The organism is Pseudomonas entomophila (genome assembly GCF_029193575.1).
Classification (GTDB): domain Bacteria; phylum Pseudomonadota; class Gammaproteobacteria; order Pseudomonadales; family Pseudomonadaceae; genus Aquipseudomonas; species Aquipseudomonas entomophila_G.
Genome location: NZ_JARGCS010000036.1, coordinates 113,027 through 225,037, shown reverse-complemented (window position 1 = coordinate 225,037; position 112,011 = coordinate 113,027). Strand labels below are relative to the sequence as shown.

Here is a 112,011-nt window from a genome sequence, read left to right as displayed (position 1 = left end):
CCAGTAGTTCCTCGCGGCGGAACGGTTTGGCCAGGTAGTCGTCCATGCCCGCAGCGCGGCAACGCTCACGTTCCTCGGGCATGGCGTTGGCGGTCAGGGCGACGATCGGCAAGTCTGGCCAGCGCCCGCTCTGGCGGATGCGCCGACTGGCCTCGTAGCCGTCCATCACCGGCATGTTGCAGTCCATCAGCACCAGGTCGAACCCTTCCCTTTCCAGCATCTCCAAAGCTTCGGCGCCGTGGGCCGCGACCTGCACCTGGCAGCCGAGCTTGCCGAGCATGCCCTTGGCCACCAGCTGGTTCACCGGGTTGTCCTCCACCAGCAGAATGCGCGCGCGGCGCTGCTGCAAACCGCTCACTTCGTGCAGCAGAGGCGTGTTGGGTTCGCCCTGCAAGGTGCGGCGCAGGATCTGGTAGAGCGCATTGCGCGCCAGCGGTCGGGCCAGTTGGTGCAGTGGCGCCAGGTGCGCGGCCTCCTCGCCGGGGAGAAAGTTGCCGTAGGCGGTCACCAGCAGGATCGGCGCCTTGAGGGTCGGGCGCAGTTCGAACAGGTGCTCCAGGTCGTCGGTGATCAGCAGGTCGATGGCAGTGCCCGCGAGCCCATCGGCGCCATCGCGGCGTTGGTAGTCCAGGCCCCAGCTTGGCAGCAGGCCCTCGAGCAGTTCTGCCAGGCCGCTGGACGCATTGCTCAGGGCGACCACGCGCCCTTGCAACGGCGCTGCGGCCAGCGCCTCGGTATGCGCAGGCAGCGGCAGCTCGGCACTGAATCGGCTGCCAAAACCGGTTTCGGAATGGATGTGCAGATGCCCCTGCATGGCCCTGCACAGGTTGCGGGTCAGCGCCAGGCCAAGGCCGGTGCCCCCATACTGGCGGGTGATGCCGGCGCCAGCCTGGGTGAAGGGCTGGAAGATTCGCGCCTGGGCCTCCTCGGGGATGCCAATGCCGGTATCGCAAACCTCCAGGCGCACGCCGCCGACGATGGGTGAAAGGCGCACATCGACCCGGCCAAAGCGGGTGAACTTGAGCGCGTTGGACAGCAGGTTGCTGACGATCTGTCGCACCCGGGTCGGGTCGCCGAGCACCGTGCTGGGGAAACCCGCGTCGACCAGGCAGGTCAGCTCGACGCTGGCGGCGGCATTCTGCGACAGCAGGTTGGCGGTGTCTTCGACCATTGCCCCCATGTCGAAAGGGATGCGTTCGAGCTCCAACTGCCCGGCGTCGAACTTCGACAGGTCGAGGATATCGTTGAGCAGTTCCACCAGCACCTTGCCCGAGTCGTGGGCGATCGACAGCTGCTGGCGTTGTTCGGCGTTGAGCCCGCTGTCCAGGGCCAGGGCGATCATGCCGAGCATGCCATTGAGCGGGGTGCGAATCTCATGGCTCATGTTGGCCAGGAAGGCGGCGCGCGCCTGGGCCATGTCCAGGGCGCGTCGGCGTGCTTCCTCCAGCTCCTGGTTGGACTGGCTCAGGCGGCTGTTGCTGGCCTTGAGCTCGTCTGTGCGTGCCGAGACGATGTCTTCCAGCTCGTTGAGGTATTGGGTCAGGCGGTTCTCGGCGTTGCGCCGCTGCTGGATCTCGGTGGCCATGCTGATGAACTGCTGGTTGGCGACCTTCACAAGTACGCCGATCTCGTCGTGCTCGTGGCCATGGGGGTAGTCCAGGCGCGTGCGCCCGGGCTGGCGTGGGTCGCTGCCGCTGAGTGCGCCGATCACCGTGACCAGTGGCTTGGTCAGCATCATGTAGAACAGCGCCAGGAGGATGCCGGTGAGCACCAGGCTGCGGGCGAAGCCGTTGAACAGGGTGATTCCGGCGCGGTCGAGGAAGCGACTGCCGAAGGCATAGGTGTCGATGTCCAGGTACAGGGTGCCGAGGTAGTCCTGTGGCATGTGGGCGAGGAACAGACGGTCGCTGAACTGGCGCTGCTCGCCGAACAGGAAGTCGCTGAGTGGGCGGTAGCGGTCTTCCTGGCGCGGGCGTTGGACGTCGGCGAGTACCGTGTCGTTGTTGTCGATCAGTCGCGCGCGCACCACCGCCGGCGATTGCAACAGGCCTCCGGTGAGTTCCTTGGCCAGTTCCGCGTCGATGTTATAGGCGATGCGCGAGGCCGGATCGTGGCTGATCTGCAGCAGCGCTTGCACTTCGCGGTTGATGGAAGCGTCTTCGCTGGCATAATCGATGCCGATCTGGATGAGACTGAGCAATGCTCCCAGGATGAAGCCGACCAGGACTGTCAACTGGGCTTGCTTGTATGACAGGCGATTGGTGAACTTGATATCCATGGTTCCCGAGCCGGTTCAACGCCCCTTGCGCTGCGCAAGCATAGCCGATCAGCCTCGGCTGCTGGCGGGTCTGTCTGTTGTTTCGATCGATCATTCGTTGGGTGAGTGCGGTCCCATCGCGGGGCGAGCCCGCCCCTACAGGTTTGAGGAGCGGGCTTGCCCTGCGATGAGGCCACACTGGCCCCTGAACCGATCTTGAATATAGGTAGCCCACATGGACCCCCGCCTCATCGCTTTCCTTGACCGCGCCGAATCCGTTCTCGCGCGCCTCGAACCGCTGTTGCCCGCTCCTCGACCCGACATCGACTGGGCCCGCACCCTCGCTGCGCGCTGGCAGCGCGACGGTCGCAGCGGTTACCTGATGCCGCTGGAGGTCAGCCTCGATATCCGCCTGTCCGACCTGATCGGCGTCGACCAGCAGCGCGAGCAGTTGGGCCGCAACACCCACCAGTTCATCAGCGGCATGCCCGCCAACCACGCCTTGTTGTGGGGCTCGCGCGGTACCGGCAAGTCGTCGCTGGTGCGCGCACTGCTGGCCGAGCATGCCGGCAAGGGGCTGCGCCTGATCGAGATCGAACGCGATCACCTGGCCGACTTGCCGCGTGTGGTCGAGCAACTGCACAAGCTCGAGCAGCGTTTCATCCTGTTTTGCGACGACCTTTCGTTCGAAGCCGGGGAGGGCGACTACCGGGTGCTCAAGAGCGTGCTCGATGGCTCGTTGGAGCAGGCACCGGACAACGTCCTGCTGTACGCCACCTCCAACCGTCGTCACCTGGTGCCGGAGAGGCAGAGCGACAACGAGAATTGGAAGATGGTCGACGGCGAGCTGCACCCCAACGAGGCGGTGGAGGACAAGATCGCGTTGTCCGACCGTTTCGGGTTGTGGCTGTCGTTCTACCCCTTCACCCAGGATCACTTCCTCAACGTGGTCGAACACTGGATCGGCCAGCTGGCGGGTGACGCCGGCCTGCGCTGGCAGCGTGACGAGGAACTGGACAAACTCGCCGTGCGCTGGGCCACCGGCCGCGGCAACCGTAATGGCCGTTGTGCCTATCAGTTCGCCCGCTACTGGGTCGGGCTGCAATTGCTGGAGCAGAATCAATGATCGACCTCAATGCCAGTAGCGCCGGTCTGAACGGCTATGACCTGCTGGCTGCGCAAGTGCAGGCGTTGTTCGCCGACGAGCGAGACTTCATCGCCAATGCCGCGCAGTTCTCGGCGTTTCTCTATCATCAGGTGGAGGACCTGAACTGGGCGGGTTTCTATATCAACCGCAATGAGCAACTGGTGCTTGGGCCATTCCAGGGCCAGGTCGCCTGCGTGCGCATTCCGTTCGACAAGGGCGTGTGTGGGGCCGCTGCGGCATCGCGGCAGACCCAGCGGGTCGAGGACGTGCATGCGTTCCCGGGGCATATCGCCTGTGACAGCGCGTCGAACAGCGAGCTGGTGATTCCGTTGGTGAAGGATGGGCGGTTGATTGGCGTGCTGGATCTGGACAGCCCGAAGCTGGCGCGCTTCAGTGAAGCGGATCAGTTGGGGGTGGAGCGGTTGGTGGGAATATTCCTGGCGTTGACCGATTGCTGATCGCTGGGAAATGAAAAGGGGCCTGTGGAAGGCCCCTTTTCGTTGGCGTCTGTGCCGGCCCTGTGGCGGGGCGTACGGTCAATCGTAAATGACCTTCTTCTTCCAGGTCTCGTCCTCGTCGGTCTTGAGCCCTTGGGTCAGTGCGTTCTGCTCGTCCTCGGCCGGTTCCATCTGGTCCAATACCTGAGCGTTGGCGCGGGCCAGGAGTTTTTCCAGGTAGGTCAGCTGTTCCTCGTACTGCTTGGGCTCCGGTTGCTTGCGCAGATACTGCACACCACGCTCGAACGCCAGGCGCGCATGGCCCGGCTGGCCTTGCTGCAGGGCCTGCTGGCCGAGGTTGTTGAAGAACTCGATGTGCAGCAGCACCAGGATGTGACGGACCTCGCGCACCCAGTACTTGCCCTCGTTGGCCTGCAGGAAGTTGTCCTGGGTGGCCTTGACGATCTGGTTGTGCAGCGACTCCAGTAGGAAGCGCACGTCCTTGGCCTTGACCTCTGTCTGGATCGGGCTGGGCGGGTTGTTCACCTTGATCTTTTCGCCCTGGGCGATCAGGCCCTCGAGTTCGGCGATGCGGTTCTTGAACTGGGCGTTGTGCTTGTCCAGTGCCAGCTGGCGCTGGTTGAGGTTCAGCTCCAGACGCGTCAGCAGCAGCTTGAGCGCCGGAGTCATCAGTTGGCCAGGGAAGGTCTCGGTGATTTCGCCGCAGCGGCGCAGGCGTTCGGCAAGCTCGACCTTGAGGCGCGCGCGCTCGAGCTTGGCATTCTCCACGACATTGTTGAGGTAGCCGATCACGATCAGTAACGCGATACCCGCCACGATGAGCAGGGTGATCAGAAGTGGTGTCACCGTTAACGCCTCTGAAGAAAAGTTTTACAGCTTGAGTGTAGTAAGTTCGCCCGGAAGCGAACAGTGCAGCCCAGCGGACAACCCGGCTTCTTTATAGGAGTGGGCTTGCCCCGTGATCGGGGTCGGTACTGACACCACACGCTATCTGTGTCGGCGGCGCCCCCGAAACCTGCAGTGCTGGCACTTTGATGCGAGCTTGCCGGGCTCGCGTCAGAAAATCAACGCCAATCCCTGGGCGCTTCGTCGCTATCCCCTCATTCCACCCGGAAGTCATTGATTTAAATAAATTTCTACAAAGGGGTTGACGGCCTTTGGATGCGTCCCTAGAATGCGCGCCACTTGCAGCGTAAAGCACAGCGCCAAATGCAGCAGGCAGTGAATGTTGTAGTGTGTCCCCTTCGTCTAGTGGCCTAGGACACCGCCCTTTCACGGCGGTAACAGGGGTTCGAGTCCCCTAGGGGACGCCAATGCGGGAATAGCTCAGTTGGTAGAGCACGACCTTGCCAAGGTCGGGGTCGCGAGTTCGAGTCTCGTTTCCCGCTCCAGTTTCTCCGGCACTGCTTTCATGGCGGGGCGGGAAAAGAAAATCCAGATTGAATCGTGAGGTTCACCTTCTGGTGCGCTGAAAAGCGTTGGGTATGTCCCCTTCGTCTAGTGGCCTAGGACACCGCCCTTTCACGGCGGTAACAGGGGTTCGAGTCCCCTAGGGGACGCCATTTGCGGGAATAGCTCAGTTGGTAGAGCACGACCTTGCCAAGGTCGGGGTCGCGAGTTCGAGTCTCGTTTCCCGCTCCAGTTCAAATACTGTGGCGTTCATGACGGTACAGGGCGATGAAGGGCGCAACGCCGCTTCACGCCGTAGGCAGTAAAGCTTCAAATGCGGGAATAGCTCAGTTGGTAGAGCACGACCTTGCCAAGGTCGGGGTCGCGAGTTCGAGTCTCGTTTCCCGCTCCAATACAAAACGCCACTTCGTTGAAGTGGCGTTTTTTTTTGCGTTGGAATGCATATGCAGATACCCGCCTGATCCCCCAGGCGCGGGCTCTGGGGGGCAGGTTGGAGAGCCCTGCTTAGTGAGCGGTATCGCCCGCGGTTGGGTGTGCCAGCAACTGCTTTTCCAGATTCCAGTCGAACGGCTCGCCATTCTGCTCGGCCTCGTAGCGACGCTCCTCAAGCGTTTGGTAGAGGTCGAGTTCTTCGTCCGGCATGAAGTGCAGGCAGTCCCCGCCGAAGAACCACAGCAGGTCGCGTGGCACCAGATGGGCGATCTGCGGGTAGCGCTGGATCACCTGGCAGATCAGGTCCTGGCCCAGGTATTGGCTTTCCAGCGGATCTTGCGGCAGCAGGGTCAGCAATTCGTCGAAGCGTTCGAGGAACAGGGCGTGGCTCTCCTCTGGCACCTGCTCGGCTTCGCCCAGGGCCACCAGGATCGTGCGCAGGTGGTTGAGCAATTGCAGGTGGTATTCCAGGTGCGGGTTGGCCATTGGGGTGATCCTCGGGGTGGTTGAAACGGGGGCGGAGTATACGGCGCGGGGGAGTGGTGTTCAAACCGCCCCGTCCACAGGTTTCGCTAGGCGCGATACTTGTGGGCGGGGTGGTTCGCGGCGAGTGGGGTCAGCGGATCCGGCCCGCTTCAGGCAGCAGCTGCTCTTTGTCGAAAGCATCCACGTCGATCACCGCTCGCCGGGCTTTTTCGGCGTCGTGCAGCTTTTCAGCTTCTTCAGGCTGAAGGGCTCCAGCCGCCAGGGCGGCATCGATAAACGACTCGCCAGGGGCGGGCTGTACGCTGCCTGCCTTGATTGCCTGGTACAGCGTCTTTTGCAACGGTGCCGTTTCATCCAGCAGGTCGCTGGCCCGTTGCAGCGCGGCCACCGGGTCGTCGTCGGCCTGTGGCCGGAAGCAACCGGCCAGCAATGCTTCCAGTGCCGGGTCGCCCTGGCGTCGCCCGATCAGTTCGGCGACTTCGGCGTCCAGTTCATCGCTGGGGCCGGTGTGGCGTCGTCCGAACGGGAACACCAGTACACGCAAGGCGCAACCGATGAAGCGATTGGGGAAGTTGTCGAGCAGGCGGTCCAGGGCTTGCTCCGCCTTGCCCAGGCTTTCTTCCAGGGCCCAGCGCAGCAGCGGTTGCAGGTGCTCGGGCGAACCTTGGTCGTGATAGCGCTTGAGCGCCGCCGACGCCAAGTACAGGTAGCTCAGGACGTCGCCCAACCTTGCGCTCAGGCGCTCGCGGCGCTTCAGCGCGCCGCCCAGCAGCATCATCGACAGGTCGGCAAGCAGCGCGAACGCGGCGGCCTGGCGGTTCAGCGCGCGGAAGTAGCCTTGGCTCAAGGCATCGCCCGGCACCCGCTCGAAATGCCCTAGGCCCAACCCCAGCACCAGGGTGCTGGCGGCGTTGCCGGTGGCGAACAGGATGTGCTTCATCAGCAGGTCATCGAATTCCTTCAAGGCCTGGTCGCGGTCCTCGCGGCCGGCCAGGGCCATCTCCTTGAGCACGAATGGATGGCAGCGAATCGCGCCCTGGCCGAAGATCATCAGGTTGCGCGAGAGGATGTTGGCGCCCTCGACGGTGATGAAGATCGGTGCACCCTGCCAGTTGCGCCCCAAGTAGTTGTTCGGGCCGAGGATGATGCCTTTGCCGCCATGCACGTCCATGGCGTGCTGGATGCACTCGCGGCCGCGTTCGGTGAGGTGGTACTTGAGGATTGCCGACAGCACCGAGGGTTTTTCACCCAGGTCGACCGCCTTGGCGGTGAGCAGGCGGGCGCTGTCCATCAGCCAGGCATTGCCGCCGATGCGGGCGAGCGCTTCCTGGATGCCCTCGAAGGCCGACAGCGGCACGTTGAACTGCTCACGGATGCGCGCGTACTGGCCGGTCACCAGGCTGGTGTACTTGGCCGCACCGGTGCCCACGGCGGGCAGGGAGATCGAGCGACCCACCGAGAGGCAGTTCATCAGCATCATCCAGCCCTTGCCGAGCATGGCCTGGCCGCCGATGAGGAAGTCCAGCGGCACGAACACGTCCTTGCCGCTGTTGGGGCCGTTCATGAATGCCGCGCCCAAGGGCAGGTGACGCTTGCCGATGTCCACGCCGGGAGTGTCGGTGGGGATCAGCGCCAGGCTGATGCCCAGCTCTTCTTGGTCGCCCAGCAAATGGTCGGGGTCGTAGGCTTTGAAAGCCAGGCCCAGCAGGGTGGCCACCGGGCCGAGTGTGATGTAGCGCTTTTCCCAGTTCAGCCGCAGGCCGATCACTTCCTCGCCGTTCCATTGCCCCTTGCAGATGATGCCGGTGTCCGGCATGGCGCCAGCATCAGAGCCGGCCAGCGGGCCGGTGAGGGCGAAGCAGGGAATGTCGTCGCCACGGGCGAGGCGTGGAAGGTAGTGGTTGCGCTGCTCCTCGGTGCCGTAGTGCAGCAGCAATTCAGCAGGGCCCAGCGAGTTGGGGACCATCACCGTGGAGGCGAGATCGCCGCTGCGCGTCGCCAGCTTCATCGCCACTTGGGAATGGGCGTAGGCGGAGAAGCCCTTGCCGCCGTATTCCTTGGGAATGATCAGGGCGAAGAATCCCTCGCGCTTGATATGCGCCCAGGCCTCGGGCGGCAGGTCGAGGTCTTGGCCGATCTGCCAGTCGCTGACCATGGCGCAGAGGGCCTCGGTAGGGCCATCGATGAAAGCTTGCTCTTCTTCGGTGAGCTGTGCGGCCGGGTAGGCGAGCAAGGTATTCCAGTCTGGGCGACCGCTGAACAGTTCGCCGTCCCACCACACGGTGCCAGCGTCGATCGCTTCGCGTTCGGTCTGTGACATTGGCGGCAGGGTGCGTTGGAACCAACTGAACACCGGCCTCGTGAGAACCTTGCGGCGCCATTCGGGCAGCAGCACCAGCGCCGCCTTGAGCGCCAGCACCAGCCAGAACAGTGCCAGCAGCCAGCCGGGCGCGCTGCTGAAAATACCCATCAACAGCACGTAGACGGCGATGACCCCGAGTATCTGCAGGGGCGCCAGGCGCCGGTGCGTGAGGTACGCCGCACCGATCACCAGTACCACCAACCACAACAGCAACATAGTCCTTCCTCCTTGGAACCTGGGCTCGAAGCCACCCCGCAAAGCTTAGACGGCCTGCCGGGGAAGGCCTGCTTTGAACAGTGACAGGGTATGGCGCTGGGAGTTCGACCGAGCGTACCGGCCAATCGTGGGGCGGGGCCGCGGATTCAACAACGGGGCGCTTTTCTTGGAGTAGACTGGGCGTCCTTCACTCAATCGGGACGTTGTCATGCTGAAGATCTGGGGCCGGAAAAACTCTAGCAATGTGCGCAAGGCGCTATGGATTGCTCACGAACTCGACCTGGAGTTCGAGTCCATCGACGCCGGTGGCGCCTTCGGCCTGGTCAATGAGCCTGATTACCGGTCGCGCAACCCCAACGGTCTGGTGCCGCTGCTCGAAGACGGCGATCTGGTGCTCTGGGAGTCCAACGCTATCGTGCGCTACCTCAGCGCCGAATATGGCAGCGAGCAGGGCTGGTATGCCGCCGACCCGCGCCAGCGCGCCCAGGCGGACAAGTGGATGGACTGGACCACCTCGTCCTTCGCCACGCCGTTCCGCCCGCTGTTTTGGGGCTTGCTGCGCACCCCCGAGGCGCAGCGCGACTGGGTGGCGATCAACGCCGCGCAGAAGGCCTGTGCCGAGTTGCTGTCGATCGCCGACCAAGCCCTGGCGCGCCAGCCCTACCTCTCGGGCGAGCGGATCGGCATGGGCGACATCCCGCTGGGCTGCTTCGCCTACGCCTGGTTCGAGATGCCCATCGAACGCCCGGACATGCGCCACCTGCGTGCCTGGTACGAGCGCTTGAAGGCGCGCCCGGCCTACCAGGCAGCGGTGATGACCGCACTGACCTGAGGCGAACACCCTGGCTGTTTCGATAGTCACTATCGACACACATGACTGTACTTGCGCGGCCTGGCCTTGCACCATGGCCGCACTCACTGCGCCAGTGAATCGACCTGGCGTGTCCTGAACCTCTTTATCGGTACCTGACCCGCTATGAGTTCCGCCCTGTCCATACGACAGCTGACCAAGACCTACGGCAATGGCTTCCAGGCCCTCAAGGGCATCGACCTGGAAGTCGCCGAGGGTGACTTCTTCGCCTTGCTGGGCCCCAACGGTGCCGGCAAATCCACCACCATCGGCATTCTCTCGACCTTGGTGAACAAGACCAGCGGCACGGTGAATGTCTTCGGTCATGACCTGGACCGCGAGCCGTCGGCGCTCAAGCGCAACATCGGCGTGGTGCCCCAGGAGTTCAACTTCAACCAGTTCGAGAAGACCTTCGACATCGTCGTCACCCAGGCCGGCTACTATGGCATCCCGCCGAAGCTGGCCAAGGAGCGCGCCGAGCAGTACCTGACTCAGCTCGGCCTTTGGGACAAGCGCGATGTGCAGTCGCGTTCGTTGTCCGGTGGCATGAAGCGTCGCCTGATGATCGCGCGCGCGTTGATTCACGAGCCGCGCTTGCTGATCCTCGACGAGCCGACCGCGGGGGTGGACATCGAGCTGCGTCGCTCGATGTGGAGTTTCCTCACCGAGCTGAACGAGAAGGGCATCACCATCATCCTCACCACCCACTACCTTGAGGAAGCCGAGCAGTTGTGCCGACACATCGGCATCATCGACCACGGCACCATCGTCGAGAACACCAGCATGCGCAAGCTGCTGGGCAAGCTGCACGTAGAGACGTTCGTGCTCGACCTCAAGCAGGACCTGGCCGCCGCGCCGGTGCTGCAGGGCTACCCGTGCCGGTTGATTTCCCCGCACAGCCTTGAAGTGCAAGTAGACAAGGACGTTGGCATCACCGCGCTGTTCGGCCAGTTGGCGCTGCAGAACATCGAGGTGCAAAGCCTGCGCAACAAGACCAATCGACTCGAGGAGCTGTTCGTGTCCCTGGTGGAAAAGAACCTGACGAAGGTGGCGGTATGAGCCTGGAACTGCGCACCAACCTGGTCGCACTCAATACCATCGTCTACCGCGAGGTTCGGCGTTTCCTGCGGATCTGGCCGCAGACCCTGCTGCCGCCAGCGATCACCATGATCCTGTACTTCGTGATCTTCGGTAACTTGATCGGCCAGCGCATCGGCGAGATGGGCGGCATTCCCTATATGGACTACATCGTCCCCGGCCTGATCATGATGGCGGTGATCACCAACTCCTACGGCAACGTGGTGTCGAGTTTCTTCGGCAGCAAGTTCCAGCGCTCGATCGAGGAGCTGATGGTGTCGCCGGTGTCGCCGCACACCATCCTCGTCGGCTACACCCTCGGTGGCGTGCTGCGCGGCCTGGCGGTGGGGGTGATCGTGACCTTGCTGTCGCTGTTCTTCACCCATCTGCAGGTGCACCACATCGGCATCACCGTGCTGGTGGTGCTGCTGACCGCGACCATCTTCTCGCTGCTGGGCTTCGTCAACGCGGTGTTCGCGCGCAACTTCGACGATATCTCGATCATCCCGACCTTCGTGCTGACGCCGCTGACCTACCTGGGCGGGGTGTTCTACTCGATCACCCTGCTGTCGCCGTTCTGGCAGACCGTGTCGTTGGTCAACCCGGTGCTGCACATGGTCAACTCGTTCCGCTACGGCATCCTAGGAGTTTCGGACATCAGCATTGGTACGGCGATCACCTTCATGCTGGTGGCCACTGCGGCGTTGTACCTGGTGTGCATCCGCCTGTTGGTCAGTGGCCGCGGCATGCGTGCCTGACACTCGGCACTTGCGGCGGCGCCACTGGCGACCGACCCACCAGCGCCAGTAGAGCATGGTGAGGCAGTAGGCGAGCGCGCCCAGCACTACACCGCAGACCACCGAGCCCAGCAGGAACGGCTGCCAGACGGTTGAGAGCTGGTCGGTGATCCATTCGAAGGTGAGCTCGTCCGGCAGAGTGCGCGGGGGAATTTGCATCAGCCAGGCGCCGGTCATGTAGGTGGCGATGAACACCGGCGGCATGGTCAGCGGGTTGGTCAGCCAGACCAGGCTGACCGCGATAGGCAGGTTGCCGCGAACCGGAATGGCCAGGCTTGCGGCCAGCAGCATCTGCATGGGGATCGGGATGAGCGCCGCGAACAGGCCGACCCCCATGGCCCGTGCCACCGAATGACGGTTCAGGTGCCAGAGGTTGGGGTCATGCAGTAATTTTCCGAAGAAGCGTAAGGATTTGTGTTCCCGAATGCTGGTCGGATCCGGCATGTAGCGTTTGAAGAGTCGGCGCGGCATGTAGGCTCCCCGGTCTCGAATGCAGGCAGTATGCCCTGATTCCCTACTCAGTCTTGTTCAGAGTTTGTGACAATTGTTGAACGTTCCCGAGCGCCGATTGCGCCTAGCCTGACGGAGCTATGTCGCTTCGGGAGCCGTACCTCATGCGCACAGGGATGTCCGCGCTAGTCCTCGGGTTGTTGGGCCTGGGCTTTCTGCCTGCATTGCCGTCTGTCGGATGGCTTTTCCTCTTGATTGTGCTTGGCGTGTCGTGTTTTGGCAGCCGTCTGTGGCCGCTGGGCTTGACGTTGCTCGGGTTGGCGTGGGCGAGTGTGTCGGCGCAGCAGGCACTGGATGATCGTCTGGCGCAGCCCCTGGATGGTCGTACCCTGTGGCTCGAAGGCCGGGTGGTGGGCTTGCCGGCGGCATTGGCGCGCAGCGTGCGCTTCGAGCTGGAGGGCGCTGTTTCTCGCCGCGCCGAGCTGCCGCGGCGCTTGCAACTGAGCTGGTTCGATGGGCCGCCGGTGAAGGCCGGCGAGCGCTGGCGCCTTGCGGTCAACCTCAAGCGCCCCCACGGCTTGCTCAACCCCCATGGGCCTGACCGTGAGGCTAACCTGCTGGCGCGGCGCATCGGCGGCACAGGCACGGTGAAGGCCGGGCAATTGCTGGCACCAGCCTCCGGGGCTTGGCGCGATACGCTGCGCCAGCGCCTGCTGGCGGTCGATGCCCAGGGCCGCGAGCCGCTGCTGGCCGCGTTAATCCTGGGCGATGGCTCGGGGCTGGCGCGGGAAGACTGGCAAGCGCTACAGGCCACCGGCACGGTGCACCTGCTGGTGATTTCCGGTCAGCACATCGGCCTGCTGGCCGGGCTGGTATATGGTCTGGTGGCAGGCCTGGCGCGTTTTGGCCTGTGGCCACAGCGCCTGCCGTGGCTGCCTTGGGCCTGTGCGCTGGCGATGCTCGCGGCCCTGGGCTACGGCGCCCTTGCGGGGTTCCAGGTGCCTGTGCAGCGGGCCTGCTTGATGTTGGCGGTGGTGTTGCTCTGGCGCCTGCGCTTTCGCCACCTGGGTGCAGGGTTGCCCTTGTTGCTGGCGTTGCTTGGGGTGCTGCTGGTCGAACCGCTGGCCAGTCTCTTGCCTGGCTTCTGGCTGTCGTTCGGCGCGGTGGCGGTGCTGGTGCTGTGCTTCAGTGGTCGGCTGGGTGGTTGGCGACCCTGGCAGGCCTGGGCTCGCGCCCAGTGGGTGATCGCCGTGGGGCTGCTGCCGGCACTGCTGGCGCTCGGCCTGCCGGTGAGCCTCACGGGGCCGCTGGTCAACCTGCTGGCGGTGCCGTGGATCAGCCTGGCGGTGTTGCCGCTGGCCTTGCTCGGCACCGTGCTGTTGCCGCTGGCGGGCGTGGGTGAGCGTCTGCTCTGGCTGGCGGGTGGCCTGCTAGACGGACTGTTCCGGTTGTTGCACGCAGTGGCGGGCTGGCAGCCGGCCTGGGTGGCGCAGCCTTTGCCGACCTGGGCGTGGTTGCTGGTCTGTGTCGGCGCGCTGCTGGTGCTGTTGCCGCGTGGCATGCCTTTGCGCGCGCCGGGGGCGATGCTGTTGCTGGCGCTGTGGGCGCCCCGGGAGCAGGTGCCGGTGGGGCAGGTGGAGGTATGGCAGTTGGATGTCGGCCAGGGCCTGGCGGTGTTGTTGCGCACCCGCCACCATAGCCTGCTCTATGACGCAGGGCCGGCCAGCGACAGCCACGACCTGGGCGAAAGCGTGGTGTTGCCGACCTTGCGCAAGCTGGGCGTGCGCCAACTGGACCTGATGCTGATCAGCCATGCCCACGCCGACCATGCCGGTGGTGCCGAGGCGATCCATCGAGGGTTGCCGGTGGCCCGCGTGATGGCCGGCGAGGTGGACATGCTGCCAGGGGCCGAGCCCTGCGCCATTGGCGAGACCTGGCAGTGGGATGGTGTGCGTTTCTCGTTCTGGCGCTGGGCAGGTGCTCAGCACAGCAACGACCGCTCCTGCGTGTTGCTGGTCGAGGCCAATGGCGAACGACTGCTGCTGGCCGGCGATATCGAGGCGGGCGCCGAGCGGGCCTGGTTGGCCTCGGTCGACGATCCACGCATCGATTGGCTGCAGGCGCCACACCACGGCAGCCGCAGTTCGTCCACCGAGCCCTTCCTGCGTGCCACGGCGCCCCGCGGGGTGCTGATCTCCCGTGGTCGGCACAACGGCTTCGGCCACCCGCACCCCCAGGTCAGCGCACGCTACCGTCGACATGGCCTGGTGGCGCACGATACGGCGCTGGAGGGTGCCCTGCGGCTGCGTTTGGGCAGCCATGGGGGGGTGAAAGGGCTGCGCGGCGAGCGGCGCTTCTGGCGCGACGCGGGTAGTGGCTGAATGCCTGGCTGACCTTCGGCAGATGAGCCCCCGCCGGTCCTATGGTAGAGTGGCGGCCTTTTTCCAGGGGGATGCTTACTGTGTGGGAATTGGTCAAGTCCGGCGGTTGGATGATGCTGCCGATCATTCTGAGCTCCATCGCCGCGATGGCGATCGTCGCCGAGCGCCTGTGGACCCTGCGCGCCAGTCGCGTGACCCCGCCACACCTGCTCGGCCAGGTGTGGATGTGGATCAAGGACAAGCAACTGACCAGTGACAAGCTCAAGGCCCTGCGCGCCGATTCGCCACTGGGCGAGATCCTCGCCGCGGGCCTGGCCAACTCCCGTCACGGCCGCGAAATCATGAAGGAGTGCATCGAGGAGGCCGCCTCCCGGGTCATCCACGAGCTCGAACGCTACATCAGTACACTCGGTACCATCGCCGCCATGGCGCCGCTGCTCGGCCTGCTTGGCACGGTGCTGGGCATGATCGACATCTTCAGCGCCTTCATGGGCTCGCAGATGACCGCCAATGCCGCCGTGCTCGCCGGTGGTATCTCCAAGGCCTTGGTCACCACTGCGGCTGGCCTGATGGTCGGTATTCCGGCGGTGTTCTTCCACCGCTTCCTGCTGCGCCGCATCGATGAGCTGGTGGTGGGCATGGAGCAGGAGGCAATCAAGCTGGTCGAGGTGCTGCAGGGCGATCGCGAGGTCGAGGTGGCCGGAGGCAAGGCGTGAAGTTCCGGCGCAATCGGCAACGCGAGAATGTGGACATCAACCTCGCGTCGTTGATCGACGTGGTGTTCGTGCTGCTGCTGTTCTTCGTGGTCACCACCACCTTCACCCGCGAGACGCAACTGCGCGTCGAGCTGCCCGAGGCTGCCAGCGGCGCGCCCGCTCCGGCGCAGGAGGGCAAGCGGGTCGAGGTCACCATCAGCGCCGAGGGCGTGTATTCGGTGAATAACCACCTGCTGCCCAAGAGTGACCTGGCGACCCTGACCGAGGCGCTGCAACGTGAGTCCGAGGGCGACATCACCTTGCCGCTGTCGATCAGTGCCGACGGCAAGACCCCGCATCAGGCTGTGATCACCGCGATGGATGCCGCCGGCAAGCTCGGCTTCAGCCAACTGCGTATGACCACCGTCGAGGCGGCCCCAGGAACACCCTGATGGCCCTTACCGATCGCTTGCTCGCCGCCTGGTACGCGGGCCACCCGGCCCTGGCCTTGCTGCGCCCACTGGAAGCCTTGTATCGCCGCGTGGTGACGCGCAAGCGTGAGCGCTTCATCAGCGGCGAGCGCCCCGGTTATCGGGCGCCTGTGCCAGTGATCGTGGTGGGTAACATCACCGTCGGTGGCACCGGCAAGACGCCGATGATTCTCTGGTTGATCGAGCATTGTCGGCGTCAGGGGCTCAAGGTTGGCGTGGTCAGCCGTGGCTATGGCGCCAAGCCGCCGCAGTTGCCTTGGCGCGTCGAGGCTCGACAAGAGGCCGCGCAGGCCGGCGACGAACCCCTGCTGATCGTCCAGCGAACCGGCGTGCCGCTGATGATCGACCCCGATCGCGCCCGTGCGGTGCAGGCATTGCTGGCAAGCGAGCCACTGGACTTGATTCTCTGTGACGATGGCATGCAGCACTACCGCCTGGCCCGTGACCTGGAGCTGGTATTGATCGATGCCGCCCGTGGCCTGGGCAATCGCCGCTGCCTCCCCGCCGGCCCCCTGCGCGAGCCGGTCGAGCGCTTGGGCGAGGTCGATGCGCTGCTGTACAACGGTGCCAGCGCCGACCCTGAGGGTGCCTTCGCCTTCGGCTTGCAACCCCGTGCGCTGGTCAATCTGCGCAGCGGCGAGCGCCGCGACCTCGATCATTTCCCCGCAGGCCAAGCCCTGCATGCGGTTGCCGGCATCGGTAACCCGCAACGTTTCTTCAAGACCCTACTGGGGCTAAACTGGCAGCCGGTGCCGCACCCCTTTGCCGACCATGCGCAGTTCAGCGTCGACAGCCTGACCTTCACTCCCACGCTGCCGCTGGTGATGACCGAGAAGGACGCGGTGAAATGCCGTGCCTTCGCTGGCGACGACTGGTGGTACCTGGCAGTCGACGCGGTACCGTCTTCGGCCTTCGTCGCCTGGTTCGACGACCAACTCGCGCGCCTGTTGCCCGCGCGCCGGCAGCCCTGATTCCCATCCATTTCCGGCCATCGGCCTCAAGGACGCTTCCATGGACACCAAACTGCTCGACATCCTGGCCTGCCCGATCACCAAGGGGCCGCTCAAGCTCAGCGCCGACAAGACCGAGCTGATCAGCAAGGGCGCGGGCCTGGCCTACCCGATCCGCGATGGCATCCCGGTGATGCTGGAGAGCGAAGCGCGCACCCTGACCGATGACGAGCGCCTGGACAAATGAGCCTGAACTTCACCGTGGTGATCCCCGCCCGCCTGCGCTCCACGCGCCTGCCGGGCAAGCCGCTGCTGCCGATCGCTGGCAAGCCGATGGTCCAGCACGTGTGGGAGCAGGCGCGCAAGAGCGGCGCCAGCCGCGTGGTGATCGCCACCGACGATGCCAGCATCGTCGCGGCCTGCCAGGCCTTCGGCGCCGAAGTGCTGCTGACCCGCGCCGACCATGAATCGGGCACCGACCGTCTGGCCGAAGTGGCTGCCCACCTCGGTCTGCCAGCCGATGCCATCGTGGTCAACGTGCAAGGCGACGAGCCGCTGATTCCGCCGGTGATCATCGACCAGGTGGCGGCCAACCTCGCCGTCCACCCGGAAGCCGGCATCGCCACCCTGGCCGAGCCGATCCACGAGCCGGAAACCGTGTTCAACCCCAACGCCGTCAAGGTGGTCAGCGACAAGCACGGTCTGGCCCTGACCTTCAGCCGTGCGCCGTTGCCCTGGGCGCGGGACACCTTCGCCAAGGATCGCAGCCAACTGCCGCAGAGCGCTCCGTATCGCCGCCATATCGGCATGTACGCCTACCGCGTGGGTTTCCTCCAGGACTTCGTCGGTTGGGGGCCGTGCTGGCTGGAACAGACCGAAGCGCTGGAGCAACTGCGCGCGCTGTGGCACGGCGTGCGCATCCATGTGGCCGATGCCATCGAGGCGCCTGCGGTGGGCGTCGACACTCCTGAAGACCTGGAGCGCGTGCGGCGCTTGCTGGAGGCTTGATGCGCGTCCTGTTCGTCTGCCTTGGCAACATCTGCCGCTCGCCCACCGCCGAAGGCGTGCTGCGTCGGCAGCTTGAAGTGGCGGGGCTGAGTGGCGTGGTTCATGTGGCCTCCGCCGGCACTGGCGACTGGCACGTGGGCAAGTCCCCTGATAGCCGTACCTGCAAGGCGGCGTTGGCCCGTGGCTACGACCTGTCGCGCCAGCGCGCCCAGCAGGTCAAGGCCGCACACTTTGCCGAGTACGACCTGGTCCTGGCCATGGACAAGAGCAACCTGCGCAACCTGCAGGCCTTGCGCCCGCACCATGCCAGTGGCGAGCTCGATTTGTTCCTGCGCCGCTACGGCGCCGCGTTGGACGAAGTGCCGGACCCTTACTACGGAGGCGCCGAAGGTTTCGAGCAGGTCCTGGACTTGATCGAGGCTGCCTGTCGTGAACTGGTCGTTGAAATCAAGGGGCGGTTATGACGTCGCACTGGCAGGAGCAGGTTTCGCTCAAACCCTACAACACCTTCGGTATCGACGTTGCCGCCCGTTACTTCACCGAGGCGCGCAGCGATGACGACGTACGCGCCGCGCTGCGCCAGGCTGCCGAGCGCCAGGTGCCGGTGTTGGTCATCGGTGGTGGCAGCAACCTGCTGCTGACCCGTGACATCGATGCGCTGGTGCTGCACATGGCCAGCCGCGGGCGACGCGTGCTCAGCGACGACGGTGAGCGGGTGGTGGTAGAAGCCGAGGCCGGTGAGCCCTGGCACCCATTCGTGCAGTGGAGCCTGGCTCAGGGGCTGTGCGGGCTGGAAAACCTTAGCCTGATCCCGGGCACGGTCGGTGCAGCGCCGATGCAAAACGTCGGCGCCTATGGCGTCGAGATCAAGGACGTGTTCGCCGGTTTGACCGCATTGGACCGCGAAACCGGCGAGTTGCGCGATTTCAACCTGGAGGAGTGCGCGTTCGGTTATCGCGACAGCCTGTTCAAGCGAAACCCCGGGCGCTGGTTGATCCTGCGCGTGCGCTTCGCCCTCGGGCATGCCTTGCAGGCCCACCTGGACTACGGCCCTGTGCGTCAGCGCCTGAGAGAGCAGGGCGTCGAGCGGCCAACTGCTCAGGCCATCAGCGAGGCCATCTGCAGTATTCGCCGCGAGAAGTTGCCGGATCCGGCCGAGCTGGGCAATGCCGGCAGCTTCTTCAAGAACCCGGTCGTGTCGTCGGCGCTCGCCGAGCGCATCCGCGCGCAGCACCCGAACGTGGTGGCCTACCCGCAGGCGGAGGGGCAGGTGAAGCTGGCCGCAGGCTGGCTGATCGAGCAGGCGGGGTGGAAGGGCTATCGTGATGGTGATGCTGGCGTGCACCGCTTGCAGTCATTGGTGCTGGTCAATCATGGCCAGGCGAGTGGGGCGCAGTTGCATGACCTGGCGCGGCGCATCCAGGCGGATATTCTCGCCCGGTTTGGCGTCGAGCTCGAGATGGAGCCCAACCTTTACTGATTCGACAGGCCCGTCCTGATCAACGACGGGACAGGCACAAAGAAAAAGCCCCGCCAGTTCGCACTGGCGGGGCTTTTTCATTCAGCCGATGGAATCAACCGTGGTGAGGCTTGTGCTCTTCGGTGGTTTCCAGAGCCAGGTGCTGCTGTTCGGCAGTCTCCGGTGCTTCGGCTTCCACCGCAGGGCTGACCTGGGTAGCGGCTTCGGCGGCGGCAGCAGCTGCGGCAGCGGCGGCTTCGGCTTCACGCTTGCGGCGACGCACTTCACGCGGGTCGTTCGGCGCGCGGCCGTTGGCCAGCATGATGGTGGCCGGTTCGGCTGGGGTTTCTTCCACTACCGGGGCGGCTTCGACCACGGCGGCCTCGACGATCTCGGGCTGGGCTTCCACGACTGGCGCTTCCACTGCCGGCGCTTCTGCCACTGGGGTGGCCTCGACGACCGGTGCCGGCTCGGCTTCAGCCACTTCAACGGCAGGTGCAGGCTCGACTGCGGCTTCCAGTACCGGTGCTGGCTCGCTGGCGGCGATTTCCACCGCTGGCTGCGGTGCGGCTTCTACCACTGGCTCGATGCTCGGCTCGACTGCGGCCACGGGCTCGCTCAGCGGTTGCTCAATGACCGGTGCGATAGCGACAGCTTCGACCTGGGCGACGGCGTCCACCTGCTCGGCAGGCGCAGCGACTTCGCTTTCAGCGACGGTAGCGGTGGCGCGTTCAGCCTGCTCGTTGGCCTGGGCTTCGGCGTCGGCGCTGATGTTGCTGCTGGCAACGGCGGCGGTGACGGCAAGGCCTGCGGCCAGTTCGGCGCCCAGCGCGCTCGCCTGGTGCTGTTGTGGCTGCTGCTCTTCGCCGGCGTCTTCGTCGCCGCCTTCGATCAGCTCACCGTTGGCATTGCGCTGGCGCTCGCGGCGGTTGCTGCGGCGACGCTGGCCGCGGGAGCGACGACGAGGGCGCTCGCCATCGGCGCCTTCCTGCTCGTCCTGCAGCAGTTCTTCGTTCGGCAGTGGCTCGTCACCGGTGGCTTCGACTTCCTGCTCGGCAGGACGCGGCTGGCGCTCTTCGCGCGGCTGGCGCGGCTGGCGCTCTTCCCGTGGGGCGCGCTCTTCGCGCTCCTCGCGTGGTGCGCGTTCTTCGCGGGCTGGACGCTCTTCACGCGTTGCGCGCTCTTCGCGCTCCTCACGTGGCGCACGTTCTTCACGCGGGGCACGCTCCTCGCGTGGTGCGCGTTCTTCACGGGCTTCACGCGGTGCGCGTTCCTCGCGGGCTACGCGCTCTTCACGCGGCTGGCGTTCTTCGCGGGCGGCTGGGACGGCGGTGTCCAGCGGCTCGCGCAGCTCACGCACACGCTCCTCGCGGTTGGCGCGGCGGTCGTCGCGAGGCTGACGTGGCGCGCGCTCTTCGCGCGGTGCACGTTCTTCGCGTGGGGTGCGCTCCTCGCGCGGTGCACGTTCTTCACGTGGGGCGCGCTCCTCGCGTGGTGCACGTTCTTCGCGCGGTTGGCGCTCTTCACGTGGCGCTCGCTCGCTGCGCTCTTCGCGCGGCTTGCGGTCTTCCTCGCGGCGGCCGTTGCGGTTGCGGCTCTGCTGGCGGCCGTTGCGGCGTTCCTCGTTGCGCTGCGAGCGCTCGACGGCAGGTTTCTCGGTGCTGACAGCGGGTGTCGGCGCAGGCTCATCCTTGCCGGCGAACAGGCTGACCAGCGACTTCACCAGGCCTTTGAACAGGCTTGGCTCAGGTGCGCTTGGGGCCGGGGCGGCCACGGCGACAGGCTGCTGTTCTTCCGGAGTGCTCGGCACCGGGGCGTTGGCGCGGGCCGGCGCGGTTTTCACTGCGGCCTCCTGGCGAACCAGGGTGCGGGTGGCGGTCGGTTGCGGCGCTTCTTCGGTCTCGGTGGTGGCGATCTCGTAGCTGGACTGATTATTCAGTACGTCCGGGTTGTCATCGCGCAGGCGCTGGACTTCGAAGTGCGGGGTTTCCAGGTGATCGTTCGGCAGGATGATGATGCGTGCGCGAGTACGCAGTTCGATCTTGGTGATCGAGTTGCGCTTCTCGTTGAGCAGGAACGCAGCCACCGGGATCGGCACCTGGGCACGTACCTCGGCGGTGCGGTCCTTCAGGGCTTCTTCCTCGATCAGGCGCAGGATCGCCAGCGACAGCGACTCGACGTCACGGATGATGCCGGTGCCGGAGCAGCGCGGGCAGACGATGCCGCTGCTTTCGCCCAGCGACGGGCGCAGGCGTTGGCGGGACATTTCCAGCAGGCCGAAGCGCGAGATGCGTCCGACTTGGACGCGCGCGCGGTCTGCCTCGAGGCACTCGCGCACACGTTCTTCGACGGCGCGCTGGTTCTTTGCCGGGGTCATGTCGATGAAGTCGATGACGATCAGGCCGCCGATGTCACGCAGGCGCAGTTGGCGGGCGATTTCCTCGGCCGCCTCCAGGTTGGTCTGCAGGGCGGTTTCCTCGATGTCGCTGCCCTTGGTGGCGCGCGCCGAGTTGATGTCGATGGAGACCAGGGCCTCGGTCGGGTCGATGACGATGGAGCCGCCGGAGGGGAGGTCGACGACGCGCTGGAAGGCGGTCTCGATCTGGCTTTCGATCTGGAAACGGTTGAACAGCGGCACGCTGTCTTCGTACAGCTTGACCTTGCTGGCGTACTGCGGCATCACCTGGCGGATGAAGGTCAAGGCTTCTTCCTGGGCGTCGATGCTGTCGATCAGCACTTCGCCGATGTCCTGGCGCAGGTAGTCGCGGATGGCGCGAATGATGACGTTGCTTTCCTGATAGATCAGGAAAGGCGCGGCGCGGTCCTGGGAGGCTTCCTTGATGGCGGTCCACAGCTGCAGCAGGTAGTCGAGGTCCCACTGCATTTCTTCGCTGCTGCGACCGAGGCCGGCGGTGCGCACGATCAGGCCCATGTCGCCGGGGACGGTCAGGCCGTTCAGGGCTTCACGCAGTTCGTTGCGCTCTTCGCCTTCGATGCGGCGAGAGATGCCGCCGGCGCGCGGGTTGTTGGGCATCAGCACCAGGTAGCGGCCGGCGAGGCTGATGAAGGTGGTCAGGGCGGCGCCCTTGTTGCCACGTTCTTCTTTCTCGACCTGGACGATGACTTCCTGGCCTTCGCTCAGTACTTCCTTGATGTTCACCCGACCTTCGGGGGACTTCTTGAAGTACTCGCGGGAAATTTCCTTCAGCGGCAGGAAGCCGTGACGTTCGGAGCCGAAGTCGACGAAAGCGGCTTCGAGGCTGGGTTCGATGCGGGTGATCTTACCCTTGTAGATGTTGGCTTTTTTCTGCTCACGGGCGCCGGATTCGATATCCAGGTCGTAGAGGCGCTGGCCATCCACCAGGGCTACACGCAACTCTTCGGGTTGAGTTGCGTTAATCAGCATTCTTTTCATGTTGTACCGTCGGTTTCCGGGCTGCCGGAAACGGCGTTCGGCACACACGACTTCTCATGGTCGGTGCCAAGGTGCGCAAAGGGTGGCGGGCCACCCTTGTGTCCAGCGACATTCGGCACCAGCCGGTTGCCCAGCCTGCCGTGGTCGCGACGACGCGTCCTGTTTGCTGCGGTGCCTAGTGCACTCAGTCAGGAGGAGGAATCAGCCGAGGGCCGTGGACGCCCCGTGGGCATCTGCAAACACCGGATCCGCTCGCCGGGCCATTAACAGTGGGCCGGTGGCCGGATGCCGTGCTTACACGGTCCGGGCTGTACATCTCCACCCTGCACGTATCCCTGAAAATTCGGGTGCTGCCGCGCGCTGAATCCGCAACGGGTTGCATTTTTCGCCAGCTCCGGTTCGAGAGCTGGCGCCATTCATGTCCAAGGCAGGTATTTCCGAAGCATTCGCCAAGCGCTGCGCGGAAGCGACGGTGGCGTGGCAGAGGTACGGCGAAAAGAATCGGGTAAGCAGGTGAGACACCGCACTTGTCGTTTTTTTTCGTTCTTCTCTGCTCGGCGCTGGTGGCGATTCCAGGCAATTCGGTAAACTGGCGAAAACCCCGTGGGACGGCCTCGCGTCCTGGAGAATTGCGTTGGTCAGGGCAGGCTTGTAGCCATGTACCGCTGGCCTGCCGCTTTTGGCGGCGTTCTCGACTATAGCAGCAATGATTAAGTGCTTCAATTCCATAAAAAATTGTTATGATCCCGCAATGACGACCAATAATCCCCCGACTTCCGGCGTTCAGCTGATCGAAGTCGCGCCGGAACTTGCCGGCCAGCGCATCGACAACTTCCTCATCACCGCGCTCAAGGGCGTGCCCAAGACGCTCGTCTACCGCATCCTGCGCAAGGGCGAGGTGCGTGTGAACAAGGGGCGTATCAAACCCGAATACAAGCTGCAGGCCGGCGATATCGTGCGGGTGCCGCCAGTGCGCTTGCCCGAGCGTGACGAGCCGGCGCCAGTGGCCCAGGGTTTGCTGCAACGCCTGGAGGCGGCGATCGTCTACGAAGACAAGGCGCTGATCGTGATGAACAAGCCAGCCGGCATCGCCGTGCATGGCGGCAGCGGCCTGAGCTTCGGGGTGATCGAGGCGCTGCGCCAGTTGCGCCCGGATGCCAAGGAGCTGGAGCTGGTCCATCGGCTTGACCGCGACACCTCCGGCCTGCTGATGATCGCCAAGAAGCGCAGCATGTTGCGTCACCTGCATGCAGCCTTGCGCGGCGACGGTGTCGACAAGCGCTACATGGCCTTGGTGCGCGGGCACTGGCCGACGTCGAAGAAGCAGGTGAGCGCGCCCTTGCAGAAGAGCAACCTGCGCTCGGGCGAGCGCATGGTCGAGGTCAATGACGAGGGCAAGGAGGCGCTGACGATGTTTCGCGTGCTGCGCCGTTTCGGCGAGTTCGCCACCATCGTCGAGGCGCGCCCGATTACCGGTCGCACCCATCAGATTCGTGTGCACACCCTGCATGCCGGGCACATGATCGCCGGCGACAGCAAGTACGGTGACGAAGATTTTTCCCGCGAGATTCGCGAACTGGGCGGCAAGCGCCTGTTCCTGCATGCCTATGCCCTGACCGTGCCGCTGCCTGATGGCGGTGAGCTCAAGCTGGAAGCGCCAGTGGATGAGATGTGGGCCAAGACCGTGGAGCGCCTGAGTGCGACCTGATCGTTGATGAGCAAGCCCTACGAATTGTTGATTTTCGACTGGGACGGCACCCTCGCCGATTCCATCGGGCGCATCGTTCAGGCGATGAATGCCTCCGCCGAGCGCGCCGGTGAGGTGTCGAGTGACGAGGAGGCCATCAAGGGCATCATCGGCTTGGCGCTCTCCGAAGCCATCGCCACGCTCTATCCGCACCTCGATGCGCACCAGGTAGAGATTTTTCGCCAGCATTACGCCGATGTCTACATGGCGCTCGACCAGCAGCCGTCGCCGCTGTTCGATGGCGTGGTCGAGTCGCTGGAAGCATTTCGTGCCGAGGGGTATCGTCTGGCGGTGGCCACCGGCAAGGCGCGTCGTGGGCTGGACCGCGTGCTCAAGGCCAATGGCTGGGAGGGCTACTTCGATATCACTCGCGCGGCTGACGAGACCCGCGGCAAGCCGCATCCGTTGATGCTCGAGGAGATTCTTGCCCATTGCCAGGTCGAACCCTCGCAGGCGCTGATGGTCGGAGATTCGGCATTCGACCTGCAGATGGCCAGCAATGCAGGGATGCATTCGGTCGCGGTGGGGTACGGTGCCATGTCGCTGGGGGCGCTGAGCGAGTTCGGTCCGCAGGTGTGCATCGATCATTTTTCACAGTTGCGCGAATGGCTGGACGGGCCCGCGCGGTTTTCGATTCCAAGGTAGGTAAGCATGGCTGACGAGTGGAAGGCGCCTGCACCCGATGAGGGTGATGAGCGCGAAGAGCGCAAGAGCTGGAAGCTGCTGGAGAAAACCTTGCTGGCAGGCGTCCAGGAGCAGCGTCGGGCGCGGCGGTGGGGCATCTTCTTCAAGTTGCTGACCTTCATCTACCTGTTCGGCATCCTGTTCCTGTTCACACCGCTGCTGAATGTGGACAGCAGTGCCTCGCGCAGTGCCAGCCATACAGCGCTGGTCGAGGTGCGAGGGGTGATCGCCGACCAGGAGGCCGCCAGTGCCGACAACCTGATCAAGAGCCTGCGCGACGCCTTCAAGGACCCCAAGAGCAAAGCGGTGATCCTGCGTATCAACAGCCCGGGCGGCAGTCCGGTGCAGGCTGGCTATGTGTATGACGAGATCCGTCGCCTGCGCGCCGAGTACCCGGCGATCAAGCTGTATGCGGTGATCGCCGACCTCGGTGCGTCCGGGGCCTACTACATCGCCAGCGCGGCGGATGAGATCTATGCCGACAAGGCCAGCCTGGTCGGCTCGATCGGGGTTACTGCGGCCGGCTATGGCTTTGTCGGTGCCATGGACAAGCTGGGGGTCGAGCGTCGTACCTATACGGCAGGCGAGCACAAGGCGTTCCTTGATCCGTTCTCGCCGCAAAAGCCTGAAGAGACGGCGTTCTGGCAGGGGGTGCTGGATACCACCCACCGGCAGTTCATCGCCATGGTCAAGCAGGGGCGAGGCGAGCGCCTCAAGGACAAGGAGCATCCCGAGCTGTTCAGTGGTCTGGTCTGGTCGGGTGAGCAGGCTAAGGCGCTGGGGTTGGTCGATGGCCTGGGTAGTGCTCCTTATGTGGCGCGTGAGATCGTTGGCGAGAAGGAACTGGTGGATTTCACCGTCCAAGAGTCGCCGTTCGATCGATTCTCCAAGCGCATCGGTGCCAGTGTGGCTGAGCGCCTGGCCATGTGGATGGGCTTCCAGGGGCCTTCGTTGCGTTGAGCTGCGCAGCCGCCTTGTTGTGGGGCGGCTGTTCTCGTTATGTTCGTGGCGGCCCTTTGATGGCGCCAGTCGCACTGGCCGCGCAAGGCGGCCTACACAACTTGCACGCCTTCCTTTGTCAGCATGTCCACTAGTCGGATCAGCGGCAGGCCGATCAGGCTGGTGGCGTCGCAGCCGTGCGTGCTCTGGAACAGGGTCACGCCCAATCCCTCCGCCTTGAAGCTTCCGGCGCAGTCCAGTGGCTGCTCAGCCTGCACGTAGCGCTCCACGCACGCGCGGTCCAGTTCCCGCAGTGTCACGGTGAACGGCACGCAGTCGACCTGGCAGTGCCCGGTGGTGCTGTTGAGTAGTGCCAGCCCGGTCAGGAAGGTGACCTGCTGCCCGCTGGCGGCCAGCAATTGTTCGCAGGCGCGTTCGAAGGTATGCGGCTTGCCAAGGATCTGTTCGCCGAGCACCGCCACCTGGTCGGAGCCGACGATCAGGTGGTGCGGATGCGTGCCGGCCAGGGCTTCGGCTTTTTGCCTGGCGAGGCGCCGTACCAGGTCGATGGCCGGCTCATCGTCCAGGCGTCGTTCGTCTATATCGGGGCTCGCCCAGGTGAAAGGCAGGCGCAGGCGTTCGAGCAGTTCGCGGCGGTAGGGGGAGCTGGAGGCGAGCAGCAAGGGGGGCATGGTGAACTCCTGGGTAATTGAACCCACTTTAACATGTGCGATGTCGCCTAATTTCCTTTGACAGGGGCAGGGGGCATCCCTAGAATGCTGCGCCTATGTTGAATGACCCGATTCCACCTCACGTTGACCCGCGCAAATTAGCCGATCGCGGCGTAACCCTCCAGGGTTCGCTGCAACTCGCTGATTTGGAAAGACTCTGCGACCCGCTGTCCGACGATGTCGGTACGGTGCAGGCGAAGTTCGATTTTGAGCGAGACGAGCAAGGCGTTGTGGTTTTCCACAGCGAACTCGATGTCGAAGTCAAGATGGTTTGCCAGCGTTGTCTTGAGCTGGTCACCCTGCCGATTCACAGCGAGTGTACCTACGCTGTGGTGAAGGAGGGTGCGAATACCCAGTCGTTGCCGAAAGGCTATGACGTGCTGGAACTGGGCGAAGATCCTTTGGATCTGCAGGCACTGATCGAGGAGGAGCTGTTGCTCGCCTTGCCTATCGTGCCTGCTCATCATCCGGAAGAATGCCAGCAGCCGGCGGGCACAGACGAGCCCGAATCGAGCAAGGACGAGGTATCGAGGTCCAACCCGTTCAGTGTCTTGGCGCAGTTAAAGCGTGACCCAAACGTTTAGGAGTTAATCAATTATGGCTGTTCAGCAGAACAAAAAATCCCGCTCTGCCCGTGACATGCGCCGTTCCCACGACGCCCTGTCGGAAAACGCACTGTCGGTAGAGAAAACCACCGGTGAAGTCCACCTGCGCCACCACGTATCGCCAGAAGGCGTATACCGTGGTCGCAAAGTGATCGACAAGGGCGCTGACGAGTAATCCTTGTCCGCTCAGATCATCGCGATCGACGCAATGGGCGGGGACTTTGGTCCCCGCAGCATTGTTCAGGCAAGTATTGCTTGCCTTGCCGCTACTCCCTCGCTGCACCTGGCCCTCGTCGGCCAACCCTCCCTCCTCGAAGAACTTGTCAGCGGCCTACCGGCTGCCGATCGCGCGCGCCTGCAGATTGTCGGTGCCAGCGAAGTGGTGGGTATGGACGAGCGGCCATCCCAGGCGTTACGCGGCAAGCCTGATTCGTCGATGCGCATCGCCCTGGAGTTGGTGCGCGATGGCAAGGCGCAGGCCTGCGTGAGCGCTGGTAATACCGGGGCGCTGATGGCGTTGTCGCGCTTCGTGCTCAAGACCCTGCCGGGCATCGACCGCCCTGCGATGGTGGCCGCCATTCCGACGCAGGCGGGTTACTGCCAGTTGCTCGACCTGGGCGCCAATGTCGATTGCAGTGCCGAGAACCTCTACCAGTTCGCCGTGATGGGCTCGGTGGCCGCGCAGGCCCTGGGTATTCACCGCCCGCGCGTGGCGCTGCTCAATGTCGGTACCGAGGACATCAAGGGCAATCAGCAGGTCAAGCTGGCCGCCAGCTTGCTGCAGGGCGCTCGCGGCCTCAACTATATAGGCTTCGTCGAAGGTGACGGCCTGTACCGTGGTGAGGCCGATGTGGTGGTGTGCGACGGCTTTGTCGGCAATATCCTGCTCAAATCCAGCGAGGGGCTGGCGACCATGATCGGGGCGCGCATCGAAGCCTTGTTTCGTGGCGGCCTGTTGTCCCGGGCTGCTGGCGCGGTGGCCATGCCGCTGCTAAAGCGCCTGCAGGCCGATTTGGCGCCAGCGCGGCACAATGGTGCAAGTTTTCTCGGCCTGCAGGGTATCGTCATCAAAAGCCATGGTTCGGCGGGCGTGCAGGGCTTGCAGAGTGCGATCCAGCGCGCGCTCATCGAGATCCAGGAAAACCTGCCGCAACGCCTGCATGGTCGCCTGGAGGATCTGTTGCCTTAGGCATATTCGCCATGAAGTGGTTAAATGTGACCGCTTGGTCTGGGTATCCATCCAAGTCTTCAGTTTCCGCGCCAGGCTTGCGGCCTGGCGCCCCCTATCCGACGACAAGATCATAAGGGCTTGTTCAATGTCTGCATCCCTCGCATTCGTCTTTCCTGGTCAAGGCTCCCAATCGCTGGGCATGCTCGCCGAGCTTGGCGCCGAGAAGCCTTTGATCATCGAGACCTTCAAGGAAGCTTCCGAGGCTCTGGGTTACGACCTGTGGGATCTGGTTCAGAATGGGCCGGAAGAAAAGCTCAATCAAACCGACAAGACCCAACCGGCGATCCTGACCGCCTCCATTGCCTTGTGGCGTCTGTGGCTGGAGGAGGGTGGTGCGCAGCCTGCTTATGTCTCCGGTCACAGCCTGGGCGAGTACAGTGCGCTGGTTGCCGCTGGCAGCCTGAGCCTGAAGGATGCCGTGCGCCTGGTTGAGCGCCGTGGCCAGCTGATGCAGGAGGCTGTGCCGGCGGGTCATGGCGCCATGGCCGCTATCCTGGGCCTGGATGATGCCGATGTGGTAGCTATCTGTGCAGAGGCCGCCGAGGATGAAGTCGTGAGCGCCGTCAATTTCAATTCCCCCGGCCAGGTCGTCATTGCCGGTAACAAGGCTGCGGTGGATCGCGCCATCGAACTGTGCAAGGCCAAGGGCGCCAAGCGCGCACTGCCGCTGGCGGTCAGCGTGCCATCGCATTGTGCCCTGATGAAGCCTGCTGCCGAACGCTTCGCCGAGGCGGTCAATGCGCTTGAGTGGAAGGCGCCGCAGATCCCGGTGGTGCAGAACGTCACTGCCGCTGTCGCCGCCAACCTCGATGCCCTCAAGCAGGACCTGCTGGCCCAGTTGTACCAGCCCGTGCGCTGGGTCGAGTGCGTGCAGACCCTTGCCGCGCGTGGTGCGGTGAATCTGGTCGAGTGCGGCCCTGGCAAGGTCCTGGCCGGCCTGAACAAGCGTTGCGCCGACGGCGTGACCACCTACAACCTCAACACCCCAGACGCTATCGCCGCCACTCGCGCGGCGCTGGCCTGATTTAGGAGAAGCTTGCATGAGCCTGCAAGGTAAAGTTGCACTGGTGACCGGCGCCAGCCGTGGCATCGGCCAGGCGATCGCCCTCGAACTGGGCCGCCAGGGCGCCACCGTGATCGGTACCGCCACCTCCGCCTCTGGCGCTGCGCGCATCGCCGAGACCCTGAAGGAGCATGGCATTGCCGGTACCGGCATGGAGCTGAACGTGACCAGCGACGAGTCGGTTGCCGCCGTGCTGGGCGCCATTCAGGAGCAGTTCGGTGCGCCGACCATCCTGGTCAATAACGCCGGTATCACCCGTGACAATCTCATGCTGCGCATGAAAGATGAAGAATGGTTCGACGTGGTCGACACCAACCTCAACAGCCTTTACCGTCTGTCCAAGGGCGTGCTGCGCGGCATGACCAAGGCTCGCTGGGGTCGTATCATCAGCATCGGCTCGGTGGTTGGTGCCATGGGGAACGTCGGTCAGGTCAACTACGCCGCCGCCAAGGCCGGCCTGGAAGGCTTCAGCCGCGCCCTGGCGCGTGAAGTCGGTTCGCGCAATATCACCGTCAACTCGGTCACCCCGGGCTTTATCGACACCGACATGACCCGCGAGCTACCGGAAGCCCAGCGCGAAGCGCTGCAGACCCAGATTCCGCTGGGCCGCCTTGGCCAGGCCGAGGAGATCGCGAAAGTGGTTTCCTTCCTGGCATCCGACGGCGCAGCCTACGTCACCGGCGCCACCGTGCCGGTGAACGGCGGGATGTACATGTAACATCTGCAACTCAATGTGACGGATTGCTTAAAAAAACAGTCATACTGCGAGCCTAAAATCCGTTATAAAGCTGCAACCAGATTCCGGACAGCGGGCCGGGTGGTTTTGGGAGAGACGCGTTACGCTTGAAAAGCAGGCGTCTTTCTATAAAATTGTTCACCGGCCAGCTGCCTGACATATGTCCATTAGGAGTGAAAACTAGGTATGAGCACCATCGAAGAACGCGTCAAGAAAATCGTCGCCGAGCAACTGGGCGTCAAGGAAGAGGAAGTGACCGCTGAGAAGTCCTTCGTCGATGACCTGGGTGCCGATTCGCTTGACACCGTTGAGCTGGTGATGGCTCTGGAAGAGGAATTCGAGACCGAAATCCCTGACGAAGAAGCCGAGAAGATCACTACCGTTCAAGCTGCAATCGACTACGTCAAAAACCACCAGGCCTAAGACGTAAGCAGTCGACGCTTCTTGTCGGGAAAAACCGCACTGCCTTTGCCGGCGTGCGGTTTTTTCTTTGCGAGAGCCGGGGCTTGTTGCGATGTCATTCGCCATCGTGAATGCCATGGCAAGAAACCCTGATATGAGAAGAGGAGAGTACTGTGTCGCGTAGACGCGTCGTGGTCACTGGTATGGGTATGCTGTCGCCACTGGGTACCGATGTGCCCAGCACCTGGCAGGGCATTCTGGCTGGCCGCAGTGGCATCGGTCCTATCGAGCATACGGACCTGTCTGCCTACTCCACCCGTTTTGGCGGCTCGGTGAAAGGCTTCGAGGTCGAGCAGTATCTGTCGGCCAAGGAGGCCCGCAAGCTCGACCTGTTCATTCAGTACGGCCTGGCGGCCGGGTTCCAGGCGGTGCGCAACGCCGGCCTGGAGGTCACCGACGCCAACCGTGAGCGCATTGGCGTGGCCATGGGCTCGGGCATCGGCGGCTTGACCAACATCGAGGAAACCAGCCGGACCCTGCATGAGCAAGGCCCGCGGCGTATCTCGCCGTTCTTCGTGCCGGGGTCGATCATCAACATGATCTCCGGCTTCCTGTCGATCCACCTGGGCCTGCAGGGGCCGAACTATGCCATCGCCACTGCCTGCACCACCGGTACTCACTGCATTGGCATGGCCGCGCGCAACATCGCCTACGGCGAAGCCGACGTGATGATTGCCGGCGGTGCCGAGATGGCCGCTTGCGGCCTGGGTATGGGCGGCTTTGGTGCTTCCCGGGCACTGTCGACCCGCAATGACGAGCCGACCCGGGCCAGCCGCCCGTGGGATAAGGGCCGTGACGGCTTCGTGCTCTCCGACGGCGCCGGTGCCCTGGTGCTCGAAGAGCTGGAGCATGCCAAGGCCCGCGGCGCGACCATCTATGCCGAGCTGGTTGGCTTCGGCATGAGCGGCGACGCGTTCCACATGACATCGCCGCCCGAGACCGGTGAAGGTGCTGCCCGCTGCATGGTCAACGCCTTGCGCGATGCCGGTATCCAGCCGGAAGACGTCAGCTACATCAATGCCCATGGCACTTCGACCCCCGCAGGCGATGTGGCCGAAGTGGCCGCGATCAAGCGGGTGTTCGGCGAACATGCCTACAAGCTGGCGGTCAGCTCGACCAAGTCCATGACCGGCCACCTGCTGGGCGCCGCGGGTGCGGTGGAAGCCATCTTCAGTGTGCTGGCGATCAACAGCCAGATGGCGCCGCCCACCATCAACCTGGACGAGCCGGACGAAGGCTGCGACCTGGACTTCGTGCCGCACCAGGCGCGCAGCATGCCGATCGACGTGGTGTTGTCCAACTCCTTTGGCTTTGGCGGCACCAACGGTTCGCTGGTGTTCCGCCGGTTCGCCGGTTGATGCACAGCTGGATCGATGGCCAGCCCGCCACTGCGGTCAACCTGCAGAACCGGGGGCTGGCCTACGGCGATGGCCTGTTCGAGACCATTGCCGTCCACGGCGGTAGGCCAAGCTTGCTGTCGTACCACCTCGAACGTCTGGCGCTGGGTTGCCAGCGCCTGGCAATCGAGGCCGACATACCTTTGGTCCGCGACGAGCTCTTGCGTTTTGCCAGTCAACTCGGCGAGGGCGTGGCGAAATTGGTTGTCACCCGTGGCGATAGCCCACGCGGCTACGCGCCGGCCCCCGGTGCAATCGCCCGGCGCATCCTCCAAGGCGCACCTTTGCCCGCCTATCCCGCTGCCAATGCCGAGCAGGGTGTCAGCCTGTTCGCCTGCAAGACCCGTCTCGCGGAACAACCACTGCTGGCCGGGCTCAAACACCTCAATCGCCTCGAACAAGTGCTGGCCCGCGCCGAGTGGCAGGGCGGCGAGCATGCCGAAGGGTTGATGCGCGACATGCATGGGCGGTTGATCGAGGGGGTGTACAGCAACCTGTTCCTGATTCGTGACGGCATGTTGCTGACTGCGGACCTGAGCCGTTGCGGTGTGGCCGGTGTAATGCGTGCGGCATTGCTGGAGCAAGTGCCTCGGCTCGGCATCGGCGTGCAAGTTCGCGACTTGGAGCAGGCCGACCTGGAGCAGGCCGAGGAAGTGTTCCTGTGCAACAGCGTGTATGGCATCTGGCCGGTGCGCGTGTTTGCCGAGCTGAACCTGAACTGGCCGGCAGGGCCGCTCACCCGTAAACTGCAGGCCGTTGCCTGTACGTTACTGGATACCTGAATTCGTGAGACGCAAATTCCTGCTGCTGCTGGAAATGGGGTTGATCCTGGCCGGCCTGGCACTGGGCTGGTCGGCCTGGAAGGTTAACTCGGTCCTGGAGCAGCCGCTGCAAGTGGCACAGGAGCGCCTGCTCGACGTGCCCAACGGCACCAATCCGAACCGCATGTTCTACCGCATGCAAAGCGAAGGCCTGCTCGAGGACGCCTTCTGGCTGCGCCTTTACTGGCGCTTCAACATGGCCGGCACGGCGCTGCACACTGGCGAGTATCGCCTGACCCCGGGCATGACCGTGCAGGAGTTGTTCGAGGCTTGGCGTCGTGGCGATGTGGTGCAGTACAACCTGACCTTGGTGGAGGGCTGGACCTTCCGCCAGGTGCGCGCCGCTGTCGCCAAGCATGAGAAACTCAAGCACACCCTGGGCGGCTTGTCCGACAGTGAAGTGATGGACAAGCTCGGCCACACCGGTGTGTTCCCCGAGGGGCGCTTCTTCCCTGATACCTACCGCTTCGTGCGTGGCATGAGTGACGTCGAGTTGCTGCAGCAGGCCTACATGCGCCTGGAGGAGGTATTGGCCAAGGAGTGGGCCGAACGTGTCACCGACCTGCCGTACCGCGACCCCTACCAGGCGTTGATCATGGCCTCTCTGGTGGAGAAGGAGACCGGCATTCCCCAGGAGCGTGGCCAGATCGCCGGCGTGTTCGTGCGCCGCATGCGCCTGGGCATGATGCTGCAGACCGACCCGACGGTGATCTATGGCATGGGCGAGCGCTACAACGGCAGGATCACTCGCGCCGACCTGCGTGAGCCGACCCCCTACAACACCTACACCATGACCGGCTTGCCGCCGACGCCTATCGCCATGGTCGGCCGTGAGGCTATCCATGCGGCGCTGAACCCGTCCAATGGCACCAGCTTGTATTTCGTTGCCCGTGGCGATGGCAGCCACGTGTTCTCCAACGACCTCGACGACCACAACAGTGCGGTGCGCGAGTTCCAGCTCAAGCGCCGCGCCGACTATCGCTCCAGCCCGGCGCCGCAGGCGCAGCCCGAGACAGGGCAGCAGGCAGAGCCGCCGCTCGAGGCCGCTCCCGGAGCTGACCCGCAAGCCTCCCCCGAGGCCGCCGAGCCTGCCGCGCCCGCCAACGAACCCGTGCCGGCCGATGGGCCGGCGCCCACTGAACGACAGTAAGGAATGCCTGTGAGCGGCTTGTTCATTACCCTCGAAGGCCCCGAAGGCGCGGGCAAGAGCACCAACCGTGAGTACCTGGCCGCACGCCTGCGCGAGCAGGGCCTGGATGTAGTGCTGACCCGAGAGCCCGGCGGCACGCCACTGGCCGAGCGCATCCGCGAGCTATTGTTGGCCCCCAGCGACGAAACCATGGCTGTCGATACCGAGCTGCTGCTGATGTTCGCCGCGCGCGCCCAGCACCTGGCTGGCGTCATCCGACCGGCCCTGGCACGTGGGGCGGTGGTGCTGTGCGACCGTTTCACCGACGCCACCTATGCCTATCAGGGGGGTGGCCGTGGCCTGCCCGTGGAGCGTATCGCCACCTTGGAGGCCTTCGTCCAAGGCGAACTGCGCCCGGACCTCACTCTGGTCTTCGACCTGCCCGTTGAAGTCGGTCTGGCTCGCGCCGCCGCCCGAGGCCGCCTGGATCGCTTCGAACAGGAAGGCCAGGCATTCTTCGAGGCGGTGCGCCAGGCCTACCTGCAACGCGCCGCCGGCCAACCGCAGCGCTACCACTTGCTGGATGCCGCACAGCCACTGGACGCCGTGCAGCGCGCCATCGACGCTTTGTTGCCGGGCATTCTGGAGCGTTGCCGTGGCTGAAGCCTTCCCCTGGCAGCAGGCGCTCTGGCAGCAATTGGCCGGGCGCGCCCAGCATGCCCATGCCTACCTGTTGCACGGGCCACAGGGCATCGGTAAGCGGGCCTTGGCCGAGCGCCTGATGGCCCGCCTGTTATGCCAGCAGCCTAGCGGCCTGGAGGCCTGCGGCCAGTGCAAGTCGTGCTTGCTGCTCAAGGCGGGTAGCCACCCGGACAACTTCGTGCTGGAGCCGGAAGAGGTCGACAAGCCGATCAAGATCGACCAAGTCCGCGAGCTGGTTGCCTTCGTCGTGCAAACCGCGCAGTTGGGCGGGCGCAAGGTGGTGTTGATCGAGCCGGTCGAGGCGATGAATATCAACGCTGCGAATGCTTTGCTCAAGAGCCTTGAGGAACCGTCCGGTGACACCGTGCTGCTGTTGGTCAGCCACCAGCCGAGCCGGTTGCTGCCCACCATCAAGAGCCGTTGTCAGCAGGTGGCCTGCCCGCAGCCGAGCCTTGCCCAGAGCCAGGACTGGCTGGCGACGGCGCTGTCGGAATGCGCCGAGGCCGAGCGCAGTGAACTGCTGAGCCTGGCCGCTGGCTCGCCGCTGATGGCCGTCAGCTTGCAGGCCCAGGGGGTGCGCGAGCAACGTGCGCTGGTCACCGACGGCGTTAAGAAGCTGCTCAAGCAGCAACAGTCGCCGAGCCAGTTGGCCGAGGCGTGGAGCGCGGTGCCGCTGGTGCTGCTGTTCGACTGGTTCTGCGATTGGTCGCACTTGATCCTGCGCTACCAATTGACCCAGGACGAAGAGGGGCTAGGCTTGGGCGACATGCGCAAGGTGCTGCAATACCTGGCGCAGAAAAGCCGCCAGGCGAAGGTGCTGGAGGTCCAGGCGTGGATCCTCGAGCAGCGCCAGAAGGTGCTGGCCAAAGCCAACCTCAACCGCGTGCTGTTGCTGGAGGCGCTGCTGGCCCACTGGGTGCAGTTGCCCGGGGCTCGCTGATTTCCCTACCGTTCATTTTCTGTGTGTTTTCATCCCATGCTCGTAGATTCCCACTGCCACCTCGACCGTCTTGATCTCAGTGCACATGGCGGCTCGCTCGAAGCCGCCCTGCAGGCCGCGCGCGAGCGCGGGGTTGGGCATTTCCTGTGCATCGGCGTCAGTGCCGACAACGCCGGGGCGGTAAAAGCCCTGAGCGATCAGTACCCAGACGTGGATTGCTCGGTGGGTATTCACCCACTCGACCTGGCGCCTGGCGAGGCCCCGGCGCTGGAGTGGCTGCTGCACGAGCTGGCCCACCCACACGTGGTGGCCATTGGCGAGACCGGGCTGGACTACCACTACGAGCCTGAAGCCGCCGAATTGCAGCAGGCGTCCTTCCGCCTGCACCTTGAAGCGTCGCGTCAGACCGGCAAGCCGGTGATCGTGCACACCCGTGCGGCGCGTGCCGATACCCTGGCGCTGCTGCGTGAGGCCAACCTGCCCCAGGCCGGCGTGTTGCACTGCTTCACTGAAGACTGGGACATGGCCCGAGCTGCGCTGGACCTGGGGTATTACATCTCGCTCTCGGGCATTGTCACTTTTCGCAATGCCGACGCCCTGCGCGAGGTGGCCCGCCAGGTGCCGGCCGATCGGTTGCTGGTGGAGACCGATTCCCCGTACCTGGCGCCGATTCCACACCGTGGCAAGCCGAACCTGCCGCAGTACGTGCGGGAGGTGGCCGAGTACATCGCTTCGCTGCGCGGGGTAAGCTACGCGCAGTTGGCCGAGCAGACTACCGGCAACTTCAAGCGGCTGTTCCCCCTGGCCCGTGTGGCCTGAACCCAAAGACGCCGTATCCCTCGGCGGGTTTGCTCCGCAATGGGGGCGGCGCCAGGGGGTGCGAACAAAAAAAACCCGGGTTCTGGGGGAGGAATCCGGGTTAAGACCATTAGGAGTAAAACAAAGGCACGCGGTCCCTGGGCACCTTTATCGGCGCGCCACTTGGGGGGATGCGCCGCGCCAACACTTCAAGTATTGGCCAGGTTTGGCGCAGTGCCAGCGACAGTTGGTCGTTTTTTAAACAGATTTGGAATACGCGCGCACCCCGTTGGGACTCAAAGCATGGCAATGCGGCGGATTTTCTGTAATGTCTCGTCAATCAAGCGCTCATCGGTATGGAAATGCGGTGAAAGCCGCACACCACCACTGCGCCGCGCGCAGACCACCCGTTGCTCGCTGAGCAACTGATACACCTGCGCACTGTCCTGACCGTTGATCGCAAAGGTGATGATCCCCGCTCGGCGCTGAGGCTCCCGAGGGCTGAGTAGCTCGACGCCGGGAATCTTGGCGAGCCCTTGGAGCAGTTGCTCGACGCGCCCATTCAGCTCGCGCGCGACGGTTTCCATTCCCACCTCTTCCAGTAGCGACAGGCTGGCTTCCAGTGCGCAGGCACCCAGCATGTTCGGGCTGCCGCACTCGAAGCGTCGCGCGCTTCGCGCTGGCTGCCACTGGCGTCTTTCGAAGTCGCCCAGCTGTTCGAGCATGTGCCAGCCATAGGCGTGCAGCTTCAAATGTGGTCTGAACGACGCGCGGCAGTAGAAAAAACCTAGCCCTTCGGGGCCTAGCATCCACTTATGGCCGTCGGCCATGGCGAAGTCGCACTCATAGGCTTGCACGTCGAAGGGCAGGGCGCCGACCTGTTGGATGGCGTCTATGCAGAACAGTACACCTCTTGACCGGCAGGCCTTTCCCAGTCGGGCCAAATCCAGGCGCAGGCCGCTGGCATACTGCACCGCGCTCACCGTCAGCAGGCGGGTGCGTGCGCCACAGGCGGCGAGCAGGTCTCCTTCCGGGTCATCCCCGGCCAGGCGTACTTGGATCACCTGCACGCCTTGTTCGGCCAGCGCCTCCCAGACCACGCGGTTGGAGGGAAACTCCTCGTCGCTCGTCACCACTTGGTCGCCCGCTTGCCAGGAAAGGCCGAAGGCAACGAGCGACAATGCTTCGGACGTGTTCTTGACCAGGGCGATATCGCCGAAGGACGGTGCATTGATCAACCTTGCCAGGCGTTCGCGCAAGCGACGCTCGGTCGCCAGCCAGGTTGGGTAGTCGCTGGCCCCTACGCAAACGTTGTCGCGGGCGAAGCGCGCCACGGCGTCGGCGGTGCGCTTGGGCCAGGGCGCGATGGCCGCGTGGTTCAGGTAGCACAGGCCAGGCGCCAGGTCGAACTCATCATGAAACATAGACATGGTTGGATGTTCCGTGCAATTTGCCGCAAGTTAGGCATAATAATCCGCTTCGATTGTCATCCAGTCCTTCCTATGCAGAAAGAACCTCGTAAGGTCCGTGAGTTTCGTCGCCGCGAACAAGAGATCCTCGATACCGCGCTCAAGCTGTTCCTCGAGCAGGGCGAAGACAGTGTCACCGTCGAGATGATCGCCGACGCCGTCGGCATCGGCAAAGGCACGATCTACAAGCACTTCAAGTCCAAGGCCGAGATCTATCTCCGCCTGATGCTCGACTACGAGCGCGACCTGAACGCGTTGCTGCACTCGGCCGACGTCGACCGCGACAAGGAAGCCCTGTCGCGCGCCTACTTCGAGTTCCGCATGCGCGACCCGCAGCGCTACCGCCTGTTCGACCGTCTGGAAGAAAAGGTGGTCAAGGGCAACCAAGTGCCGGAGATGGTCGAGGAACTGCACCGTATCCGCGCCTCCAACTTCGACCGCCTGACCCAGTTGATCAAGGGACGGATCAGCGAAGGTAAGCTCGAGGACGTGCCGCCGTACTTCCACTACTGCGCCGCCTGGGCCTTGGTACATGGCGCCGTGGCGCTGTACCACTCGCCGTTCTGGAGTAACGTTCTGGAGGATCAGGAAGGCTTCTTCCAGTTCCTCATGGATATTGGCGTGCGCATGGGCAACAAGCGCAAGCGCGACCCGGAACCCGCGAACTAAAGCCGCTCGAAGGGCTCGCCCGCGTCGGGCGAGCCTTGTGTGCTTCAAGACTTCGGCAGCAAGACTTGCAAAAACCTGATTTTTAAGTCAGGTTTTGCCGGCTCGTTTCTTTTCATGCCGGAGTCTTCCCATGATCGTCGATCGTCAAGGTAGGCGTTTTCGCAACCTGCGTGTCAGCCTGACGGCTGCCTGCAACTACGCGTGTACCTACTGCGTACCAGACGGCAAGCGCCTGGTGGCGGCCCACGACGAGTTGTCCGCAGAGGCCTTGGCCCGTGGCGTGGCCTACCTGGTCGAGGCGGCGGGGGTCGAGCAGCTGCGTATCACCGGCGGCGAGCCGCTGATCAGCCCTCGGCTTGAAGGCTTCCTTGCCGGAGTCACCGGGTTGGGCCTGAAGGACATCAGCCTAACCACCAACGGGCAGTTGCTGTCACGCAAGTTGCCCTTGCTACGCGCCGCTGGTATCCAGCGCCTCAATATTTCCCTCGATACCCTCGACCCCGTCATGTTCCGGCGCATTGCTCGCGGTGGCGACCTGGCCAGCGTGCTCACCGGTATGCGCCAGGCCCGCGATGCGGGCATGCGTATCAAGGTCAACATGGTGCCGATGCGCGGCCAGAACCTCGATCAAGTCTTGCCGTTGCTCGACTACTGCCTCGCACAAGGTTACGAACTGCGTTTCATCGAGCTCATGCGCATGGGGCACCTGGCGCGTGATGCCAACGCTTTTTTGCAACAATTCGTCGGCCTGGAGGCGCTGCTGGAGCGAATCGCTCAGGCCCATGCCTTCGAGCAAGCGGCTGCGGCCCAGGACGCCACGGCGCTGCGCTACCAGATTCCCGGCAAAGGCCATTTCGGCATCATCGCCAACGAGAGCGTGCCGTTCTGCCGCAGTTGTTCGCGCCTGCGCCTGTCGTCCACCGGTTGGCTGCACGGCTGCCTGTCGTCGAGCAACCGGCACTTCATCGGCGACCTCCTGGAAAAACCACGTCACCAGGCGCTTCCGGCCTTGCAGCGCCTGCTTGTAGAAGCCCTTTCCGATAAGCAGGAGCTGGCCTTCGCCGGTGACGTGATGGTGATGAAGGTGATCGGCGGCTGAGCTGGCGCAAAAGCTGCATCTGGCGGCTATTCGCCGGTTTTTCGTCACCGGTCACTGGAGGAAAGATGCGTAGCCTGGTCTTGCTGCTGGCGCTGATGGTGCTGGGCGGCTGCATGAATGTCAGCGATATGGGCGAGGGTGTCCGCTACCACATGAGCGACGCCGGTCTGCTCGATCACAGCGATACCACTCGCACCCTTTCGGTACGCCTGCAACCGGACTCGTTCATCTTCATCGGCCAGGGTGCCTTCGTGCCGCCGGGCAAGGGCCCGGTGCCGCGCCAGAACGTGGTGGCCGAGGAGGCCTTCAAGGGCTTCGTCGAATACTTCCCCCTGGTGCGCCGGGCCCAGGCCCCACTGGGCCTAGAGGATGCGCTGGCGCAGGCCCGTGCGGTAGGCGCCCACTACGTGCTGTACACCCGCTTCGCGCGCACCGACGATCGCATCGGTAATGGCGACGAGTGGTACGACGAACAGGCGGTCGACCGCCTGGGCTGGGACTCCGGTGTGGTGCAGATGATGCTCATCGAGACCAGCACCCGCTACCTGATCGATACCGCGCGTATCAAGAGCCGCGGCGGTTTGTTGACGTTCCACGACAATACGCCGCAGGATTTGCTCGCCGCACCCATGCGCGAGTACGCTCGTAGCCTGTTGGGCATGAGTCGTTGAGGAGAGGGTGATGACGGGTTCGGGCAAGGCCAACGATCTTCTGGCGCAGATTCCGAAGGAGAAGGGCCTGCCACCGGTGCACCTGTGGAACCCGGCTTTCTGCGGCGACATCGACATGCGCATCGCGCGCGACGGCACCTGGTACTACCTGGGCACGCCGATCGGGCGCAAGCCGATGGTGCGGCTGTTCTCCACCATCATTCGCCGTGATGGCGACGACTATTTCCTGGTCACGCCAGTGGAGAAGGTCGGAATTCGCGTCGATGACGCGCCGTTCGTCGCAGTGGCGCTGGACGTGGAGGGCAGCGGCGAGCAGCAGGTGCTGCGCTTCACCAGCAATGTCGAGGACCAGGTCGAGGCCGGGCCCGAGCACCCGCTGCGGGTCGAGACCGACCCCGCGACCCAGGAGCCTTCACCCTATGTGCTGATGCGCGGCAACCTCGAGGCGCTGGTGCATCGCAACGTTTTCTACCAGTTGGTCGAGCTGGCGGTGCCACACCGGGTGGATGGCGAGGAATGGCTGGGCGTCTGGAGTCATGGCCAGTTCTACCCCATCGGCAAGAACGCCTGAGCCGCCCTGTAGGCGCGGGGTGCGTATCCGACCATAGGCCTCCTGCTTTTCCGAAAGATTGGCCGTTTTGCTCCCCGCCCGCGCGTTTTACCCTGCTGGAAGCCCACCAGGAGAACGCTCGAGATGAAAATTTCCCACCTGTCCCTCTCCCTGCTCATGGCCGTCGGCCTGCTCGCCACCAAGGCAGCGGCCTGGGCCCATGGCGAGAAGCAAGCCCTCGACCAGGTCAAGGTGTTGCAGGAAAAACATCCCGACATCGCCCCTGGCAAGAAAGTCGTCATGCTCACCGTCAACTATGCCCCCGGCCAGTCCTCACCCGCGCACCAGCATCCCGGCGCGGTGATGGCCTACGTGCTCGAAGGTGCCGTGGTGTCGAAGCTCAACGACGAGCAGGAGCACACCTTCACGGCTGGCCAATACTGGTACGAGGCCCCGGGCACCGTGCACCGTGTGTCGCGTAATGCCAGCAAGACCCAATCGGCCAAGCTGCTGGTTTGGAGCCTGGTGGATGAGAATCGCCCGGTGACCGAGCCGCTGAAGCCCTGAATGCCGGCCCCGCCGCGAATGGCGGGGCACGGCCACCTGTCACAGCTCGCGCTGCGCCGCGCTGATCAGCGCGCTATCAAGCACCTGGCTAGGCGCTACCTGGACGCTTTGGGTGTAGAACGGCGGTAGGTTCTGCGCCAACTGCGCCACTGCTTGAGCCGTTGTGCCCGGTGGCAGTAGCACGTACTGCAGGTTCGAGGGGAACGACTGCGGCACTGGACCCTCCATCGTCGAGCCATACGCGCCGAAGGCCATCACCGCCTGGCTGGTATTTGGGTCAGGGGCGTACAGGAACACGAAGGTGCCGTATTTGGGATGGGTCAGGTGCTGCTGGGCCTGGGCTCGCACCTGTGGGTCGTTGTCGTTCATCAGCTTCCAGCGCAACTCGGCATAGCCACGGGTGGTCTCCATGAATGCGGTGCGGATCGGCGACTGCTTCTCCACGCCGCCTAGGCACGCCAGCAGGTTGCCAAACGGGTCGAGAAGCGCCACCGCGTTCAGGCTGTCGGCCTGGCGGGCGGTCTCGGTCAGCGGGCGGGCCAGTTCCTGGCCAGGCATGCGCGGGTTGGCGCAGCTCACCTTGAGGCTCCATGGGCTGAGCTTGGTCAGCGCCTGGCGTACCTTGCTGTCGGCCGGCAGGGTGTTCGGGTTGCGCAGCTCGCTGGGCGGCAGGCCGCTGTTGTTGCTGGCGTCGCGCACGCTGGAGACGCTGGCGTCGAAGATAGACCCTGTCAGGCTGAACGCTGCGGCATCAATCCCGCAGCCGGCATACACCGGCCCGTTGCGCGCCCCCTGGTACGGACGGTTGATGGGCGCGGCGACCGAGTAGTAGCCCCAGCTGGCCTGGGCTTTCTGGCGCACGGCCGGTGGCAGGGTGGGGAAGTCGAATTGGCTGTTGTAGTTGATCCCGGCGTAGGTGTCGATGGCGCTCACCGCCACGTTGAAGCCCGCCGTGAGCAAGGAGCCGGCGCACATCGCGCAGGGGTCGAGGGTGGTCACCACGGTGAGTTTGTCTGGCGTCGGCAGGGCCAGGCGTTCACGATTGGCGAAGTACCAGTCCACCAGTTGGCGCTCGCCGTGGGCGGTCGGGTCGTGAGGCAGGAAGGGCGGTTGAGCGGTGCTGTAGGGGTAGGGCATCAGCACGTTGTTGTGCATGGCGGCGAGCACCTTGCCGGTGGCGTTCTCGACGATGCAGCCGCCGACAGCGAAGGTGCCTTGCAGGCTGGCCTCGATGGCCTGGTTGGCGACCAGTTCCACGGCCTGTTGGGCATTCTGGATGGATTGAACGGTGTCCATGTTGACTCCCTGTCGTTGAGGCGCGAATGCGCATCCAGACGATAGATCAGGGCGAATGGAAAACAAGGACGTGCCATGCAAAAGAAAAAACCTCCAGTGCTTGCGCATCTGGAGGTTTTCAGTGTTTGGCTCCGCGACCTGGACTCGAACCAGGGACCCAATGATTAACAGTCATTTGCTCTACCGACTGAGCTATCGCGGAATCTGGGCGTATCTTACTGATTGCCAAGGGGAAGTCAAGCTTCCCCCAGGCGCAGCAGCAGTTACAGCACCTCGACGATGGCCTTGGTCACCACGTGGATGTTGCTCTGGTTCAGCGCGGCGACGCAGATACGACCGGTGTCCAGCGCATAGATGCCGAACTGGTCCTTCAGGCGCGCCACTTGCTCGGCGCTCAGGCCCGAGTAGGAGAACATACCGCGCTGGCGACCAACGAAGCTGAAGTCACGTTTTGCGCCGTACTGTGCCAACAGCTCGACCATCTGCTTGCGCATGCCGTGGATACGGTTGCGCATCTCGCCCAGTTCGGTTTCCCACATCTGGCGCAGCTCGGCGTTGTTGAGCACGGTGGCGACGATGGTGGCGCCGTGGGTCGGCGGGTTGGAGTAGGTGGTGCGGATCACCCGCTTGACCTGCGACAGCACGCGGGTGCTCTCGTCCTTGGATGCGGTGACGATCGACAGTGCGCCGACCCGCTCGCCGTACAGCGAGAACGACTTGGAGAACGAGCTGGAGACGAAGAACTCCAGGCCCGACTCGGCGAACAGGCGCACGGCGAAGGCGTCTTCGGTGATGCCGTCGCCAAAGCCCTGGTAGGCCATGTCGAGGAACGGCACGTGGCCCTTGGCCTTGACCACTTCCAGGACGTTCTTCCAGTCATCCAGGCTCAGGTCGACGCCGGTCGGGTTGTGGCAGCAGGCGTGCAGGACGATGATCGAGCCGGAGGGCAGGTTGTTCAGGTCTTCCAGCATGCCGGCGCGATTGACGTCGTTGCTCGGGGCATCGTAGTAGCGGTAGTTGTGCACCGGGAAACCAGCGGTCTCGAAGAGCGCGCGGTGGTTTTCCCAGCTCGGGTCGCTGATCGCCACCACGGCGCCCGGGCTCAGGCGCTTGAGGAAGTCGGCGCCGATCTTCAGCGCACCGGTGCCACCGACCGCTTGCACGGTCACCACGCGGCCTGCGGCCAGCAGCGGCGACTCGGCGCCGAACAGCAGCTTCTGCACGGCCTGGTCGTAGGCGCCGATACCGTCGATCGGCAGGTAGCCGCGGGAGGCGTGCTGGGCGGCACGCTGGGTCTCGGCTTCGATCACCGCGCGCAGCAGCGGGATACGGCCTTCCTCATTGCAGTACACCCCCACGCCCAGGTTGACCTTGTCGGTGCGGGTATCGGTGTTGAATGCTTCGTTGAGGCCCAGGATGGGGTCGCGGGGTGCCAGCTCGACAGCGGAAAACAGGCTCATTTTACCTTGGCTCTGATAGGAGAGTGATAGGACGCGCACGCTCCAGCCCAATGCACTGAAGCGGTGCAAACGGGGAGTCAGTATAGTGATACCGATCGGTCACCGCGACAGTCTGGCGCAGCTTTTCAGGTCGTTTGCGCAAATATTTTTCGACCATTGGTCGAATTGCCAGGTCCATTGCAACAGGCACTCGCACACCGGGCGTGAAAGCTACGCCCGGTGTGCGTTATTTGGGTATAGACTACTGGCTAAATTTACAGTTACCGCGACAACAACGAGGTCCGTCATGTCCGAGTTCCAGCTCGTCACCCGATTCCAGCCGGCCGGCGACCAACCCGAGGCCATTCGCCAGATGGTCGAGGGTATCGAGGCGGGGCTGTCGCACCAGACGCTGCTGGGCGTAACCGGCTCTGGCAAGACCTTCAGTGTCGCCAACGTCATCCAGCAGGTGCAGCGCCCGACCATGGTGCTGGCGCCGAACAAGACCCTCGCCGCGCAGCTGTATGGCGAGTTCAAGGCGTTCTTCCCGAACAATGCGGTGGAGTATTTCGTTTCCTACTACGACTACTACCAGCCCGAGGCCTACGTGCCCTCGTCGGACACCTTCATCGAGAAGGACGCCTCGATCAACGACCACATCGAGCAGATGCGTCTGTCGGCGACCAAGGCGCTGCTGGAGCGGCGCGATGCGATCATCGTCACCACCGTTTCATGCATCTACGGCCTGGGCAGCCCTGAGACCTACCTGAAGATGGTCCTGCACGTCGACCGCGGCGACAAGCTCGACCAGCGTGCGTTGCTGCGCCGCCTGGCCGACCTGCAGTACACCCGCAACGAGATGGACTTCGCCCGTGCCACCTTCCGCGTGCGTGGCGACGTGATCGACATCTTTCCCGCCGAATCGGACCTCGAGGCCATCCGCATCGAGCTGTTCGACGACGAGGTGGAGAACATCGCCGCCTTCGACCCGCTGACCGGCGAGGTGATCCGCAAGCTGCCGCGCTTCACCTTCTACCCCAAGAGCCACTACGTGACCCCGCGCGAGACCCTGCTCGACGCGGTGGACGGCATCAAGGAGGAACTTGCCCAGCGCCTGGAGTACCTCAACAAGGCCAATAAGCTGGTCGAGGCCCAGCGCCTGGAGCAGCGCACCCGTTTCGACCTGGAGATGATCCTCGAGCTGGGCTACTGCAATGGCATCGAGAACTACTCGCGCTACCTCTCCGGGCGCCCGGCCGGTGCGCCGCCGCCCACCCTGTACGACTACCTGCCGGACGACGCGCTGCTGGTGATCGACGAGTCCCACGTCAGCGTTCCGCAGGTCGGGGCCATGTACAAGGGCGACCGCTCACGCAAGGAAACCCTGGTGGAATACGGCTTCCGCCTGCCTTCGGCGTTGGACAACCGGCCCATGCGCTTCGACGAGTGGGAGTCGGTCAGCCCGCAGACCATCTTCGTCTCGGCGACACCTGGCCCCTATGAAGGCGAGCACGCCGGCCGCGTGGTCGAACAGGTGGTGCGTCCGACGGGCCTGGTCGACCCGCAGGTGGAGGTGCGTCCGGCGCTGACCCAGGTCGACGACCTGCTGTCGGAGATCGGCAAGCGCGTTGCCGCCGGTGAGCGGGTGCTGGCCACCACCCTGACCAAGCGCATGGCCGAGGATCTCACCGACTACCTGGCCGACCACGACGTGCGGGTGCGCTACCTGCACTCGGACATCGATACCGTGGAGCGGGTGGAAATCATCCGCGATTTGCGCCTGGGCACCTTCGACGTGTTGGTGGGTATCAACCTGCTGCGCGAGGGCCTGGACATGCCCGAGGTGTCGCTGGTGGCGATCCTCGATGCCGACAAAGAGGGCTTCCTGCGCTCCGAGCGTTCGCTGATCCAGACTATCGGCCGTGCCGCGCGCAACCTCAATGGCAAGGCGATCCTTTACGCCGACCAGGTTACCGGCTCGATGCAGCGGGCGATCGACGAGACCGAACGGCGCCGGGCCAAGCAGGTGGCGTTCAACGAGGCCAATGGCATCGTGCCCAAGGGGGTGGTCAAGGACATCACTGACATCATGGAAGGCGCCAGTGTCCCGGGGGGGCGCAGCAAGAAGCGCAAGGGTATGGCCAAGGCGGCCGAAGAGGCCGCACGATACGAGGCCGAGCTGCAGACACCGGGGGAAATCACCAAGCGCATCAAGTTGCTGGAAGAGAAGATGTTCCAGTTCGCCCGCGACCTGGAGTTCGAGGCCGCAGCGCAGTTGCGTGACGAAATTGGCCAGTTGCGTGAGCGTCTGATCGCCAGTTGATGTTGTCGTCTGTGCCGGCCCTATCGCGGGGCAAGCCCGCTCCTACAAAAAACAGCACCGTACTTGTAGGTGCGGGCTTGTCCCGCGACAGGGTCGGCTCAGACAACACAAATCCACCCTTAATGAGCTTCCCCCGCCTTCAACCCCTGCGGCAACGTCCGCGTCATCAACACCGCCAGCATACTGATCGCCAACCCCAACCCAACGAAATGGAAGGCATCGTTGTAGGCCATTATCAGCGCCTGCTGGTGCGTGATTTCACTGAGTCGCCCCAGCGCGGCGCTGTCGCTACCCAAGCGCTCGGCCAACTGCGCCAGGCGTTCGGCGACCTGGGGGTTGCTCGGCACCACCGCCTCCCGCAGGTACTCGAAATACACCTTGGTGCGCGCATCCAGCAGTGTCGCCAGCAAGGCAATGCCGATGGCCCCGCCCAGGTTGCGCAGGATATTGAACAAGCTGGATGCCGACCCAGCATCCTGCGGCTGTATATAAGCCGTGGCGATCAACGAGATCGTCACCATGATCATCGGCTGCCCCAGCGCGCGAATGATCTGGATATGGTTGAACTGAGGCCCGGCGAAGTCCGGGTTGAGCACCCCAGAGCCGAAGCTGGCGACCCCGAACAGGCAGAAGCCCAATGCGCACAGCGCTTTGGGTGATATCACTTTCATCAGCTGCGGCACCAGCGGAATCAGGAATAGCTGCGGAATCCCCATCCACATGATCACCTCGCCGATCTGCAGGGCGTTGTAACCCTGGATTTGCGCGAGGTACAGCGGCAGCAGGTAGATCGAGCCATACAAGCCGACGCCCATTCCCAGGCTGGCGATGCTCGACAGGCCGAAGTTGCGGTTGCCGAGGATGCGCAGGTTGATCAGCGGGTTCGGTCGCGAAAGCTGCAGGATCACGAAGGTGACCAGGCTGAGCAGGGCAACGGTGCCCAGGCCGACGATCAGGCTCGACTCCAGCCAATCCTTGCGATGCCCTTCTTCAAGAAACACCTGCAGGCAACCCAGCCCCAAGCCCAGGGTGACGATGCCGGCATAGTCGGTGCTTTTCAGCAGTTCCCAGTGCGCGTCCTTTTTCTCCAGCCCATAGAGCAGCCCGGCGATCATCACCAGGCCTGGCGGGATATTGATGTAGAAGATGTACTCCCAACCCCAGTGTTCGGTGAGCCAGCCGCCCAGGGTCGGGCCGATGGAGGGGGCGAACGTGGCGGTCATGGCGAACATCGCCATGCCTTTGGCGCGGTGGTGCTCCGGCAGCTTGATCAAGGTGAGGGTAAACGCCAATGGAATCAGCGCCCCTCCGGTAAAGCCCTGCAGGGCGCGGAAGACGATCATGCTTTCCAGGTTCCAGGCCATCGAGCACAGCAGCGATGAGGCCAGGAACCCCAGCGACACCCAGACCGCGAGGCGTCGTGCCGAGAGCAACTGCACCAGCCAGGCGGTCAGCGGGATCATGACGATTTCCGCCACCAGGTAGGAGGTGGAGATCCATGAGCCTTCCTCCAGGGTCGCCGACAGCGCGCCCTGGATATCCTTGAGCGAGGAGTTGGTGATCTGGATGTCCAGCACCGCCATGAACGCACCGAGCATCACGCTCATCACCGCGATCCAGTCCCGTCGGGTTGGCTCAGTGGTGGGGCGCAGCAGTTGATCACCGACCATCGTGGCGTTCGTCTTGCGCGCGCAAGTCCACCGTGGCGGTGACCGACATGCCCGGGCGGATGCGCCCATGCAGCGGGTTGTCGGCGGCGAAGGTCAGCTTGATCGGAATGCGTTGCACGACCTTGGTGAAATTGCCGGTGGCGTTGTCCGGCGGCAGCAGGCTGAACTGCGCACCGGAGGCGGCGAACAGGCTTTCGACGCGGCCTTCGATCGGTGTGTCGGGGTAGCTGTCGAAGGTCAGCTCGGCGCGCTGGCCGGGTTGCATGCGGCCGATCTGGGTTTCCTTGAAGTTGGCCTGCACCCAGATGTCCTCGTCGGGCACGATCGATAGCAGGTAGGCGCCGGCCTGCACCACCTGGCCGTTGCGTGCGCTGCGTTGGCCGATGGTGCCGCTGATCGGCGCGCGGATCTCGCAGCGGCTCAGGTTCAGCTCGGCCTGTGCCAGCTCGGCGCGAGCGTTTGCGATCTGCGCGTCGAGGCGCTTGAGCTCGGCATTCAGCGCGTCGACCTGCTGGCGCTGGCCTTGCAGGTCGGCCTGGGCCTTGTCGACCTGGGAGCGGGCCACGTGGTTTTCCGCTGACAGGGTGGTGACGTGCTCTTCGGAAACGAAGCCCGGTTTGCGCAAGGCCTGGGCGCGGTTCAGGTCCAGGCGCGAGCGGTCGAGGGTGGCCTGGTTGGCGGCGACCTGCGCGGCGCCTGCGGCGATCAGGCTGGCCTGTTGGGTCAGACGGCTCTGCGCCTGCACCCGCTCGGCCTCACGGGTGGCCAGGGCCGCGTGTGCGCGTTCGACCGCCAGCTGGAAGTCGGCGGCCTCCAGGCCCACCAGCAGCTCGCCCTGGGTCACGTGCTGGTTGTCCGCCACGTTGACCTGCTCGATGCGCGCGCTCAACTGGCTGGAGATGCGTGTGATCTCGCCTTGGACGTAGGCGTTGTCGGTGCTTTCGTAGAAGCGCCCCTTGAAGTACCAGTGGGCCATAAAGCCGAGGGCGGCCAGCACCACCAAGGTGAAAAAGACCAGCAGGCGACGTTTGAGTTGGGCAGGCATGAGGACTATCGTTCCAAAAGTGTAAGCAAATTTAACAACCCAAGCCCGCGGGGTCACAAGTGACGATCGCGCCATAGCTGGAGCCCGGTGCCTGCTCCCTGCTACCATCCCGCCTTTGTTTCATCTTTCGTCCGAGACTGTCCATGACCACCGTTCGCACGCGCATCGCGCCATCGCCCACTGGCGACCCCCATGTCGGTACCGCCTACATCGCCCTGTTCAACTACTGCTTTGCCAAGCAGCACGGTGGTGAGTTCATCTTGCGTATCGAAGATACCGACCAGCTGCGCTCCACGCGTGAGTCGGAGCAGCAGATCTTCGACGCCCTGCGCTGGCTCGGCATCGAATGGAACGAAGGTCCGGACGTCGGCGGCCCGCACGGCCCGTACCGGCAGAGTGAGCGTGGCGAGATCTACGCCCGGTACGCCAAGCAACTGGTCGACGCAGGCCACGCCTTCTACTGCTTCTGCACCGCCGAAGAGCTGGAGCAGATGCGCGCCGAGCAGATGGCTCGTGGCGAAACCCCGCGCTACGACGGCCGTGCCCTGAAGATGAGCGCCGAGGAAGTGCAGCGCCGCCTGGACGCCGGTGAGCCCCACGTGATCCGCATGAAGGTGCCGAGCGAAGGCATCTGCGTGGTGCCGGACATGCTGCGTGGCGACGTCGAGATCCCATGGGACCGCATGGACATGCAGGTCCTGATGAAGAACGACGGCCTGCCGACCTACTTCCTGGCCAACGTGGTAGACGACCACCTGATGGGCATCACCCACGTGCTGCGCGGCGAAGAGTGGCTGCCGTCGGCACCGAAGCTGATCAAGCTGTACGAGTACTTCGGCTGGGAGCAGCCGAAGTTGTGCTACATGCCGCTGCTGCGCAACCCGGACAAGAGCAAGCTGTCCAAGCGCAAGAACCCGACCTCGGTGACCTTCTACGAGCGCATGGGCTTCCTCCCAGAGGCGATGCTCAACTACCTGGGCCGCATGGGTTGGTCGATGCCCGATGAGCGCGAGAAGTTCTCCCTGGCCGAAATGGTCGAGCACTTCGACCTGTCGCGTATCTCCCTGGGCGGCCCGATCTTCGACATCGAGAAGCTGTCGTGGCTCAACGGCCAGTGGCTGCGCGACTTGCCGGTGGAAGAGTTCGCTGCGCGCGTGCAGAAGTGGGCGTTCAACAGCGACTACATGATGAAGATTGCCCCGCACGTGCAGGGGCGGGTCGAGACCTTCAGCCAGATCGCCCCGCTGGGCGGGTTCTTCTTCGAAGGTGGCCTGAAGCTCGATGCCAAACTGTTCGAGCACAAGAAACTGTCGCCTGAGCAGGTGCGCCAAGTGATGCAGTTGATCTTGTGGAAGCTCGAGAGCCTGCGTCAGTGGGAAAAAGAACGCATCACTGGCTGCATCCAGGCCGTGGTCGAGGCGCTGGAACTGAAGCTGCGTGACGCCATGCCGCTGATGTTCGCCGCCATCACCGGCCAGGCCAGTTCGGTGTCTGTGCTCGACGCCATGGAAATCCTCGGCCCCGACCTGACCCGCTTCCGCCTGCGCCAGGCCCTGGAACTGCTCGGCGGCGTGTCGAAGAAAGAAAACAAGGAATGGGAAAAGCTGCTGGCGACGGTTGCCTGAAAGCATCCCGATTCCTTGTAGGAGCGGGCTTGCCCCGCGATGGCGTCAGTAAATTCAGCGACGCAATCGCAGGGCAGTCCCGCGCCGACGAGGGTAAAGTGCCCAGAGGGCCGGGGTAGGGCGGTAAGTGATTGTTATCTGTGAAAAAAATTTTGAAATTTTTCACGAATTCGTTTGACAGCCCTGCAATCCGATTTTAATATGCGCCCCGTCCACAGCGATGAACGAAAATGAAACGCCAGGCACCCAGCCAGCGCTTCAGTTCAAAGCGACATTGTGGGGCTATAGCTCAGCTGGGAGAGCGCCTGCATGGCATGCAGGAGGTCAGCGGTTCGATCCCGCTTAGCTCCACCAAATTCCGCTTCAGGGCAAAGCCGTGAAGCAAGACCAGCTCCAGCGGCCGGGTCTTGAAGGTAAGAAGGTTCGTCCCCTTCGTCTAGTGGCCTAGGACACCGCCCTTTCACGGCGGTAACAGGGGTTCGAGTCCCCTAGGGGACGCCAGTATCACACAAGCGATGTTTCAGGATGTCGCTGGGCCGCGAGGCTAGAAATCCGGGGCTATAGCTCAGCTGGGAGAGCGCCTGCATGGCATGCAGGAGGTCAGCGGTTCGATCCCGCTTAGCTCCACCAATTTTGCCGCGGTTCGTGAAAGCGGACCGGCACGAAGGTCAACGTCCCCTTCGTCTAGTGGCCTAGGACACCGCCCTTTCACGGCGGTAACAGGGGTTCGAGTCCCCTAGGGGACGCCACTTCTTCCCGCGTTTTGCGGGGCTTGAAAGGCTCATTCGACTGTTGGATGAGCTTTTTGTTTTGTTACGGGGCTATAGCTCAGCTGGGAGAGCGCCTGCATGGCATGCAGGAGGTCAGCGGTTCGATCCCGCTTAGCTCCACCAATCGCCAGGGTTCGTGAAAACGGACCTGCACGAGGGTTACGTCCCCTTCGTCTAGTGGCCTAGGACACCGCCCTTTCACGGCGGTAACAGGGGTTCGAGTCCCCTAGGGGACGCCACTTTTACCCGTGTCTTGCGGGACTTCAAAGGCTCATTCGCATATTGAATGGGCCTTTTGTTTTTCTATCTTCCCCATTCTCCCAGCGCCTGCGACCAGTGGCAGTAAATTGTCCTTGCCATAAAATATTATAGGCATAATATTACATCCATCATATTCAGGGGCTGGCCATGAGCGACAAGAAGAGCAAGACCCGCGAGCGCATTCTCGAAGCCGCCCGTAGCGCGCTGATCCAGCAGGGGCCCGCCGATCCGAGCGTGGGCCAGGTGATGGCCGCAGCGGGGCTGACGGTGGGAGGGTTCTACGCCCATTTCGAGAGCAAGGACGAGCTTATGTTGGAGGCCTTTCGCCAGTTGCTCGCCGAGCGTCGCGCCTTGCTCTGCGAGGTCGACTCGGGCCTCGACGGGGAGGGGCGGCGCGCCCTGGTGGCGGCGTTCTACCTTTCGCGCAAGCACCGCGATGCCCAGGTGAAGGCCTGCCCGATCCCCAATTCCCTGAGTGAGATGCAGCGCCTGCCCGCCGCTTTTCGCGAGGTGCTGGCAGAGCACATCGAGCTGATGACCGCGCAGATGGTCGATTGTCCTGAGGACATCGACAAGGCCTTCGCCGACCTGGCCCTGATGATCGGTGGACTGGCGGTGGCTCGTGCCCTTGGTGACTGCGAGCTGTCCGACCGGATCCTGCGCGCCGCCAAATCGGCGGTGCTCTGAGCAACCTGAACCCTGGAGCAAGGCGATGACTACCCTGAGCTGGATTCGCGGCGTTAACGGCACCCTCGGCCACCTGGCCCCCGAACATGTCGCCGGCCGCATGCGCCGTGCTTTCATGACCCCGCGCACCTTGCCACCCAAGCCCTGGGAGTTGCCGCTGCTGGCCAAGGCCGAGCGCATCACCCTGCGCTTCGGCCTGTCGGCCTTGCGCTGGGGCAAGGGCCCGACCGTGTTGCTGATGCACGGCTGGGAAGGGCGGCCGACGCAGTTCGCCGCACTGATCGAGGCGTTGGTGCAGGCGGGCCATACGGTGGTGTCCCTGGAGGGGCCGGCTCATGGCCGATCCCCGGGCCACCAGGCGCACGTAGTGCTGTTTGCCCGCGCCTTGCTGGAGGCCGCCGCCGAGCTGCCGCCGTTGCGTGCGGTGATTGGTCACTCCATGGGTGGGGCCAGTGTGATGCTGGCGCTGCAGTGGGGCTTGCGCGCCGAGGCGGCAGTCAGCATCGCCGCCCCTGCACAACTGCTGGGGGTGCTGCGCGGTTTTGCCAAGCGCCTGGGCATGCCGGCGAGGGCGCGAGCGGCGTTCATTCGTCAGGTCGAGCGCGATGTCGGTGTACAGGTCGCCCGCCTGGATGTCAGTGGCTACCAGTTGGAGCTGCCGGGGCTGGTGGTGCATGCCAGCGACGATGCGCTGGTGCCGGCCAGCGAGGCGCAGATCATCCACAAGGCCTGGTTCGACAGCCGCCTGATGCTGCTGGAGGAGGGTGGCCACCAGCGCGTGCTGGCCGACCCGCAGGTCACCCAAGCGGTGCTCGAACTGCTGGCGCGCACGGCACAACCGGCGCGGCAAAGCGCCTGAGTATCCGTTACACTCTGCCCGATCACAGACAACGGGAGCGGGCATGAGCTGGGACCTGGCATCGCCATTCATCGTCGACCTGCGTGTCGGCACGGAAGACATCGACGGCCTCGGCCACGCCAACAACGCCGTCTACGTCACTTGGCTGGAGCGCTGTGCCTGGCGCCACTCCCAGCGCCTGGGGCTGGACCTGGCCGAATACCGGCGCCTGGACCGGGCGATGGCCGTGGTGCGCCACGAGATCGACTACCTCGCCGCCGCCTACGAGGATGACGAGTTGCAACTGGCGACCTGGATCATCGATTGGGACCAGCGCCTGCGCATGACCCGTCGCTTCCAATTGAAGCGCCCGCGCGACGGCGTGACCCTGCTGCGCGCGCAGACCACCTTCGCCTGTATCGAGCTGTCCAGTGGCAAGCCCAGGCGTATGCCGGTGGAGTTCCTCGACGGCTACGGTCCGGCGCTGATCGGTACCTGAGTGGTCAGGGATTTTTGCTAGACTGCCGCCTTTTTCCTCCGAGACCCTGAAATGCAAATTGCCCTGGCCCCGATGGAGGGGCTGGTCGACAACATCCTGCGCGACGTCCTTACCCGGGTGGGCGGCATCGACTGGTGCGTCACCGAGTTCATCCGCGTGTGTGACCGGCTGTTGCCGGCGTCGCAGTTCGACAAGCTGGCGCCGGAGTTGCGCCAGGGGGCGCGGACCGCGGCCGGGGTGCCGATGCGCGTGCAGTTGCTGGGCTCCGATCCCGTGTGCCTGGCGGAAAACGCCGTGCTCGCCTGCGAACTGGGCGCGCCGGTGATCGACTTGAACTTCGGCTGCCCAGCCAAGACAGTGAACAAGTCCCGTGGCGGCGCGGTGCTGCTCAAGGAGCCGGAGCTGCTGCACGCCATCGTGCGCGAGGTGCGTCGCGCAGTGCCGGCGCAGATTCCGGTGACCGCCAAGATGCGTCTGGGCTTCGACAGCCCAGACGGTGCCCTGGAGTGCGCCATGGCCCTGGCCGAAGGTGGCGCCGAGCACCTGGTGGTGCATGCCCGCACCAAGGTGGAGGGCTACAAGCCACCGGCGCATTGGGAGTGGGTGGCGCGGGTGCAGGAGGTGGTCAAGGTGCCGGTGTTCGCCAATGGCGAGATCTGGACCGTGGATGACTGGCGGCGCTGTCGTGAGGTCAGTGGCGCGCGGGATATCATGCTGGGCCGGGGGCTGGTGTCGCGACCCGACCTGGCGCTGCAGATCGCCGCAGCCCGTGAGGGGCGTGAATACCAGCCGCTGGGCTGGGATGACCTGTTGCCGCTGTTGCGCGAATTCTGGCGCCAAGCCCAGGACAAGCTGTCGCCGCGTTATGCGCCTGGGCGGATGAAGCAATGGCTGGCGATGTTGACGCGCAGTTACCCCGAGGCGGTGGCATTGTTCGCCGAGCTGCGGCGCGTGGATGAGTGTCAGCGGATCAGTGAGCTGCTGGGAGTGGTCCCCGAGGCCTGTGTCGCCTGACCCGCGGTGAGGCCAGTCACCGCGCCAACCCAAAAATTTTTTCATCCCCCCTTGAAACCGCTTTGCCCACCCCTATCTCTTGAGTACGCGATGCCGAAGTCGGGTCGCGTAGTGACTTACTTGCTGAATCTCAGGAGTTTATGACCATGACCACCGCTTTCTCTCTCGCACCTCTGTTCCGCCATTCCGTCGGCTTCGACCGCTTCAACGACCTGTTCGAATCCGCCGCCCGTAACGAGGCCGGTAGCAGCTACCCGCCCTACAACGTGGAAAAGCATGGCGATGACCAATACCGCATCGTGGTAGCCGCAGCCGGTTTCCAGGAGCAGGACCTGGACCTTCAAGTCGAGAAGGGTGTCCTGACCGTTACCGGCGGCAAACGCGACACTAGCGCCGCAGGCGGCGTCACCTACCTGCACCAGGGCATTGCCCAGCGCGCGTTCAAGCTGTCGTTCCGCCTGGCCGACCACATCGAGGTCAAGGCCGCAGGCCTGGCCAATGGCCTGCTGAGCATTGACCTGTTGCGCGTCGTGCCGGAAGAAGCCAAGGCCAAGCGCATCCCGATCAACGGCGACAAGCCAGCGCTGAACTGACCCTGGCGGTATGAGAAAGGGCACCTGCGGGTGCCCTTTCTGCGTTTGCAGGACACCGCGGCGGCTTCAATAATCCGCTGGCGCCTCCAGCAGCATCTGGCGAAACTCCGGCAACGGCAGCGGTCGGCTGTGCAGGTACCCTTGGTACAGGTGGCACCCCAGTCGTTCGAGAAACTCCAGCTGTTCGGTCAGCTCGACCCCTTCGGCGATTACCGCCAGCTCCAGGCTGCGCGCCATGGCCACGATGGCGCGGACGATCTCGGCATCGTTCGGGTCCACCGGCGCGTCGCGCACGAAGGTCTGGTCGATCTTCAGCGCATCCACCGGCAGGCGCTTGAGGTAGGTCAGCGACGAATAGCCCGTGCCGAAGTCGTCCATGGCGAAGCTCACGCCGTATCGCTTGAGTTCGCGCATCTTGCTGATGGTGTCTTCCAGGTTCTGGATGACGATGCCTTCGGTAATTTCCAGCTTGAGCATGCGCCGTGGCAGGCGGTAGTCGTCAAGGCTGCGAAGCACCCGCTCGACGAAGTCGTTCTGCCGGAACTGCCGGGGGCTGATATTCACGCACAGGCTGAACTCGTCGGCGCATATCAGCCCGTCCTCCAGCATGCGCGCGCAGGCGTCGCAGGCTTCGTCGAGGATCCAGCTACCAACTTCGAGGATCAAGCCACTTTCCTCCAGCACTTGGATGAATTGCGAGGGCGGTTGCTGACCCAGTTGCGGGTGGTGCCAGCGCAGCAGCACCTCGGCGCCGACGATGCGGTTGTCGCGGGCATCGACCTGGGGCTGGAAGTGCAGGGCCAACTCGCCCCGGGCCAGGGCCAGGCGCAGGTCGTTTTCCATGCGCAAGCGCTCACTGGCGGCCTTTTGCATGGTGGTGTGGAACAGTTGCGTGGTGTTGCGCCCGGAGTCCTTGGCCCGGTACAGGGCGATGTCGGCGCGCTTGAGCAGGTCGGCGGGGGTGGCGCCATGGTCGGGAATCAGCGCTACGCCGATACTCGGCGTCACTTGCAGGCGCTGGCCATCCAGCGACATCGGCTCTGCCAGCAGTTCGCGCAGGGTGTCGGCCAACTCGCGGACTTTGCCCTCGACCTCTTCGCGGCTGCCCTCCAGGCCGCTGAGCAGCACCACGAACTCGTCGCCCCCCAGGCGCGCCACGGTGTCTTCCAGGCGCACGCTGGCCTCCAGGCGCGCGGTGATGATCTTCAGCACCGTGTCGCCCACCGGGTGACCGAGCGAGTCGTTGATGTGCTTGAAATGGTCCAGGTCGAGGAACAGCAATGCGCCGCGCAGGTTATGGCGTTTGAGCAGGGCGATCTGCTGGCTCAGGCGGTCCATCAACAGTGCGCGGTTGGGCAGGTTTGTCAGCGGGTCGTGGTAGGCCAGGTGGCGGATCTGCGCCTGGGCGTTCTTCAGTTGGCTGACGTCGCGGGCGGTGAGCAGCAGGCAGTCGGTCTCGTTGAGGCTGATTGGCTCCACCGACACCTCGACGGTGAGGATGTCGCCGCGCTTGTTGCGCCCGAGCATCTCCCGGTGGTGCACCCGTCCACGCTCCTTGAGCTCGGTGAGCAGGGCGCTGCGCTGCTTGTCGTCGGCCCAGATGCCGATCTCGAAGACGCTGTGCCCGACTACCTCGGCAGCACTGTAGCCGGTCAGGCGGCAGAACCCGTCGTTGACCTCCAGGTAGCGGCCGGTCTGGCGTTCGGTGATGGTGATGGCGTCGGGGCTGGAATGGAAGGCCTTGGCGAACTTCTCCTCGCTGGCCTTGAGCGCCGCCTCGGCGCGCTGCTGCTGGGTGATGTCGCGCAGGGTGGTGACGCTGCAGGGCTGGTTGTCGACACTGATCAGGCGGCTGGAGATCACGCACGTCAAGGGGGTGCCATTGCGATGGTTGACCACCACCGCCACGTTGCTCAAGGCCTGCTCGCGGATCACGCGTTCGATGCGCAGGGCGCGGTCTGAGGACTCGGCCCACAAGCCGATCTGCTCGGCGGTGCGGCCGATCACCTGGTCGGCGTTCCAGCCGAAGGTCTGAGTAAAGGCCGGGTTGACCTCGATGAACTGGCCGTTGTCCTGGCGGGTGACGCAGATCGGATCGGGGCTGACCTGGAACAGGCTGGCAAACTTCTCTTCCGAGGCGGTCAGGCGCTGTTCGCGCTCGACCTGGTCGGTGATGTCCAGCAGCGTGCCGGCCATGCGCAGTGGGTTGCCCTGGTCGTCACGGTACAACCGCGCGCGGCTTTCGATATAGCGCGAGGCGCCGTTATCCAGCTGGATGCGGTAGGTGATCTGGTAATTGCCCGCCGGGCCTTCGCGCAAGCTGCGGTAGGCCTGGCGCATCACGCTGCGTTCCTGCTCCGGCACGCCCTCGAAGAACGCCTCGAAGGATTCGTGGAACGGCACCGGGTCCAGGCCGTGCAATTGCGCGGCGCGGGCCGAGCCGTAGAGCATGCCGCTGGGGATGTGCCAATCCCAGGTACCCAGCTGCGCCGAGTCCAGGGCCAGGTCGAGGCGCTCCTGGCTGTCCTTGAGCGCTTGTTCGGCACGCTTGCGCTCGGTGGTGTCGACGAAGGTGCTGATCAGGTAGGTGATGCCCTCCAGCTCGATACCCTGGGTGCAGAGGATGCCGTCATGGACCTTGCCGGTGCTGGCACGGAACTGCACTTCCATGATCAGTGGGCCGCTGTTGCCGGTAGTCGCCTCCAGTACTTGATGGCGCTGCTCGGGGTTGACCCACAGGCCCAGTTCCACGCTGGTCTTGCCCACCACCTGGCTGCCGGGCCAGCCGAACATGTCCTCGAAGTGCTGGTTGACCTCGAAGATCAGGCCGTCGTGGCGGCGGGTCAGCAGAATGGCATTGGGGCTGAGGTGGAAGAGGGTGGCGAAACGTTTCTCGGAGTTGATCAGCGCGGTTTCGCGCTCACGCTGGCGAGTGATTTCGCGGATCACCCCGATCATCTGGGGGCGGCCATGACGGTCGTGGGTCAGGCTGCCGTTGATCTCCAGCCAGTGCAGACTGCCGTCTGGCCAGCGGATGCGATGGCGCATGGCCTGTTCCACGGGTTCGCCACTCACTACGGCCTGGAACAGTTGGCGAGTGCGGGCGCGGTCCTCCTCGGGCAGCAAATCGAGGTAATCGATGTCGGCGGGCAGTGGGCGCTGGGGGTCGAAGCCGAACAGCGCCTGGGTGCCGCGTGACCAGCTGACGCGACCAGTTTCGATGTCCCACAACCACGCGCCCAGGCGCGCGCCGTTGAGCGCGGCCAGCAACTGCGGGGCGTTCTGCCAGGCCTGCTCCGACTCCTGGGGATCGACCGCAGGAATACGCGGCAGGCGCGGAAAGCGGTTTGCTGATTTGGGCATCGGTACCAGACCTTTGGCGGATGAAGCGTCCTTGAATAGAGATATGCCGTGCTGACGACCGGTTAAACGGACCCTGCGTGGCTGTCGAGCAATGCCATGAAGGCCCTTGCCGCGTTCGATAGCGTTCGTTCCGTATGCAGAATGTAGCCTAGCTGGCGCGACAGCTGTATGCCGGGCAAGGCGATGGGTGCAACCTGTTCATCGAGCATAGTACGTGGCAGCACACTCCACGCCAGGCCGATGGAGACCATCATCTTGATGGTCTCCAGGTAGTTGGTGCTCATGGCGATGTTCGGCGTCAGGCCCTGGCTCTCGAACAGGCGCTGGACGATGTGGTGGGTGAAGGTGTTGCCACCGGGGAACACCGCCGGGTGGCGCGCCACGTCGGCCAGGTTGACCTCGCTATCACGCGCCAGCGGGTGTTCCGGTGCGGCCACGAAGTCCAGGGCGTCGTCCCACACCGGGATCGCCCGAATGAGGTGGTGCGGCTCAGGGGCCAGGGTAATCACGGCAATTTCCGCTCGACCATGGAGAATTTCATCGTAGGCCGCTTCTGAGTCGAGGAACTGAATATCCAGCGCCACGGCAGGGTACTGACGGGTGAACGCCCGTAATAACGGGGGCAGACGGTGCAGGCCAATGTGGTGGCTGGTGGCCAGGGTCAAGCGACCTGTCACCTCGCCAGTCAGATTGGTCAGTGCGCGTCGGGTATCCTCCAGCACATTGAGAATCTGGTATGCCCGTGGCAACAGTGCGCGCCCGGCTTCGGTCAGGGTCACCTCGCGCCCCAAGCGATCGAACAAGCGCACGTCGAGTTGCTGCTCGAGCCCGGCGATGCGCTTGCTGATGGCCGGTTGGGTCAGGTGCAGGCGTTCGCCAGCGCCGGAGAAGCTGCCGGTTTCGGCAATCGCGATGAAGGCGCTGAGGTTGGCCAGGTCCAAGGGGCTCGATTCCTATTGGTTATTCAAAGCATGAAAATTATGAATTTGAGTTATTCAATCTAACGCCCTAGCATCGCCCGTACAAGCCAAGGGGTTATTGGCATAGAAAGACGCTGATGAGGAACAGTCTGATGGCTGGCAAAACGCTCTACGACAAACTCTGGGATGCGCATGAGGTCAAGCGCCGCGACGACGGCTCTTCCCTGATCTACATCGACCGCCACATCATCCACGAAGTGACCTCGCCGCAGGCCTTCGAGGGCCTTCGCCTGGCCAACCGCCAGCCATGGCGCATCGATGCCAACATCGCCACGCCCGACCACAACGTGCCGACCACGCCGGAGCGCAAGGGCGGCATCGAGGCCATCGTCGACCAGGTGTCGCGCCTGCAGGTGCAGACCCTCGACGAGAACTGTGACGAATATGGCATCGTCGAATTCAAGATGAACGACGAGCGCCAGGGCATCGTCCACGTCATCAGCCCCGAGCAGGGCGCCACCCTGCCGGGCATGACCGTGGTCTGCGGCGACTCGCACACCTCCACCCATGGCGCCTTCGGCGCGCTGGCCCATGGCATCGGCACGTCCGAAGTCGAGCACGTGCTCGCCACCCAGTGCCTGGTGGCCAAGAAGATGAAGAACATGCTGGTGCGCGTCGAAGGCCAACTGCCGGCCGGCGTCACCGCCAAGGACATCGTCCTGGCCGTGATCGGCAAGATCGGCACCGCCGGTGGCAACGGCCACGCCATGGAGTTTGCGGGCAGCGCCATCCGTGAACTGTCGATGGAAGGCCGCATGACCATCTGCAACATGTCCATCGAGGCTGGTGCCCGCGTTGGCCTGGTGGCGGTCGACGCCACCACCGTCGCCTATGTCGAAGGCCGCCCCTACGCACCGAAGGGCGAGCAGTGGCCGCTGGCGGTCGAGGCTTGGCAGGGCCTGGTGTCCGACGCGGACGCGGTGTTCGACACCGTGGTCGAGCTGGATGCCGCGCAGATCAAGCCGCAGGTCAGCTGGGGCACCTCCCCGGAAATGGTCCTCGCGGTCGATCAGCGCGTGCCGGACCCGGCCGCCGAGGCCGACCTGATCAAGCGTGGCTCCATCGAGCGCGCCCTCAAGTACATGGGCCTGACCGCCAACCAGGCGATCACCGACATCAAGCTCGACCGCGTGTTCATCGGTTCGTGCACCAACTCGCGCATCGAAGACCTGCGCGCCGCCGCCGAGATCGCCAAGGGTCGCAAGGTCGCCGCCAACGTCAAGCAGGCGCTGGTGGTGCCGGGTTCGGGCCTGGTCAAGGCCCAGGCCGAGCGCGAAGGCCTGGACAAGATCTTCCTGGAAGCCGGTTTCGAGTGGCGTGAACCGGGTTGCTCCATGTGCCTGGCGATGAACCCGGACCGCCTGGAGAGCGGTGAGCACTGCGCGTCCACCTCCAACCGCAACTTCGAGGGCCGCCAGGGCGCCGGTGGTCGTACCCACCTGGTCAGCCCGGCCATGGCCGCCGCTGCGGCGGTTACCGGCCACTTCATCGATGTCCGCGAGTTGATCCAAGGGAGCGCAGCATGAAAGCCTTCACCCAGCATACCGGCCTGGTCGCGCCATTGGATCGCGCCAACGTCGACACCGACCAGATCATCCCCAAGCAGTTTCTCAAGTCGATCAAGCGCACCGGCTTCGGTCCGAACCTGTTCGACGAGTGGCGCTACCTGGATGTCGGTCAGCCCTACCAGGACAACAGCAAGCGCCCGCTGAACCAGGAGTTCGTGCTCAACCACGCACGCTACCAGGGTGCCAGCGTATTGTTGGCGCGCGAGAACTTCGGCTGTGGCTCGAGCCGCGAGCACGCCCCCTGGGCCCTGGACGAGTACGGCTTCCGCAGTGTCATCGCGCCGAGCTTTGCCGACATCTTCTTCAACAACAGCTTCAAGAACGGTTTGCTGCCGATCATCCTCAGCGATGAAGAAGTCGATGAGCTGTTCAAGCAGGTCGAGGCCAACCCGGGCTACCAGCTGACCATCGACCTGCAGGCGCAGGCGGTGACCCGCCCGGATGGCAAGGTGCTGCACTTCGAGATCGACGCCTTCCGCAAGCACTGCCTGCTCAATGGGCTGGACGATATCGGCCTGACCCTGCAGGACGCCGATGCGATCAAGGCCTTCGAAGGCAAGCACCGCGCCAGCCAGCCATGGCTGTTCCGCGATGCCTGAGTGGCATGACGGTTAACACCGTCGCTGTAGCCGCGGGCTCGCCCCGCGGTACGGCCGGTAAACCCAGTGAAGGACTCAAGGAAACCCGCATGACCAACACCGCCCACACCGATGTGGTCCAGCGCCAGTTCGGCGAACAGGCCAATGCCTACCTGAGCAGTGCCGTGCACGCGCAGGGCCGCGAATTCGCCCTGCTGCAGGCCGAACTCGCCGGGCACGGCGAAGCCCGCGTGCTGGACCTGGGCTGCGGTGCCGGCCATGTCAGTTTCCATGTCGCCCCGCTGGTTGCCGAGGTGGTCGCCTACGACCTGTCGCAATCGATGCTCGAGGTGGTCGCCGCGGCAGCCACCGAGCGTGGCCTGGGCAACATTGCCACCGAACGAGGCGCCGCCGAGCGCCTGCCGTTCGCCGACGCCAGCTTCGACTTCGTCTTCAGCCGCTATTCGGCACACCACTGGAGCGACCTGGGCCTGGCCCTGCGCGAAGTGCGCCGGGTGCTGAAGCCGGGCGGGGTGGCGGCGTTCGTCGACGTCATGTCCCCCGGCAGCCCACTGCTCGACACCTACCTGCAAAGCGTCGAGGTGCTGCGCGACACCAGCCACGTGCGCGACTACTCCGTTGCCGAATGGCAGCGCCATGTCAGCGAGGCCGGCCTGCACGTGCGTAGCCACAGCCGCCAGCGCCTGCGCCTGGAGTGGCAGTCGTGGGTCGAGCGCATGCGCACGCCGGAGCCGCTGCGGGTGGCCATTCGCCAATTGCAGCAGGCGATGGGCGAGGAAGTGCGGCAGTATTACCAGATCGAAGCCGACGGCTCGTTCAGCACCGATGTCCTGGTGCTCTGGGCCGAACGCTAGTTATTTTCGGCGCGACCAGTTGGGCCGCGCCGCTTGAATGGATAGAGGAAAGCATGAGCAAGCAGATTCTGATTCTTCCAGGTGATGGCATTGGCCCGGAAATCATGGCCGAGGCGGTGAAGGTCCTGGAGCTGGCCAACGACAAGTTCCAGCTTGGTTTCACCTTGGCCCACGACGTGATCGGTGGCGCGGCCATCGACCAGCACGGCGTGCCGCTGGCCGACGAGACCCTGGAACGCGCGCGCAAGGCCGATGCCGTGCTGCTCGGTGCGGTCGGTGGCCCGAAATGGGACAAGATCGAGCGTGACATCCGCCCGGAGCGCGGCTTGCTGAAGATCCGTTCGCAACTGGGCCTGTTCGCCAACCTGCGCCCGGCGATCCTCTACCCGCAACTGGCTGATGCTTCGTCGCTCAAGCCCGAGATCGTCTCCGGCCTGGATATCCTCATCGTTCGTGAGCTGACCGGCGGCATCTACTTCGGCGCGCCCCGCGGCCAGCGTGAACTGGAAGGTGGCGAGCGCCAGGCCTACGACACCCTGCCATACAGCGAAAGTGAAGTGCGCCGCATCGCCCGTGTCGGTTTCGACATGGCCCGCGTGCGCGGCAAGAAACTGTGCTCGGTGGACAAGGCCAACGTCCTGGCTTCCAGCCAGCTGTGGCGCGAAGTGGTCGAGGAAGTCGCCAAGGACTACCCGGACGTTGAGCTGAGCCACATGTACGTCGACAACGCCGCCATGCAGTTGGTGCGTGCGCCCAAGCAGTTCGACGTGGTGGTTACCGACAACATGTTCGGCGACATCCTGTCGGATGAAGCTTCCATGCTGACCGGTTCCATCGGCATGCTGCCTTCGGCCTCCCTGGATGCCGACAACAAGGGTATGTACGAACCCTGCCACGGCTCGGCGCCGGACATCGCCGGCAAGGGCATCGCCAACCCGCTGGCGACCATCCTCTCGGTGTCGATGATGCTGCGTTACAGCTTCAACCAGCAGGTCGCGGCCGACGCGATCGAGAAGGCTGTCAGCCTGGTGCTGGACCAGGGCCTGCGTACCGGCGACATCTGGTCGGACGGTTGCAGCAAGGTGGGTACGCAGGAAATGGGCGACGCAGTAGTCGCAGCGCTGCGGAATCTGTAATCTCTCTGGCCCGCCGTCGTTCCCCTTCGATGGCGGCCCACTTTTAGCAAAGGTGTAGTTGCGATGAAACGTGTAGGTCTGATCGGTTGGCGCGGTATGGTCGGTTCCGTGCTCATGCAGCGGATGCTGGAGGAGCAGGATTTCGACCTCATCGAACCGGTGTTCTTCACCACCTCCAATGTGGGTGGCCAGGGCCCGAACGTGGGCAAGGATATTGCTCCGCTCAAGGACGCTTATTCGATTGAAGAGCTCAAGACCCTCGACGTGATCCTGACCTGCCAGGGCGGCGACTACACCAACGAGGTCTTCCCCAAGCTGCGCGAAGCCGGCTGGCAGGGGTACTGGATCGACGCCGCCTCGTCCCTGCGCATGCAGGATGACGCGGTGATCATCCTCGACCCGGTCAACCGCAAGGTCATCGACCAGCAGTTGGACGCGGGCACCAAGAACTACATCGGCGGCAACTGCACCGTCAGCCTGATGCTGATGGGCCTGGGCGGCTTGTTCGAAGCTGGCCTGGTCGAGTGGATGAGCGCCATGACCTACCAGGCGGCCTCTGGCGCTGGCGCGCAGAACATGCGTGAACTGATCAAGCAGATGGGCGGCATCCACGCGGCGGTGGCTGACGAGCTGGCCAACCCGGCGAGCGCGATCCTCGACATCGACCGCAAAGTCGCCGAGACCATGCGGGGCGAAGCCTTCCCAACCGAGAACTTTGGTGTGCCGCTGGCCGGCAGCCTGATCCCGTGGATCGACAAGGAACTGCCGAACGGCCAAAGCCGTGAGGAATGGAAGGCCCAGGCCGAGACCAACAAGATTCTCGGCCGCTTCAAGAGCCCGATCCCGGTCGATGGCATCTGCGTGCGCATCGGCGCCATGCGTTGCCACAGCCAGGCGCTGACCATCAAGCTGAACAAGGATGTGCCGCTGGCCGACATCGAAGGCATGATCAGCCAGCACAACCCGTGGGTGAAACTGGTGCCTAACCAGCGCGAGATCAGCATGCAGGAGCTGACCCCGACCAAGGTCACCGGCACGCTGAACATCCCGGTTGGCCGTCTGCGCAAGCTGAACATGGGTTCCCAGTACCTGGGCGCCTTCACGGTCGGCGACCAACTGCTGTGGGGCGCCGCCGAGCCGCTGCGCCGCATGCTGCGGATCCTGCTGGAGCGTTGATCGCCTCGCAGTGCCCGAAAACCCGCGTCCTCACCGGCGCGGGTTTTTTGTTTGTGCCGGCCCTGTCGCGGGGTATAGGTTCGTCGCCGCTCTCAAAATCAACGGTGCCCCTGTAGGGGCGGTAATCACAACGCAACCCCAACGGGTATGCCCCAACCCACAATCCAAGTAAAGTGCCGCTCCCGCCGTACCCGCAGAGGACTCACCCCATGACCCACCCCCTAGACATCGCCGTCATCGGCGCCACCGGCAGCGTCGGTGAAACCCTCGTGCAGATCCTCGAAGAACTGGACTTCCCGGTCGCCACCCTGCACTTGCTGGCCAGCATGGAGTCGGCGGGCAGTAGCGTGATGTTCGCCGGTAAGAAGGTGCGCGTGCGCGAAGTCGACAGTTTCGACTTCAGCCAGGCCAAGCTGGCCTTCTTCGCCGCTGGGCCTGCGGTCAGCCGCAGTTTCGCGGCCAAGGCGCAACAGGCGGGGTGCACGGTCATCGACCTGTCGGGCGGTCTTGACGACGCCCTGGCGGTGGTCCCCGAAGCCAACCCCGAGCGGATCGCTGGCCTGGCCTGGCCCGCCCGCGTGGCAAGCCCCAGCAGCGCCGCGGTGGCCCTGGCCGTGGCCTTGGCACCCTTGAAGGGTCTGCTGGACATCGAGCGCGTGCAGGTGATGGCCTCGTTGGCGGTGTCGGCCCAGGGCCGCGAAGCGGTCAACGAGCTGGCGCGTCAGACCGCTGAGCTGCTTAACGCCCGGCCCCTGGAGCCGCGCTTCTTCGACCGCCAAGTGGCGTTCAACCTGTTGGCGCAGGTCGGTGCCACCGACGAGCAGGGCCATGCGCCGCTGGAGCGACGCTTGGTCAGCGAGCTGCGTGTGCTGCTGGGCCTGCCCGCGTTGAAGATTTCCGTGACCTGCGTTCAAGTCCCGGTGTTTTTCGGCGATAGCTTCAGTGTGGCGGTGCAGAGCCATCGTCCGGTCGACCTGGAGGCCGTCAACCAGGTGCTGGAGGCGGCCGAGGGTATCGAACTGGTCGAGCGTGACGATTATCCGACCCCGGTGGGTGACGCAGTGGGGCAAGACGTGGTCTATGTTGGTCGTGTACGTCATGGCGTCGATGAGGACCAGCAGCTCAACCTCTGGCTGACCACCGACAATGTGCGCAAGGGGGCGGCGCTAAACGCCGTGCAGGTGGCGCAATTGTTGATTAAACACATGGCGTAAAAGATACTGGCCAGCAATTTTGTCCTACACCGTCGGCTGGTTTTTGGGACGATTCACACAAGGGAAGAGTTCATGCTTCGAATTCGCAAACTGGTTCTGGCCATCGCGGCGGCGTCAGCGCTGTCGTCCGGCATGGCGAATGCGTTGGGGTTGGGAGAGCTGACCCTCAAGTCGGCGCAGAACCAGCCGCTGGATGCCGAGATCGAGCTGCTCGATGTGCGCGACCTCACCGCCGCCGAAGTGGCGCCGAGCCTGGCGCCGCCCGAGGAGTTCGCCAAGGCGGGCGTGGCCTTGCCCACGTACCTGGAAGACCTGACCTTCACGCCGGTGATCAACCCCAACGGCCGTAGCGTGCTGCGGGTAACCTCGAGCAAGCCGCTGCCGGAGCCGATGGTCAAGTTCCTGGTGCAGGTGATGTGGCCCCAGGGGCGCCTGCTGCGTGACTACAACGTCGCCCTTGACAGGCCGCAGCCTGCCGCGGGCCAGCCCTCGCCATCGGCCATCAGCCCGGCGGTCAGCGGTGGCAACTACACCACCAAGCGCCGTGACACCTTGTGGCAGATCGCTGCGCGCAACAGCCATGGCGGCTCGATCCAGCAGACCATGCTGGCGATCCAGGCATTGAACCCCGATGCCTTCATCGGCAACAACATCAACCAACTCAAGACCGGGCAGGTCCTGCGTCTGCCCGACCAGCAGCAGATCCAGAGCATTCCCCAGGGCGAGGCGGTGCGTGAAGTGGCCGACCAGTATGCGGCGTGGCGTGAAGGGCGGCGTTTGGGGCCGCGCGCTCGGCAGTTGGACGCCACCCGGCGCGGCGCCGCCGAGGCCGCGCCTGCGCGCATCGCCCAGGGCGACAACCTGCGCCTGGTGGCGCCCGGTGACGCTGCTGGGGCGAACAATGCCAAGGCACTGAACGACAAGTTGGCCGTGGCCCAGGAAAGCCTCGACACCAGCCGTCGCGACAATGCGGAGCTCAAGAGCCGAATGGCTGACCTGCAGAGTCAATTGGACAAGCTGCAGCGCCTGATCGAGCTGAAAAATGATCAGTTGGCCCGCCTCGAAGCACAGGGCGCCACTGAACAAACCCCGCCGGCCGCCGCACTGCCGGGCGAACCGGCACCGGCCCAGCCTGCGGTCAACGCCCAGTTGACGCCAGCGGAGCCTGTGGTCACGCCTGCTCCGGCGGCCACCGACACCGCACCGCAACCGGAGCCAGCCAGCGAGGCGACAGCGGGCGCCCCCGCGCAGAGCCCGCTCGACGAGTTGCTCGGCAACCCGTTGTTGCTGGGCCTGGTGGCGGGTTCGGCGTTCCTCGTGCTGTTGTTGTTGCTGTTGCTCCTGGCGCGCAAGCGCAAGGCGCAGCAGGAAGCCGAGAAGCACCTGCGCATGGCCCGCGCGCTGGCCGAGGAGGGCGAGCGCGCCCCGGACCTCGACCTGCCGCCTGGTAGCTTCGACAGCCTGGACGTATCGGCGCCCAGCGTGACCCTGTCGCCTGCCGTGGTAGCCGCCTCGGCGGCAGCAGCGGTCGCCGCTGAGAAGCCTGCCGCGCCAGCCCCCGTCGCCGAGGTCGACACCACGGCCAGCCTGCTGGCCGAAGTCGAAGAAAGCCTGGCCAAGGGCCGCCTGAACCATGCCGCCAACCTGCTGGAGCCGGCAGTCGCTGCCGACCCGCAGCGTAGCGACCTGCGCCTGAAGCTGATGGAGGTGTACGCACGCCAGGGCGACCATCACGCCTTCGTTGAGCAGGAGCGCCAACTGACGGCTTCGCCTCGGAACGAGGCCGAGGTCGAGGCTCTCAAACAGCGCTTCCCGGCCATGCTTGGCGTTGCCGCTGCGGGCCTCGGCGCCGCAGCGCTGGCCGCCGAGCTGGACGAGCAGTACGTGCAGGAGCTGCTGAGCGAGCAGGAGGCCGCGCCGGTCACCGAGCCGGCACTGGAGACCGCACCTGAGCCCGAGCTGGTTGCCGAAGCCGAGTTGCCTGCGGTGTTCGAGGCGGAACCTGAGACTGAAATCGCCGAAGCTCCCATCGCCGAGGACGATCTCGACAGCGCCTTCGATCTGAGCCTGGATGACGACCTGCCGCTGGACGATCACCTCGACCCACCGATGCTCGATGCCGATCAATTGACCGAGCCGCAGGCCCCGCTTCAGGGCGCAGCCGAGCCAGTGGTCGCCAGCACCGCCGACAGCGACGCAGACGCCGATTTCGAGGCCCTGCTGGCACAGGCCCAAGTCGAGTCCGAACCCGAGCCGCAAAGCTTGGATGACCTGGCCGACTTCGACTTGGACGTGGGCGAGCCAGAGACGCCCGCGCCAGCTGAGGAAGCCCCAGTGGACGTGATGGCCGAGCTGGCTGCTTTCGACGAAATACCCGAGTTCGACCCGATTTCCGAGTTGGAATTGCCGGATGATTTCGACCTGTCGCTGTCGCTGGACGACGAATCGCCCGCCGCGAAGAACTTCGCCTCGGAGCTGAGCGACGTCAACGCCGAGCTCGACAAGCTGTCGCAGAGCCTGGAAACCCCATCGCTGGAGCCGCAGTTCACTGCCGCTGATGCAGCCCTGGAGCCCGAGGCGCTGGACGACCTGGACTTCGACTTCTTCTCCGGTACCGACGAGGTGGCGACCAAGCTCGACCTGGCCCGCGCCTACATCGACATGGGCGACCACCAGGGCGCCCGCGACATTCTCGATGAAGTGGTCAAGGACGGTGACGACACCCAGCGCCAGGAAGCCGAGGACATGCTGTCTCGGCTGGTCTGACCGGCGATGATGTGAGCGCAACGGCAGCCCCAGGGCTGCCGTTGTCGTTATAATGCCGGCCTTTTCGTTCCATCCACAGGTTTGGCTTTCTTGGACATCAACGACATCGAGGCCGCCGAGGCGGCCGCCGAAGGCTATTCGCGCATCGCCCTGGGCGTGGAGTACAAAGGTTCTCGCTACCGCGGCTGGCAGCGCCAGGCCAGTGGCGTGCCGAGCGTCCAGCAGGCGCTGGAGCAGGCACTGTCGAAAGTCGCCGACTCGCCGGTGAGCGTGGTCTGCGCCGGGCGCACCGACGCTGGCGTGCACGGCTGCGGCCAGGTGGTGCACTTCGACACCCGCGCTGTGCGCGACGAGCGCGCCTGGACCCTGGGCACCAACTTCAATCTACCCCACGACATCAGCGTGGCCTGGGCCAAGCCGATGCCAGCGCATTTCCATGCGCGCTTCAAGGCTACCGCCCGCCGCTACCGCTATGTCATCTACAACGACCCGATCCGCCCGGCGCACCTGGCCGAGGAAGTGACCTGGAACCACCGGCCGCTGGATGTCGGCCTGATGGCCGCGGCTGCCCAGTACCTCCTGGGCACCCATGACTTCAGCGCCTTCCGCGCCAGCCAGTGCCAGGCCAAGTCACCGATCAAGCACATTCACCATCTGCGCGTCACCCGCCATGGCAGGATGATCGTGCTGGATGTGCGCGCCACGGCGTTCCTGCACCACATGGTGCGCAACATCGCTGGCGTGCTGATGACCATTGGCGCCGGCGAGCGCCCGGTGGAGTGGGCCCGTGAGGTGCTCGAGGGGCGCAATCGCCGCGAGGGCGGGGTGACCGCGCACCCCTACGGCCTTTACCTGGTGCAGGTGGAGTACCCGGAAGAGTTCGTGTTGCCGCAGCGTTACATCGGTCCACATTTTCTTACCGGCTTCGACGCGCTGCTCGACTGACGGGTGAAACGTCATTTGCTAACATCGGGCCTTTCACCGATCACTCAAGGTTCGCTGTCCATGAGCTACGTTCGCACCAAGATCTGCGGGATCACCCGCGTCGAGGACGCGCTGGCCGCCGTCGAGGCGGGTGCCGATGCCATCGGTTTCGTTTTCTACGCCAAGAGCCCCCGGGCGGTGGATGTGCGTCAGGCGCGCGCGATCATCGCCGAGCTGCCGCCATTCGTGAGCACCGTGGGGCTGTTCGTCAACGCCTCGCGCTGCGAGCTCAACGAGATCCTCGAAGTGGTTCCGCTGGACCTGCTACAGTTCCACGGCGACGAAACCCCGGCCGATTGCGAGGGTTACCACCGGCCATGGATCAAGGCCTTGCGGGTGCGCCCCGGGGATGACCTGGAGGCCGCCTGCCAGCATTATGCGGGCGCTCGCGGTATTCTCCTGGACACCTACGTGGCCGGCGTTCCCGGTGGTACCGGCGAGGCCTTCGACTGGTCGCTGGTGCCGGCGCGCCTGAGCAAGCCGATCATCCTCGCCGGCGGGCTGTCGGCCGACAACGTCGCCCAGGCCATCGCCCAGGTGCGACCCTATGCGGTGGATGTCAGCGGTGGCGTCGAACAGGCCAAGGGCATCAAGGATGCGGCGAAGATCGAAGCCTTCATGCGTGCGGTGAAGCAGGCGTGACGGCGGATGTGACGGTTGGCTGCGCGCCATCGTCCATAGCTTTCGCAGCCCGGTGCTGCCCGGCCACGCCCGTGGGGGTGGCCATCAGAACACGCGACGCTCCTGGCGTCGGCGTACAGGTTGAAGGTGGAGTGGCGCGCGGGCGGTCCCCGTGGCCGGTCCACCATCGGTTTACAGAAGAATTTGAGCTCAAGGGCTGGGGCAGGGCAGGCAAGCCAAGACCCGCCACCGGCCAAAACGGGAGAAACAGAGCATGAGCAACTGGTTGGTAGACAAACTGATCCCTTCGATCATGCGTTCCGAGGTGAAGAAGAGCTCGGTGCCTGAAGGCCTGTGGCACAAGTGCCCGGCGTGCGAGGCCGTGCTGTACCGTCCGGAGCTGGAAAAAACCCTGGATGTCTGCCCCAAGTGCAACCACCACATGCGCATCGGCGCGCGTGCGCGCATCGACATCTTCCTCGACGCCGAGGGCCGTGCCGAGCTGGGCGCCGACCTGGAGCCGGTCGACCGCCTGAAGTTCCGTGACGGCAAGAAGTACAAGGACCGCCTGACCGCGGCGCAGAAGCAGACTGGCGAGAAAGACGCCCTGGTCTCCATGAGCGGCACCCTGATGGGCATGCCGATCGTGGTCAGTGCCTTCGAGTTCTCCTTCATGGGCGGCTCGATGGGCGCCATCGTCGGCGAGCGTTTCGTGCGCGCCGCCAACTACGCCCTGGAAAACCGCTGCCCGATGGTCTGCTTCTCGGCCTCCGGCGGTGCGCGCATGCAGGAAGCGCTGATCTCTCTGATGCAGATGGCCAAGACCTCGGCCGTGCTGGCACGCCTGCGCGAAGAAGGCATTCCATTCATCTCCGTGCTGACCGATCCGGTCTACGGTGGCGTTTCCGCCAGCTTGGCGATGCTCGGCGACGTGATCGTCGGCGAGCCCAAGGCACTGATCGGCTTCGCCGGCCCGCGGGTGATCGAGCAGACCGTGCGCGAGAAGCTGCCGGAAGGCTTCCAGCGCAGCGAATTCCTGCTGGAGCACGGCGCCATCGACTTGATCATCTCTCGTGAACAGCTGCGCCCGCGCCTGGCGCGTTTGCTGGCGCAGATGACCGGCCAAGCGACTCCGGAGCAGGCCAAAGAGGTCGCCGCGGTCGCGTGATGAGCCAGCGTAGCCTGGGCGAGTGGCTCGCCTACCTCGAGCAGTTGCACCCCTCGGCCATCGACATGGGCCTGGAGCGTTCGCAACAGGTCTTGGCGCGGCTCGGCCTGGGCCGCCTGGCGCCACGTGTGGTGACCGTCACCGGCACCAATGGCAAAGGCTCGACCTGTGCCTTCGTGGCCTCGTTGCTGCGTGCCCAGGGCCTCAAGGTCGGCGTGTACAGCTCGCCGCACTTGCTGCGTTACAACGAACGGGTGCTCATCGACGGGCGTGAAGCCAGCGATGAGCAACTGTGCGAAGCCTTCGCCGCCGTCGAGGCGGCACGTGGCGAGACTTCCCTCACCTATTTCGAGATGGGCACCCTGGCGGCATTCTGGTTGTTCCATCAGTCGGCGCTGGATGCCGTTGTGCTCGAGGTCGGTCTCGGCGGTCGGTTGGATACGGTCAACCTGGTCGACGCCGATTTCTCGCTGGTCACCAGCATTGGCGTGGATCATGCCGAGTACCTGGGAAACACCCGCGAGTCGGTGGCTTTCGAGAAGGCCGGCATCTTCCGTCAGGGCAAGGCGGCCCTGTGTGGCGATCTCGACCCGCCGCAACCGCTGCTGGACAAGGCCCGCGAGCTGGCATGCCCGTTTTTCCTGCGAGGTCGCGATTTCGACCTGGCCAGCACCGAGCATCACTGGCAGTGGCGCGGGCGCACGGCCGATGGCTCGCCGGTCGAATTGCACGACTTGCCGCTGCTCGACCTGCCGATGGAAAACGCAGCGCTGGCATTGCAAGCCTACCTTTTGATGGGCTTGCCTTGGGATGCCGCGCGTATCACCCAGGCGCTTCTGGCTACCCGGATCACCGGGCGGTTGGACCGTCGGACGCTGTTCTGGCAGGGCAAGCGCGTCGAGTTGTTGCTGGATGTCGGCCACAACCCTCACGCTGCCGAATATCTGGCCCGTCGTTTGGCAGCCCGGCCGCCGCGTGGCCGGCGCCTGGCGGTGTTTGGCCTGTTGGCCGACAAAGACCTCAGCGGCGTCATCGCGCCGCTGCGTGGTCTGGTCGAGCAATGGGCAGTGGCGCCGCTGGAAACGCCCCGCAGCCGTCCGGCTGCCGAGCTTGCCGATGCCTTGACGAACCTCGGCGCTACGGTGAAGTCTTACCCCAGCGTCGACGCTGCCTTGGAAGGGCAGTGCGCGCAGGCGACGGCGGATGACCAGATCCTGCTGTTCGGTTCGTTTTTCTGCGTCGGCCAGGCTCTGGAATGGCTCGAACGGCAGACCCAGGAGGGTGGAGTAGATGGCAGTGCTGGATAAGGGAATGAAGCAGCGCATGGTCGGTGCGCTGGTGCTGGTGGCACTGGCGGTGATCTTCTTGCCGATGCTGTTCACCCGCGAGGACGAGATGCGCCAGGTGCGTGTCCAGGCGCCAGAGGCGCCGGCAATGCCGAGCCTGCCCGAGGTCAAGGTCGAGCCGGTGCAGGTGCCGGAGCCGCAGGTGCTGCCGGATCCGTCCGAGCAGGCGCCAGTGGTGGTCAACGAATCCAGCGCACCGGTCGCTGCGCCGAGCCAGCCAATCGCTCCAGCGCCTCAGGCTCCGGCCATCAAGCCACAGCCCTCGGCACCGGCTGCGGTGGCGAAGGTCGAGGCGCGTCCTGCACCGGCGCCAGTAGCCACTGCCGCGACCTCGACGAAACCTGCCGCGGCGGCGAAGATCGACGGCAACGGCCTGCCGGTGAGCTGGTCGATCCAGCTGGCCAGCCTGTCCAACCGTGCCGGTGCCGACAACCTGCAGAAAACCCTGCGTAGCCAGGGTTACAACGCCTATATTCGCTCCTCCGACGGCATGAACCGAGTGTTCGTCGGGCCGCTGATCGAGCGCGCCGAGGCCGAGCGCCTGCGTGACGTGATCAATCGCCAGCAGAACCTCAAGGGGATCGTGGTCAGGTTCCAGCCAGAGCGCGGCTGACCTGTATCGCTGCTGTCCCATTCGCGGGCCCGCCTGCGAATGGGACGCAACATCCCACCCAGGCGCAGACCCCGACATTCCGCTTACCCCAAGCCCTCCGCTCTGGTAAAATGCGCCGCCTCAAACGTCTGCAGGCAGCACCGTGGCATTTACCTGGGTTGATTGGGCGATCATCGCGATCATCGCCATTTCCTCACTGATCAGTCTCAAGCGCGGCTTCGTCAAGGAAGCCTTGTCGCTGCTCATCTGGATCATTGCCGGTGCCGTCGCCTGGATGTTCGGTGGGTCGCTTTCCCAATACCTGGAAAGCTACATCCAGACACCTTCCGCGCGGGTCATCGCCGGTTGCACCATTCTCTTCGTCGCCACCCTGCTGGTGGGGGCGATGATCAATTTCCTCGTCGGCGAGCTGATCCGCGTGACCGGGCTGTCCGGCACCGATCGTTTCCTCGGCATGGCCTTCGGCGCCGCGCGTGGGGCATTGCTGGTGGTCGTGGCCATCGGGCTGCTGAGCCTGGGGCCGGTACAACAGGACCCGTGGTGGCAGGAATCGCACCTGATACCACAATTTCTATTGGTCGCTGATTGGTCGAAGAACCTTATCCTGGGTTTCGCCGGTCAGTGGATGTCCAGTGGGATCAGCGCACCGGTTGATCTTCCGTTCAAGGAACAGTTGCTCGGGCCCACCAAGCCCTGAGCGCTTTTCACTCAAGTTTCATCAATGTAGGGGTTGCGTCGCATGTGTGGCATCGTCGGTATCGTCGGTAAGTCGAACGTCAATCAGGCGCTGTATGACGCGCTAACGGTCCTCCAGCACCGCGGCCAGGACGCTGCCGGTATCGTGACCAGCCATGACGGCCGGTTGTTCCTGCGCAAGGATAATGGCCTGGTGCGCGACGTCTTCCAGCAGCGCCACATGCAGCGCCTGGTCGGCCACATGGGTATCGGCCATGTGCGTTACCCCACCGCAGGTAGCTCCACCTCGGCCGAGGCCCAGCCGTTCTACGTCAACTCGCCGTATGGCATCACCCTGGCGCACAACGGCAACCTGACCAACGTCGAGCAGTTGGCGAAGGAGATCTACGAGTCCGACCTGCGCCACGTCAACACCAACTCCGACTCCGAAGTGCTGCTGAACGTGTTCGCCCACGAGCTGGCGGTGCGTGGCAAGCTGCAACCTACCGAGGAAGATGTGTTCGCCGCCGTATCCCACGTGCACAGCCGCTGCGTGGGTGGCTATGCGGTGGTGGCGATGATCACCGGCTACGGTATCGTCGGCTTCCGTGACCCCAACGGCATCCGTCCGGTGGTCTTCGGCCAGCGCCACACCGACGAAGGCGTCGAGTACATGATCGCCTCCGAAAGCGTTGCCCTGGACGTGCTCGGCTTCACCCTGATCCGCGACCTGGCGCCGGGCGAGGCGGTGTACATCACCGAAGAAGGCCAGATGCACACCCACCAGTGCGCCACCAACCCGCAGCTCAAGCCGTGCATCTTCGAGCACGTCTACCTGGCCCGCCCGGACTCGATCATGGACGGTGTGTCGGTGTACAAGGCGCGTCTGCGCATGGGTGAGAAGCTGGCCGAGAAGATCCGCCGCGAGCGCCCCGAGCATGACATCGACGTGGTCATCCCGATCCCGGACACCAGCCGCACCGCGGCCCTGGAACTGGCCAACCACCTGGGCGTGAAGTTCCGCGAAGGCTTCGTCAAGAACCGCTACATCGGCCGTACCTTCATCATGCCCGGCCAGGCCGCGCGCAAGAAATCGGTGCGTCAGAAGCTCAACGCCATCGAGCTGGAGTTCCGCGGCAAGAACGTGATGCTGGTGGACGACTCGATCGTGCGCGGCACCACCTGCAAGCAGATCATCCAGATGGCCCGCGAGGCTGGCGCGAAGAATGTCTACTTCTGCTCCGCCGCCCCTGCGGTGCGTTACCCCAACGTCTACGGCATCGACATGCCGAGCGCTCACGAACTGATCGCCCACAACCGTACCACCGAACAGGTGGCCGAGTTGATCGGCGCCGACTGGCTGGTCTACCAGGACCTGTCTGACCTGATCGAATCGGTCGGTGGCGGCAAGATCAAGATCGAGCACTTCGATTGCGCGGTGTTCAATGGTGAGTACGTCACCGGCGACATCGACGAAGCCTACCTCGACCGTATCGAACAGGCCCGCAACGACGCGGCCAAGGTCAAGACCCAGGCCGTCAGCGCGATCATCGACCTGTACAACAACTGATTTGGGAGTGACGGCATGACGGATCAATGGGATGCCGGGCGACTGGACAGCGACCTGGAGGGTGTCGGTTTCGACACCCTGGCAGTGCGCGCCGGTCAGTACCGCACACCGGAGGCCGAGCACAGCGACCCGCTGTTCTTCACCTCCAGCTACGTGTTCCGCACCGCCGCCGACGCGGCCGCGCGGTTTGCCGGTGAAACGCCGGGCAACGTCTATTCGCGCTACACCAACCCGACCGTGCGCGCCTTCGAGGAGCGCCTGGCGGCATTGGAAGGCGCCGAGCAGGCGGTGGGCACCTCCACCGGCATGTCGGCGATCCTCTCCACAGTGATGGCCCTGTGCAGCGCCGGCGACCATGTGCTGGTATCGCAGAGCGTGTTCGGTTCCACCATCAGCCTGTTCGAGAAGTACTTCAAGCGCTTCGGCGTAGAGGTGGACTACGTGCCGCTGGCCGACCTGGCAGGCTGGGAGAAGGCCATCAAGGCCAACACCAAGCTGCTGTTCGTCGAGTCGCCGTCCAACCCGCTGGCCGAGCTGGTCGACATCACCGCCTTGGCCGAGATCGCCCATGCCCGTGGCGCCATGCTGGTGGTGGACAACTGCTTCAGCACCCCGGCGTTGCAGCAGCCGCTCAAGCTCGGCGCCGACATCGTCGTGCACTCGGCGACCAAGTTCATCGACGGCCAGGGCCGTTGCATGGGCGGCGCGGTCGCGGGGCGCAGCGAGCAGATGAAGGAAGTCGTGGGCTTCCTGCGCACTGCTGGCCCGACCCTCAGCCCGTTCAACGCCTGGGTGTTCCTCAAAGGCCTGGAAACCCTCAAGCTGCGCATGCGCGCCCACTGTGAAGGGGCCCAGGCCCTGGCCGAGTGGCTGGAGCAGCAGGACGGCGTGGAGAAGGTCCACTACGCTGGCCTGCCGAGCCACCCGCAGCACGAACTGGCCAAGCGCCAGATGAGCGGTTTCGGTGCCGTGGTCAGCTTCGAGGTCAAGGGAGGCAAGGAGGGTGCCTGGCGCTTCATCGACGCCACGCGCCTGGTCTCGATCACCGCCAACCTCGGTGACAGCAAGACCACCATCACGCATCCGGCCACGACGTCCCACGGGCGCCTGACCCCGCAGGAGCGTGAGGCCGCGGGTATCCGCGACAGCCTGATCCGCGTGGCCGTCGGCCTGGAAGACGTGGCCGACCTGCAGGCCGACCTGGCGCGTGGGCTGGCGGCGCTGTGATCGACTGGAGGGGCGGCGAACCGGACCATAACGGTCGGGTGGCCCTCGTCACCGGTGCCGCTCGCGGCATCGGCCTGGGCATCGCCGCCTGGTTGATCTGCGAGGGTTGGCAGGTAGTGTTGAGCGACCTGGACCGCGCGCGCGGCGCCAAGGTCGCCAAGACCCTCGGCGCCAATGCCTGGTTCATCACCATGGATGTGGCCGACGAGGCCCAGGTCAGCGCCGGCGTTGCCGAAGTGCTCGGTCAGTTCGGCCGTTTGGATGCCCTGGTGTGCAATGCCGCCATTGCCAACCCCCACAACCACACCCTCGAAAGCCTTTCCCTTGCCCAATGGAACCGCGTGCTGGCGGTCAACCTCAGCGGCCCGATGCTGCTGGCCAAGCATTGCGCACCGTACCTGCGCGCGCATGCCGGGGCCATCGTCAACCTGACCTCGACCCGTGCCCGGCAATCCGAGCCGGACACCGAGGCCTATGCGGCGAGCAAGGGTGGCCTGGTGGCGCTGACCCATGCCCTGGCCATGAGCCTGGGCCCGGAAATTCGCGTCAACGCCGTGAGCCCCGGCTGGATCGATGCCCGTGATCCGTCGCAACGACGTGCCGAGCCGTTGAGTGAGTCCGATCATGCCCAGCACCCAGCGGGCAGGGTAGGGACAGTGGAGGATGTGGCGGCATTGGTGGCATGGTTGTTGTCGCGCCAGGCGGCCTTCGTCACTGGGCAGGAATTCGTGGTCGATGGCGGGATGACCCGCAAGATGATCTACACATGAGCTACGCGCATCGACTTGTAAGCTGCAAGAAGGGACCGCGAGGTCCTTTCTTTTTTGCAAGCGAGAAAATTGCGGGTGGCTGCATCGCTTTTCTCGCAGCCTGTGGCTCGAAGCGCGTAGCTGCTTTTTTACTTTTTTGGAAAAAAATTCAATGGGGCTATTGACTTAGCTTCGGTACCTGCGTAAATTTCGCGGCCTCAGCGAAGCAAACGCAACTAAGCGGGTGATTAGCTCAGCCGGGAGAGCATCTGCCTTACAAGCAGAGGGTCGGCGGTTCGATCCCGTCATCACCCACCACTTCCTGAGATTGTTCCTGGTAGACGGCTCGCAAGAGCTTGCCTACATGAGAGGAACGCACTATGCGCAGCGGTAGTTCAGTCGGTTAGAATACCGGCCTGTCACGCCGGGGGTCGCGGGTTCGAGTCCCGTCCGCTGCGCCACTTTTCTTCCAGATGGGTGTTTTCACCGGTCTGAGGTGCGAAGGCCAAGGTCTTCATGCCAGATCCCAGTTTCAAGCAGGCCACGGCCTGTACGATACGCAGCGGTAGTTCAGTCGGTTAGAATACCGGCCTGTCACGCCGGGGGTCGCGGGTTCGAGTCCCGTCCGCTGCGCCATCTTCGCTTCGAAGCCCTTGAACACTTCGAAGCAGCATCAGAGGCGATCATCGAGTCGCTTTTTTTGCGCCTGTAGCCAGCGTCATCGTTGGCAAACAGATCCCAGTTTCAAGCAGGCCATGGCCTGTGCGATACGCAGCGGTAGTTCAGTCGGTTAGAATACCGGCCTGTCACGCCGGGGGTCGCGGGTTCGAGTCCCGTCCGCTGCGCCATCTTCGCTTCGAAGCCCTTGAACACTTCGAAGCACGAAAAAAGCGACCTTCGGGTCGCTTTTTTCGTTTCTGGCGTTTGCCCTCACGGCAGGGCCAGGTACTGCTCGATCAGCGCCAGCAGCGCGCGGTTGTCCACCCGTCGCAACACGTTCACCAGGCCGCCGCTGGGCGGCGCGATGCCCACCTCCAGGCGCAGCGGCAAGCGGTAGCGCCAGCTCTTGCCGCGGGTGCGACCCGGGCGCAGTTCCACTTCCGTGTAGTACGGCACCGAGGTGGCGACCCCTGGGTCGAGCAGCCAGGCGATGACCAAGGCATCGTGTATCCAGCAGCCGGCCAGGCCGCGGGTGGCGATCGAATAGTCGATCCAGGGCCTGAAGGTCTCGCAGACGAAGCGCGCCAGCGGGGTGCCCAGGTGCCCGATACGGTCGAGGTCTTCGTGGGTCATCAGTGTCTGGGTGGTGACATCCAGGGGCGCCAGGGTCAGCTTGGCGCCGCTGCTGAGTACGCGCTGCGCGGCCTCCGGGTCGAAGCCGAAGTTGGTGTCCTTGATGTAGTCGTCCAGGGCGAATACCCCACCCATGATCACGATTTCCCTGACCGCCGAGGCCATCTGCGGGTAGCGTTCCAAGGCCAATGCCACGTTGGTCAGGGGGCCGATGGCGACCAGGGTGATTTCGCCGGGGTGGGCGCAGATCAACTGGCCGATGGCGTCGGCCGCCTCCTGGGCAGGGGCGGTGATGTCAGGCGGTGGACGCACACCGTGCCACAGGTGGGCCAGTTGGCGCTTGTGCACGGTGGTGTCCAGCACCTCGCGCCAGGGGGCGTCGTTTTCCCACAGCGGGTGGGTGCTACCTTGCACAACCGGCACCGTGCGGCCGACCCTTGCCATCAGCGCGCTGGCCACGTTGTAGCCCGCGGCGCTGGGGGTATTGCCAGCGACGGTGGTCACCAGTTCCAAGGAGAGCTGCGGCGCCGCGAGCGCCAGCGCGAGGGCCAGGCCGTCGTCGACGTTGGCCCCGGCGATCCCGTTGCCGGGGTCGCAATCGATGATCAAGCGTTTCATTGCACCTTCTCAGGCGCACCGCGCGGGCATCCGCAGGACTCGCCAAGCACCAGCTGGTGGGAAAACTCCTGCAGCCTGACGTGGCCGTCCCAGGCCAGCAGCATGGCGATGGCGGCCTTGGCCATGGCCTTGACCGGCTGGCGCACGGTGGTCAATGAGGGCACTTGGAACGCGGCTTCCTCGGTGCCGTTGAAGCACACCAGGGCGACGTCCTCGGGCACCTTGAAGCCCTGTTCCGAAAGCGCGCGCAAGCAGCCGATGGCCTGGGCTTCGTTGGAGCAGAACAGTGCGCGTGGCGGGCGGCCGCTGGCCAGTAGGCGCAAGGTGGCGTCGTAGCCGCCCTGGCGTGTGTAGCTCGCCGGGCAGATCCATTCGGCGCGTTCGCTGATGCCCTGTTCCATGAGGGCATCGCGCCAACCGGTCAAGCGGTCCTGCGCGTTGAGCATCTCCAGCGGCCCGCAGAGGATACCGGCCTCGCGGTAACCGTGGCTGAGCAGGTGGGCGGTGACCTGTCGCGCCGCGGCGCGTTCGTCGACCCGCAGCATGTTCACCGAAAGGTTCGGGTCGACTCGGTCGAGCATCACGAATGGCGTGCCGCTGGCGCGGATCAGGTCGATGTGCGGGTGACGGTCGACGCTGGTGTAGAACAGCCCGTCGACCCGCTGGCTGAGCAGCGTGTTGATCAGGTCCAGTTCGCGCTTGCGGCAGTCACCGGAGTCGCCGAGCAGGATCACCAGCCCGTTGTCCAGCGCCTCCTGCTGCAAGGCATGGGCGAACGAGGCGATGAAGGTGTTGGCGATGTTCGGCACGATCAGGCCGTAGGTCCGGGTCTTGCCTGAGGCCAGGGCCTGGGCCACGCCATTGGGGCGGTAGCCGGTGCTGGCGATGGCCTCCAGCACGCGCTGGCGGGTGGCCTTGGCGACGGGCTTGGGACCGTTGTTGATCACGTAGCTGACCACCGCGACCGACGTGCCGGCCAGGCGCGCCACATCGTCGCGGGTCACGCGGGGAGGGGAGTGTTTCGTCAAGTCGACCTGCCTTTGCGTTGGGGAAAACGGCGATTGCCGGGCAGCGTGGCAAGAATCTACCCGCGTAGACTCTTGCCGCAAAAAAGAAGAGGGGCTGCGTGCCGGGGTGCCCGGTCACCTGTGCCTACTCTTGCCGTGGGTCATTATCGCTGCGGTTTTGTTTCAGTTTGATGATCCGCCGCTGGCCTCAGAACAGCGCGTAGGTGTAGTTGAAGATCAGCCGCGCCTGGTCCACCGCCGCCACGTTGGGGATGCCGCTGCGGTAGCTGCCCTGGCGCAGGGAGGCGCCGAGGCCCTTGAGCCAGCCGCTTTGCACCACGTAGTCGATGCGCATGTCGCGCTCCCACTCCGAGTAACGCGACTCGCCGTCGGCCGAGCGGATGTTGTCGGCGTGCAGGTACAGCGCCGACGCGGTGAGCCCGGGCACGCCCAGGGCGGCGAAGTCGTAGCTGTACTGGGCGAAGTTGGTGTTTTCCCCGGCGCGGATGAACGAGTTGGCCATCACGTCGGTGATCAGGTAGACGCTGGCGCCACCGTTGCCTTCGTTGTTGCCGGCGCCGCCCTTGACGCTGCCCTGGTTGAGGAATGCCGCGCCGCCGGAGTCGGACACCTGCTGGCGCCCGAGCATGAAGGCGCTGCCACCCCAGTAGTAGGTGAATGCGGCGCTCCAGGTGCGGTTGTCGACTTCACCCGGGCTGCTGGCATAGCCGCCGTTGTTGTTGAACAGGTAGCCGGCGCTGCCGTTCTTGCCTTGGCCGGTGCTGTTGAACCCGCGCAGGTCGGTCTTGAACTTGCGGCCTTCCCCCAGCGGCGTGACGTTCAGCAGGCCGAGGAAGTCCTGGCGGTAATAGTCGCTCAGGTCGGCATGGTAGTACTGCAAGGTGGTGTTGGGGGTGACCTTCCAGTCGCCGCCGGCGTAGGTGAATTCATTGCTCGCGCGGCTGCCTCCGGCGACGGCGAGCCCGGTGGCATTGGACGAGGCGCGCCCGGTGGAGCGGCTCAGTTGCCCGGCGTTGAGGGTGAGGTCGTCGATTTCCCGCGAGGTCAGGGTCACGCCCTCGAAGGTCTGCGGCAGCAGGCGGCCATCGTTGGCCACCAGGATCGGCAGGTTGGGTAACAGCGCCCCGCCGGCGTGCAGTTCGGTTTTCGAGAGCCGCAACTTGGCATTGCCGGCCAGGCGGCTCCAGCTGTCGACCGGGGTGCCATCGGTGCTCACGGGGACGAACGAGTTGCTGGTGCCGGGGTTGGCATGCTGGATGCCACCGGACAGGTTGAGCCCCTGCAGCGCCTGGACATCCAGACCGAGGCCGAGGGTGCCCTGGGTGAAGCCCGATTGGTAATCGAGCTTGAAGCCTTGTGCCAGTTCGTCTTGGTCGACGCCCGGGGCGTTAGGGTTGTCGCTGCGCAGGTAGTAGGTGCGCGCGCTGAGGCTGGCCTTGCCGTCGTCGAGAAAGCCGGCGGCCAGTGCCTGTTGTGCCAGGGCGCTGGTGGCCAGTGCCAGGGCGAATGCGGGTTTGTTCATCGAATGCTCCTTCAGTTTCTTGCCGTTCTACGGGCATGGCTTCGCCGGGCCGTCGAAACGCAGCCAAGCGAGTTCTCGCCTTCTGTGAGGCGTTACGGGGGAATTGCGGCGAAGGTTAGATGGCGTCTTCCACGACGTTGAGGTCGCGGCCGCGGGTTTCCGGGGCGATCAGCGTGGTGAGGAAGCCAATGCCTGCCATGGCCATGAAGTACACGGCGATCGGCCACCAGTGGCCTGCCCACGACAGCAGCGCTGCGGCGACCAGTGGCGCGGTGCCGCCGGAGAGGATCGAGCCCAGTTCCTTGGCCATCGCCAGCTTGGTGTAGCGGTTCTTCACGCCGAACATCTCCACGCCCCAGGCCGCTTGCACGCCGAAGATGCCCAGGGACGCCAGGCCCATGCCCAGCACGATGGTGGCAGTGATGATCAGCGGGTCGCGCGAGTCCAGCAGCAGGAAGGCCGGCACGGCGTAGAGCATCAGCAGCAGGCAGAATGCGCGGTATACCAGGCGTCGGCCATAGCGGTCGGAGAGCCAGCCGGCCAGGGGGATGATCAGGAAACCCAGCACCGAGGCGAGCAGCACCGCCTGGGTGGCGACGGCCTTCTCGACGCTAAGCACCTTCACCACGTAGCCGACGATAAAGCCCTGGGCCAAGTAGGACGGGCCGTTCTCGCCGATGCGCAGCCCCATCATGGTCAGGAACGCCCGGCAACCTTTCCAGCCACTGGCCGGCCGCTCGAGTTGGGCGGCGGCGATGACGCTGTCGCGTTGGGCTTGCAGCTCGGCTTTCCTGCGCTCGAAGACCGGCGTTTCGCGCAGGTTGCGGCGCAGCCACAGGGCTACCAGGGCGATCAGCGAGCTGCACAGGAACGGAATGCGCCAGCCCCATTCCTGCAACTGCTGTTGGTCCATCTGCACCACCGCCAGCCAGACCATCGACGCCAGCAGGGTGCCGCTGTTCGAGCCCAGGGCGATGACCGAAGCCACCAGGCCACGGCGCCGTGCCGGGGCGAACTCGCCGAGCATGACCGTGCCCGCGGCCAGCTCCGCGCCAGCGCCGAAGCCCTGGGTGAAGCGCAGCAGCACCAGGCACGCCGGCGCCCACAGGCCGATGCTGGCGTAACTGGGGATCAGCCCGATCAGGGTGGTGGAGGCGCCCATCAGCAGCACCGTGGCGATCATCACCACCCGCCGACCCTTGCGGTCGCCCAGCCAGCCAAAGAACAGCGCCCCGATCGGCCGCGCGACGAAGCCCACCGACCAAGTGGCGAAGGTCGACAGCAGGGCCATCGCGGGGCTGACGTTGGGGAAGAACACATCCCCGAAGATCAACGCCGCAGCCAGGCCGTAGAGGGCGAAGTCGGCGTATTCCATGGTGGTGCCCAGCCAGCAGGCGAGGGTCGCACGGTACAGCTCTCGGCGTCCTTGCGCGGTGGTCAGGCTCTCGTCCGCGGCGGCCTGCGCGGGGGCAGGTGTGTAGCGCGCGGCGCTTTCAGCAGTGGGCATTGAATAACTCCTGGTTCGAGGATGGCCCCGACAGGCTGTCGAGGCAGGGGGCGCCCGCTCGATCTCTGGGTGCTACGCCTATCTACGCGCGTAGATTCCAATCCTTGAAAAATCGGCCCGGGCGGGTGCCACGACGGCCGATGACAGAAATCAACAGAGCGACGTTCATTCGTTGCGACCCGGTATTTCGCAGCGGGTCGGGGCAGGATCTTAGGCAGGCTTGTGTTGCAGGCGCATGACGGTTCGGTTGTAGGTGAAAGGCGGTTATTGGCGATGAAGTCGACCGTCCCCGCTACGGAAGATTTACATACCGCTGACAGACTCTTCACCGATCAGCGGTTTCAGCGACCCTGCGATGTGATGCACAATAGGCGCCATTCGTTCTTCCCCGGAATTGGCAATGTCTAGATCAACCGTCGTCGGTGCGCTCGGGTTGGCCCTTGTGCTGGCCGGCGTTTCCGGCTGCTCCTCGAAAAAAGCCGCAGTGTACGAGCACGAGAACTTCGACGACTCGGGCACCTTCTCGCGCAGCTTCCCGGTCAGTGAGGCCGGGTCCTGCGAGGCGGCCCGGCGCGCGCTGCTCAGCCAGGGCTACATCATCACCAGTAGCGACGCCAACCAGGTCGCCGGCAACAAGAGCTTCCAGCAGAACGCCGAGAACCACCTGCAGATCAGCTTCAACGTGACCTGTGCCCCGGACAGTAGCGATGATCAGCGCTCGACCATGTTCGCCAACGCCCTGCAGGATCGTTACGCGCTGAAGAAGTCCAACACCTCGGCGAGCCTGGGTGTAGGCGTGCTGGGGTCGGTGTCGATGCCGATCGGTTCGAGCGACGACTCGCTGGTCAAGGTGGCCAGCGAGACGGTCACTGCGCCGCAGTTCTACGACCGCTATTTCGCCTTGGTCGAAAGCTACCTGCCCAAACCCAAGCCGAAGCAGGCCCACAAGGCCGAGCCTCAGGTGGAGGCGCCCAAGCCGGAGAAGCCTGCGCCTGACCTCGGCTTGCCGGAGCAGCCGCCAGCGGCGCTGGCGCCCATCGCCCCAGTCGTGGCGCCTGTGGCCGCCAGTGACGCGCAGCCTGCCGCCGTGCCCCCCGCCAGCGAAGTGCAGCCAGCGCCGGTGGTGAATGACGCCCAGGGGTCGCAGCCCATTGCACCGCCTGTCGAAGCGGCCCCGATTCAGGTGCAGCAGGAGGCGCCGGTTACCGAGGTGGCCCCGGCGCCGTCCCTGTAGGCGCGGGCTTGCGCCGCGCAGGCGGCGCTCGATTCCGCGGCGGCGTGGCTCATTGTCGCGGCCCCCTCGGATAACTTCCTGAACGCCTGCTACGTTTACCACTCATGGGGATGTCACGATTCCTTCATGCGGCCAGCTTAAGTTGACGGCACGAAAAGCGAATATCTATGAGTGAAGAGGACGCAGGCCGATGGACGACTACCAGGAAGAACTTCTCGAATTCCAGGCATATGAACTGGACCTTCCCGAGCCGGCGGACGACGCCACCGAGCTTTAGGCCAAGCCCTAGCCCACCTGCCGCTGATGGCGGCGAAACTCCCCCGGCGTCAGGCCCGTCCAGCGCTTGAATGCGCGCTGGAAGGCCTCGGCCGAAGCGAACCCCAACAGATAGGCGATCTCGCCGAAGGCCAGTTCCGTGTCGCGGATATAGGTCTCGGCCAGGTCGCGGCGCGTGTCGTTGAGCAGGTTGCGAAAGCGCGTGCCTTCGTCGGCCAGCTTGCGGCGCAAGGTCCAGGTCGGCAGTTGCAGGTGCCGCGCGACTTCTTCCAGGTCCGGTTCGCGCCCGCCATTGAGCAGTGGGCCCAGCAGATGGGTGATGCGTTCGCCCAGGCTGCGTATGCGGGTGCGCTGGGTCAGCTCCGCCTCGCACAACTGCACCAGGTGCTGCCAGGTGCTCGGGCAGTGCTGGGGGTTGGCCAGGTCGAGGCTGGCCCGGCTCAGGCGCAGTTGGTTATGCAGGGCGCCGAAGTGCACCGGGGTGGCGCAGAGCGCCTGGTATTGGTTGGCGTAGGCCGGGGTGTCGAACTCGATGTCCATGCGCTCGGCCTGCACCGGCACACCGGCCAGGCTCGACAGTTGCGCCAACCAGCCGGCCAGCACGGAATCGACCACGAAGCGGTTGTAGGCGTTGTACGGGCTGATCGAATAGAAGCGCAGCCAGGCACCCTGGTGGTCTTCGAGCACTTGCGACTGGCCACGGTAGTTGGCGGCATACAGCGGCTCGAACCGCAGCAGCGTGCGCGCTGCCTCGCCCAGGGTCGGCGCCTGGGCGGCGGTGACCCCGGCCAGGCCGGCCTGGGCCAGGCGGCTCAGGTGGCCCATGCGCAGGCCCAGGGCCGGGTCACCGCACAGCTCGATGGCGGCATGGCCCAGGTGCATGTAGCGGGGGATCGACAGGCGCGCACCGGCCTCGCCCAGACGCGGGGCATCCAGGCCGTAGCGTTGCAACAGGGGCGCAGGGTCATGGCCGAGTTGGCGCAGGGCCTCGCCCAGGGGCTGGACGAAACCCACCGACAGGTCGCCCAGGCGAACGCGTGGCCGGGTCATGCCGCTACAGCCACAGGTTCAGCAGGCGCGCACCCGGGCTGGGGCTGCCTGCCAACTGCTCGCCAGCCTGGTTGGCGAAGCCCTGGCCGTCGCTGCCTTGTTCCCAGAACTGGCCGCGCAGGAACACGCTCATGCTCGGTGCGCTGGGGTTGGCGCTCAGGGTCAGCTGGCGCCAGGCGTCCTGCTCACTGACGTCGCCCTTGCCCAGCGGCAGCCCAGCCGCCGCCTGCTGGTGGCGGTTGCCGCGCCAGGGGCTGTGCCAGCTGTCCTTGCCGCTGAGGAACACCGGGTTGGCGATCAACTGGGCCGACTGGCTGGCCAGTTGCTGGTAGTTCTGCGGGTACCAGCTGTCGCTGCCGACCAGCACGCCCAGGCGCCCGGCCGGCGTTTGCAGCACCTGCAAGGGCTGTTCGCCGGGTTGGATGTAGCGACGCATTTCGCTGTCCGGGTACTGCTGGCGCTGGGGCTGGCCGAGCACCGAGCCGTCGCCGGCAAACACCACGCTGCTGTTGAACAGCGGGCCGCGCCCGACCCGCAGCTGGCCCTGCTCCACGTAAGGGGCGGGCAGCACGATGGAGCCGGCCACCAGGGTCACGCCGAACTCACGGGCCAGGCCGCCGAACAACTGCTGGTAGTCCATCGCCATCTGCCGCGCCTTCATGCGCAGGTGCGCGTCCGAGCGGCGGTCGTCGCCAGTGGCCGCAAGCATCGCCAGGCCGTAGCGCAGCGGGTTGCTCAGCTCCAGCCACTGCCAGGCTTCGCGGTACTGGGCGACCTGGTAGAGCTCTTTCTTTTCGCCGCGGGCCCAAAGCCAGGTGCCGATGTGTTCGGGCAGCACCACGACCGTGCGCGCGTTGATGAGCCCTTGGCCACGGGCCTGTTCCAGGTAGGCCGACAGTTTGCGGTGCAAGCGTTGCAGGCTCTGGTAGTCGCTGGGGTAGAGCAGCGGCTCGATGCCCAGCAGGTTGCCGTGCTCGCCCGGCTGGCCATGGTTGAGCGCCAGCTCGATGCGCAGGTCGGACAGGTAGTGGCCCTCCGGGCGCTGCTGGGTCCAGAAACCATAGCCACAGAGGGCGGCGACCATCACCAGCGCCAGGGCGCTTGCCAGGAGTTTTCGCATGCGGCGGTACAGCGCCTCGAAGGGAACGGAACGGCTAGGGTAGTCCTGCTGTGCAGCAGGATCAATAAGTTGTCAGTTTCGATCATTGAGCGTGTTCAAACGCCTGTTTTAATGTCGGCCTCAGACAATCGACGGGCCCCGCCGCACTGGCCGAGGCAACCCGCATTCCGTGATCACGCCTCATGTGGAGTTCATCATCCATGGCTGCCGACCATTACCCGCACCTCCTGGCCCCGCTCGACCTGGGTTTCACCACCCTGCGCAACCGTACCTTGATGGGCTCGATGCACACTGGCCTGGAAGAGCGCCCAGGCGGTTTCGAGCGCATGGCCGCGTACTTCGCCGAGCGCGCCCGTGGCGGCGTCGGCCTGATGGTCACCGGCGGCATCGCGCCGAACGACGAAGGTGGCGTGTACTCCGGCGCAGCCAAGCTCTGCACCGAGGAAGAAGCCGACAGGCATCGTATCGTCACCGAGGCGGTGCATGCCGCCGGCGGCAAGATCTGCCTGCAGATCCTCCACGCCGGGCGCTACGCCTACAGCCCGCGCCAAGTCGCACCAAGCGCCATCCAGGCGCCGATCAACCCGTTCAAGCCCAAGGAGCTGGACGAGGCGGGCATCGAGAAGCAGATCGCCGACTTCGTCACCTGCTCGGTGCTGGCCCAGCGCGCCGGCTACGACGGTGTCGAGATCATGGGTTCGGAAGGTTACTTCATCAACCAGTTCCTTGCCGCCCACACCAACCACCGCAGCGACCGCTGGGGGGGCAGCTACGAGAACCGCATGCGCCTGGCGGTGGAGATCGTGCGGCGGGTGCGCGAGGCGGTGGGCCGTGAGTTCATCATCATCTTCCGCCTGTCGATGCTCGACCTGGTCGAGGGCGGCAGCACCTGGGACGAGATCGTGCTGCTGGCCAAGGCCATCGAGCAGGCCGGCGCCACGCTGATCAACACTGGCATCGGCTGGCACGAGGCGCGTATCCCGACCATCGCCACCAAGGTGCCGCGCGCGGCGTTCAGCAAGGTCACCGCCAAGCTGCGTGGCGAGGTGAAGATCCCGCTGATCACCACCAACCGCATCAACACCCCGGAAGTGGCCGAGGCGGTGCTGGCCGAGGGTGATGCCGACATGGTCTCGATGGCCCGGCCGTTCCTGGCCGACCCGGACTTCGTCAACAAGGCCGCCGAGGGCCGTGCCGACGAGATCAACACCTGCATTGGCTGCAACCAGGCCTGCCTGGACCACACCTTCGGCGGCAAGCTGACCAGTTGCCTGGTCAACCCGCGCGCCTGCCATGAAACCGAGCTCAACTACCTGCCGGTGCAGACCGCCAAGCGCATCGCCGTGGTCGGTGCCGGCCCGGCGGGCCTGGCTGCCGCCACCGTGGCCGCCGAGCGCGGGCACCAGGTGACGCTGTTCGACGCCGCGGGTGAGATCGGCGGGCAGTTCAACGTCGCCAAGCGCGTACCGGGCAAGGAAGAGTTCTACGAAACCCTGCGCTACTTCCGCAACAAGGTGAACAGCACCGGCGTCGAGCTGCGCCTGAATACCCGCGTGGGGGTGGACGACCTGGTCGCCGGCGGCTTCGACGACGTCATCCTGGCCACCGGCATCAGCCCGCGCACGCCGGCCATTCCCGGGATCGATAACGCCAAGGTGCTCAATTACCTGGACGTGCTGCTCGAGCGCAAGCCGGTGGGCCAGCGCGTGGCGGTGATCGGTGCGGGCGGCATCGGCTTCGATGTGTCCGAGTACCTGGTGCACCAGGGTGTCGCCACCAGCCAGGACCGCGAGGCGTTCTGGAAGGAGTGGGGCATTGACACCCAGCTCGAAGCCCGTGGCGGCATCGCCGGGGTCAGTGCCGAACCGCATGCGCCGGCGCGCCAGGTGTACTTGCTGCAGCGCAAGAAAACCAAGGTCGGCGATGGGCTGGGCAAGACCACTGGGTGGATTCACCGCACCGGGTTGAAGAACAAGCAGGTGCAGATGCTCAACAGCGTCGAGTACCTGGGGGTGGACGATGACGGCCTGCATATCCGCGTCGCCGAAGGCGAGCCGCAGGTGCTGGCGGTGGACAACGTGGTGATCTGCGCGGGGCAGGACCCGCTGCGTGAGCTGCATGAAGGGCTGGTGGCGGCGGGGCAGTCGGTGCACCTGATCGGTGGGGCGGATGTGGCGGCCGAGCTGGATGCCAAGCGAGCGATCAACCAGGGGTCGCGGTTGGCGGCTGAGTTGTAAGGGGATTTAAGGCCCTATCGCGGGGCAAGCCGGCTCCCACAGATACCCCACCGTTCTCTGGGCTGTGGTGAACCTGTGGGAGCGGGCTTGCCGCGATTGCGTCGGTACGGACACCTGCCTAGACTCGCCCGATGCACGCCCTCCCTCATGCCCCGTTGACGCCCTTGAACCTGCCCTGGCTGGAAGACGCCAGGGTCCAGGCGGCGATCCTGCGCCTGGACCTGATCGATCCGCTGCTCAGCGGCAACAAATGGTTCAAACTGCGCCACCACCTCATCGACGCCGCCCGCGTCGGCGCCCCCGGGTTGATCAGCCTGGGCGGCAACCACTCCAATCACCTCCATGCCCTCGCCGCAGCAGGCAAGCGTTTCGGCTTCGCCACCGCCGGCCTGTTGCGTGGGGAACCGCAGGACACGCCCACGGTGCGCGACCTGCGTGCCATGGGCATGCAGTTGCACTGGCTCGGCTACGCCGGCTACCGGGTACGCCATGCGGCGGACTTCTGGCTGCCCTGGCAGGCGCGCTACCCCGGCTGGCACTGCATCGCCGAAGGCGGTGGCGGCCTGGCGGGTGCCCAGGGCTGTGCGCTGATCGTCGAGCAGGCGCGGGCGCAACTGGGGGGGCTGGGCTGGGAGGATTACGACGCCTGGTGGCTGGCGGCGGGCACCGGGACTACCCTGGCCGGGTTGGTGCTGGCCGAAGCCGGAGTGCGCACGGTGCATGGCGCCTTGGCGGTGCCACCGCGCCATGGCGTGGAGCAGGCCGTAGAAGCACTGGTCGGGCGCGAGGGCTACGTGCTGCACGACGCCAGCCGCGGCGGCTTCGGTCGCATGGACGAGTCGCTGCTGGCGTTCATCGCCGAGACCGAGCGCCACAGCGGCATCCCTCTGGAGGCGCTGTACACCGGCAAGGCGCTCATGGCCCTGCGCGGCCAGGTCGAGGCGGGGGCCTTCGCGCCCGGCACACGCCTGGTCTTCGTCCACACTGGCGGCCTGCAGGGCCGGCGCGGCTACTTGTAGGGCAGCATGCGCAGCAGCGTGTTGTCGCGGCGCACGTAGTGGTGATAGAGCCCAGCCAGCGCGTGCAGGCCGATCAGCCAGTAGCCCCAGCGGCCGACGCGCTCGTGCCAGCCCTTGATGAACTTGGCCTGGTCCGTATCGGGGGCGATCAGTGCCGGCAGTTCGAGGCCGTAGAAGGGGATCGGCTTGTCGGCGGCACTGAGGATCAGCCAGCCGGCCAAGGGCATGCCGATCATCAGTAGGTACAGCAGCACGTGCACCAGGTGCGCCAGGCCCGTCTGCCAGGCCGGCGGCTTGGGCACGATCGGCGGGGTGGGGCGGGCCAGGCGCATGGCCAGGCGCAGCCACACCAGCAGGAACACGCTCAGGCCGAGCATGAAATGCAGGCTCTTCATCAGGTCGCGTTCGGCGCTGTCCTTGGGGAACAGGCCGCGCAGTTCGATGCAGGCATAGACGGCGGCCAGCAGGATCAGCATCAGCCAGTGCAGGGCGATGGACAGGCGCGGATAGTGTGCCGCGGGGGTGGATGAAACCATGGTCGGTCCTCGTCATCAGGTCTTGGAGGCGCTCTTGTTGGCGCCTGGGGTCAACGCTAAACGTTGAGTGGGGGCTTTCGTTGCTGTGATTGGTGTCGGGGTGGCCGGCCCTATCGCGGGGCAAGCCCGCTCTTACAGGCACCCGTTGGTTCCGCGGTCCGTACCCCTCAATTCGGCCAGCCGTCGCTCACCAGGAACACCCGCTCCACCTCCTGCCAGGCACCGTGCTCGTGTTCCAGCCGCACCAGCAACTGTGCCGGGGCATGGGCGTCCAGGCCCAGCATCCAGGCGCTGAAAGCCGGACGGTTCCAGCATTCCTCCACCCGCGCCGGCGCCAACCAGGCCTGGCGCGGCAGTGGTTGCCAGCACGCCCCGGCTTCAATCGGCCAATCGTGCCGATGCAGCCAGCGCCCGCGCAGGTGTTCGGGGTTGGCGCCCAGCGGGGCCTCGGTTTGCCCCGGCCAGGGGTAGAACAGGTAGCCGCCCAGCCACAGCTGCGCCTGTACTGCATCGACGCCCAGCCGCGCCAGCACCGCGCGGGTTTCGTCGCGGCCGGACAGCGGCAACTGGTGCCCGGCCAGGTGCGCGAGCTTGTGCCCCAGGCGGTCGTGGCAGCCCGGCCCCAGCCACTGTTCCGGGGCCCGGCCGTCGCCATGGCGAGGGCCGAGGTAGAGCTTGATCGCCAGTTCGACGTGGTGCACGCCGTCGCTGTCGCGCAGCAACAGGTCCAGCTCGCCCAGGGTGTGGCCGCCGTCGCGGATCGGCAGGTTGGCCGCCAACAGCTCGACGCCCGGGGCCTGGCCCAGGGCGAATTGCCACAGCGCCTCGTAGTACAGGCCCAGGCGGCCGCTGGTCAGGCGCGCCAGGGCGTGGCGCAGGGGCTGGTCATCCTGGTCCAGCGCGCGCAGCCACTGCACCAGGCGCTGCGGGTCGTGTGCCCAGCCGCTGGCCGCCAGCGGGTGGCGCTGGGGGCAGGGCGGGTGAGCCAGCAGCGCGGGTGATAGCAACACCCAGGCCAGGTCGCGCACCGCTGGGCGGCGCAGTTGGCGCGGCAGGTCGGAAAGCTCGGCGAAAGGCGTCATGCAGCGAGCATAGCCGGTTTGCCGCTGGCCGGTCGTTTCGCCCATAATCCCGGCATTGTCACCCGCCGCAGAGCCTCGCAGGAGCCCCATGGAGCAATTTCGCAATATCGGTATCATCGGACGCCTCGGCAGCTCCCAGGTGCTCGACACCATTCGCCGGCTGAAGAAATTCCTGCTGGAACGCCACCTGCACGTGATTCTCGAGGACACCATCGCCGAAGTGCTGCCCGGCCATGGTCTGCAAACCTCCACGCGCAAGCTGCTGGGCGAGGTCTGCGACCTGGTCATCGTGGTCGGCGGCGACGGCAGCCTGCTTGGCGCCGCCCGCGCCCTGGCCCGCCACAACATCCCGGTGCTGGGCATCAACCGCGGCAACCTGGGCTTTCTCACCGACATCCGCCCCGACGAGCTGGAAACCAAGGTCGCCGAAGTGCTCGACGGCCACTACCTGGTGGAGAACCGCTTCCTGCTGCAGGCCGAGGTGCGTCGTCACAACGAGGCCATCGGCCAGGGCGACGCGCTCAACGATGTGGTCCTGCACCCGGGCAAGTCGACGCGGATGATCGAGTTCGAGATCTACATCGACGGCCAGTTCGTCTGCAGCCAGAAGGCCGACGGCCTGATCGTCGCCACGCCGACCGGTTCGACGGCCTACGCACTGTCGGCGGGCGGCCCGATCATGCACCCCAAGCTCGACGCCATCGTCATCGTGCCGATGTACCCGCACACGCTGTCGGGGCGGCCGATCGTGGTCGACGGCAACAGCGAGCTGAAGATCGTGGTGTCCAAGGACCTGCAGATCTACCCGCAGGTCTCCTGCGACGGCCAGAACCACTTCACCTGCGCCCCCGGCGACACCATCACGGTCAGCAAGAAGCCGCAGAAACTGCGCCTGATCCACCCGCTGGACCACAACTACTACGAGGTCTGCCGCACCAAGCTCGGCTGGGGCAGCCGCCTGGGCGGCAGGGACGACTGATGCTCGATCCGGCGCGAAGTTTCGACATCATCGGCGACGTGCATGGCTGTGCGCTGACCCTCGAACGCCTGCTCGACACCCTCGGCTACCAGCGCGTGGCTGGCGTCTGGCGTCACCCACGGCGCCAGGCGCTGTTTCTTGGCGACATCGTCGACCGCGGCCCGCGCATCCGCGAGGCGCTGCACATCGTCCACGACATGGTCGAGGCCGGGCAGGCCCACTGCATCATGGGCAACCATGAATACAACGCCCTGGGTTGGGTGACGCCGGCGCTGCCGGGCAGCGGCAAGGCCTACGTGCGCGAACACACCCCTCGCCACGCCCGGCTGATCGACGAAACCCTGACCCAGTTCGCCCAGCACCCCGGCGATTGGCACGACTTCATCGACTGGTTCTACACCCTGCCGCTGTTCGTCGACGCCGGGCGCTTCCGCCTGGTGCACGCCTGCTGGGACCACAGGCTGATCGAGCAACTGCGCGGCCAGCACCCCGACGGGCGCATCGACCAGCACTTCGTGCAGGCCTCGGCGGTGTCCGGCAGCTTCGCCTCCACCGTGTGCAACCGCCTGCTGCGCGGCACCGACATGCGCTTGCCTGACGGCCTGACCCTGACCGGCGGCGACGGCCTGACCCGCGCGTTCTTCCGCACCAAGTTCTGGGAAGAAGACCCGCAGACCTACGGCGACATCGTGTTCCAGCCCGACGCGCTGCCCGAAGCGGTGGCTCGCACGCCGCTGGAGCCCGCGCAGAAGAACGCCCTGCTGCGCTACGCCGAGGACGAGCCGTTGCTGTTCGTCGGCCACTACTGGCGCAGCGGCCGCCCGGCGCCGATCCGCGCCAACCTGGCCTGCCTGGACTACAGCGCGGTGCTGTACGGCAAGCTGGCGGCGTACCGCCTGGATGACGAAACCCGCATCGACCCGCACAAGTTCGTGTGGGTCGACGTCGACCGCCCGCAGGCCAGCCAATGAACGTGATCGAAGTGATGCGCCTGCCGGTGAGCGTCGACCTCAGCGGCTTCGTCGGCATGCTGCGGCGCCTGGAGGTGCCGCACCGGGTGGTGGAGGAGGGCCGTGAGCAGGTGCTGTGGGCCCCGCCGGCCTTGGCCGAGAACCTGCGCGAGCTGTACCGGCGCTACCCCGAAGGCAACCCTGACATCCAGCTCGCCGTCGACCCTGTGGGAGCGGGTTCACCCGCGCATGCGCCAACGCGCCCCTCGCTGAAGGACCAGGCCCGCGCCTGCAAGGTCACCGCCGCCGTGCTGCTGCTGTGCATCCTGGTCGCGGGCCTCACGGGCCTGGGCGACAACCTCTCGACCATTGGTTGGTTCACCTTCCTCGACTTCCACGTGCAGGGCGACTACCTGTACTTCACCCCCCTGGCCCAGACCCTCGGCGAAGGCCAGTGGTGGCGCCTGGTCTCGCCGATGCTGCTGCACTTCGGCGTGCTGCACCTGGCGATGAACGGCCTGTGGTACTGGGAGCTGGGCAAGCGCATCGAACTGCGCCAGGGCCCCTGGGCGCTGCTGGGCCTGACCCTGCTGTTCAGCCTGGTGTCGAACCTGGCCCAGCATTTCGTTGGCGGCCCGAGCCTGTTCGGCGGGCTGTCCGGGGTGCTCTACGGCCTGCTCGGGCATGTCTGGCTGTACCAGTGGCTGGCGCCCAACCCGCACTTCAACCTGCCCAAGGGCGTGCTGGTGATGATGCTGGTCTGGCTGGTGGTCTGCCTGACCGGTGTGGTCGGCCAGCTGGGCTTCGGTCAGATCGCCAACGCCGCCCACGTGGGCGGCCTGCTCATCGGATGCCTGACCGGGCTCTTGGGCGGGGCGCTGGCCCGGCGTAAACTGTCGGCTTGATTTAGGAGACGCTATGTCCACTTTCGCGCAAATGATCGAAAACATCACACCCGAGATCTACGAGAGCCTGAAGACGGCCGTGGAGATCGGCAAATGGTCGGACGGGCGCAAGCTCACCGCCGAGCAGAAGGAGCTGTCGCTGCAAGCGGTGATCGCCTGGGAGATCAAGAACCTCCCCGAAGACCAGCGCACCGGCTACATGGGCCCGCAGGAGTGCGCCTCGAAGTCGGCGCCGATCCCTAACATTCTGTTCAAGTCGGACTCGGTACATTGATCGAACTCGCTCGTGGCTCTTTGAGCAAAATGGCGGTGCGCCTGGAAGCACCGGTGGTGCAGTACAGTTTTCGCCTGGGTGAGGAGCAGGTGCCGGTCAACCCGCTGATCGGCCAGTCGCTGCGCCTGGAGTACCTCGGCGCGATCCACTGCACCCATTGCGGCAAGCGCACCAAGACCAGCTTCAGCCAGGGCTACTGCTACCCCTGCATGACCAAGCTGGCGCAATGCGACGTGTGCATCATGGCCCCGGAGAAATGCCACTACGACGCCGGCACCTGCCGTGAGCCATCGTGGGGCGAGCAGTTCTGCATGACCGACCACGTGGTGTACCTGGCCAACTCGTCAGGCATCAAGGTTGGCATCACCCGCGCCACCCAGCTGCCCACCCGCTGGCTCGACCAGGGCGCCAGCCAGGCGCTGCCGATCCTGCGCGTGGCCACCCGCCAGCAATCCGGGCTGGTCGAAGACCTGCTGCGCAGCCAGGTGCCCGACCGCACCAACTGGCGCGCGCTGCTCAAGGGCGATGCCGAGGTGCTCGACCTTGCCGCCATCCGCGAGCAGATCTTCGACGCCTGTGCCGACGGCCTGCGGGGTTTGCAGGAGCGCTTCGGCCTGCAGGCCATCCAGCCGTTGCCCGATGCCGAAGTGGTGGAGATGCGCTACCCGGTCGAGGCCTACCCGAAGAAGATCGTCAGCTTCAACCTGGACAAGGACCCGGTGGCCGAAGGCACGCTGCTGGGCATCAAGGGCCAGTACCTGATCTTCGACACCGGTGTGATCAACATTCGCAAGTACACGGCCTACCAGCTGGCCGTGCTCCAGTAAAAGGACCGCCACATGCGTACCGAACAACCGCAAGTGATCTACCTCAAGGACTATCAGGCGCCCGAGTACCTGATCGACGAGACGCACCTGACCTTCGAGCTGTTCGAGGACCACAGCCTGGTCCATGCGCAACTGGTCATGCGCCGCAACCCGGCACGTGGCGCCGGCCTGCCACCGCTGGTGCTCGACGGCCAGCAGCTGGAGCTGCTCGGCGTGCAGATCGACGACCAGGCCTTGGCCGCCGGTGACTACCAGCTCGACGACGACAGCCTGACCCTGCAGCCCAAGGCCGAGCGCTTCACCGTCGACACCACGGTGAAGATCCACCCGGAAAGCAACACTGCGCTGGAAGGCCTGTACAAGTCCGGCAAGATGTTCTGCACCCAGTGCGAGGCCGAGGGTTTCCGCAAGATCACCTACTACCTCGACCGCCCGGACGTGATGAGCACCTTCACCACCACGGTGATCGCCGAGCAGCACCGCTACCCGGTGTTGCTGTCGAACGGCAACCCGGTCGGCAGCGGCCCGTCCGAGGACGGCCGCCACTGGGCGACCTGGGAAGACCCGTTCATGAAGCCGGCGTACCTGTTCGCCCTGGTGGCGGGCGACCTGTGGTGCGTGGAGGACAACTTCGTGCGTCAGTCCGGCCGCGACGTGACCCTGCGCATCTACGTCGAGCCCGAGAACATCGACAAGTGCGACCACGCCATGGTCAGCCTGAAGAAGTCCATGCGCTGGGACGAGGAGGTCTACGGCCGTGAATACGACCTGGACATCTTCATGATCGTCGCGGTCAACGACTTCAACATGGGCGCCATGGAAAACAAGGGCCTGAACATCTTCAACTCCAGCTGCGTGCTGGCCCGCGCCGAGACCGCCACCGACGCCGCGCACCAGCGCGTCGAAGGCGTGGTGGCCCACGAGTACTTCCACAACTGGTCGGGCAACCGCGTGACCTGCCGCGACTGGTTCCAGCTGTCGCTCAAGGAAGGCTTCACGGTGTTCCGCGACGCCGAGTTCAGCGCCGACATGAACTCGCGCACGGTCAAGCGCATCGAGGACGTCGCCTACCTGCGCACCCACCAGTTCGCCGAGGACGCCGGCCCCATGGCCCACCCGGTGCGCCCGGACAGCTTCATCGAAATCTCCAACTTCTACACCCTGACCGTGTACGAGAAGGGCTCCGAGGTGGTGCGCATGGTCCGCACCCTGCTCGGTGCCGAGGGCTTCCGCAAGGGCAGTGACCTGTACTTCGAGCGCCACGACGGGCAAGCGGTGACCACCGACGACTTCATCAAGGCCATGGAAGACGCCAACGGCGTCGACCTCACCCAGTTCAAGCGCTGGTACAGCCAGGCCGGCACGCCGCGCCTGGAGGTCAGCGAGGCCTATGACGCCGCCGCCCAGACCTACAGCCTGACCTTCCGCCAGAGCTGCCCGGCGACCCCGGACAAAGCCGAGAAACTGCCGTTCGTGATCCCGGTTGAGCTGGGCCTGCTGGACGCCGACGGCAACGACCTGCCGCTGCGCCTGGCCGCTGAGGCGCAGGCCGTGGGCAGCACTCGCGTGTTGTCGGTGACCGAGGCCGAGCAGACCTTCACCTTCGCCGGCATCGCTTCCAAGCCGCTGCCGTCGCTGCTGCGCGGCTTCAGCGCACCGGTCAAGCTGAGCTTCCCCTACGACCGCGACCAACTGATGTTCCTCATGCAGCACGACAGCGACGGCTTCAACCGCTGGGAGGCGGGGCAGCAGTTGTCGGTGCAGGTGCTGCAGGAACTGATCGGCCAGCACCAGCGCGGCGAGGCGCTGCAGCTCGACCCGCGCCTGATCACCGCCCTGGGCGCGGTGCTGGGCAACGACGCGCTGGACCCGGCCATGGTCGCCGAGATGCTCTCGCTGCCGGGCGAGGCCTACCTCACCGAGATCAGCCAGGTGGCCGATGTCGACGCCATCCACGCCGCCCGCGAGTTCGCCCGCCAGCAGATCGCCGAGCAGCTGTTCGACGCCCTGTGGGCGCGCTACCAGGCCAACCGCGAGGTGTCGCGCAACACCGCCTACGTCGCCGAGGCCGAGCACTTCGCCCGCCGCAGCTTGCAGAACATCGCCCTGTCGTACCTGATGCAGAGCGGCAAGGCGCAGGTGCTGGAGGCGACCCTGGAGCAGTTCGAGCAGTGCGACAACATGACCGAGCGCCTGACTGCGCTGGCGGTGCTGGTCAACTCGCCATTCGAAGCCGAGCGCGCCAAGGCCCTGGAAGCCTTCGCCGAGCACTTCAAGGACAACCCGCTGGTCATGGACCAGTGGTTCAGCGTGCAGGCGGCCAGTACCTTGCCGGGCGGCCTGGCGCGGGTCGAGGCGCTGATGCAGCACCCGGCGTTCACCCTGAAGAACCCGAACAAGGTGCGCGCGCTGGTGGGCGCCTTCGCCGGGCAGAACCTGGTCAACTTCCACGCCGCCGACGGTTCGGGGTATCGCTTCCTGGCCGACCTAGTGATCGAGCTCAACGCGCTGAACCCGCAGATCGCCTCGCGCCAGTTGGCGCCGCTGACTCGCTGGCGCAAGTACGACGAGGCGCGCCAGGCGCTGATGAAGGGCGAGCTGGAGCGGATTCTCGCTTCCGGGGCGCTGTCCAGCGATGTGTATGAGGTGGTGAGCAAAAGCCTGGCGTAACACCCGGGCGACCCAATCGCGGGGCAAGTCGGATCGCCGCACCGCCGCTCCCCACAGGAACCGTGCAGGCCATGAGGTTTGTGCTATTCCTGTGGGGGCGGCGGTGCGGCGATCCGACTTGCCCCGCGATGCGTTTGGGCGCTTAACAAAACATAACGTCCCGCTCGTTGTTTTCCCCCGGAAATCCCCGATAGGATGGCCCAAAGCTATTGCAGGGCTCTACTCCAGGGGTTTCGCAGTGCCTGCAATGGATGACCCACTACAAGAACACAACAGGGGGCAGTCATGAGGGAATGGCTGAAGGCGAACGCCAGGCGCGGCGCCTGGGCAGTGACGGCCAGCGCGGCATTGGCGCTGGGAACATGGACCACCCACGCACAGGCTGCGGCCGCGGGGGAATACTCGGCGGAATCGGCCAAGGCCAGCCAGAGCCTGCTGATCGACGCCACCCATGCCGGCAAGCGTCTGGTGGTGGTCGGCGACCGTGGTCATATCCTGTTCTCCGACGACCAGGGCAAGACCTGGACCCAGGCCCGGGTGCCCACCCGGCAACTGCTCACCGCGGTGTTCTTCCTCGACGACAAGCGCGGCTGGGCGGTCGGCCACGACGCGCAGATCCTCGCCAGCAACGACGGCGGCGCCACCTGGAGCAAGCAGTTCGAAGACCTTTCCCGCGAAGCCCCATTGCTCGACGTGTGGTTCGTCGATGCCCAGCACGGTTTCGCCGTCGGCGCCTATGGCGCGCTGCTGGAAACCACCGACGGCGGCCAGCAATGGCAGGACGTCGCCGAGCGCCTCGACAACCCCGACCAACTGCACCTGAACGCGATCACCGCGGTCAAGGACGACGGCCTGTTCATCGTCGGCGAGCAGGGCAGCATGTTCCGTTCCAGCGACGCGGGCCAAACCTGGTCGCGTGTCGAAGGCCCCTACGAGGGCTCGCTGTTCGGCGTGATCGGCACCGCGCAACCCCACACCCTGCTGGCCTACGGCCTGCGCGGCAACCTGTTCCGCTCCACCGATTTCGGTGACAGCTGGCAGCCCATCGAGCTGAACGCCGCGCGCGGCCCGCTCGAATTCGGCCTGGCAAGCGCTACGCTTCTCGATGACGGCAGCCTGGCCCTGGTCGGTAACGGCGGCAGCGTGCTGCGCAGCTTTGATGATGGCCAGACCTTCACGGTCTACAACCGCGCCGACCGTCTCGCCCTGGCTGGCGTCAGCGGCCTGGCCGGCGGCGGGCTGTTGCTGGTGGGGCAGGGTGGCGTGCACCTGGCCACCGCCGAAGGCGCCGAGGAGGCAAGGCCATGACCCGCCGGGAGAATTTCGACATGCATCAGCAGCACCACCAGGACAAGGCCACCCTGCTCGAACGGCTGATCTTCAACAACCGGCCGGTGGTCATCGCCCTGTGCCTGTTGGTAAGCATCTTCCTGTTCTGGCAGGCCACGCAGATCCGCCCGTCCACCAGCTTCGAGAAGATGATCCCGCTGCAGCACCCGTTCATCGAACAGATGCTCGAGCACCGCAACGACCTGGCCAACCTTGGCAACACCGTGCGTATCTCGGTCGAGTCGGTCAACGGCGACATCTTCGACAAGGACTACATGGAGACCCTGCGCCAGATCCACGACGAGGTGTTCTACATCCCCGGCGTCGACCGCGCGGGGCTGAAGTCGTTGTGGAGCCCCAGCGTGCGCTGGAGCGAGGTCACCGAGGAGGGCTTCTCCGGTGGCGAGGTGATCCCCAACACCTACAACGGCTCCGAGGACAGCCTCGACACCTTGCGCGACAACGTGCTCAAGTCCGGCCAAGTCGGGCGCCTGGTGGCCAACAACTTCAAGTCGAGCATCGTCGACATCCCGCTGTTGGAGAACTTCCCCGACCCGCAGGACCCCGGCAAGCTGACCAAGCTCGACTACCAGAAGTTCTCGCACCAGCTGGAAGAGAAGATCCGCGACAAGTTCCAGGCGCAAAACCCCAACGTGAAGATCCACATCGTTGGCTTCGCCAAGAAGGTCGGCGACCTGATCGACGGCCTGGTGATGGTGGCGATGTTCTTCGGCGTGGCGCTGGTGATCACCTGGGCGCTGCTGTACTGGTTCACCTGGTGCATCCGCAGCACCATCGCCGTGCTGATCACCACCCTGGTGGCGGTGGTCTGGCAACTGGGGTTGATGCACGCGGTGGGCTTCGGCCTCGACCCCTATTCGATGCTGGTGCCGTTCCTGATCTTCGCCATCGGCATCTCCCACGGGGTGCAGAAGATCAACGGCATCGCCTTGCAGTCGAGCGGCGCCGACAATGCCCTGACCGCCGCTCGGCGCACCTTCCGCCAGTTGTTCCTGCCGGGGATGATCGCCATCCTGGCCGACGCCGTGGGCTTCATCACCCTGTTGATCATCGACATCGGGGTGATCCGCGAGCTGGCCATCGGCGCCTCGATCGGCGTGGCGGTGATCGTCTTCACCAACCTGATCCTGCTGCCGGTGGCGATCTCCTACGTTGGCATCAGCAAGAAGGCCATCGAGCGCAGCAAGAAGGACGCCACCCGCGAGCATCCGTTCTGGCGCCTGCTGTCTAACTTCGCCAGCCCCAAGGTGGCCCCGGTGTCCATCGTCCTGGCCCTGCTGGCCTTCGGCGGCGGCCTCTGGTACAGCCAGAACCTTAAAATCGGCGACCTCGACCAGGGTGCGCCGGAGCTGCGCCCGGACTCGCGCTACAACCAGGACAACAACTTCATCATCAGCAACTACTCCACCAGTTCCGACGTGCTGGTGATCATGGTCAAGACGCCGTCCGAGAGCTGCTCGATCCACTCGACCATGGCGCCGATCGACGAGCTGATGTGGACCATGGAGAACACCCCCGGCGTGCAGTCGGCGATCTCCCTGGTGACGGTGTCCAAGCAGGTGATCAAGGGCATGAACGAGGGCAGCCTGAAATGGGAGACCCTGTCGCGCAACCCGGACATCCTCAACAACTCCATCGCCCGTGCCGACGGCCTGTACAACGCCGACTGCTCGCTGGCGCCGGTGCTGGTGTTCCTCAACGACCACAAGGCCGAGACCCTGGAGCGGGTCACCGCGGTGGCCAAGGCCTTCGCCGACAGCCACAACAAGGAGGGCCTGCAGTTCCTCCTGGCAGCGGGTAACGCCGGCATCGAGGCGGCCACCAACGAGGTGATCAAGTCGGCCGAGCTGACCATCCTGATCCTGGTGTACCTCTGCGTGGCGGTGATGTGCATGATCACCTTCCGCTCGTTCGCCGCGACCCTGTGCATCGTCCTGCCGCTGGTGCTGACCTCGGTGCTGGGCAACGCCCTGATGGCCTTCATGGGCATCGGCGTGAAGGTCGCCACCCTGCCGGTGGTGGCCCTGGGCGTGGGCATCGGTGTGGACTACGGCATCTACATCTACAGCCGCCTGGAGAGTTTCCTGCGCGCCGGGTTGCCGTTGCAGGAGGCCTACTACGAGACCTTGCGCTCCACCGGCAAGGCGGTGCTGTTCACTGGCCTGTGCCTGGCCATCGGCGTGTGCACCTGGATCTTCTCGGCGATCAAGTTCCAGGCCGACATGGGCCTGATGCTGACCTTCATGCTGCTGTGGAACATGTTCGGCGCCCTGTGGCTGCTGCCGGCGCTGGCGCGGTTCCTGATCAAGCCGAACAAGCTGGCGGGCAAGGAGGGTGGGTCGATCTTCGCGCATTGATCGGTTGAGGCCATCGCGGGGCAAGCCCGCTGCCACAGGGCACATCGAACCCCGTGGCAGCGGGCTTGCCCCGCGATTGGTTATACTGCCGCTCTTTGCTTGCCAGGTACCCTCCATGACCACCCTCGCCACCGCCCTCGCGTCCTGCGACATGCTCCTGATCGACGGCCTGCACGCCTTCGACTTCACCTTCGACGCCACGGGCCTGGCCATTGAATGCATGGACGGCCGCCAGTTGCGCCGCTGGCACTTCACCGCCGAGCAGGTCGCTGCCGCCGAAGGCGCAGGCGAAGACTGGCGCTTGCAGGATGGCGAAGGCGAGCATCGTCTAGTCTGTATGAGTGCCCTGCGCGCCCCGGAAGACGACGATGAAGAAACCGACCTGGACGAGCCTGCTGACCGCTAGTCTCATGGCCCTCGCGCTCGATGCCCACGCCGCGACCTTGCTGGTGGGCAGTTATACCGATGGCCAGAGCCAGGGTATCTACCGTTACGCCTTCGATGTGCGCAGCGGCCAGGTTCAGACCCCGGCCCTGCAAGTGGTCAAGAGCGTCAGCCCCTCGTGGCTGGTGCTGTCCGCCGACCAGCGCCAGTTGTTCGCGGTCAACGAGACGCCCCAGGGGCACGTCAGCAGTTTCAGCGTGGATACCCAAGGCGTGATCCAGCCGCTCAACCAGGTGCCCAGCCAGGGTGACGAGCCGACCCACGCCAGCCTCAGCCATGACCAGCGTTACCTGTTCGTCGCCAACTACGCGGTCGCCCCCGACCCCGGTGGCAGCCTGGTGGTGATTCCCGTCGCCCGAGACGGCCGGCTGCGCGCGGTGACCCAGCAACTGCGCCATGCGCCGAGCAAGGTCGACCCCGAACGCCAGGCTGGCGCCCATGTGCATTCGTTGGTGCTGTCGCCCGATGGCCGGCATCTGTACGCCTGCGACCTGGGTGCGGACCAGGTGTTCATCTATCGCTACGATGGCGCCAGCAGCGACCGCCCCTTGAGCCCGGCGATTCCGGCGTCCGTCGCCCTGCCGCCTGGCAGCGGCCCACGCCACCTGTTGTTCGACGCCAAGGGCCGGCACGCCTACCTGACCCTGGAAATGAGCGCCGAGGTGGTGATGTTCGATGTGCGCGACGGCGCGCTCAGCGAACGCCAGCGCCTGCCGCTTACCGAACGCCAGGAGGCTGCGGCGAAGGCCGCGGGTGGCCTGCACCTGTCGGCGGATGGACGATTCCTCTATGTCAGCAACCGGGGCACGGCCAACGAGATCGTGGCCTATGCGGTGGGCAAGGACGATGGTCAGCTGACCTTGCTGCAACGCCGCTCGGTGGAGGGCGACCACCCGCGCGAATTCACCCTCGACCCCAGCGACAACTTCTTGCTGGTGGCCAACCAGAAGAGCAACCAGGTCGTGGTCATGCGCCGCGATCCGCGCAGCGGCAAGCTCGGCGAGACGGTGCAGAAGCTGCTCCAGGATGCGCCTTCGGACCTCAAGTTCATCGAGTGACTATCAATCGGCGTGATAATCGCTACTGCTGCAATGAATTTCAGCGGACGGCGGCATCGGCGTAAGTTTGACCCAAGGCCCAGACGGGCCACTGTCAAACCACCGCAGTCGAGGACAGCCCGCATGAACTTCAATCTCTTCCCGGTCATCGCCGCTTCCGCCATTTCCGCTTCCGTCGTCCTGCCGGCCCATGCTCAGGTCGAGAGCCGCGAGAAATCGTCCACCACCCACAGCTACACCGAGAAATACCTGCAGCAGAGTGCGCATTTCCATGCCGCCCTGAATGGCAAGAACACGCACTGAAGCGTGTAAAGAGTCTAGTAATAGCATATGGCCATGTGATTGAATTTGACGCTGGTTTCTTGACTCACCCGGGGGTGAAGCATGATGTGGCGTCTCGTGGCTGTAGTGCTGTTGCTGATGTCGTCGCCGATTCTGGCGATCTAGTAAGTTTGGCCATCACCGAACCAGCTCTGCCTCGGCGACCCTGAATGGGTTCGACCCTGTCAACTGGCCTATCGATGGTCGTATAGGGACGTGCACCCTCGAACCCGCTCTGTCTCGGCGGCCCGAATGGGCTCGACCCTGTCAACTGGTCTACGCATATCCCTGTAGGGGCAAGCCCGCTCCTACAAGGGTCGTGCATGCCTCTGAGGGTTCAGCGAGCCATCACCGCGTTGAACAGGTCCGACGACAACCACCCTTGCAACCAGCTCCGCACCCGCGGATAAGCGGCCTCGGCGAACCACTGCGGTTCGACCCCGGCAAACTGGCGCAGCAGTGGCAATAGCGCGGCATCGGCCAGGCTTGGATGGTCGGCGAGCAGGTAGGGCCTGTCTTCGAGCAAACCTTCCAGTTCCGCCAGCCAGGGCGCGGCCTGAGAGCGGTAATGCTGCCGAGAATGTTCAGGGTGGCGTTCGGCGTACTTGTAAAGGTTCACCTGCGCCTTGAAGTCCCGGTCATTACGCGCGATCAACGCTTCGGCCCGTTGCGCGGCCGCCGGGTCAGCGTGCAGGCGCCAGTCCTGCGGGTCGTTGCGTTCTAGCGCCCAGCGCATGATGTCCAGGCTTTCCTCCAGCACCTCCTCGCCGGTATCGAGCACCGGCACCGTGCCCTTGGGCGACAGTGCCAGCAGCTCGGCAGGCTTGTCCTTCATCTTCACCTCGCACACCTGCACCTCGCACCCGGCATAGCGCAATGCCAGGCGCGCACGCATGGCCCAGGGGCAGCGGCGGAACGAATACAGGATCACCCGCAGACCTCCACCTCGCTCAGGCCATTGCCCTGGCGCCGCACCTGGATCTGCACCGGAATCCGCTCGTGCATCTCCTGCACGTGGGAGATCACCGCGACCTTGCGGCCTTGCGCCTGCAAGCCGTCCAGCGCGTCCATGGCCAGTTGCAGGGATTCCGGGTCGAGGCTGCCGAAGCCTTCGTCGATGAACAGCGACTCGATGCGCAGGGTGCTCGAGGCCATCGAGGCCAACCCCAGGGCCAAGGCCAGCGACACCAGGAAGGTCTCGCCGCCCGACAGCGAGTGCACCGAACGCAGCTCGTCGCCCATCTCGGTGTCCAGCACCAGCAGGCCGAGGGCGCTGCCGCCACGCTTGAGTCGGTAGCGTCGGGCCAGCTGGCGCAACTGGCCGTTGGCGTGGTGCAACAGCAGGTCGAGGTTGTAGCCTTGGGCGATCTTGCGGAACACGTCCCCCGAGGCCGAGCCGATCAGCGCGTTCAACCGTGCCCAACGCTGCCACTCGCCGTGAGCCTGGGCGATGGCTTCGGCCAGCGCCTGGTAGGCCTGCTGGCGTCGCTGGTCGTCGGCTTGCTGGGCGCGCAGCTCTGCGCAGCGCTGTTCATGGGCCAGCAGTTGCTCGCGCAACGCGGCGAGGGCTTGCTCCAGATCCTCGGCGGATAGCTCGCCATTGGCCTGGGCCGTGTGTGCATGCAGACGCTGTTCACGCTCTTGGAGTAGCACACGGCCTTGCTCAATGGCTTTTTCCGCGCCTTGCAGGCGCTGGCGCAGCTCACCGACCTGGGCGTCGTCCATGGCCAACAGGCGATCGAGGCCGCTGTCGTCCAGCTCCGGGTGCTCGGCGCGCCATTGGGCGATCTGGCCCTGCAACTGCTGGTGTTCCTGCTCCAGCGCCTGTTGGCGCACGGTGTTGGCCTTGAGTTCGCCGGCCAGTTGCACGCCTTGGGTGCGGGCTTCCTGCAATTGGCTCGCGGTATTGGCTTCGGCGGCGCGGGCCTGTTCGACCTGTTGCTCCAGGTGCTGCTGCCAATCTTCCGCGCACGGGTGCTCGCCCAGCAGGTCGGTGAGCGCGGCGCGGGTGGTGTCCATCTGCGCGGCCTGGCCGTCGAGCTGCTGTTGCAGTTCTTGCTGGCGCTGCACGCGGGCCTGCTGCTGGTCGTGCAGGCGCTCCAGTTGTTGCTGGCGCTGCTGCAGTTCCTGCTGTTCTTCCTTTTGCTGGTCGAGCTGCTGCAAGCGCTGGGTGACCTGCTGGTCGAGTGCCAGGAAGGCATGCGCCGGCTCGTCGCGCAGGGCTTGGAGGAGGTCGGCTGGCAGCAAGCTGGCGAAGTCGGCGAGGGCCTGCTCCAGGCGCTCGTCGTCCGCGGCCAGCGCCTGGTGCTGCTGTTCCAGGCGGCGCTGCGCCTGCTGCTGGGCATCGCTGGCGGCTTGCACCTGCTGGGTCAGGCGGGCGGCATCCTGTTGCAGGGTCAGCAGGGTCGACTGACGTTGCTCGTCACGGGCGATTTCCTGCTCCAGGCGGCGCAGTTGGCCGTCCAGCCAGGCACCCCGGGCCTTGTCGTCGTGGGCTTCGAGCGCCGGCCACAGCGCATGGGCAGCGAGCTGGCCGGCCAGTGGCTGCAACTGCTCGGCCAACTGCGCCTGCTGGTGCTGGTAATCCTTGACCTGGGCATTGACCACGCCGACCTGTGTACGCAGCTCGATCAGGCGCGTGCTGAGGTGTTCCACCCGCGCCACGGCGCCGGCTTCCTCGGCCTGGTCGTGCTGGCCGAGGCTGTGCAGCAGCGCCTCGGGCTGGTGGAAGGGGTGCTCGGCGCTGCCGCACACCGGGCAGGGCTCGCCCTCGCGCAGTTGCGCGCGCAGCTCCTCGACGCTGGCGCTGCGGGCCAGGCGCTGGCGCTCCAGCAGTTGCCGGGTCAGCGTCAGGGCCTGCTCGGCAGCTTCCAGTTCGGCCTTTGCCGCCGTGCCTTCGCCGATCAGCTGCTGGCGTTCCTTCAGGGCCTGTTGCTGGCGCTCGCGCAGGGCACTGATGCCCTGTTGCAGCTCCTGCTCGCGGGTGTACAGGCGCGACAGCTCTTCCACTGCGCGTTGTTGCTTACGGTTGTCCTGGAGCATGCCGCCCAGCAGGCCGAGTTGCTCGGCCAGGGCCTGGGGTTCGGCGGCGGCCTCGCGGAACAGCACGTCCAAGGCGTCGCGCTGCTCCTGCAACTGCGTGTTGGCCTGGCTGGCCTGGGCTTGCAGGCCAGGTAGTTCCTCCTTGCCCTTGGCCAGCCGGCTGGCCACCTGCAACACCTGCTGTAGCTGGCTGCGGTAAGCCGGCCAGGCGTGGTCGAAGGCGGCCAGCGCGGCGCTGCCGGCCAGCGCGGTGTCGATCTGCGCCAACTGCTGCTGGCTGCGCTGTTGCTGTTCGTCGAGCAGCTGCACGTGCTCATGCAGTTCGCGGGTGGACTGCTCAGCCTGCCCGGCGGTTTCGCGCAGCTTGCCCAGTTCTTGCTCCAGCCGCGCCAGGGTGTGCTGCTCGGCGAAGGCCTGGCGCAACCGTGGGGCGTTTTCGCTCTGGTTGGCCTGGGCCTGCTCCAAGGCTTGTCGTGCGTCGCCCAGTGCCTGTTCCAATTGCCCGGTACGGCCTTGCAAGTCGGTTTGCTGGCGCTGCTGTTCGGCCAGCTCGGTGGCCAGCGGGGCCAGTTGCGTGGTCAGGTCCTGCTGGCGTTGGAACTGGTGACGCTGCGGCGCCAGGCGCTCCAGGCGTTGCAGGTCCAGGCGCTGCTCGGCCAGTTGCTGCCAGTCGTGCTCGGCGTTTGTCAGCGCTGCGCTGGCCTCTTGGTGTTGCGCCTGCAACTGGCGCTGTTCGTTCAGCCAGGCGCGTTGCTGCTCGAACTGGCGCTCGCGGGCTTGGTCGGCCTTGAAGTGCTGCTGCGCCTCTTCCAGTTGCAGGTCGAGCGCGGCGCGGGCCTCGGCGGCCATCGGCAGCAGGTGTTCGGCCTGCTTCTTGAGGTCGTTGTGGGCCTCGCCGGCTTCCCGGGCCTTGCCGAAGGCGCGCTGGCCCAGGCGGGTATAGATCGCCGTGTTGGTGAGTTTTTCCAGCAGCTCGCTGCGCTCTTTGTCGTCGGCCTTGAGGAAGGCGCCGAACTCGCTCTGGGCCAGCATCACCGCGCGGGTGAACTGCTCGAAGTTCAGCCCCAGGCGCGCCTCGACCAATTGCTTGTAGTCGCTCTTGCCGCTGGCCAGCAGCTGTTCGCTGTCCAGGTCGTAGAAGCTCTGGCGGCTGAATTGCAGCTTGCCGTTGGCCTTGTCGCGGGCGCGGTTGGCTTCCCAACGAGCGCGGTAGCGCTTGCCGTCGATGCCGACGAAATCGACCTCGGCAAAGCCGCTGCCGGTGCCGCGGCGCAGCAGGTTGCGCGGGTCGGAGGTGGGGATTTCGCCGTCGGCGTCGGGCACCTTGGCTTCGCGGCCGATGTCGTTGAGCCGCGGCACGGTGCCGAACAGCGCCAGGCACAGGGCGTCGAGCAAGGTGCTCTTGCCGGCGCCGGTGGGCCCGGTGATGGCGAACAGGCCGGCGCTGGCCAGGGGTTCGGCGGTGAAGTCGATGTCCACGGGGCCTGCGAGCGAGGCCAGGTTCTTCAGGCGGATGGCCAGGATCTTCATGGCTGCTCCTCCTCCAGTTGCACGTCCTGCAGCAGCAGGGCGAAGTCGGCCAGGGCCTGTTCGTCGGCGGGGTTGCCGTAGGCCTGCTCCCAGGCGCGGCTGAACAGGTCCTGCGGGGTCATCTGGCTCAGTTCGACGAATTCCAGGGCGTCGTCATCCTGCGCGTCACGCCCGGCGTACTCGGCGCTGATGCGCACCAGGCGCACGGCCTTGCCGTGCAATGCTGCCTCGATCTGCTGGCGCAGGTCGGGCTGCGGCTCGTCCAGGCGCACGCGCACTTCCAGCCAGGGCTGGCGATTGGGGTCTTCGAGCAGGTCGACCACCGGCAGCTCGGCCAGTTGCGTCAGCAGTTCGGCCAGCGGCGCCGGGCCAACACGTTGCAGGGCCACGGCGCGCGGCACCAGGCGCGGCTCGATGCTGACCAGCTCGGCGCCGTCCAGCTCCACCTCCAGCACCTGGTGCGGGTAGCCGATCTCGGCGAACGACAACGGGATCGGCGAGCCGCTGTAGCGGATGCGTTCCTCGCGGTTGACCTTCTGCGGCTTATGCAGGTGACCCAGGGCGACGTAGCTGATGGCCTTGTCGAACAGCCGCGCTGGCAGTGCTTCGGCGTTGCCGATGATCAGGCTGCGCTCGGAGTCTTCCGACACCGCGCCACCGGCCATGTGCGCGTGGCTGATGGCGACCAGCGCCTGGTCCTTCTTGCGCTTGGCCAGGGCGGCGGCGATCAGTTGCTGGTGCACCTGGGTAATGCCTTGCAGGTAGTCGTCGCCCAGTTGCGGGCCGGTGACCTCTGCCGGGCGCAGGAAGGGCAGGGCCAGGCACCAGGCGCAGACCTTGCCGCGGGCGTTGGTCAGTGGGATCAACAGGCGTTCTGCGTCCAGCTGGCCCTCGTCTAGCCAGTGCACGCGCCCCAGCGCATGGGTGCGCAGGCGGCGCATCAGCGCGGCGGGCAGCTCGATGCGCGAGCCCGAGTCGTGGTTGCCGGCGATCATCACGATGTCCAGCTTCGGCTGTTGCTCGTGGGCCTGGACGATGAAGTCGTAGAGCCGCTCCTGGGCTTTGACCGGCGGGTTGACCGTGTCGAAGATGTCGCCGGCGATCAGCAGCGCGTCGGGTTGGCGCAGGCGCAGTTGGCCGAGCAGCCAGTCGAGGAAGCAGGCGTGTTCGAAGTCGCGTTCCTGGCCGTGCAGGCTTTGGCCCAGGTGCCAGTCTGAGGTGTGGAACAGACGCATGGAGGATCCGTTGGATGGAAGCGGGAAAGGGGCCGTGGGTGGCCGTGGAGCGAGGGCGGTATGTTAACCCAAGTGGGTTTGTGGGTGGGGGGATCAACGCTGGCTGCGAGGTGCGCGCGTGGTGTGCGCTTGAGGCTCATGGTACCGCGCAAATCGAGCGCCGCCCGCGCGGTGCTCGATCTTGAGCGTGCAGAAAATCTACCGGCGGACCTACTTGGGATAGAGCGGCGGCAAGCTGCCGCTTTCGCCCGAAGGCAGCAGCACCTGCCCGGCACTTGGAATCGCCCCGATCGCCCGCCACAGCTCATCCCCTTGCCAGAACTGCCCGCTCTCGCTGTACAAGGCGCCATTGAGCCCGTCCAGCGCATTGGACAACGGCACGAAGCGCGCCGCCATCTCGGCCAGGGTTTCCGGCTGCTGACGCGCCCAGGCATCGAGCGCTTGGCGCGTGGCCTGGGGGTCGTTGGCCAGGCAGGTGCGTTTGAGGTCATCCAGCAGCGTGCGCGGGCTCGGCCCGGTTTGCGCGGCGCGCGCCACTGCCGGCTGCGAGCGCGCCCGCCACCATAGGGTGAACCCCAGCAGGGTGGTCAGCGCCAGCACCAGGGTCGCCAGTTGCCAGGGCCAGAGCAGCCCTGGGCGGACGCGGTTGTCGCCCACCGGCGCCTCGGCGCTCAGCGCCGGGTTGTCTTCCACGCTCAGGCTGCGCGCGGGCAGGCTGCTGTGTTCCAGGTGGTCCTCGCGGGTGTTCCACCAGGTGATTTCCAGCGTCGGTAGCACCAGGTTGCCGCTGTGGGTCGGCACCAGCGCTTCGCGCTCCTCGCGGGTGGCGGTCATGCCGCGTTCGTTGATCTCGTTGCGCAGCAGCGGCTGGTCGGGGTAGCGGCGCAGGCCATGCGCCTCGGTGGCCGGCAGCGGCGGCAGTTGGGTGCTCGACAGGCCGTCGGCGCGCAGCGTGACGCTGCGGGTCAGCGAGTCGCCGATCTGGGTTGGCTGTTTGGCGGGGTCGGGGTTCCAACGCTCCTCCAGGCTCAGGCTGCGTGCCGGTAGCCAGGGCAGGTTGGGTGGCCAGGCGGCGGGAATGGCACGTACCTCGAGGCGCAGGGGCAGCGAGCTGACTTGCACCTGGCGGCCGTTGCGGGTGCCGGCGGCGGAGGGGTCGCTGCTGTCGGCGGCGGTGGCGGTGAAGGTCAGCGGCGGGATCGTCAGCTCACCGCTCTGTTGCGGGTAGACGGCGTAGCGGGTCTCGATCACCCCGTGGCGCACGCCGTTGATTTCCTTCTCGTAGGTGCGCGACTCGCCCAGTGGCTCGACCTTGGCGTTTTCCAACTGCAAGGGGCTCAGGCTGCTGTCGTCGTACAGCGACACCGAATGGTAGATGCGCAGGGTCAGCACGGCCTGGGCCTGCACGTAGACTGCGCTGCTGTCGAGGGTGGCTTCGATGAACACCTGGGAGGCGATGTCCGGGCGGCTGGCGTCGGCCTGCAGCACCTGCAGATCGATGGCCTGGCTGCGCGACTGGCCCAGTTG

Annotated in this window: 96 protein-coding genes and 16 tRNA genes (2 of these 112 only partly in view); 85 read left to right on the top strand and 27 right to left on the bottom strand. The window is 65.1% G+C overall.

Annotated features, from left to right (window positions below):
• Positions 1-2,278, bottom strand: partial view of a hybrid sensor histidine kinase/response regulator gene (locus tag P0Y43_RS18060; RefSeq protein WP_275638617.1) — the 5' portion only. The gene continues 35 nt to the left of window position 1, outside the view; 2,278 of the gene's 2,313 nt are visible here — the first part of the coding sequence; its start codon is at positions 2,276-2,278; the stop codon falls past the left edge of the window.
• Positions 2,279-2,492: 214 nt separating this feature from the next.
• Here P0Y43_RS18060 and P0Y43_RS18055 point away from each other — a divergent pair, with 214 nt between their 5' ends.
• A complete protein-coding gene (locus P0Y43_RS18055; RefSeq protein ID WP_275638616.1) occupies positions 2,493-3,383 on the top strand; it encodes an ATP-binding protein in 891 nt (296 codons plus the stop codon).
• The gene (locus tag P0Y43_RS18050) at positions 3,380-3,862 is read left to right on the top strand and encodes a GAF domain-containing protein (protein ID WP_275638615.1); all 483 of its coding nucleotides are present in this window, start codon (positions 3,380-3,382) and stop codon (positions 3,860-3,862) included. The genes P0Y43_RS18055 and P0Y43_RS18050 overlap by 4 nt, the downstream gene beginning before the upstream one ends.
• Before the next feature lie 78 nt (positions 3,863-3,940).
• Here the strand turns inward: P0Y43_RS18050 and P0Y43_RS18045 are convergent, their stop codons facing one another.
• Positions 3,941-4,708, bottom strand: a complete 768-nt coding sequence (locus P0Y43_RS18045) for a hypothetical protein (protein WP_275638614.1) — start codon at positions 4,706-4,708, stop codon at positions 3,941-3,943.
• A 391-nt stretch (positions 4,709-5,099) separates the two neighbouring features.
• On the opposite strand from P0Y43_RS18045, the gene P0Y43_RS18040 reads away from it, so the two are divergent.
• The 5 genes from P0Y43_RS18040 to P0Y43_RS18020 all read left to right on the top strand — a co-directional run bounded on the left by P0Y43_RS18040 (position 5,100) and on the right by P0Y43_RS18020 (position 5,663).
• A tRNA-Glu gene (locus P0Y43_RS18040) sits at positions 5,100-5,175 on the top strand.
• 2 nt (positions 5,176-5,177) lie between these two features.
• Positions 5,178-5,253 (top strand) — tRNA-Gly (locus tag P0Y43_RS18035).
• Between the two features lie 95 nt (positions 5,254-5,348).
• Positions 5,349-5,424: transfer RNA gene (locus tag P0Y43_RS18030), tRNA-Glu, on the top strand.
• Positions 5,425-5,427: 3 nt separating this feature from the next.
• A tRNA-Gly gene (locus P0Y43_RS18025) sits at positions 5,428-5,503 on the top strand.
• An 84-nt stretch (positions 5,504-5,587) separates the two neighbouring features.
• Positions 5,588-5,663, top strand: a tRNA-Gly gene (locus tag P0Y43_RS18020).
• Positions 5,664-5,776: 113 nt separating this feature from the next.
• Here the strand turns inward: P0Y43_RS18020 and P0Y43_RS18015 are convergent.
• Together P0Y43_RS18015 and P0Y43_RS18010 are read right to left on the bottom strand one after the other, a co-directional pair.
• Positions 5,777-6,190, bottom strand: coding sequence for a PA2817 family protein (locus P0Y43_RS18015; RefSeq protein WP_275638613.1), 414 nt, complete (start codon positions 6,188-6,190; stop codon positions 5,777-5,779).
• 130 nt (positions 6,191-6,320) lie between these two features.
• Positions 6,321-8,768, bottom strand: coding sequence for an acyl-CoA dehydrogenase (locus tag P0Y43_RS18010; protein WP_275638612.1), 2,448 nt, complete (start codon positions 8,766-8,768; stop codon positions 6,321-6,323).
• Positions 8,769-8,976: 208 nt separating this feature from the next.
• On the opposite strand from P0Y43_RS18010, the gene P0Y43_RS18005 reads away from it, so the two are divergent.
• From P0Y43_RS18005 to P0Y43_RS17995, 3 genes are all read left to right on the top strand, one after another.
• The gene (locus P0Y43_RS18005; RefSeq protein ID WP_275638611.1) at positions 8,977-9,600 is read left to right on the top strand and encodes a glutathione S-transferase; all 624 of its coding nucleotides are present in this window, start codon (positions 8,977-8,979) and stop codon (positions 9,598-9,600) included.
• A 144-nt stretch (positions 9,601-9,744) separates the two neighbouring features.
• Positions 9,745-10,677, top strand: a complete 933-nt coding sequence (locus P0Y43_RS18000) for an ABC transporter ATP-binding protein (RefSeq protein WP_275638610.1) — start codon at positions 9,745-9,747, stop codon at positions 10,675-10,677.
• The gene (locus P0Y43_RS17995) at positions 10,674-11,453 is read left to right on the top strand and encodes an ABC transporter permease (RefSeq protein WP_275638609.1); all 780 of its coding nucleotides are present in this window, start codon (positions 10,674-10,676) and stop codon (positions 11,451-11,453) included. The genes P0Y43_RS18000 and P0Y43_RS17995 overlap by 4 nt, the downstream gene beginning before the upstream one ends.
• Here the strand turns inward: P0Y43_RS17995 and P0Y43_RS17990 are convergent.
• Positions 11,337-11,963 (bottom strand): DUF2062 domain-containing protein, encoded by a 627-nt coding sequence (locus P0Y43_RS17990; RefSeq protein ID WP_275638608.1) that lies wholly within the window; start codon positions 11,961-11,963, stop codon positions 11,337-11,339. The two genes, P0Y43_RS17995 and P0Y43_RS17990, sit on opposite strands and share 117 nt — an antisense overlap.
• A gap of 143 nt (positions 11,964-12,106) precedes the next feature.
• On the opposite strand from P0Y43_RS17990, the gene P0Y43_RS17985 reads away from it, so the two are divergent.
• The 8 genes from P0Y43_RS17985 (at position 12,107) to murB (ending at position 18,947) form a co-directional block, all read left to right on the top strand.
• Positions 12,107-14,323 (top strand): DNA internalization-related competence protein ComEC/Rec2, encoded by a 2,217-nt coding sequence (locus P0Y43_RS17985; RefSeq protein WP_275638607.1) that lies wholly within the window; start codon positions 12,107-12,109, stop codon positions 14,321-14,323.
• A gap of 80 nt (positions 14,324-14,403) precedes the next feature.
• The gene (locus tag P0Y43_RS17980) at positions 14,404-15,039 is read left to right on the top strand and encodes a MotA/TolQ/ExbB proton channel family protein (RefSeq protein WP_275638606.1); all 636 of its coding nucleotides are present in this window, start codon (positions 14,404-14,406) and stop codon (positions 15,037-15,039) included.
• Positions 15,036-15,470 carry an ExbD/TolR family protein gene (locus P0Y43_RS17975; RefSeq protein ID WP_275638605.1) on the top strand — a complete coding sequence of 145 codons (435 nt, stop codon included), beginning with the start codon at positions 15,036-15,038 and terminating at the stop codon, positions 15,468-15,470. The genes P0Y43_RS17980 and P0Y43_RS17975 overlap by 4 nt, the downstream gene beginning before the upstream one ends.
• Complete coding sequence (gene lpxK, locus P0Y43_RS17970) at positions 15,470-16,480, top strand: tetraacyldisaccharide 4'-kinase (protein ID WP_275638604.1); 1,011 nt, start codon at positions 15,470-15,472, stop codon at positions 16,478-16,480. Before P0Y43_RS17975 ends, lpxK begins: the two co-directional genes overlap by 1 nt.
• Before the next feature lie 40 nt (positions 16,481-16,520).
• Positions 16,521-16,706: a Trm112 family protein gene (locus P0Y43_RS17965; protein ID WP_003247142.1), complete on the top strand. Its 186-nt coding sequence runs from the start codon at positions 16,521-16,523 to the stop codon at positions 16,704-16,706.
• Positions 16,703-17,467: a 3-deoxy-manno-octulosonate cytidylyltransferase gene (gene kdsB / locus P0Y43_RS17960; protein WP_275638603.1), complete on the top strand. Its 765-nt coding sequence runs from the start codon at positions 16,703-16,705 to the stop codon at positions 17,465-17,467. The genes P0Y43_RS17965 and kdsB overlap by 4 nt, the downstream gene beginning before the upstream one ends.
• On the top strand, positions 17,467-17,931 hold the full coding sequence (locus tag P0Y43_RS17955; RefSeq protein ID WP_275638602.1) for a low molecular weight protein-tyrosine-phosphatase: 465 nt from the start codon (positions 17,467-17,469) through the stop codon (positions 17,929-17,931). Before kdsB ends, P0Y43_RS17955 begins: the two co-directional genes overlap by 1 nt.
• Positions 17,928-18,947 (top strand): UDP-N-acetylmuramate dehydrogenase, encoded by a 1,020-nt coding sequence (murB, locus tag P0Y43_RS17950; protein ID WP_275638601.1) that lies wholly within the window; start codon positions 17,928-17,930, stop codon positions 18,945-18,947. Before P0Y43_RS17955 ends, murB begins: the two co-directional genes overlap by 4 nt.
• A 94-nt stretch (positions 18,948-19,041) precedes the next feature.
• Here the strand turns inward: murB and rne are convergent, their stop codons facing one another.
• Positions 19,042-22,341, bottom strand: a complete 3,300-nt coding sequence (gene rne, locus P0Y43_RS17945; protein ID WP_275638600.1) for a ribonuclease E — start codon at positions 22,339-22,341, stop codon at positions 19,042-19,044.
• 751 nt (positions 22,342-23,092) lie between these two features.
• Here rne and rluC point away from each other — a divergent pair.
• Genes rluC through P0Y43_RS17930 form a run of 3 tightly spaced genes read left to right on the top strand, consistent with a single transcriptional unit; the run spans position 23,093 to position 25,732 of the window.
• Complete coding sequence (gene rluC, locus P0Y43_RS17940) at positions 23,093-24,049, top strand: 23S rRNA pseudouridine(955/2504/2580) synthase RluC (protein ID WP_275638599.1); 957 nt, start codon at positions 23,093-23,095, stop codon at positions 24,047-24,049.
• 6 nt (positions 24,050-24,055) lie between these two features.
• Positions 24,056-24,733, top strand: a complete 678-nt coding sequence (locus tag P0Y43_RS17935; protein ID WP_275638598.1) for an HAD family hydrolase — start codon at positions 24,056-24,058, stop codon at positions 24,731-24,733.
• A gap of 6 nt (positions 24,734-24,739) precedes the next feature.
• Positions 24,740-25,732: a S49 family peptidase gene (locus P0Y43_RS17930; protein WP_275638597.1), complete on the top strand. Its 993-nt coding sequence runs from the start codon at positions 24,740-24,742 to the stop codon at positions 25,730-25,732.
• A 92-nt stretch (positions 25,733-25,824) separates the two neighbouring features.
• On the opposite strand, the gene P0Y43_RS17925 is transcribed toward P0Y43_RS17930, so the two are convergent.
• Positions 25,825-26,403: a Maf family protein gene (locus P0Y43_RS17925; protein WP_275638596.1), complete on the bottom strand. Its 579-nt coding sequence runs from the start codon at positions 26,401-26,403 to the stop codon at positions 25,825-25,827.
• A 95-nt stretch (positions 26,404-26,498) separates the two neighbouring features.
• Here P0Y43_RS17925 and P0Y43_RS17920 point away from each other — a divergent pair, with 95 nt between their 5' ends.
• The 12 genes from P0Y43_RS17920 to P0Y43_RS17865 all read left to right on the top strand — a co-directional run bounded on the left by P0Y43_RS17920 (position 26,499) and on the right by P0Y43_RS17865 (position 36,347).
• Positions 26,499-27,026, top strand: a complete 528-nt coding sequence (locus P0Y43_RS17920; protein WP_275638595.1) for a YceD family protein — start codon at positions 26,499-26,501, stop codon at positions 27,024-27,026.
• Between the two features lie 13 nt (positions 27,027-27,039).
• The gene (rpmF, locus tag P0Y43_RS17915; RefSeq protein ID WP_010223221.1) at positions 27,040-27,222 is read left to right on the top strand and encodes a 50S ribosomal protein L32; all 183 of its coding nucleotides are present in this window, start codon (positions 27,040-27,042) and stop codon (positions 27,220-27,222) included.
• 3 nt (positions 27,223-27,225) lie between these two features.
• Complete coding sequence (gene plsX, locus P0Y43_RS17910; RefSeq protein ID WP_430540257.1) at positions 27,226-28,236, top strand: phosphate acyltransferase PlsX; 1,011 nt, start codon at positions 27,226-27,228, stop codon at positions 28,234-28,236.
• Between the two features lie 127 nt (positions 28,237-28,363).
• Positions 28,364-29,302 carry an ACP S-malonyltransferase gene (gene fabD, locus P0Y43_RS17905; protein WP_275638594.1) on the top strand — a complete coding sequence of 313 codons (939 nt, stop codon included), beginning with the start codon at positions 28,364-28,366 and terminating at the stop codon, positions 29,300-29,302.
• A gap of 16 nt (positions 29,303-29,318) precedes the next feature.
• Complete coding sequence (fabG, locus tag P0Y43_RS17900) at positions 29,319-30,059, top strand: 3-oxoacyl-ACP reductase FabG (protein ID WP_275638593.1); 741 nt, start codon at positions 29,319-29,321, stop codon at positions 30,057-30,059.
• A 204-nt stretch (positions 30,060-30,263) separates the two neighbouring features.
• Positions 30,264-30,500: an acyl carrier protein gene (gene acpP, locus P0Y43_RS17895; protein ID WP_009685065.1), complete on the top strand. Its 237-nt coding sequence runs from the start codon at positions 30,264-30,266 to the stop codon at positions 30,498-30,500.
• 152 nt (positions 30,501-30,652) lie between these two features.
• Positions 30,653-31,897: a beta-ketoacyl-ACP synthase II gene (gene fabF, locus P0Y43_RS17890; RefSeq protein WP_275638592.1), complete on the top strand. Its 1,245-nt coding sequence runs from the start codon at positions 30,653-30,655 to the stop codon at positions 31,895-31,897.
• A complete protein-coding gene (gene pabC / locus P0Y43_RS17885) occupies positions 31,897-32,718 on the top strand; it encodes an aminodeoxychorismate lyase (protein ID WP_275638591.1) in 822 nt (273 codons plus the stop codon). The genes fabF and pabC overlap by 1 nt, the downstream gene beginning before the upstream one ends.
• A 4-nt stretch (positions 32,719-32,722) precedes the next feature.
• Positions 32,723-33,907 carry an endolytic transglycosylase MltG gene (gene mltG / locus P0Y43_RS17880; RefSeq protein WP_275638590.1) on the top strand — a complete coding sequence of 395 codons (1,185 nt, stop codon included), beginning with the start codon at positions 32,723-32,725 and terminating at the stop codon, positions 33,905-33,907.
• Between the two features lie 9 nt (positions 33,908-33,916).
• The gene (gene tmk / locus P0Y43_RS17875) at positions 33,917-34,549 is read left to right on the top strand and encodes a dTMP kinase (RefSeq protein WP_275638589.1); all 633 of its coding nucleotides are present in this window, start codon (positions 33,917-33,919) and stop codon (positions 34,547-34,549) included.
• Positions 34,542-35,528 carry a DNA polymerase III subunit delta' gene (locus tag P0Y43_RS17870; protein ID WP_275638588.1) on the top strand — a complete coding sequence of 329 codons (987 nt, stop codon included), beginning with the start codon at positions 34,542-34,544 and terminating at the stop codon, positions 35,526-35,528. The genes tmk and P0Y43_RS17870 overlap by 8 nt, the downstream gene beginning before the upstream one ends.
• A gap of 36 nt (positions 35,529-35,564) precedes the next feature.
• Positions 35,565-36,347, top strand: coding sequence for a TatD family hydrolase (locus tag P0Y43_RS17865; protein WP_275638587.1), 783 nt, complete (start codon positions 35,565-35,567; stop codon positions 36,345-36,347).
• Between the two features lie 275 nt (positions 36,348-36,622).
• On the opposite strand, the gene P0Y43_RS17860 is transcribed toward P0Y43_RS17865, so the two are convergent.
• Positions 36,623-37,756 carry an aminotransferase class V-fold PLP-dependent enzyme gene (locus P0Y43_RS17860; protein WP_275638586.1) on the bottom strand — a complete coding sequence of 378 codons (1,134 nt, stop codon included), beginning with the start codon at positions 37,754-37,756 and terminating at the stop codon, positions 36,623-36,625.
• Positions 37,757-37,828: 72 nt separating this feature from the next.
• Between P0Y43_RS17860 and P0Y43_RS17855 the strand changes: the two genes are divergently transcribed.
• The 5 genes from P0Y43_RS17855 (at position 37,829) to P0Y43_RS17835 (ending at position 41,351) form a co-directional block, all read left to right on the top strand.
• Positions 37,829-38,464, top strand: coding sequence for a TetR/AcrR family transcriptional regulator (locus tag P0Y43_RS17855; RefSeq protein ID WP_275638585.1), 636 nt, complete (start codon positions 37,829-37,831; stop codon positions 38,462-38,464).
• A 130-nt stretch (positions 38,465-38,594) separates the two neighbouring features.
• The gene (locus P0Y43_RS17850; RefSeq protein ID WP_275638584.1) at positions 38,595-39,563 is read left to right on the top strand and encodes a GTP 3',8-cyclase MoaA; all 969 of its coding nucleotides are present in this window, start codon (positions 38,595-38,597) and stop codon (positions 39,561-39,563) included.
• Positions 39,564-39,628: 65 nt separating this feature from the next.
• A complete protein-coding gene (locus P0Y43_RS17845) occupies positions 39,629-40,234 on the top strand; it encodes a DUF4823 domain-containing protein (protein WP_275638583.1) in 606 nt (201 codons plus the stop codon).
• A gap of 10 nt (positions 40,235-40,244) precedes the next feature.
• A complete protein-coding gene (locus P0Y43_RS17840) occupies positions 40,245-40,805 on the top strand; it encodes a DUF1285 domain-containing protein (RefSeq protein WP_275638582.1) in 561 nt (186 codons plus the stop codon).
• A gap of 123 nt (positions 40,806-40,928) precedes the next feature.
• Positions 40,929-41,351 (top strand): cupin domain-containing protein, encoded by a 423-nt coding sequence (locus P0Y43_RS17835; RefSeq protein ID WP_275638581.1) that lies wholly within the window; start codon positions 40,929-40,931, stop codon positions 41,349-41,351.
• A 39-nt stretch (positions 41,352-41,390) separates the two neighbouring features.
• Here P0Y43_RS17835 and P0Y43_RS17830 read toward each other — a convergent pair whose 3' ends face one another.
• From P0Y43_RS17830 to P0Y43_RS17820, 3 genes are all read right to left on the bottom strand, one after another.
• The gene (locus P0Y43_RS17830; protein WP_275638580.1) at positions 41,391-42,647 is read right to left on the bottom strand and encodes a nucleoside deaminase; all 1,257 of its coding nucleotides are present in this window, start codon (positions 42,645-42,647) and stop codon (positions 41,391-41,393) included.
• A gap of 126 nt (positions 42,648-42,773) precedes the next feature.
• A tRNA-Asn gene (locus P0Y43_RS17825) sits at positions 42,774-42,849 on the bottom strand.
• A gap of 61 nt (positions 42,850-42,910) precedes the next feature.
• Positions 42,911-44,107 carry an amino acid aminotransferase gene (locus P0Y43_RS17820; RefSeq protein WP_275638579.1) on the bottom strand — a complete coding sequence of 399 codons (1,197 nt, stop codon included), beginning with the start codon at positions 44,105-44,107 and terminating at the stop codon, positions 42,911-42,913.
• A gap of 286 nt (positions 44,108-44,393) precedes the next feature.
• Here P0Y43_RS17820 and uvrB point away from each other — a divergent pair, with 286 nt between their 5' ends.
• Positions 44,394-46,409 (top strand): excinuclease ABC subunit UvrB, encoded by a 2,016-nt coding sequence (gene uvrB, locus P0Y43_RS17815; protein ID WP_275638578.1) that lies wholly within the window; start codon positions 44,394-44,396, stop codon positions 46,407-46,409.
• 119 nt (positions 46,410-46,528) lie between these two features.
• Here uvrB and P0Y43_RS17810 read toward each other — a convergent pair whose 3' ends face one another.
• Both P0Y43_RS17810 and P0Y43_RS17805 read right to left on the bottom strand, forming a co-directional pair.
• Positions 46,529-48,019, bottom strand: coding sequence for an MDR family MFS transporter (locus P0Y43_RS17810; RefSeq protein ID WP_275638684.1), 1,491 nt, complete (start codon positions 48,017-48,019; stop codon positions 46,529-46,531).
• A gap of 49 nt (positions 48,020-48,068) precedes the next feature.
• On the bottom strand, positions 48,069-49,124 hold the full coding sequence (locus P0Y43_RS17805) for an HlyD family secretion protein (protein ID WP_275638577.1): 1,056 nt from the start codon (positions 49,122-49,124) through the stop codon (positions 48,069-48,071).
• Between the two features lie 143 nt (positions 49,125-49,267).
• Here P0Y43_RS17805 and gltX point away from each other — a divergent pair, with 143 nt between their 5' ends.
• From gltX to P0Y43_RS17745, 12 genes are all read left to right on the top strand, one after another.
• Complete coding sequence (gene gltX / locus P0Y43_RS17800; RefSeq protein WP_275638576.1) at positions 49,268-50,749, top strand: glutamate--tRNA ligase; 1,482 nt, start codon at positions 49,268-49,270, stop codon at positions 50,747-50,749.
• A 278-nt stretch (positions 50,750-51,027) separates the two neighbouring features.
• Positions 51,028-51,103, top strand: a tRNA-Ala gene (locus P0Y43_RS17795).
• Between the two features lie 71 nt (positions 51,104-51,174).
• A tRNA-Glu gene (locus tag P0Y43_RS17790) sits at positions 51,175-51,250 on the top strand.
• Positions 51,251-51,303: 53 nt separating this feature from the next.
• Positions 51,304-51,379, top strand: a tRNA-Ala gene (locus P0Y43_RS17785).
• Between the two features lie 43 nt (positions 51,380-51,422).
• A tRNA-Glu gene (locus P0Y43_RS17780) sits at positions 51,423-51,498 on the top strand.
• Between the two features lie 68 nt (positions 51,499-51,566).
• Positions 51,567-51,642, top strand: a tRNA-Ala gene (locus P0Y43_RS17775).
• 40 nt (positions 51,643-51,682) lie between these two features.
• Positions 51,683-51,758 (top strand) — tRNA-Glu (locus P0Y43_RS17770).
• A gap of 169 nt (positions 51,759-51,927) precedes the next feature.
• A complete protein-coding gene (locus P0Y43_RS17765; RefSeq protein WP_275638575.1) occupies positions 51,928-52,467 on the top strand; it encodes a TetR/AcrR family transcriptional regulator in 540 nt (179 codons plus the stop codon).
• Positions 52,468-52,492: 25 nt separating this feature from the next.
• Positions 52,493-53,326, top strand: coding sequence for an alpha/beta fold hydrolase (locus P0Y43_RS17760; protein ID WP_275638574.1), 834 nt, complete (start codon positions 52,493-52,495; stop codon positions 53,324-53,326).
• Positions 53,327-53,369: 43 nt separating this feature from the next.
• Complete coding sequence (locus P0Y43_RS17755) at positions 53,370-53,804, top strand: acyl-CoA thioesterase (RefSeq protein ID WP_275638573.1); 435 nt, start codon at positions 53,370-53,372, stop codon at positions 53,802-53,804.
• Positions 53,805-53,855: 51 nt separating this feature from the next.
• Entirely contained in the window at positions 53,856-54,818 is a 963-nt protein-coding gene (locus tag P0Y43_RS17750) for a tRNA dihydrouridine synthase (RefSeq protein ID WP_275638572.1), read from the top strand.
• Between the two features lie 146 nt (positions 54,819-54,964).
• The gene (locus P0Y43_RS17745; protein ID WP_275638571.1) at positions 54,965-55,411 is read left to right on the top strand and encodes an Hsp20 family protein; all 447 of its coding nucleotides are present in this window, start codon (positions 54,965-54,967) and stop codon (positions 55,409-55,411) included.
• 66 nt (positions 55,412-55,477) lie between these two features.
• Here the strand turns inward: P0Y43_RS17745 and P0Y43_RS17740 are convergent, their stop codons facing one another.
• Together P0Y43_RS17740 and P0Y43_RS17735 are read right to left on the bottom strand one after the other, a co-directional pair.
• On the bottom strand, positions 55,478-58,774 hold the full coding sequence (locus tag P0Y43_RS17740) for a PAS domain S-box protein (RefSeq protein WP_275638570.1): 3,297 nt from the start codon (positions 58,772-58,774) through the stop codon (positions 55,478-55,480).
• Positions 58,775-58,836: 62 nt separating this feature from the next.
• On the bottom strand, positions 58,837-59,715 hold the full coding sequence (locus P0Y43_RS17735; protein WP_275638569.1) for a LysR family transcriptional regulator: 879 nt from the start codon (positions 59,713-59,715) through the stop codon (positions 58,837-58,839).
• Between the two features lie 131 nt (positions 59,716-59,846).
• On the opposite strand from P0Y43_RS17735, the gene leuC reads away from it, so the two are divergent.
• The 20 genes from leuC (at position 59,847) to P0Y43_RS17635 (ending at position 78,868) form a co-directional block, all read left to right on the top strand.
• A complete protein-coding gene (gene leuC / locus P0Y43_RS17730; protein WP_275638568.1) occupies positions 59,847-61,280 on the top strand; it encodes a 3-isopropylmalate dehydratase large subunit in 1,434 nt (477 codons plus the stop codon).
• The gene (gene leuD, locus P0Y43_RS17725) at positions 61,277-61,921 is read left to right on the top strand and encodes a 3-isopropylmalate dehydratase small subunit (RefSeq protein WP_275638567.1); all 645 of its coding nucleotides are present in this window, start codon (positions 61,277-61,279) and stop codon (positions 61,919-61,921) included. Before leuC ends, leuD begins: the two co-directional genes overlap by 4 nt.
• A gap of 89 nt (positions 61,922-62,010) precedes the next feature.
• Positions 62,011-62,775: a class I SAM-dependent methyltransferase gene (locus P0Y43_RS17720; protein WP_275638566.1), complete on the top strand. Its 765-nt coding sequence runs from the start codon at positions 62,011-62,013 to the stop codon at positions 62,773-62,775.
• 53 nt (positions 62,776-62,828) lie between these two features.
• Positions 62,829-63,911 (top strand): 3-isopropylmalate dehydrogenase, encoded by a 1,083-nt coding sequence (leuB, locus tag P0Y43_RS17715; RefSeq protein WP_275638565.1) that lies wholly within the window; start codon positions 62,829-62,831, stop codon positions 63,909-63,911.
• A 63-nt stretch (positions 63,912-63,974) separates the two neighbouring features.
• Entirely contained in the window at positions 63,975-65,087 is a 1,113-nt protein-coding gene (asd, locus tag P0Y43_RS17710; protein ID WP_275638564.1) for an aspartate-semialdehyde dehydrogenase, read from the top strand.
• Positions 65,088-65,296: 209 nt separating this feature from the next.
• Positions 65,297-66,301 (top strand): aspartate-semialdehyde dehydrogenase, encoded by a 1,005-nt coding sequence (locus P0Y43_RS17705; RefSeq protein ID WP_275638563.1) that lies wholly within the window; start codon positions 65,297-65,299, stop codon positions 66,299-66,301.
• 72 nt (positions 66,302-66,373) lie between these two features.
• Positions 66,374-69,067: a FimV/HubP family polar landmark protein gene (locus P0Y43_RS17700; RefSeq protein ID WP_275638562.1), complete on the top strand. Its 2,694-nt coding sequence runs from the start codon at positions 66,374-66,376 to the stop codon at positions 69,065-69,067.
• A 90-nt stretch (positions 69,068-69,157) separates the two neighbouring features.
• Positions 69,158-70,012 carry a tRNA pseudouridine(38-40) synthase TruA gene (truA, locus tag P0Y43_RS17695; RefSeq protein WP_430540256.1) on the top strand — a complete coding sequence of 285 codons (855 nt, stop codon included), beginning with the start codon at positions 69,158-69,160 and terminating at the stop codon, positions 70,010-70,012.
• Positions 70,013-70,072: 60 nt separating this feature from the next.
• The gene (locus tag P0Y43_RS17690; RefSeq protein ID WP_275638561.1) at positions 70,073-70,693 is read left to right on the top strand and encodes a phosphoribosylanthranilate isomerase; all 621 of its coding nucleotides are present in this window, start codon (positions 70,073-70,075) and stop codon (positions 70,691-70,693) included.
• Between the two features lie 253 nt (positions 70,694-70,946).
• Positions 70,947-71,840 carry an acetyl-CoA carboxylase, carboxyltransferase subunit beta gene (accD, locus tag P0Y43_RS17685; protein WP_275638560.1) on the top strand — a complete coding sequence of 298 codons (894 nt, stop codon included), beginning with the start codon at positions 70,947-70,949 and terminating at the stop codon, positions 71,838-71,840.
• Positions 71,840-73,147 (top strand): bifunctional tetrahydrofolate synthase/dihydrofolate synthase, encoded by a 1,308-nt coding sequence (gene folC / locus P0Y43_RS17680; protein ID WP_275638559.1) that lies wholly within the window; start codon positions 71,840-71,842, stop codon positions 73,145-73,147. Before accD ends, folC begins: the two co-directional genes overlap by 1 nt.
• Positions 73,131-73,799 (top strand): SPOR domain-containing protein, encoded by a 669-nt coding sequence (locus P0Y43_RS17675; protein ID WP_275638558.1) that lies wholly within the window; start codon positions 73,131-73,133, stop codon positions 73,797-73,799. The genes folC and P0Y43_RS17675 overlap by 17 nt, the downstream gene beginning before the upstream one ends.
• A gap of 142 nt (positions 73,800-73,941) precedes the next feature.
• Positions 73,942-74,496 carry a CvpA family protein gene (locus P0Y43_RS17670; protein WP_275638557.1) on the top strand — a complete coding sequence of 185 codons (555 nt, stop codon included), beginning with the start codon at positions 73,942-73,944 and terminating at the stop codon, positions 74,494-74,496.
• 42 nt (positions 74,497-74,538) lie between these two features.
• Positions 74,539-76,044: an amidophosphoribosyltransferase gene (gene purF / locus P0Y43_RS17665; RefSeq protein WP_275638556.1), complete on the top strand. Its 1,506-nt coding sequence runs from the start codon at positions 74,539-74,541 to the stop codon at positions 76,042-76,044.
• Positions 76,045-76,059: 15 nt separating this feature from the next.
• Positions 76,060-77,271: an O-succinylhomoserine sulfhydrylase gene (locus P0Y43_RS17660; RefSeq protein ID WP_275638555.1), complete on the top strand. Its 1,212-nt coding sequence runs from the start codon at positions 76,060-76,062 to the stop codon at positions 77,269-77,271.
• On the top strand, positions 77,268-78,041 hold the full coding sequence (locus P0Y43_RS17655; protein ID WP_275638554.1) for an SDR family oxidoreductase: 774 nt from the start codon (positions 77,268-77,270) through the stop codon (positions 78,039-78,041). Before P0Y43_RS17660 ends, P0Y43_RS17655 begins: the two co-directional genes overlap by 4 nt.
• A gap of 221 nt (positions 78,042-78,262) precedes the next feature.
• A tRNA-Val gene (locus P0Y43_RS17650) sits at positions 78,263-78,338 on the top strand.
• 66 nt (positions 78,339-78,404) lie between these two features.
• Positions 78,405-78,481 (top strand) — tRNA-Asp (locus tag P0Y43_RS17645).
• Between the two features lie 98 nt (positions 78,482-78,579).
• Positions 78,580-78,656: transfer RNA gene (locus P0Y43_RS17640), tRNA-Asp, on the top strand.
• Between the two features lie 135 nt (positions 78,657-78,791).
• Positions 78,792-78,868: transfer RNA gene (locus P0Y43_RS17635), tRNA-Asp, on the top strand.
• Positions 78,869-78,950: 82 nt separating this feature from the next.
• Here the strand turns inward: P0Y43_RS17635 and P0Y43_RS17630 are convergent.
• The 4 genes from P0Y43_RS17630 to P0Y43_RS17615 form a co-directional block, all read right to left on the bottom strand.
• Positions 78,951-79,931, bottom strand: a complete 981-nt coding sequence (locus P0Y43_RS17630) for a nucleoside hydrolase (protein ID WP_275638553.1) — start codon at positions 79,929-79,931, stop codon at positions 78,951-78,953.
• Positions 79,928-80,959, bottom strand: coding sequence for a LacI family DNA-binding transcriptional regulator (locus P0Y43_RS17625; RefSeq protein ID WP_275638552.1), 1,032 nt, complete (start codon positions 80,957-80,959; stop codon positions 79,928-79,930). The genes P0Y43_RS17630 and P0Y43_RS17625 overlap by 4 nt, the downstream gene beginning before the upstream one ends.
• 187 nt (positions 80,960-81,146) lie before the next feature.
• Positions 81,147-82,481: an OprD family outer membrane porin gene (locus tag P0Y43_RS17620; protein ID WP_275638551.1), complete on the bottom strand. Its 1,335-nt coding sequence runs from the start codon at positions 82,479-82,481 to the stop codon at positions 81,147-81,149.
• Between the two features lie 115 nt (positions 82,482-82,596).
• Complete coding sequence (locus tag P0Y43_RS17615) at positions 82,597-83,988, bottom strand: MFS transporter (RefSeq protein ID WP_275638550.1); 1,392 nt, start codon at positions 83,986-83,988, stop codon at positions 82,597-82,599.
• A gap of 400 nt (positions 83,989-84,388) precedes the next feature.
• On the opposite strand from P0Y43_RS17615, the gene P0Y43_RS17610 reads away from it, so the two are divergent.
• Complete coding sequence (locus P0Y43_RS17610; RefSeq protein WP_275638549.1) at positions 84,389-85,222, top strand: DUF2242 domain-containing protein; 834 nt, start codon at positions 84,389-84,391, stop codon at positions 85,220-85,222.
• A gap of 285 nt (positions 85,223-85,507) precedes the next feature.
• Here P0Y43_RS17610 and P0Y43_RS17605 read toward each other — a convergent pair whose 3' ends face one another.
• Positions 85,508-86,548, bottom strand: a complete 1,041-nt coding sequence (locus P0Y43_RS17605; RefSeq protein ID WP_275638548.1) for an AraC family transcriptional regulator — start codon at positions 86,546-86,548, stop codon at positions 85,508-85,510.
• A 4-nt stretch (positions 86,549-86,552) separates the two neighbouring features.
• Positions 86,553-87,668 (bottom strand): carbon-nitrogen hydrolase family protein, encoded by a 1,116-nt coding sequence (locus tag P0Y43_RS17600; RefSeq protein WP_275638547.1) that lies wholly within the window; start codon positions 87,666-87,668, stop codon positions 86,553-86,555.
• A 200-nt stretch (positions 87,669-87,868) separates the two neighbouring features.
• Here P0Y43_RS17600 and P0Y43_RS17595 point away from each other — a divergent pair, with 200 nt between their 5' ends.
• Entirely contained in the window at positions 87,869-89,905 is a 2,037-nt protein-coding gene (locus tag P0Y43_RS17595; RefSeq protein WP_275638546.1) for an NADPH-dependent 2,4-dienoyl-CoA reductase, read from the top strand.
• 131 nt (positions 89,906-90,036) lie between these two features.
• Positions 90,037-90,924, top strand: a complete 888-nt coding sequence (locus P0Y43_RS17590; protein ID WP_275638545.1) for a 1-aminocyclopropane-1-carboxylate deaminase/D-cysteine desulfhydrase — start codon at positions 90,037-90,039, stop codon at positions 90,922-90,924.
• Here P0Y43_RS17590 and P0Y43_RS17585 read toward each other — a convergent pair.
• Together P0Y43_RS17585 and P0Y43_RS17580 are read right to left on the bottom strand one after the other, a co-directional pair.
• Positions 90,915-91,460 (bottom strand): cytochrome b, encoded by a 546-nt coding sequence (locus tag P0Y43_RS17585; RefSeq protein WP_275638544.1) that lies wholly within the window; start codon positions 91,458-91,460, stop codon positions 90,915-90,917. The genes P0Y43_RS17590 and P0Y43_RS17585 overlap by 10 nt on opposite strands.
• A gap of 167 nt (positions 91,461-91,627) precedes the next feature.
• On the bottom strand, positions 91,628-92,587 hold the full coding sequence (locus P0Y43_RS17580) for a DUF1853 family protein (RefSeq protein ID WP_275638543.1): 960 nt from the start codon (positions 92,585-92,587) through the stop codon (positions 91,628-91,630).
• A 43-nt stretch (positions 92,588-92,630) separates the two neighbouring features.
• Between P0Y43_RS17580 and P0Y43_RS17575 the strand changes: the two genes are divergently transcribed.
• The 11 genes from P0Y43_RS17575 (at position 92,631) to P0Y43_RS17525 (ending at position 104,659) form a co-directional block, all read left to right on the top strand.
• On the top strand, positions 92,631-93,521 hold the full coding sequence (locus tag P0Y43_RS17575; RefSeq protein ID WP_275638542.1) for an NAD(+) kinase: 891 nt from the start codon (positions 92,631-92,633) through the stop codon (positions 93,519-93,521).
• Entirely contained in the window at positions 93,521-94,492 is a 972-nt protein-coding gene (locus tag P0Y43_RS17570) for a metallophosphoesterase (protein WP_275638541.1), read from the top strand. Before P0Y43_RS17575 ends, P0Y43_RS17570 begins: the two co-directional genes overlap by 1 nt.
• The gene (locus P0Y43_RS17565; protein WP_275638540.1) at positions 94,489-95,376 is read left to right on the top strand and encodes a rhomboid family intramembrane serine protease; all 888 of its coding nucleotides are present in this window, start codon (positions 94,489-94,491) and stop codon (positions 95,374-95,376) included. Before P0Y43_RS17570 ends, P0Y43_RS17565 begins: the two co-directional genes overlap by 4 nt.
• Positions 95,377-95,389: 13 nt before the next feature.
• The gene (locus P0Y43_RS17560; protein WP_274906566.1) at positions 95,390-95,650 is read left to right on the top strand and encodes a YeaC family protein; all 261 of its coding nucleotides are present in this window, start codon (positions 95,390-95,392) and stop codon (positions 95,648-95,650) included.
• On the top strand, positions 95,647-96,477 hold the full coding sequence (locus tag P0Y43_RS17555) for a DUF2797 domain-containing protein (RefSeq protein ID WP_275638539.1): 831 nt from the start codon (positions 95,647-95,649) through the stop codon (positions 96,475-96,477). The genes P0Y43_RS17560 and P0Y43_RS17555 overlap by 4 nt, the downstream gene beginning before the upstream one ends.
• A gap of 12 nt (positions 96,478-96,489) precedes the next feature.
• Positions 96,490-99,147, top strand: a complete 2,658-nt coding sequence (gene pepN, locus P0Y43_RS17550; protein ID WP_275638538.1) for an aminopeptidase N — start codon at positions 96,490-96,492, stop codon at positions 99,145-99,147.
• Between the two features lie 285 nt (positions 99,148-99,432).
• Positions 99,433-100,455, top strand: a complete 1,023-nt coding sequence (locus P0Y43_RS17545; RefSeq protein ID WP_275638537.1) for a WD40/YVTN/BNR-like repeat-containing protein — start codon at positions 99,433-99,435, stop codon at positions 100,453-100,455.
• Positions 100,452-102,854, top strand: a complete 2,403-nt coding sequence (locus P0Y43_RS17540; protein ID WP_275638536.1) for an efflux RND transporter permease subunit — start codon at positions 100,452-100,454, stop codon at positions 102,852-102,854. Before P0Y43_RS17545 ends, P0Y43_RS17540 begins: the two co-directional genes overlap by 4 nt.
• Before the next feature lie 115 nt (positions 102,855-102,969).
• Positions 102,970-103,260: a DUF5629 family protein gene (locus tag P0Y43_RS17535; protein WP_275638535.1), complete on the top strand. Its 291-nt coding sequence runs from the start codon at positions 102,970-102,972 to the stop codon at positions 103,258-103,260.
• On the top strand, positions 103,223-104,356 hold the full coding sequence (locus P0Y43_RS17530; protein WP_430540255.1) for a lactonase family protein: 1,134 nt from the start codon (positions 103,223-103,225) through the stop codon (positions 104,354-104,356). Before P0Y43_RS17535 ends, P0Y43_RS17530 begins: the two co-directional genes overlap by 38 nt.
• A gap of 123 nt (positions 104,357-104,479) precedes the next feature.
• Entirely contained in the window at positions 104,480-104,659 is a 180-nt protein-coding gene (locus P0Y43_RS17525; RefSeq protein WP_275638534.1) for a hypothetical protein, read from the top strand.
• A 355-nt stretch (positions 104,660-105,014) separates the two neighbouring features.
• Here P0Y43_RS17525 and P0Y43_RS17520 read toward each other — a convergent pair whose 3' ends face one another.
• The 4 genes from P0Y43_RS17520 to P0Y43_RS17505 form a co-directional block, all read right to left on the bottom strand.
• Positions 105,015-105,608, bottom strand: a complete 594-nt coding sequence (locus P0Y43_RS17520) for a glutathione S-transferase N-terminal domain-containing protein (protein ID WP_275638533.1) — start codon at positions 105,606-105,608, stop codon at positions 105,015-105,017.
• Entirely contained in the window at positions 105,605-109,249 is a 3,645-nt protein-coding gene (locus tag P0Y43_RS17515) for an AAA family ATPase (RefSeq protein WP_275638532.1), read from the bottom strand. The genes P0Y43_RS17520 and P0Y43_RS17515 overlap by 4 nt, the downstream gene beginning before the upstream one ends.
• A complete protein-coding gene (locus P0Y43_RS17510) occupies positions 109,246-110,484 on the bottom strand; it encodes an exonuclease SbcCD subunit D C-terminal domain-containing protein (RefSeq protein WP_275638531.1) in 1,239 nt (412 codons plus the stop codon). Before P0Y43_RS17510 ends, P0Y43_RS17515 begins: the two co-directional genes overlap by 4 nt.
• 210 nt (positions 110,485-110,694) lie before the next feature.
• On the bottom strand, positions 110,695-112,011 hold the 3' portion of the coding sequence (locus P0Y43_RS17505; RefSeq protein ID WP_275638530.1) for a BatD family protein. Its footprint extends 309 nt past the window's final position; 1,317 of the gene's 1,626 nt are visible here — the last part of the coding sequence; its start codon lies off the right edge, out of view; it ends in the stop codon at positions 110,695-110,697.

What these genes read in the sequence shown, in the direction of transcription:
- pabC (WP_275638591.1), top strand. Translation starts at nt 31,897, where the DNA reads ATGCACAGCTGGATCGATGGCCAGCCCGCCACTGCGGTCAACCTGCAG.
- P0Y43_RS17565 (WP_275638540.1), top strand. Translation starts at nt 94,489, where the DNA reads ATGAACGTGATCGAAGTGATGCGCCTGCCGGTGAGCGTCGACCTCAGC.
- P0Y43_RS17935 (WP_275638598.1), top strand. Translation starts at nt 24,056, where the DNA reads ATGAGCAAGCCCTACGAATTGTTGATTTTCGACTGGGACGGCACCCTC.
- P0Y43_RS17610 (WP_275638549.1), top strand. Translation starts at nt 84,389, where the DNA reads ATGTCTAGATCAACCGTCGTCGGTGCGCTCGGGTTGGCCCTTGTGCTG.
- leuD (WP_275638567.1), top strand. Translation starts at nt 61,277, where the DNA reads ATGAAAGCCTTCACCCAGCATACCGGCCTGGTCGCGCCATTGGATCGC.
- P0Y43_RS17560 (WP_274906566.1), top strand. Translation starts at nt 95,390, where the DNA reads ATGTCCACTTTCGCGCAAATGATCGAAAACATCACACCCGAGATCTAC.
- fabG (WP_275638593.1), top strand. Translation starts at nt 29,319, where the DNA reads ATGAGCCTGCAAGGTAAAGTTGCACTGGTGACCGGCGCCAGCCGTGGC.
- purF (WP_275638556.1), top strand. Translation starts at nt 74,539, where the DNA reads ATGTGTGGCATCGTCGGTATCGTCGGTAAGTCGAACGTCAATCAGGCG.
- P0Y43_RS17920 (WP_275638595.1), top strand. Translation starts at nt 26,499, where the DNA reads ATGTTGAATGACCCGATTCCACCTCACGTTGACCCGCGCAAATTAGCC.
- P0Y43_RS18010 (WP_275638612.1), bottom strand. Translation starts at nt 8,768, where the DNA reads ATGTTGCTGTTGTGGTTGGTGGTACTGGTGATCGGTGCGGCGTACCTC.
- P0Y43_RS17865 (WP_275638587.1), top strand. Translation starts at nt 35,565, where the DNA reads ATGCTCGTAGATTCCCACTGCCACCTCGACCGTCTTGATCTCAGTGCA.
- P0Y43_RS17835 (WP_275638581.1), top strand. Translation starts at nt 40,929, where the DNA reads ATGAAAATTTCCCACCTGTCCCTCTCCCTGCTCATGGCCGTCGGCCTG.
- P0Y43_RS17545 (WP_275638537.1), top strand. Translation starts at nt 99,433, where the DNA reads ATGAGGGAATGGCTGAAGGCGAACGCCAGGCGCGGCGCCTGGGCAGTG.
- P0Y43_RS17765 (WP_275638575.1), top strand. Translation starts at nt 51,928, where the DNA reads ATGAGCGACAAGAAGAGCAAGACCCGCGAGCGCATTCTCGAAGCCGCC.
- P0Y43_RS17850 (WP_275638584.1), top strand. Translation starts at nt 38,595, where the DNA reads ATGATCGTCGATCGTCAAGGTAGGCGTTTTCGCAACCTGCGTGTCAGC.
- P0Y43_RS17820 (WP_275638579.1), bottom strand. Translation starts at nt 44,107, where the DNA reads ATGAGCCTGTTTTCCGCTGTCGAGCTGGCACCCCGCGACCCCATCCTG.
- P0Y43_RS17805 (WP_275638577.1), bottom strand. Translation starts at nt 49,124, where the DNA reads ATGCCTGCCCAACTCAAACGTCGCCTGCTGGTCTTTTTCACCTTGGTG.
- P0Y43_RS17515 (WP_275638532.1), bottom strand. Translation starts at nt 109,249, where the DNA reads ATGAAGATCCTGGCCATCCGCCTGAAGAACCTGGCCTCGCTCGCAGGC.
- P0Y43_RS17525 (WP_275638534.1), top strand. Translation starts at nt 104,480, where the DNA reads ATGAACTTCAATCTCTTCCCGGTCATCGCCGCTTCCGCCATTTCCGCT.
- P0Y43_RS17590 (WP_275638545.1), top strand. Translation starts at nt 90,037, where the DNA reads ATGCACGCCCTCCCTCATGCCCCGTTGACGCCCTTGAACCTGCCCTGG.
- rluC (WP_275638599.1), top strand. Translation starts at nt 23,093, where the DNA reads ATGACGACCAATAATCCCCCGACTTCCGGCGTTCAGCTGATCGAAGTC.
- P0Y43_RS17955 (WP_275638602.1), top strand. Translation starts at nt 17,467, where the DNA reads ATGCGCGTCCTGTTCGTCTGCCTTGGCAACATCTGCCGCTCGCCCACC.
- P0Y43_RS17830 (WP_275638580.1), bottom strand. Translation starts at nt 42,647, where the DNA reads ATGGACACCGTTCAATCCATCCAGAATGCCCAACAGGCCGTGGAACTG.
- P0Y43_RS17855 (WP_275638585.1), top strand. Translation starts at nt 37,829, where the DNA reads ATGCAGAAAGAACCTCGTAAGGTCCGTGAGTTTCGTCGCCGCGAACAA.
- P0Y43_RS17600 (WP_275638547.1), bottom strand. Translation starts at nt 87,668, where the DNA reads ATGCGAAAACTCCTGGCAAGCGCCCTGGCGCTGGTGATGGTCGCCGCC.
- murB (WP_275638601.1), top strand. Translation starts at nt 17,928, where the DNA reads ATGACGTCGCACTGGCAGGAGCAGGTTTCGCTCAAACCCTACAACACC.
- P0Y43_RS17615 (WP_275638550.1), bottom strand. Translation starts at nt 83,988, where the DNA reads ATGCCCACTGCTGAAAGCGCCGCGCGCTACACACCTGCCCCCGCGCAG.
- P0Y43_RS17575 (WP_275638542.1), top strand. Translation starts at nt 92,631, where the DNA reads ATGGAGCAATTTCGCAATATCGGTATCATCGGACGCCTCGGCAGCTCC.
- P0Y43_RS17755 (WP_275638573.1), top strand. Translation starts at nt 53,370, where the DNA reads ATGAGCTGGGACCTGGCATCGCCATTCATCGTCGACCTGCGTGTCGGC.
- P0Y43_RS17595 (WP_275638546.1), top strand. Translation starts at nt 87,869, where the DNA reads ATGGCTGCCGACCATTACCCGCACCTCCTGGCCCCGCTCGACCTGGGT.
- P0Y43_RS17700 (WP_275638562.1), top strand. Translation starts at nt 66,374, where the DNA reads ATGCTTCGAATTCGCAAACTGGTTCTGGCCATCGCGGCGGCGTCAGCG.
- P0Y43_RS17740 (WP_275638570.1), bottom strand. Translation starts at nt 58,774, where the DNA reads ATGCCCAAATCAGCAAACCGCTTTCCGCGCCTGCCGCGTATTCCTGCG.
- acpP (WP_009685065.1), top strand. Translation starts at nt 30,264, where the DNA reads ATGAGCACCATCGAAGAACGCGTCAAGAAAATCGTCGCCGAGCAACTG.
- P0Y43_RS17990 (WP_275638608.1), bottom strand. Translation starts at nt 11,963, where the DNA reads ATGCCGCGCCGACTCTTCAAACGCTACATGCCGGATCCGACCAGCATT.
- rpmF (WP_010223221.1), top strand. Translation starts at nt 27,040, where the DNA reads ATGGCTGTTCAGCAGAACAAAAAATCCCGCTCTGCCCGTGACATGCGC.
- P0Y43_RS17605 (WP_275638548.1), bottom strand. Translation starts at nt 86,548, where the DNA reads ATGACCCGGCCACGCGTTCGCCTGGGCGACCTGTCGGTGGGTTTCGTC.
- P0Y43_RS17540 (WP_275638536.1), top strand. Translation starts at nt 100,452, where the DNA reads ATGACCCGCCGGGAGAATTTCGACATGCATCAGCAGCACCACCAGGAC.
- P0Y43_RS17580 (WP_275638543.1), bottom strand. Translation starts at nt 92,587, where the DNA reads ATGGGCGAAACGACCGGCCAGCGGCAAACCGGCTATGCTCGCTGCATG.
- P0Y43_RS17845 (WP_275638583.1), top strand. Translation starts at nt 39,629, where the DNA reads ATGCGTAGCCTGGTCTTGCTGCTGGCGCTGATGGTGCTGGGCGGCTGC.
- P0Y43_RS18055 (WP_275638616.1), top strand. Translation starts at nt 2,493, where the DNA reads ATGGACCCCCGCCTCATCGCTTTCCTTGACCGCGCCGAATCCGTTCTC.
- folC (WP_275638559.1), top strand. Translation starts at nt 71,840, where the DNA reads ATGAGCCAGCGTAGCCTGGGCGAGTGGCTCGCCTACCTCGAGCAGTTG.
- P0Y43_RS17745 (WP_275638571.1), top strand. Translation starts at nt 54,965, where the DNA reads ATGACCACCGCTTTCTCTCTCGCACCTCTGTTCCGCCATTCCGTCGGC.
- P0Y43_RS17690 (WP_275638561.1), top strand. Translation starts at nt 70,073, where the DNA reads ATGAGCTACGTTCGCACCAAGATCTGCGGGATCACCCGCGTCGAGGAC.
- P0Y43_RS17660 (WP_275638555.1), top strand. Translation starts at nt 76,060, where the DNA reads ATGACGGATCAATGGGATGCCGGGCGACTGGACAGCGACCTGGAGGGT.
- leuC (WP_275638568.1), top strand. Translation starts at nt 59,847, where the DNA reads ATGGCTGGCAAAACGCTCTACGACAAACTCTGGGATGCGCATGAGGTC.
- kdsB (WP_275638603.1), top strand. Translation starts at nt 16,703, where the DNA reads ATGAGCCTGAACTTCACCGTGGTGATCCCCGCCCGCCTGCGCTCCACG.
- P0Y43_RS17620 (WP_275638551.1), bottom strand. Translation starts at nt 82,481, where the DNA reads ATGAACAAACCCGCATTCGCCCTGGCACTGGCCACCAGCGCCCTGGCA.
- rne (WP_275638600.1), bottom strand. Translation starts at nt 22,341, where the DNA reads ATGAAAAGAATGCTGATTAACGCAACTCAACCCGAAGAGTTGCGTGTA.
- P0Y43_RS17840 (WP_275638582.1), top strand. Translation starts at nt 40,245, where the DNA reads ATGACGGGTTCGGGCAAGGCCAACGATCTTCTGGCGCAGATTCCGAAG.
- P0Y43_RS18000 (WP_275638610.1), top strand. Translation starts at nt 9,745, where the DNA reads ATGAGTTCCGCCCTGTCCATACGACAGCTGACCAAGACCTACGGCAAT.
- P0Y43_RS18050 (WP_275638615.1), top strand. Translation starts at nt 3,380, where the DNA reads ATGATCGACCTCAATGCCAGTAGCGCCGGTCTGAACGGCTATGACCTG.
- fabD (WP_275638594.1), top strand. Translation starts at nt 28,364, where the DNA reads ATGTCTGCATCCCTCGCATTCGTCTTTCCTGGTCAAGGCTCCCAATCG.
- P0Y43_RS17630 (WP_275638553.1), bottom strand. Translation starts at nt 79,931, where the DNA reads ATGAAACGCTTGATCATCGATTGCGACCCCGGCAACGGGATCGCCGGG.
- lpxK (WP_275638604.1), top strand. Translation starts at nt 15,470, where the DNA reads ATGGCCCTTACCGATCGCTTGCTCGCCGCCTGGTACGCGGGCCACCCG.
- P0Y43_RS17995 (WP_275638609.1), top strand. Translation starts at nt 10,674, where the DNA reads ATGAGCCTGGAACTGCGCACCAACCTGGTCGCACTCAATACCATCGTC.
- P0Y43_RS17985 (WP_275638607.1), top strand. Translation starts at nt 12,107, where the DNA reads ATGCGCACAGGGATGTCCGCGCTAGTCCTCGGGTTGTTGGGCCTGGGC.
- P0Y43_RS17860 (WP_275638586.1), bottom strand. Translation starts at nt 37,756, where the DNA reads ATGTCTATGTTTCATGATGAGTTCGACCTGGCGCCTGGCCTGTGCTAC.
- P0Y43_RS17570 (WP_275638541.1), top strand. Translation starts at nt 93,521, where the DNA reads ATGCTCGATCCGGCGCGAAGTTTCGACATCATCGGCGACGTGCATGGC.
- P0Y43_RS17750 (WP_275638572.1), top strand. Translation starts at nt 53,856, where the DNA reads ATGCAAATTGCCCTGGCCCCGATGGAGGGGCTGGTCGACAACATCCTG.
- P0Y43_RS17720 (WP_275638566.1), top strand. Translation starts at nt 62,011, where the DNA reads ATGACCAACACCGCCCACACCGATGTGGTCCAGCGCCAGTTCGGCGAA.
- uvrB (WP_275638578.1), top strand. Translation starts at nt 44,394, where the DNA reads ATGTCCGAGTTCCAGCTCGTCACCCGATTCCAGCCGGCCGGCGACCAA.
- P0Y43_RS17930 (WP_275638597.1), top strand. Translation starts at nt 24,740, where the DNA reads ATGGCTGACGAGTGGAAGGCGCCTGCACCCGATGAGGGTGATGAGCGC.
- P0Y43_RS17535 (WP_275638535.1), top strand. Translation starts at nt 102,970, where the DNA reads ATGACCACCCTCGCCACCGCCCTCGCGTCCTGCGACATGCTCCTGATC.
- P0Y43_RS17530 (WP_430540255.1), top strand. Translation starts at nt 103,223, where the DNA reads ATGAAGAAACCGACCTGGACGAGCCTGCTGACCGCTAGTCTCATGGCC.
- accD (WP_275638560.1), top strand. Translation starts at nt 70,947, where the DNA reads ATGAGCAACTGGTTGGTAGACAAACTGATCCCTTCGATCATGCGTTCC.
- P0Y43_RS17760 (WP_275638574.1), top strand. Translation starts at nt 52,493, where the DNA reads ATGACTACCCTGAGCTGGATTCGCGGCGTTAACGGCACCCTCGGCCAC.
- asd (WP_275638564.1), top strand. Translation starts at nt 63,975, where the DNA reads ATGAAACGTGTAGGTCTGATCGGTTGGCGCGGTATGGTCGGTTCCGTG.
- P0Y43_RS17675 (WP_275638558.1), top strand. Translation starts at nt 73,131, where the DNA reads ATGGCAGTGCTGGATAAGGGAATGAAGCAGCGCATGGTCGGTGCGCTG.
- pepN (WP_275638538.1), top strand. Translation starts at nt 96,490, where the DNA reads ATGCGTACCGAACAACCGCAAGTGATCTACCTCAAGGACTATCAGGCG.
- P0Y43_RS17925 (WP_275638596.1), bottom strand. Translation starts at nt 26,403, where the DNA reads ATGCCCCCCTTGCTGCTCGCCTCCAGCTCCCCCTACCGCCGCGAACTG.
- leuB (WP_275638565.1), top strand. Translation starts at nt 62,829, where the DNA reads ATGAGCAAGCAGATTCTGATTCTTCCAGGTGATGGCATTGGCCCGGAA.
- gltX (WP_275638576.1), top strand. Translation starts at nt 49,268, where the DNA reads ATGACCACCGTTCGCACGCGCATCGCGCCATCGCCCACTGGCGACCCC.
- P0Y43_RS17585 (WP_275638544.1), bottom strand. Translation starts at nt 91,460, where the DNA reads ATGGTTTCATCCACCCCCGCGGCACACTATCCGCGCCTGTCCATCGCC.
- P0Y43_RS17965 (WP_003247142.1), top strand. Translation starts at nt 16,521, where the DNA reads ATGGACACCAAACTGCTCGACATCCTGGCCTGCCCGATCACCAAGGGG.
- P0Y43_RS17510 (WP_275638531.1), bottom strand. Translation starts at nt 110,484, where the DNA reads ATGCGTCTGTTCCACACCTCAGACTGGCACCTGGGCCAAAGCCTGCAC.
- P0Y43_RS18015 (WP_275638613.1), bottom strand. Translation starts at nt 6,190, where the DNA reads ATGGCCAACCCGCACCTGGAATACCACCTGCAATTGCTCAACCACCTG.
- P0Y43_RS17705 (WP_275638563.1), top strand. Translation starts at nt 65,297, where the DNA reads ATGACCCACCCCCTAGACATCGCCGTCATCGGCGCCACCGGCAGCGTC.
- P0Y43_RS18005 (WP_275638611.1), top strand. Translation starts at nt 8,977, where the DNA reads ATGCTGAAGATCTGGGGCCGGAAAAACTCTAGCAATGTGCGCAAGGCG.